The following is a 113867-nucleotide window of genomic DNA, read 5'->3' as shown; positions in this document are numbered from 1 at the left end:
CCGCCGCCTGGCCGAAGAAAACGCACGCATCGCGCGCCAGCTCGAGAATTCCGAGAAGATGTACCGCTACCTGGTCGACTCGTCGCCGGACATCATCTATACGCTCAATCACGAAGGCCGCTTCACGTTCGTGAACGACAGAGCGTACCAATTGCTCGGCTACACGCGCGAAGAACTGATCGGCCAGCACTACTCGATCGTGGTGCACGAGGAAGACACCGAGCGCGCACGCTACGTGTTCAACGAGCGCCGGGTCGACGAACGCGCTTCGCGCAACGTCGAACTGCGCCTGAAGTGCAGGAATGGCCACGGCAACAGCGACCGTACCTTCAACACGACCCTGATGACGATCTCGCTGAACGCGATCGGCATGCACGTGCCGGACCAGGAAGTGAAGAAGCTGGAGTTCTTCGGCACCTACGGCGTGGCGCGCGACATCACCGACCGCAAGCGCGCCGAGGAAGTCATCTCCTACCAGGCCTTCCACGACATCCTGACCGACCTGCCGAACCGGATCCTGTTCAAGGACCGTCTTGGCTTGGCGGTGATCCAGGCCAAGCGCAAGCAGACCGAACTCGCGGTGATGTTCATCGACCTCGATCGCTTCAAGCTGGTCAACGACACGCTCGGCCACGTCAAGGGCGACGAGCTGCTGCAGCAGGCCGCGGGGCGCCTCAAGGAATGCCTGCGCAAGGGCGACACGCTGGCGCGCCAGGGCGGCGACGAATTCACCATCGTGCTGCCCGAGCTGCGCGACCGCGACGACGCGCGCATGGTGGCCGATAAATTCCTGGAAGTGCTGCAGGAACCGTTCGATCTCGATGGCCACGAAGTGCATATCTCGGCCTCGATCGGCATCGCCATCTATCCCAAGGACGGCGAATCGATCGACGAACTGCTGCGCCACGCCGACATCGCCATGTACCAGGTCAAGGCGCTGGGCAAGAACGGCCACAGCTTCTATCACGACTCGATGCTGGAAGTGTCGCACCAGAAGATCGCGCTGGAGCAAGCGCTGCGCCGCGCGCTCGAGCACGACGAACTGGAGATGTATTACCAGCCGCAGATCGACGCGCTCAGTGGCCGCATCGTCGGCGCCGAGGCGCTGATGCGCTGGAACCATCCGACCCGCGGCCTGTTGTCGGCCGGCGAATTCCTGCCGTTCGCCGAAGAGAACGGCCTGATGCTGCCGATCTCGGACTGGATGATCGGCGCCCTGTGCCGCGACATGCTGAAGTGGACCGCGGCCGGCGGCGGCGAAGTGCGGCTGTCGCTCAACCTGTCGCCGCAATACCTCGACCGCGGCGACTTCTTCGAGAAGATGCGCAGCGCGCTGACCCGCTATGGCATCGCGCCGAACCAGGTCGAAGTCGAGATCACCGAGAACATCTGCATCCGCAACCCGCAGTACGCGATCGAGCAGTTGAACAAACTGTGCCAGCTCGGGGTGTCGATCGCGATCGACGACTTCGGCACCGGCTACTCGTCGCTGTCGTACCTGCACCGCTTCCCGATCCACACTGTCAAGATCGACCAGTCGTTCGTGAAGGAGATCCACGAAGAGAACGGCCACTATCCGGTGATCCTGGCGATCATCTCGATCGCGCGCGGGCTGGGCCTGAACCTGATCGCCGAAGGCGTCGAGACCGAGGAACAGGCGCGCTACCTCACCGCCAACGGCTGCCTGACGATGCAGGGCTACCTGTTCTACCGCCCGATCGCGCTGCCCGACTTCATGGTTGCGCTGCGCACCCAGCCGGGCCTGAACTGGCGCGCGGCGCAGGCGTAAGCGCAGGCACAGGCGATGCTCGACCTTCCACCCGACACCGGCGACGCGGCGCTGCACGCGGCCTATCCGGCCCCGCATTCAGCTTCATACGCGGCCGATCTTGCGCACCTGAAAACGCTGGCCGAGCGCGGCATGGCGCAAGCCCAGTACAACCTGGGGGTGACGCTCCAGAAAGGGCAGGGCATGGCGCCAGATCCGGCGCAGGCCGCCCACTGGTACGAGCGCGCTGCGACCCAGGGATTTGCACCGGCCCAGTACAATCTGGGCTGGCTGTACGCCAAGGGCCAGGGCGTGTCCGTCGACCTGGCGCGCGCGCTGCACTGGTTCACCCAGGCCGCGCTGCAGGGCGAGCCGGGCGCGCAGCATAACCTGGGCATGATGCTCGACACCGGCAAGGGCGTGGCGCGCGACCAGGATGCCGCGCTCGGCTGGTACCGGCGCGCCGCCGACCAGGGCTACGCGCGCTCGCAGTTCAACCTGGCGCTGCGCTACGACAGCGGGCAAGGCGTGCAACGTGACCCGGCGCGGGCGCTGGAATGGCTGCGCAAGGCCGCGCAGCAGGGCCACGCGCCGGCCCAGTTCAATCTCGCCCTGCGCTACGACAAGGGGCAGGATGTACCGCATGACGGCGCCCAGGCGGTGCTGTGGTACGGGCGCGCGGCCGAACAGAATCACGCCAGTTCGCAGTTCAACCTGGCGTTGATGTACGACGCGGGCCACGGCGTGGCGCGCGATGAAACGCTCGCCCTGACCTGGTACCGGCGCGCGGCCGGGCAGGGCCATGCCGGCGCCCAGGACAGCCTGGGCATGCGCCACGAGCACGGCCAGGGCGTCGAGCGCGACGCGGCGCAGGCGGCGGTGTGGTACCGGCGCGCCGCCGAACAGGGCCTGCCGGCCGCGCAGTATCACCTGGGCCAGCTGCTCGACGCCGGCAACGGCGTGGGCCAGGACCAGTCGCAGGCCACGGCCTGGTACCGCCAGGCGGCCGAGCAGGGGCATCTGCGCGCCCAGTTCGACCTCGGCCTGCGCTACGACAGCGGCATCGGCGTGGCGCCGGACGGCGGGCAGGCACTGGCCTGGTTCCGGCGCGCGGCGGCGCAGGGGTATGCGCCGGCCCAGTACATGGTGGGCGCGCTGGTCGACCGCCTGGATGCCGGCTCCCCAAGCGAAGCGGCCGACTGGTTCCATAAGGCGGCCGAGCAGGGCCACGCGCTGGCGCAGTTCGAGTTGGGCCTGCGCTACGACTGCGGCAAGGGCGTCGAGCGCGATTACGAGGCGGCGCATTTCTGGTACCTGTGCGCGGCGCGCCAGAATCACGCGCGGGCCCAGTTCAACCTCGGCGTGATGTATGCAGCCGGGCAGGGCGCGCAGCGCGACCTGGTCGAGGCGTATGCGTGGCTGCACCGCGCCGGCGGCTCGGGCGTCGGCCATGCGGCCGGTTATCTGGAGAGAATCACAGCCCGGATGGAGCCGCAGCTACTGGCGCAGGCGAAGCGTTTGTTGTAGGGTGAGGGCGAGACCCGCCACCCCACGACAATGAAAAAACATCTCCTTCCCATCATGCTCGGCCTGGCCTTCGCCGCGGCCATTCCGGCGCACGCCGCACCAAGCGCCAAACCGTTCGCCTTCGACCGCAAGGCCTACGCCATCGACCACAAGAAGTTCGTCCTGCCCAACGGCCTGACGCTGCTGGTGCACACCGACCACAGCGTGCCGGTGGTGGGCGTGAACATGTGGTACCACGTCGGCTCGCGCAACGAGAAGCGCGGCAAGACCGGCTTCGCCCACCTGTTCGAGCACTTCTTCTTCAACGGTTCCGAGAACTACCCGCACGGGTTCCGCGAAGCGATGGACGACCTGGGCGCCAACAACCGCAACGGCACCACCAACACCGACCGCACCAACTTCTTCGAGGACGTGCCGGCATCGGCGCTGGAGCGCACGCTGTTCCTGGAGTCGGACCGCATGGGCTTCCTCGGCAACTACATCTCGAAGGAGATGCTGGAGCGCGAACGCGGCGTGGTGCAGAACGAGAAGCGCCAGGGCGAGAACCAGCCCTACGGGCGCGTGCGCCTGGAAGTGGCGGCCAAGATGTTCCCGTACTCGCACCCGTACTCGTGGTCGACCATCGGCAGCATGGAAGACCTGGCGGCGGCGTCGCTGGACGACATCAAGGAGTGGTACCGCACCTATTACGGCCCGAACAACGCGGTGATCTCGCTGGCCGGCGACATCACGCCGGAACGCGCCTATGAGCTGGTCAACAAGTACTTCGGCGCGATTCCTCCTGGCCCGCCGCTGCCGCGTCTTGAGACCTGGATTCCCGAACTGGAACGCGACATCCGCGACGAGATGGAAGACCACGTGCCGCAGGTGCGCATCTACCGCAGCTGGCACGTGGCCGGCTGGCGCGATGCCGACAGCCAGCGCCTCAATCTGCTGGCCGGCGTGCTGGCCGGTTCCAAGAGCGCACGTCTCGACCGCAGTCTGGTGTACGAGAAGGGGCTGGCCACCGCCGTCTCGGCCTACGTCAACGACCGTGAACTGGGCGGCACCTTCGACATCGTCGTCACCCTGAAGCCGGGCGCCGATCCGCTCGCGGTCGAGCGCGAGATCGAGCGCGTGCTGGCCGAGCTGCTGGCCAAGGGCCCGACGCCGGCCGAGCTGGCGCGCGTGAAAACGCGCGAGCTGGCCGACTTCTCGCGCAGCCTGGAACGTCTGGGCGGCTTCGGCGGCCGCTCGGACGTGCTGGCCGAAAGCATGACCTACGGCGGTAAACCAGACGCCTACCTGGATCGACTGGAGCTGTTCGCCAACTCGACGCCGGCGCAGGTGCAGGACGCCGGCAAGCGCTGGCTGCGTGGCCACCATTACACGATGACGGTGCGCCCGGCGCCGAAACTGGCCGCCAGCGCGTCGACCATCGACCGCAAGCAGCTGCCGGCATTGGGCGAGGCGCCCGACGTGAAGTTCCCGGCGCTGCAGCGCGCGCAGTTGAAGAATGGCGTCAAGGTGGTGCTGCTCGAACGCCACTCGGCGCCGATCGTCAACGTGGCCCTCGCCGTCGATGCCGGCGCCGCTTCCGACAGCGCCGACAAAGCCGGTACCGCCTCGCTCGCGCTCGACCTGCTCGACAAGGGCAGCAAGACGCGCGATGCGTTCGCCTTGTCCGACGCGCTGGAAAACCTGGGCGCGCGCCTGTCCACCAGCACGACGCCCGACCTGTCGCTGGTGCGCCTGCAGGCGACCAGCGCCAACCTGGCGCCGTCGCTTAACGTGATGGCCGACGCCGCGCTGAATCCCGCCTTCGCGCAGGACCAGTTCGCGCTGCAGAAGGGCCGCCGCCTGGCCCAGATCGGGCAGGAGAAGGCGCAGCCGAACAGTCTGGCGCTGCGCCTGATGCCCGGCCTGCTGTACGGCCAGCAGCATGCGTATGGCAAGCCGGCCTCCGGTTACGAGGCGACGGTGCAGGGCGTGGCACGCGAGGACCTGGCGGCGTGGCACGCGGCCTGGTTCCGTCCGGCCAGCAGTACCATCGTGGTCGCCGGCGACACCACCATGGACAAGCTGCTGCCGGCGCTGGAAGCGGCTTTTGGGCGCTGGCAGGGCGGCAGCGCACCGGCCAAGCAGATGGCAACTGTGCCTGCGACCGTCGGCAAGCGCGTGATCCTGATCGACAAGCCGGATGCGCCGCAATCGACGATCGTCGCGGCCCACCTGTCGCAGGTGTACGGACAGCCGGAAGACCTGGCCATGGAGCCGGTGATGCAGAACTTCGGCGGTATCGCCACCTCGCGCCTGAACCGCAACCTGCGCCTGGACAAGCACTGGAGCTACGGAACCAGCGCGCGTCTGCCGGAAGTGCGCGGCCAACGCCCGTTCTACGTGCTGGCGCCGGTACAGACCGACAAGACGGTGGAAGCGATGCGCGAAGTGGCGAAAGAGGTACGCGGGGTGGCGGGCGAACGTCCGCTGGTCGACACCGAGTACCAGAGCATCATGCGCAATATGACGTCGCGCCTGCCGGGCCGCTTCGCGACCCTCGATGCGCTGGAAGGGGCGGGGCTGTCGAGCGTCAACCTGAGGCTGGCGGACGATTACTGGAACCGCTATGCGGCGGGCGTGCGCGGCTTGTCCGAGCAGCAGCTGGGCGCGGCGGCGGCCAAATTCGTGCGGCCGGATGAGGTGGTATGGGTGGTGATCGGCGACCTGCGCCGGATCGAGGCCGGGGTGCGCTCGCTGGGCTGGGGCGAAGTAAGCGTGGTGGATGCGGACGGGAAGCGGTTGCGCTGATCGCCTGTTCGGCCTGTTTCGCATGGGCCGGCTTGTGCCTGCCCATGCGCGCCATATCCTCAGAAAGTCGCGGTTGGTTCAATAAACCAACACCACCTTTGACGTCCCACATTTGAACCGTCGGCACGGCGGTTCGGTGCGTATTCACACTGAATACCTGCGCACGCCAGGCTATACTGTATGTCCATACAGTCACGCCAGCGCAATGGAACTTACCGACAAGCTCGAAATCCTGGCCGACGCGGCCAAGTATGACGCCTCTTGCGCCAGCAGCGGCGCGCCCAAGCGTGGCTCCGAGGGCAAGGATGGCCTGGGCGCGACCACTGGCATGGGCATCTGCCACAGCTACACGCCCGATGGCCGCTGCGTCTCGCTGCTCAAGATCCTGCTGACCAATTTCTGCATCTACGATTGCCAGTACTGCATCAACCGGCGCAGCTCGAACGTGCCGCGCGCCCGTTTCGCGGTCGAGGAAGTGGTCAAGCTGACGCAAGACTTCTACCTGCGCAACTACATCGACGGCCTGTTCCTGAGCTCGGGCATCATCCAGTCGGCCGACTACACCATGGAGCAGCTGGTGGCGGTGGCGCGTACGCTGCGCGAAGTGCACCAGTTCCGCGGCTACATCCACCTCAAGACCATTCCGGACGCCGATCCCAAACTGATCGAGGAAGCCGGGCGCTGGGCCGACCGCCTGTCGGTGAACATCGAGCTGCCGACCCACGACAGCGTGACCCGCCTGGCGCCGGAAAAGAACGTGCACACCATCAAGCTTGCAATGGGCTCGATCCGCCGCAAGCTCGACGAAAAGGCCGAGGAACCGAAGGCGCCGAGCTTCGCGCCGGCCGGCCAGAGCACGCAGATGATCGTCGGCGCCGATGCCAGCGACGACCACACCATCCTGAATACCGCCGAGACGCTGTATGGCAGCTATAAACTCAAGCGCGTGTACTACTCGGCCTTCAGCCCGATTCCGCAGAGCCCGAAGAGCGTGCCGCTGGCGCCGCCGCCGCTGCTGCGCGAGCACCGCCTGTACCAGGCCGACTTTTTGCTGCGCGGCTATGGCTTCACGGCGGGCGAGCTGATGCCCACGACCGGCAACCTGGCGCTGGATGTCGATCCCAAGCTGGCCTGGGCGCTGGCGAATCGCGAGCATTTCCCGATGGACCTGAACCGGGTGGATGCGTCCCTGATTCCAAGAATCCCCGGCATCGGCATCCGCAACGCCAAGCGCCTGGTCGACCTGCGCCGCCTGCGCCGCATCCGCTGGGAAGACCTGTCGCGCCTGCGCTGCAGCCTCAAGAAGCTGGCGCCGTTCGTCGTCACCGCCGACTACAAGCCGGCGCAGGGAGGGGCCAGTTCCGAACTGCTGCGCAAGCACATGGCCGATGCGCCGCAGCAGATGAACCTGTGGCCGGAATTGCAGGCGGCATGAGATCCGATCGCGGCGCCGCAGGCACGGTGGCAGGCAGCGCGCCAGCCAGCATCGCCGCGTACGCTGCCACGGCCGCTGCCGATGCACGCGCCGGCCGGCCATTGCTGGTATCGGATTTCGCCGAATGGCGCGCGGTGGCGCGCGAATTGCTGCGCGCCGGCGTGCCGCCCGAAGAGGTGACCTGGGGCGCGCCCGGGGCCGACCTGTTCTCGGGTGCGCCGGCTTCCGAGTCCGCTGTGCATAATCAGACCGCGCATCCAGACCATGACCTCCTGTCCACGCCGGCACCAGCCGGTAGCCAGGAGCCTGCCAACCCAACGGCGCCGCGGCCGCAGATTCCGCGCTCGCTGATGGAGATGCTGCAGACCGCCGCCTGCTACCGCGACCACGACCGCTGGGCTTTCCTGTACCGCGTCATCTGGCGTTGGCAGCAGGGCGAGCATGACGTCCAATCGCCGGCCGATCCGGATGGCCAGCGGCTGCACGGTATGGTCAAGGCGGTGCGGCGCGAGGTACACGACATGCATGCCTACATCCGATTTCGCGAACGGCCGATCGAGGCCGGTGCACCGCAGTTCGTGGCCTGGTTCGAGCCGGGCCACGACGTGCTGCCGCAGGTGGCCGAACATTTCGTCGCCCGCATGGGCAAGGTCAGCTGGATGATCGCGACACCCGACGCCAGCGTGCTGTGGGATGGACAGACCCTGCACAATACCGGCCCCCTGATGTCGAGCGCGGCCGACCTGGACGATGCCGGCGAAGCGCTGTGGCTGACCTATTACCGCAGCATCTTCAACCCGGCGCGCCTGAATACCCAGGTGATGAACAGCCACATCCCGTCGCGCTTCTGGAAGAACCTGCCCGAAGGCGCGCTGGTGCCGTCGATGGTCAGCCAGGCCGGCTTGGGCGCGCGCAAGATCGGACAGGTCGCCGCGGTCGGACGGCGCAGCGGCACCACCATCCCGATCTCGGCCGAGAAAGCCCAGCCCGAGCGCGAGCAACCATCGAAACTCGACGAATGCCGGCGCTGCGAGCTGTGGCAGCACGCCACCCAGGCGGTCGGCGGCGAAGGGCCAAGGCATTCAAAGATCATGATCGTCGGTGAGCAGCCGGGCGACCAGGAAGACCTGGCCGGCCAGCCCTTCGTCGGCCCGGCCGGCAAGCTGCTCGACCGCGTATTCGAGCAGGCTGGCGTCGAGCGCAAGGGCGTCTACATCACCAACGCGGTCAAGCACTTCAAGTGGGAACCACGCGGCAAGCGGCGCCTGCACAAGACCCCGGCGCAGAAAGAGATCGAGGCCTGCCACTACTGGCTCGAGAAAGAGATCGCTACCCGTAAGCCAAAGGTAATCGTGGCGATGGGCGCGACCGCGCTCAAATCCGTGCTGCAAACCGGCAGCGTCACGCTCAAGGACAAGATCGGCCGCCCGGTGCGCCATGGCGACAGCTGGGTGGTCACGATCTACCACCCCTCGTACGTGCTGCGGGTGCCGGACGAAGCGACCAAGCAGGAAGCGTTTTCCGTCATGGTCAAAGGCTTGCGCATGGCGCAGGAACTGCTCGATCGTTCCGACGTTGCAGAGCCGCCGGCCGAATGACATACGCATAAAATATGCATAATATGCAACACTAATTGATTTGCAACATCCTGTTACTGCCGCGCTCTTGCGTTCATAATCGTCTTAAGCTTTGGCCACTTCAACCACAGGATGTCTTCATGCGCAAACTCGTCGTACCGGCACTTTGCCTGTGCCTGCTCTCCACTTCCGTCGCGGCGCAATCGGGCACTGATCCGAACGCTGACCCGAGCGCCGGCCAGTCGCAGTCAACCGGCGCCGATGCGGCGACCGATGCCCTCGAAACAGTCCCAGAACGGATCCGCGTCGTCGCCCAGCGCCCCGGCCCGGGCATGTGGAAGGTGTCCAAAGGCGAGCACGTGTTGTGGGTGTTCGGCACCTATGGGCCGCTGCCGAAGGACATCCAGTGGCGCTCGACGCAGGTGGAAACCGTGATCCGCAATTCGCAGGAATACTTGCAGCCGCCGCAGGCTTCGGCCAGGCCCGGCTTCTTCAGGTCGATCACGCTGCTGCCATCCATGATCGGCATGCGCAAGAATCCCGACGGCGCCGGGCTGCGCGACGTCATGCCGGCCACGGACTACGCGCGCTGGACCGAGCTCAAGGCCAAGTACCTGCCCGACAACGACGACGTCGAGCGCGAGCGCCCGATCTTCGCCGCGGAAGTGCTGACGCGCGCCGCCCGTCAGCAGGCGGGGCTGGTAGGCAACGACGTGGTGGCCAAGCGAACGCTCGAGCTGGTCAAGCAGAACAAGCTCAAGCAGACCTCGTCCACCTTCGAGCTGCCGATGGACAATGCGCGCGCGGTACTGAAAAACTTCAAGAAATCGACCATCGGCGATGCGGCCTGCCTGGCACAGACGATGGCGACGCTGGAAAGCGACATCGCGGCGGCCAGCGCGCGCGCCAACGCCTGGGCCAAGGGCGACCTCGACGAGATACGCAAACTGGACTTCGCGTCGCGCGAAGAAGCCTGCTTCGGCGCCCTGATGAACAGCGCCGCGTTCGATGCCGAACCGGAATTCAGGAACATGATGGCGCGCGCCCATGCCAAGTGGATCGCGTCGGCAGAAAAGGCGCTGGACGCCAACCCATCGACGTTCGCCATGCTGTCGATGAAGGACATCCTGGATCCGAAGGGCATCATTGCCCAGCTGGCGGCCAAGGGCTACCGGGTCGAACAGCCGGATTGAAGCGCCAGAGCGCATGGCGTGCAGGCAGTGGACGCCTTGCACCGGCTCAGGCTTGGGAATTTGTCAAACCTTTGCAAAGACGCGTAGAATGCTGGCACACGCGGGTGTAGCTCAATGGTAGAGCCGAAGCTTCCCAAGCTTAAGACGAGGGTTCGATTCCCTTCACCCGCTCCAGTCACTCGGCAAGCGCCGGCACGTAATCCCTCATGCACCTGCGGCGAGCGCCGTCTTCGCGCCCAACTCAGCGCGTATGCGCGTCCTTGTTTCCTTCTCTCAGCACGGTCCAGTTGCTGATGACGATATCGGTTTCGAGCTCTTCATGCTGGCTGCAGATCCTGCAGGTACGGGTACCGGCCACGTCGTCGTAGTGCCAGGCGTGGGCAGACGGGAAGATCCTGCGCAGGGGCAGGAAGAGCGAGTGGAGGACCGCGGCGTAGCTCATACAATATCGATTGTCAGTTAAGTCCGGTAGCGTAGAGTATAAATTTCCAGTACGCAATCCGGTTGTGGCTTTCTGGTTTAGAGGATGGCTACGCTTGATATAAATCGTGATTTAGCATAGGTATTGACAGCGCTGAGCGGCGCCATGCCTTGCTGGTGCGCGCTAAGCTGCCATTCCATGACCAGCCAAGCAAGGAACAGCATGTTTCCGGATTCTCTTCGCCGCCGCCGCTTGCTGAAGTCCCTTGCCGGCGTAGCGGGCAGTCTGCTGCTGCCGCCGCTGCATGCCGCGCCGCCACCCTTGATCACGCGTCCCATTCCCTCTTCGGGCGAGGCGATTCCCGTCATTGGCCTGGGCAGCTGGATCACCTTCAATGTCGGGCGCGACCTGCAGGCGCGCGCCGAGTGCGCCGAGGTGATGCGCCAGTTCTTCGCCGGCGGCGGACGCCTGATCGATTCGTCGCCGATGTACGGCTCGGCCCAGGACGTGATCGGGCAGGCGCTGCAAACCATCAAGCCGGCGCGGCTGTTCTCGGCCGACAAGGTCTGGATCGGCGGCGGTGCGAGCGGGCCGGGCCAGATCGAGACCTCGCGCCGCCTGTGGCGCGTGCCGCGCTTCGACCTGCTGCAGGTGCATAACCTGCTGTCGTGGGAAGAACACCTGCCGCAGCTACTGGCGATGAAGCGGGAAGGGCGGCTGCGCTATGTCGGCATCACCACCTCTGAAGGCCGGCGCCATGGCGAGATCGAAAAGATCATGGCGGCGCAGCCGATCGACTTCGTACAGGTGTCGTACAACGCGCTCGACCGCGACGTCGAGCAGCGCATCCTGCCGCTGGCGCGCGAGCGGCGCATCGGCGTGATCGTCAACCGGCCGTTCCGCCAGGGCGATCTGACCCAGGCGCTGGCCGGCAAACCGCTGCCGGGCTGGGCTGCCGAGATCGGCTGCACCAGCTGGGCCCAGGCGCTGCTGAAGTTCATCGTGTCGCATCCGGCAATCACCTGCGCCATTCCCGCCACCTCGAACGTGGCGCACGTGCGCGAGAACCTGCTGGCCGGCAGCGGTCGCCTGCCGGACGAGGCGCTGCGCAAGCGCATTGCCCAGGACGCCGAAAGGCTGGCATGAGCGAGTGGTGGACCTACCGGCTGAGCGACTTGCTGATGTTTTCGGCGCGCAGCTACTGGCGCCTGATCGAGCTGACCAACCGCGAGGTGTGGCCGGCGCAGCTGGTGGCGCTGGCCGCCGGCATCGCCGTGCTCGGCTGCATCGCGCGGCCCGGCCTTCGGCAACAGCGCGCCGCGTACCTGTTACTCGGCGCCGGCTGGGCTTGGGTCGGCTGGGCCTATCACCTGCAGCGCTATGCCGACATCAACACCGGCGCGCCGTATTTCGCGGCCGCGTTCGCGCTGCAGGCGCTGCTGTTGTGGGGCGCGGCCGTGCGTCCGCGTGCGCTGGCGGTGGCGCCGATGCGCAGGAAGTTCGGACTATCGATCGCCGGCGCCGGTCTGCTGGCCTACCCGTTACTGGCGCTGGCCGGCGGACACGGCTGGAGCCGGATGGAAGTCGCCGGCATCGTGCCCGATCCCACCGCGGTGACAACCCTCGGCGTGCTGCTGGCACTGCGCGCGCACCCGATCCTGTGGCTGATCCCGCTGGCGTGGTGTCTTGTGACCGCGGCGACCTTGATGGAGCTGGGTGTCGGGCACGCCTGGCTGCCGCTTGCATTCGCGGCGACGGCGATCGCTGCCAGCCTGTCGGTAAGCCGCAAGGAACGCGCTTAGCTCGACAGCAGATTGCCCGACCTGAACGAGTCCGCACCCGCCACTTTGCACACATGCATTCCGCGCAGCAGATGGCGGTGCGCGGTGCTGGCGAACAGCAGGCCGGGACGGGTGGCCGCCACCGGCGTCACCTGGCCGCTGACCGGATTGACGATATCGGCGATCGGTTCTCCCGCCGCCACCTGTTCGCCCAGCTTTTTATGAAACACCAGCACGCCGGCATGCGGCGCCACCAGCGGTTCGACCGCGTCCAGCGGCAGCGGCTTGCACTGGGCCGCCGGCAGCGGGCGCTGTTCGATGTCGAGCACGCCGGCGCGCGCCAGGTATTGCAGGATGGCGTCGGTGTCCTGCTGCGCATAGTCGTAGCGCACGTCGTTCTCGCCGCGCAGCTCGACCGTGACGGCGATGCAGGACGGCGGAATGTTCGCATCCGTAAAATGGTCCTGCAGATCCCACCACACCCGGCTGCAGGCTTCGTCGAAGGCTTCGCCGCCCGATTCCTTGGCCACCAGCAGCACACGTGCGCCCATCAGGTCGGCCAGCGGCTGCACCGCTTCGGTCAGCGGGGTGCCGGTGTACATGTGCAGCACGGCTTCGTTGTCGCAGTGCAGGTCGAGCACGATGTCGGCGTCGATCGCCAGCGTCAGCAGGGCCTTCTTGAGCGTGGCGGCATTGTCCTGCGGTTCCCATTCCGAGACGGCGCGCCGCGCCTCGGCGCGGATCAGCGCCACGTTGGCGCTGGCGTCCGTGCCGAGGCGGCCGGCCAGCGTCTGTTTGAGTTCGTCGGCCACATGGCGGTAGGCGCGGTTGAAGTTGGTGCCGGTCGACAGGTCGTAGCGGCCGAACGGCGCGCCGTGCAGCACCTGCGACAGGCCGAGCGGATTGGCGGCCGGCACCAGCACGATCTCGCCCTTGATCTTGCCCTCCGATTCGAGCCGCTCGAGTTCGCCGCGCAGCACGTGCGCCACCAGCATCGCCGGCACTTCGTCGGCGTGGATCGCCGCCTGGATGTAGACCTTCTTGCCGCTGTCCGGCTCGCCGTAATGGAAGGAATTCAGGTGCAGGGTAGCGACGTTGTCGTCGATGGCGATCGGGTGTTTCGTCGAATGCATGGCGGGCGGCTCCGGCGGACTGGGAAAACGACGATTATGGCCGATTCCGCCAGGAGACTTCGCACGGCCGCGCCAGGTGCGGCCGCATGGTCTGCCGGGCCTGCGGCTAGGCTATAATGACAGCCGTTTTTTTCTGCATATCCTAACTTCCCCATGTCTTCTGAAAAGCCCACCAACGGCCCGGCGCGGTCGATGCTGTACGATCCCACCGAACACCGCATCCGCAGTTTCGTCACCCGTGCGGGGCGGCTGTCGACCGGGCAGGCGCGCGCTTTCGAAGAGTTCGGCGACAAGTTCCTGGTCGAGTACAAGAAGGAGCCGCTCGACCTGGCCCAGGCCTTCGGCCGCCAGGCGCCGGTGATCCTGGAGATCGGCTTCGGCATGGGCGACACCACCGCCCATATCGCGCGCCTGATGCCCGAGAAGGATTTCCTGGGTGTCGAAGTGCACACTCCGGGCGTGGGCAGTCTGCTCAAGCAGATCGGCGAGCAGGACATCCAGAACCTGCGCCTGATCCAGCACGATGTGTTCGAAGTGCTGAACCACATGATCGGCGACGCCACCCTGGCCGGCGTGCACGTGTTCTTCCCGGACCCGTGGCATAAGGCGCGCCATAACAAGCGCCGCCTGATCCAGCCGGCTTTCGTGAAGCTGCTGTGCCAGAAACTGGCGCCGGGCGGCTACCTGCACCTGGCCACCGACTGGGAAGACTACGCGGTGCAGATGCTGGAAGTCTTGAGCGCCGAGCCGGAGTTGGCCAACACCGCCGACGGCTACGCGCCGCAGCCGGCCTACCGTCCGCTGACCAAGTTCGAGAACCGCGGCATCAAGCTCGGCCACGGGGTGTGGGACCTGGTCTTCACCCGCAAATAAGTCATCCTGGGTGGGCGCGGCGTTCCGTCGTTCGCGCCCCCGCCTTCGTCGTTCGTCGCCCGCCGCTGTTTTCCCCCGCCTGTTGTTCCTACACTGAACTCGTTGCTATACATTAACGGGTAAGGAGGAGGGCGCCATGTGGCAGCGGTTGGCAAACTGGTATCGCGAATGGGATGAAGAATTGCTGGCCGTGCTGCGCGATCCGGCTGCGGCGGCGTATACGCCGCCCGGTTTCCGGCGCAGGATGGCCACCGCCACCGCCGAACTCTCGCCGATCGAACGCCAGGAGCTGTACCGGATCTGCAGCGTCTACCGCGGCCGCAAGCTGGCGCTGGTGATCGGCAAGCTGTTTCTCGCCTTCTCGGTGGTCGGCATCCTGTTCAAGCTCGCCTACCGTCCCGACCTGTCGCTGCTGTCCGGGATCTTCGTCGCCAATACCACCGGGTTCACGGTCGTGTTCGCCATGGTCGGGATCTGGTTCAGCCAGGCCAGGATCGCGCGCGTCAAGCGCGAGGTCGTCTACATGCTGCTCATTCTCGGCGTGGTCGGCGGCGTGTACGGGTCGACCGTCAGCATGGTGGCCAGCGGCAGCTCCTGGTACCAGTTCATGCAGAACCTGCCGAAGACCGTGGTCGGGGTCACCATCGGCGTCCTGGTGCTGGTGGCGTTGCCCGGCGTCGCCCTGACGATGGTGCGCAACCGCCATTACGCGCTACTGGCCGTCCAGCTGGCGCAGGAAGCGGAACAGGCGCGCCTGGCACGCGAGCTGAGCGAAACGCAGTTGCGCCTGCTGCGCGCCCAGATCGAGCCGCACTTCCTGTTCAATACCCTGGGCGCGGTGCAGCAGCTGGCGGAGCAGGGCGCGCCGCGCGCGGCCGAACTCACGGCGCACCTGATCGACTTCCTGCGCGCCAGCACCAGCGACATGCGCTGCGAGCAAGTGCCGCTCGATACCGAGTTGCGCCTGGTCGAGTCCTACCTGCGCGTGATGCAGATTCGTCTGGGCCAACGCCTGCGCTTCAGCATCGATTTGCCGCCGGAATTGGCCGCCACGCAAGTGCCCAGCATGATCGTGCTGACCCTGGCCGAAAACGCGATCAAGCACGGCATCGAGCCGTCGCTGCGCGGCGGCGAGATCGCGGTCACGGTGCATCAGGACGAAGACAGGGTGCGGGTCCGGGTGCGCGACAGCGGCGTCGGCATGAGCGACACGCCCGGCAACGGCACCGGTCTGGAAAACGTACGCCACCGCCTGCGCCTGGCGTATGGCGAGTCGGCCGGCCTGATGCTCAGCGAAGCCGAACCGGGCCTGCTGGCCGAGATCGTGATCCCATCGAAGGAACGGCAATGACAGTAAATATACTGGTGGCCGAAGACGAACCGCTGATGCGCGAGCGCCTGCTCGGTATGCTGCAGTCGGCCTGGCCCGAGGCGCAGGTGGTCGCGGTGGCGGAGAACGGCATCGATGCCTGGGATGCCTTCCTGGAACACGCGCCGCAGGTGGTGTTCCTCGACATCCGCATGCCCGGCATGTCGGGGCTGGAAGTGGCGGCGCGCATCGGGCGCCAGGCCCACGTGGTGTTCGTCACGGCGTATGACCAGTATGCGGTCGACGCCTTCGACGCCGGCGCGGTCGACTATCTGCTCAAACCCCTGCAGCCGGGCCGCCTGGACAAGGCGCTGGCGCGCCTGCGCGACAAGCTGGACAGTACGCCAAGCGATGTCGGCGCGGTGGTGCGCCGGCTGGCCGAAGCGCAACCGAAACGCGAGAAACTGAAATGGCTGAAGGCGACGGTCGGCAAGCAGATCCGCCTGATCGACGTCGACGAGGTGCTGTTCTTCCAGGCCGACAGCAAGTACACGCGGGTGGTGCTGGAAGGTTCCGAGGCGCTGGTGCGCATTCCCTTGAAGGAACTCACCGCCGGGCTCGATGCCGAGCGCTTCTGGCAGATCCACCGCGGCACGCTGGTGAACGTGACCGCGATCCGCGCCGCCGAGCGCATCGACGCCGAACGCATGCAGGTGCTGCTGCGCGGCAGCAGTGAAGTGCTGCCGGTCAGCCGCAGCTTTACTCACCTGTTCCGCGAGTAAAGCTGCCGGCCGGGCGAATTACATCATCTCGCCGATCAGCGCCACGATCTCGTCGCCGTACGACACCAGCTTCTTCTCGCCCACGCCCGACACGCCGCGCAGGGCGTCGATCGAGGTCGGCTTGACCTTGGCGATCTCGCGCAAGGTCGCATCCTGGAACACGACGTAGGCCGGCACGCCATGCTCGCGCGCGGTGCCCATGCGCCACGAGCGCAGGCGGTCGAAGATGGCCTGCTCGGAGCGCGACAGTTCGGTCTCTTCGTAGTTCGAGCGCGAGGTGCTCTGGCGCTTCGGCTTGACCGGTTTCTGGTACTGGCGCAACTGAATCTTCTGCTCGCCCTTGAGCACCGGCCGCGCGCCATCGGTCAGCTTGAGCGAGCTGAAGGCATCATGGTCGACCGTCAACAGGCCCAGGGCAATGGCCTGGCGCACGATGGCACGCCACTCCTGTTCGCTGCGGTCGGCGCCGACGCCGTACACCGTCAGCTTGTCGTGGTGCCACTGACTGATGCGCTCGGTCTGGGCGCCGCGCAGCACGTCGATCACGTGGCCGGCGGCAAAGCGCTGGTCGACCCGGTACACGGTCGAGAGCAGCTTCTGGATCGGCACCGTGCCGTCGAAGCTGACCGGCGGGATCAGGCAGGTATCGCAATTGCCGCAGGGGCCGGAGCGCTCGCCGAAGTAGTCGAGCAGGCGCATGCGCCGGCAAGACAATGTTTCGCACAGCCCCAGCATGGCATCGAGCTTCATCGACAGCACGCGCTTGAAGCCGTCGTCGGCGTCGGATTCGTCGATCATGCGCCGTTGCAGCACCACGTCCTGCAAGCCGTAGGCCATCCAGGCGCTGGCCGGCGCGCCATCGCGGCCGGCGCGCCCCGTCTCCTGGTAATAACCCTCGATGCTCTTGGGCAGGTCAAGGTGGCAGACGAAACGCACGTCCGGCTTGTCGATGCCCATGCCGAAGGCGATGGTGGCGACCATCACGATGTTCTCTTCGCGCAGGAAGCGCGCCTGGTTGGCGGCGCGCACCGTGTGCTCCATGCCGGCGTGATAGGCCAGGGCGCGGATGCCGTTTTCGTTCAGGAAGTCGGCGGTTTCCTCGACCTTCTTGCGCGACAGGCAATACACGATGCCGGAATCCTGGGCGTGCTCGGCGCTGATGAAATCGATCAGCTGCTTGCGGCCGGTGGTCTTCTCGACGATCGAATAGCGGATGTTGGGTCGGTCGAATGACGACACGAACTGGCGCGCGTCTTCCAGCTGCAGGCGGTGCGCGATCTCGGCCCGGGTCTGCTGGTCGGCGGTGGCAGTGAGCGCGATGCGCGGCACGTTCGGAAAGCGCTCGTGCAGGATCGACAGGCGGATGTATTCGGGACGGAAGTCGTGGCCCCATTGCGACACGCAGTGCGCTTCGTCGATCGCGAACAGCGAGATGCGCGAAGCCTCGAACAGTTCCAGGCAGCGCGGCGTCATCAGGCGTTCGGGCGCCACGTACACCAGATCGATTTCTCCGCTGCGCACCAGGCGTTCGATGCGCAGGGTTTCTTCGAAGCTCTGGGTCGAGTTCAGGAAGGCGGCGCGCACGCCGACTTCTTCCAGCGCATCGACCTGGTCCTGCATCAGCGCGATCAGGGGCGACACCACCACGCCGACGCCATCGCGCAGCAGGGCCGGGATCTGGTAGCACAGCGACTTGCCGCCGCCGGTCGGCATCAGGACCAGGGCATCGCCGCCACTGGCCACGTGCTCGACGATCTCGCCCTGCTGCCCGCGGAAGGCGGGATAGCCGAAGACGGTCTCGAGCACATGGAGGGCGCGGGCGCCGAGGTCGGCGCCAAGATCGGGATTCATACTTGCAATTCTAATGGGGGTAGGGCGCCCGGATCATTCTTTCCAGAGGACCAGGCCGAAATGGCCGGTCACGAGCACCAGGATACCGAATACGATACGGTACCAGGCAAAGATCGTGAAGTCGTGCGAACTGATGTAACGCAGCAGCCAGCGCACGCACAGGAAGCCGGCGATGAAGGCGGACACGAAGCCAAGGCCGAACAGCGGCACGTCGTCGAGCGACAGCAGCTCGCGTTCCTTGTAGACGGAGTATACCGTGGCGCCCAGCATCGTGGGCATCGCCAGGAAAAACGAGAATTCGGTGGCCGCCTTGCGCGACAGGCCGAACAGCATGCCGCCGATGATGGTCGAGCCCGAACGGCTGGTGCCCGGGATCAGGGCGAAGCACTGGGCGAAGCCGACCTTCAGGGCGTCGAGCAGGGTCATTTCCTCGGCCGTCTGTACCCGCGCCAGGCTCGGGTTCAGGCGCTGGCGGCGCTCGGCCCACAGGATGATGACGCCGCCGACCACCAGCGCGATCGCCACCGGAATCGGATGGAACAGGACTTCGGTGATCGTGGCGCTGAACAGCACGCCGGCCAGCGCCGCCGGCACGAAGGCCACCGCCACATTGCGCGCAAAACGTTGCTGCACAGGATCGGAGGTGAGGCCGGTGAGCATGCGGATCACGCGTTCGCGGTATTCCCACACCACCGCCAGCACGGCGCCGAGCTGGATCACGATCTTGAATACAGTTGCCTTGGTGCCGGTAAAGTCGAGCAGGCTGCCGGCGAGGATCAGGTGACCGGTCGACGAGATCGGCAGGAATTCGGTGAAGCCCTCGACCAGGCCCATGATGATCGCCTTGATGGCGAGAAGAATGTCCATGAAATCTTGTTATGTGGAAGCGATCTGTGGAGTAACTGCGCGGGCGTGAAGCTTACCATGAGCCGGGTCGGGGCCGGCGGGCCAACTGAACAGTATTCAGGGATGGGGTGCCGAATTCGGTGTGTCGAGTTGTGCGCCACGCGCCAAAACGCGTGCTACACTCAACTCATGAGTCTTATTTTGGTTCTCATCCTTGCCGCGCTTGCATGGCTGGCATTTCATGATTGGCAATTGCCCAATTCCTTGCGTTACCGTCCCTTCCAGGGCCGGGCCTGGCGCAGTACATTCCCATCCGCTTCCCGTAAAGACATCCGCGAATTCCTGTCGCTGTGCGGCGCCGCCTTTGCCTGCCGCGACTGCGACCGGGTGCACCTGCGTCCCGACGACCAGGTGCTGGGCGTGGTGCGCGCCGCGCGGCCGGCGCGCTGGATGCCCGAAGTCTCGGACGTCGAACCGCTGGCGCGTGCGCTGCGCGAACGCTACGGCCTGCTGCTGGACGAGGTCTGGCACGACGGGCTGACGCTGGGCGGACTGTTCCAGCGGGTGCAGCAAAAGCGCGGCAAGCCGGCGCTTTAAGAACCTATCCCGGTAGGTGGGAGGAAGTTCATGCCGATGCATGGCAAGCGTGAGCAAGGCGCGAGGAGGCCGCGTGGCCAGCCACGCAACGACGAGCAACGCAGCGCACGCTTGCCAGGCGCGGCAGGAACGACTCTTACCTACCGGGATAGGTTCTAAGCAGTCAGGCCGGCGCGGTCGCCCGCTCCAGCGCATCCAGCCAGCGGATCGCCTGTTCGCGGGTCTCCCCACACATCTCGCGCGACGGCTGCAAGCCGCCGCAAAACGCCGGCCGCTCCGGCTTGCCGAAGATGCGGCAACGCTCGTCGTCGCCCAGCTGCACGCAGCGCACGCCCGCCGGCTTACCGTTCGGCATGCCGGGAATCGGACTGGTGATCGAAGGCGCGGTGCAGCAGGCGCCGCATTGCGCGCGGCAGTCGAAGGAGTCGGTGGTGGAGGTCATGGCGTGGATGGGCGAGGGCGGCGACAGTATACAAGCTGCGTCCCGGTTCGATCCACCCTGAATAAGGCGGGCGCTTCGCCGCCCCCGATCCTGCTAAGTTGTGGCCATGACGATGCATTCCACGGAGGCCCCATGTCCAGTCCGCTCAAACCCCTGAACCGCCAGGTGCTGGTGATCACCGGCGCCACCAGCGGGATCGGGCTGGCCACCGCCCACGATGCGGCGCGCCAGGGCGCCTGTCTGGTACTGGCCGCACGCGGCGGGGATGTGCTCGATGCGGTGGTGAGCGGTCTGCATGCGAATGGCGCGCAGGTGATCGGCGTGGTGGCCGACGTCTCGCAGCGCGCCGACGTCGAGGCCATCGCCCAGGCTGCAGTGAACCGCTTCGGCCGCATCGACAGCTGGGTCAACAATGCCGGCAGCACCATCTACGGACGGCTGGACGAAGTGTCGGAAGCGGACAGCCGGCGCCTGTTCGACGTCAATTTCTGGGGCATGGTGCACGGCAGCCTGGTGGCGCTGCCGCATCTCAAGCGCCAGGGCGGGGCCTTGATCAATGTCGGCAGCGAAGCGTCGGAACTGGCGATTCCGCTGCAGGGCATGTATTCGGCCAGCAAGCATGCGGTCAAAGGTTTTACCGACGCGCTGCGCATCGAGGTCGAGCAGCTCGACCAGGCGCCGGTGTCGATCACGCTGATCGAGCCGACCGCGGTCGATACGCCGCTGCCGCAGCATGCGCGCAACTACATGGAGCGCGAACCGAAACTGCCGTCGCCGCAGATCGATCCGCACCAGGTCGCGTCCGCCATCCTGCACGCGGCGACGGTACCGATGCGCACCGTGCGCGTCGGCCTGATGGCGGGCATCGATACCGCGGTCGAGAAGCTGCTGCCGGGGCTGGCCGACCGGGTGTCGGTGATGCAGGTGCCGCGCCAGCAGGCCGACGGTCCGCCGCGCAATCCCGAGGGCAGCCTGTACCGCTCGTGTGCCGACGGGCGTATTTATGGTCCCGGTAGCGCATAATGGCATACCGGAGCGATACATACTTTTGTGACATCGTACGCAGTTTCGTTTGCACAACGGTCGCTTGACTGGGCAATGACACCCAGTCTATATTGGTTGTTCCTTAGATAATTTCTGGGCGGGAAGATGGACTGCCAACTCGACAGCAAGCCACGCTGGGAGCGGCGCAAACAGGCGCGTCCCCAGGAATTGCTGGCTGCCGCAATCGACCTGTTTGTCGAGCGCGGCTTTGCCGCCACCCGCCTGGAGGACGTGGCGCGCCGCGCCGGGGTGTCGAAGGGCACCCTGTACCTGTATTACGCCAACAAGGAAGACCTGTTCAAGGCCGTGGTGCGCCAGAGCATCGTCCCGGTGCTGGGTGAGGCCGAGACTTCGGTCGCCGAATACGAAGGCCACAGCGCCGACCTGCTGCGCGAACTGATTCTGGCCTGGTGGCGCCGCCTGGGCGCGACCAAGGCTTCCGGCATCAGCAAGCTGATCCTGGCCGAAGCCGACAACTTCCCCGAACTGGCCCGCTTCTACCAGGAAGAAGTCATGAACCGCGGTACCCGCATGATCTCGAACCTGCTCGAGCGCGGCGTACGGCGCGGCGAATTCCGCGCCCTCGACATCCCGCAGGCGACCCAGGTATTGATTGCGCCGACCCTGATGCTGTCGACCTGGAAGCACACCATCGCGCCCTGCGAACGGTGCGAACTGCAGCCGGAAGCCTTTCTCGAAGCCTTCCTCGACATCACCCTGCACGGCTTACTGCCTGCCCAAAAATAGGGCGCGATACCGTTCTTTCCAGCACCGAATCGCGCCAGACGCCGAATTCCGGCGTTCATCCCCTCCAAATTGCAGACTGTCGCAATTTCCCTCCGGCTCGGATGCGCATCGTTAAGATGTGCTTCTGTTCCTTCAAACTTACGTAAAACTATTCACAATCAGCTTTACCGTTGAATTCCTGCTTCATCGAAGCTGGTTTCACCCTTCAATGTTGTAGGGCCAGAGCCTTCTTCTCCACAGGCTGACACGGTGGAACTCGCCGCCGTATTTATAAGACTACACAAATTTGAATGAGTTCCAGGCTAACTATTTAAACCCGAGGCCGTTCAACGATAAAATATCGGATTATTTATTTTTCCACCGAGAATGCAAATGAATATCGAACAAGCCCGCTTCAACATGATCGAACAGCAAATCCGCCCTTGGAACGTGCTGGACCACGACGTGCTCGACCTGCTGCACGTGGTCAAGCGCGAGCAGTTCGTGCCGCAAGCCTATGAAAACCTGGCGTTCGCGGACGTCGAGATCCCGCTGCCGGGCGGCGAGGCGATGTTCAATCCGAAGGTCGAAGCGCGCATCGTCCAGGAAATCGCGGTGAAGAAAAACGAAGACGTGCTCGAGATCGGCACCGGTTCGGGCTATATGGCCGCGCTGCTGGCTCATGGCGCACGTCACGTGACCTCGGTCGAGATCCTGCCGGAAACCGCCGCCCTGGCGCGCGCCAACCTGTCCAAGGCCGGCGTCACCAACGTGACCGTGGAAGAAGGCAATGGCGCCCAGGGCTGGGGCCAGGGCACGTACGACGTGATCGTGGTCTCGGGCGCGCTGCCGGTGCTGCCGGAAGCGCTGGTCAAGCAATTGAAAGTGGGCGGCCGCATGGTGGCGATCCTGGGCGAAGCCCCGGCCATGACCTGCCAGCTGGTCAAGCGCACTTCGGAAACGGCGCACGACGCGGTCAAGGTGTTCGAGACCATTGCCAAGCCGCTGACGGGTGCCCAGACCCCGTCGCGCTTCACCTTCTGATCAAGGGGAGCCGTCGATGCAACAGATGACCGCTCCCGAGCTGGCCGCCTGGCTGGCCGACCCGGCACGCGAGCAGCCGCTGCTGCTCGACGTGCGCGAAGGCTGGGAGTTCGAGACCTGCCATATCGCAGGCTCGACCCTGATCCCGATGCACCTGATCCCGGTCCGTGTGAGCGAGATCGACGACGAGCGCGAGATCGTGTGCATCTGCCACCACGGGGCGCGCAGCATGCAGGTCGCTGCCTTCCTCGAGCGAAATGGATTCAGCAACGTCACCAATCTAACGGGCGGGGTACACGCCTGGGCAGTACAAGTCGATCCTTCGATGCCGAAGTATTGACCTGATCCTTAACTCTTGATGACTCCTGTGGAGAAAGCAATGCAGAAACCCCTTATCGCCGCGCTGCTCGCCAGCGCGTGCTTCTCGCTCAACGCCAGCGCTGCCGACCTGATCCAGGTGTACCAGCAGGCATTGGCCAACGACGCGACCTATGCGAGCGCGCGCGCTTCGCTGGCCGCCGGCCGCGAGCGGATCGTACAGGGGCGTGCGGGCTTGCTCCCCACCGTGGGCATCAGCGGGGCGATCACCAAGAACGACAACGACTTCGATCCATGGAACCTGGGCGCCACCAGCCCGCTGCCGAACGGCCAGCTGGGCGTGATCGGCGCCAGCGGCTCGAACCTGCGCACCAACGAATACACGCTGGCGCTGCAGCAGCCGCTGTACCGCTGGGACCGCTGGCAGACTTACCAGCAGAGCAAGCTGCAGCAGGCGATCGCCGAAGCCCAGTTTGCGCAAGCCCAGCAAGACCTGATCACGCGCGTGGCGCAAGCCTATTTCGACGTGCTGGCGGCCCAGGATGCGCTGGAATCGATCCGCGCCCAGAAGGACGCCACCACCGAGCAGCTCGCGTCGGCCAAGCGCAACTTCGAGGTCGGCACCCAAACCATCACCGATACCCATGAAGCCCAGGCCCAGTATGACCTGACGCTGGCCCAGGAATTCGCCGCCGTCAATGATCTGGACAACAAGCGCAATGCGCTGCAGGCGATCATCGGTACTGCCCCCACCAACCTGGCCTCGCTGAAAGCCGGCACCACGCTGGCGGTGCCGCAGCCGGCGAACGTCGATCCGTGGGTGTCGTCGGCCGAGGCCCAGAACTATGGCGTCACCGTCGGCGAACTGCAGGTGGAATTCGCGCGGCGCGACATCTCGCGCAACCGCGCCGGCCACCATCCGACGCTCGACTTCGTGGCCAGCTCCAGCCGCCGCGACGTGAACGGCCAGAGCACCGGTTCGGGCGTGACCAAGAACAACGCAGTCGGCCTGCAGTGGAGCGTGCCGATCTTCAGCGGCTACGCCGTTACCAGCCGGGTGCGCGAAGCGATCGCGCTCGAAGACCGCGCCCGCAACGACCTCGAAGCCACCCGCCGCAACTCGGCGCTGCAGGCGCGCCAGGCCTTCCTCGGCGTGAGCAGCGGCCTGGCCCGGGTCAAGGCGCTGGAAGCGGCCGAAGTGTCGAGCCAGTCGGCACTCGAATCGAACAAGCTCGGCTACCAGGTCGGCGTGCGTATCAATATCGACGTGCTGAACGCGCAGCGCCAGCTGTTCCAGACCCGCACCGACCTGGCGCGTGCGCGCTACGACACCATTCTCAACGGCCTGCGCCTGAAGGCGGCGGCCGGCTCGCTGCGCGAAGCCGATTTGATGCCGGTGAATAGCCTGCTGGCGGAGTAAGGATTCGTTCCGGGCGCACATTGCCCGGAATGATAAAAGGCCCGGAGCCAGCGCTGCTGGTTCCGGGCCTTTTACGTTTCCGTGTCGACGCTTACAAGGCGCGGGCGCGGCGCCACTGGATCAGTTCGGCGATGGTCAGGATCGGGAAGCCACGCTCTTCGGCGAACTGCTCGATCTGTTCGCCGCGCATCATGGTGCCGTCCGGATTCATCAGCTCGCACAGCACCGCCGCCGGCTGCAGGCCGGCCAGCTTGGCCAGGTCGACCGAGCCTTCGGTGTGGCCGGCACGCGCCAGCACGCCGCCCGGGGTGGCGCGCAGCGGGAACACGTGGCCCGGACGCACCAGATCGTGCGGCTGGGCGTTGCGCGCGATCGCGGCCTGGATGGTCGAGACGCGGTCCGCGGCCGACACGCCGGTGGTGACGCCGTGACGGGCCTCGATCGACACCGTGAACGGGGTGCCGTAGCGGCTGCCGTTCTCGGGCGCCATCGGCGGCAGTTCCAGTGCGCGCACCTTGTCGTCGGACAGGCACAGGCAGACGATGCCGCTGCATTCGCGGATCATCAGGGCCATGGTTTCGACGCTCAGCTTTTCGGCGGCGACGATCAGGTCGGCTTCGTTCTCGCGGTCGAAATCGTCGAGCAGGATGACCGGCACACCGGCACGCATGGCAGTCAGAGCGGCGGCGATGCGGCCTTCCAGGTCGTTGCTGTGAAGGGTAAAGGTAGGGACTAACATGTGAAACGCTCCTCGCAAAGTAAAGGCGAAAAACGCATCAGGGCAAGCGAACACCATGCACCCATGCGGCAGCTAAGCGATAACTCAGCGGCCGTGACTGGGCACAAGGACAGCGCACATCTTCTTTCATCCGGACTATACCGTCGGCCCTGGCATCTCACCAGGTCTGCTGACCCTGCTCATACCGAGCAGGCGCTCGCGGGCTCGACCGTTGCCAGTCATACCGCCGGTGGGGAATCGCACCCCGCCCCGAAGACGTAATTACATTGTGGTTGCCTGTTGGATAGGCGAGGGGATTGTAGCAGTGCGTTGCGATCCTTGCTGGGGGAAGGCAACTTTCTTGATGAAGAAGCGCTGCTTGCAAACCGGTGGGTAGATGTGCAGGCAGTCCTGGCGTGACGCGGATTAGTTGCTCAGTCCACCGCCACCGGCCTGGTCGGCACGCTCGATCAGCTCGACCTTGTAGCCGTCCGGATCGGTGATGAAGGCGATCACGGTGGTGCCGCCCTTGACCGGGCCCGGTTCGCGCGAGATGTTGCCGCCGGCCGCGCGCACTTGCTCGCAGGTGGCGTAGATGTCTTCGGTCGACAGCGCGATGTGGCCGTAGGCGGTGCCCATGTCGTAGCTGTCGGTGCCCCAGTTGTAGGTCAGCTCGAGCTCGGCGTGGTCCGGGTTGCTGCCGTAGCCGAGGAAGGCCAGGCTGTATTTGTATTCGGTGTTCTCGCTGGTGCGCAGCAGTTTCATGCCCAGCACTTTGGTGTAGAAGTCGATGGAACGTTGCAGGTCGCCGACCCTCAACATGGTATGCAGGATGCGCATCTGGGTTGTCCTATTGGTGTTTCGGAAAGCGCCATTTTATGCCTTCGGCGCAAACCTTGCCGGACGCGGCGGATGCACGCCACCACGGGCAGGATGCCCGTAGCGACGCAGCGTCCATCGCAACGCTCAGCTCTCCAGCTTGGCGTCGAGCGTGATCTTTGCGTTCAGCAGTTTCGACACCGGGCAGTTTTCCTTGGCCGTGGTGGCCGCCTTGTCGAAGGCTTCCTGGCTGGCGCCCGGGATCTTTGCCACCAGATCGAGGTGGATGGCGGTGATCGAGAAGCCGCCCTCGACCTTTTCCATCGACACCGTGGCCGTGGTGCGCAGCTCGTCCGCGGTCAGGCCGGCCTGGCCCAGCTGGCCGGACAGGGCCATCGTGAAGCAGCCGGCGTGTGCCGCGCCGATCAGTTCTTCCGGATTGGTGCCGGGCGCATCTTCGAAGCGGGTGTTGAAGCCGTAGGGCTGGTCCTTCAGCGCGCCGCTGCCGGTCGAGACCTGGCCTTTGCCGTCCTTGATGCCGCCGCTCCAGACGGCGCTGCCGTTACGTTTGATCGTCATGCGTATTCCTTTCGTTATCGGTTTTGACCCGGCTCGGAATCGACCGAGTCGTGATCGCGCATTGCCTGATTGCGGTCGGGCTGCGGCTTGGCCTGGCCGGCCGCTTCCGGATTCGGGTTGACAGCTTGCGAGATGCCCGGCGTGCCGCGCGCTTCGGTGTCCACCAGCCCCTGCTCCAGATCCTTGGCCGCCTGGTTGATGATGCCGCGCGGCGCCTGGTCTTGCGCGTCCGGCGATTCGTCGCGTTCATGCGGTTGTCGTTTGACGCCGTCGTCGCTCATCGGTTCCTTGGTATTCACGAACCGGTCTTTGGTTTCGGTCACCATGTTGCGCTCCTCGTGTGTTTCAGTTGGTTTCATCCTAACCGTGTGCGAATGAAACAGTCGCGCAATTGAATGGTGACTATTTGTGATGCTTTTTTGCAATTACATGGTTACCATGTCAGCTTGACTGTCTTGACGAATTGACCGCCGTGACTTCCGAGACCCTGTCCCACTCGCATTCGTACCAGCACGCCTCGACCGCCTGCCTGAACTGCGGCGCCGCCACCGCCGGCAATTATTGCCAGCACTGCGGCCAGGCCACCCACCTGCACGTGCCGAGCGCGCGCGAATTCCTGCACGAGTTCATCGCCCATTACGTGGCGCTGGAAGGCAAGCTGTGGAAGTCGCTGGGCAAACTGATCTTCAAGCCGGGCTTCCTGTCGCGCGAATACATCGAGGGCCGGCGCGTGCGCTACCTCGAGCCGCTGCGCCTGTACCTGACCTTCAGCATCATCTTCTTTGCGCTGGTCAAGCTCAGTGGCGTACAAGTGATCGATTTCGGTGAACCACATGCCCGCCCGGCAATCGTCGCCGCCAGCGATGCCGACGACACCCGTGCCGGCCAGGAGCTGCTCGACGCTGAGCTCAGCAGCTTCGAGAAAAAGACGGTGGCCTGGACCGCATCGCTCAATCCCGCCCTGGGCGAGAAGACGGCGCGCTTCTTCGCGCTGCCGCGCCAGCAGCAGAAGGACGCGATCACGCGCGCCTTCTTCGCTTACTCTCCGTATGCGATCTTCGCCCTGATGCCGGTGTTTGCGTTGTACCTGAAGGGCCTCTACCTGGGCAGTGGGCGCCGCTACGGCGAGCACTTCCTGTTTGCGCTGCACAGCAATGCCTTCGCGTTCCTGATGATGAGCGTGATGATTCTGACGCCCGCCAGCTGGGATTTCGTGCGCCTCGTATTGCTGCTATGGCTGGTGTTCTACCTGCCCATTGCCATGCGCCGCGTGTATGGCGGCAGCCGCCTGGCGACGGCAGCGCGCTGGATGGTTTTAATGGTGCTGCATTTCGTTAGCCTGGCGTTGGCGCTCGCCATTGCCACCGCGCAGGCACTGCTGGGCTGAACTTGCAGGGAGAGGCCAGCGCCAAGTATACTGTTCATCCATACAGTAATTGCAGAGCGCCGTGATGGCAGCCGCAGGGATTATCGGTTAATCTCCAGCGTGTCGTTCAACCTCAACCGCCGAGACCGTTATGCCCGCTTCGCCTGCCGCGCCCACTTCGACCGCTTCGATTGCCTCGACCGGGATGCAACAGATCATCGCGCTCGTGGTGCGGCAGAATACCGCCGGCGTCGAAGAGCCGGTGAGCCGCATCCAGGCCTTCCTGGAGCAAAGCGGCTACCGCGTGGTGTTCGAGCAGGACACCGCGGCGCACCTGCAGCTGGGCGGCCTGGAATCGATGACCGTGGCCGAGATCGGCCAGCAGGCCAAGATCGCGATCGTGGTCGGCGGCGACGGCACCATGCTCGGCATCGCGCGCCAATTGGCTGAATACGATATTGCCCTGATCGGCATCAACCAGGGCCGGCTCGGCTTCATCACCGACATCCCGCTCGACAATATGTTGCCGGCGCTGGGCGAAATCCTGCAGGGCCGCTCGCGCGCCGAAGAGCGCACCCTGCTCGAAGCGCGCGTGATGCGCGGCGGCGAGCAGATCTTCTGCAGCGTGGCCGTCAACGACGTGGTAGTGGCGCGCGGCACCGGCGCCGGCATGGTCGAACTCAAGCTGACCGTGGACGGCCAGTTCATGTATAACCAGCGTTCGGACGGCCTGATTGTCTCCACGCCCACCGGCTCCACCGCGTACGCGCTGTCGGCCGGCGGCCCGCTGCTGCATCCGAGCCTGGGCGGCACGGTGCTGGTGCCGATCGCGCCGCACGCACTGTCGAACCGGCCGATCGTGGTGCCCGACACCAGCGAGATCGTGGTCGAGCTGGTCAGCGGGCGCGACATCAGCGTCAACTTCGACATGCAGACGTTTACCAGCCTGCAGCTGGGCGACCGCATCGTGATCTCGCGTTCGCCGCACACCATCACCTTCCTGCATCCGCTCGACTGGAGCTACTACCACACGCTGCGCCAGAAGCTGCACTGGAACGAATACCCGACCGGCGACGGCAAGCTCAAGTAATCACCCGCACCGCCCAGCCGCCAACCTCAGTTGCCACGAATCGCACCAAGACCGATAACCCGGAGACCCGATTTTTCATGCTGCGCACACTTACCATCCGCGACTTCGTCATCGTCGACACCATCGAACTGGAGTTCTCGAACGGCTTTTCGGTGTTCACAGGCGAGACCGGCGCCGGCAAGTCGATCCTGATCGATGCGCTGCAACTGGCGCTGGGCGGGCGCGGCGATGCCAGCATGGTGCGCGAGGGCGCGGCCAAGGCCGACATCACGGCCGACTTCGCACTCACCGATGCGGCGGCGCGCTGGCTGGACGAGCATGAATTCAAGCTTGAGGAAGGCGGCGCGCTGCTGCGCCGCGTGATCGACAACGCCGGCCGCTCCAAGGCCTACATCAACGGCGTGGCCGCCACCGCGGCGCAGTTGCGCGAGCTGGGCGACATGCTGGTCGACATCCACGGCCAGCACGCGCACCAGTCGCTGCTCAAACCCGACGCCCAGCGCGCGCTGCTCGACAACCAGATCGCGGTGCGCGACGCGTCCGCGCGCGCCGAGGCCCAGCAGGTGTCGAATGCCTGGCGCAGCTGGCGCGCGCTGGTGCGCCAGCGCGAGGAATACGAGACCAATGCCAAGAACGTGCTGATCGAGCGCGAGCGTCTGGAGTGGCAGGTCAGCGAACTCGACAAGCTGGCGCCGAAGGCCGGCGAATGGGTCGAGATCAGCAACGAGCACAGCCGCCTGTCGCATGCTGCCAGCCTGCTCGAGGGCGCGCAGGAAGCGTTGGCGGCGATCTCGGAATCCGAGCATCCGATCCTGTCCCAGCTGTCCTCGCTGAATGCCAAGCTGGGTAAGCTGGTCGACATCGACATCCAGCTGCAGGGCGTGCTCGACTGCATGGAGCCGGCACGGATCCAGCTGCAGGAAGCGGTGTCCGAGCTGAACAACTACATCGACAAGGTCGAGCTCGATCCGGAGCGCCTGCGGGTGGTCGACGCGCGCATGGAAGCGCTGCACAGCGCCGCGCGCAAGTACCGCGTCACGCCCGAGGAACTGCCCGACGAGCACGCGGCGCTTTCCGCCAAGCTGCGCCAGCTGGCCGACGCCACCGACATCGACGGCCTGCGCAAGCAGGAAGACAAGGCCAAGGCCGCCTACATGGACGTGGCCGCCAAGCTGTCGGTGCGCCGCACCAAGGCGGCGGCCGAACTGGGCACGCAGGTGACGGCGGCGATGCAGGAACTGAGCATGAGCGGCGGCAGTTTCGCCATCGCGCTGGTCGGTGGCGAGCCGGGCGCACACGGGCTCGAGCAAGTGGAGTTTTTGGTGGCCGGCCACGCCGGCGTGGCGCCGCGGCCGCTGGCCAAGGTGGCGTCGGGCGGCGAACTGGCGCGTATCTCGCTTGCCATTTCCGTGATCACCTCGAACGCGACCACGGTGCCGACCCTGATCTTCGACGAGGTCGATACCGGTATCGGCGGCGGCGTGGCCGAGGTGGTGGGGCGCCTGCTCAAGCGCCTGGGCCAGCAGCGCCAGGTGCTGTGCGTGACCCACTTGCCGCAGGTGGCGAGCCAGGCCAACCAGCACTTCCAGGTAGCCAAGGGCACCACCGGCGAAGGGCGCACCGTGTCGCGTATCGACGTGCTCGACAGCCGGGCGCGGGTGGAGGAAGTGGCGCGCATGCTGGGCGGGATCGAGATCACCGAGACGACGCGCAAGCATGCGCGGGAGCTGTTGGCGTCCTGAAGAAGTTCCTGGATCTGGAGGAAGCTGTTGGCATTTCCAAGAACTTCCGGACCTCCGCAGACCGCTGACATAACCTTCAACCTACTACTTTCGAACGTCATCCCCGCGAAGGCGGGGACCCAAGTTTGCTCGCACATCCACTAACGCGTGCGTTCTCACTGTGCATGGGCATTAGGTCCCCGCCTTCGCGGGGATGACGTGCGAAAGTAGCAGATCATCGTGGGCGCAGCGGCAGATCGATATCGCAGCATCGATTGTCACGCAAGCGTCATCCATTGTTCCGGATTCTGTGGCAAAGTCATCATCGATCTGCCGTTCAACACGGCACCGATCCCCGACAATTCCACAGAAAGGACATCCGAATGAGCATCGACAAAGTACTGTACCGCGCCCAGGCCACCTCGCAGGGCGGCCGTGAAGGCACCTCGAAAAGTTCCGACGGCGTACTTGACCTGAAACTGTTGACCCCCAAGGAGCTGGGCGGTGGCGGCGGTGCAGGCACCAATCCGGAACAGCTGTTCGCAGCCGGCTACTCGGCCTGCTTCATCGGCGCCCTGAAGTTCGTCGCCGGCCAGGCCAAGGTGGCGCTGCCGCAAGACCTGAGCGTCACCGGCGACGTCGGCATCGGCCAGGTGCCGACCGGCTTCGCGATCGAGGTCGACCTCACCGTCAAGGCCCCGGGCATGGACCAGGCCCAGCTGCAGGAACTGGTGGACAAGGCCCACATCGTCTGCCCGTACTCGAACGCCACCCGCAACAACATCGACGTGCGCCTGCACGTGAGCACCTGACCGGGGTTTGACCGCGCGCGCCGTGGCTGGGCCGCCACGCCCGGTGCGCCACAGGCGGCATGCAGGCCGGATGGCGCCTGCATGCGGCGCAGGCCCCACATATAATGTGAGGTCCCGTCAGCGTCCATAAGCCTTCATGCCATTTCGTAAAGAACCGCCCCACACCCACGGCGCCGTCTCGCGCAGCGCGATCGTGCTGGTCAACCTCGGCACCCCCGACGAACCGACCCGCGCCAAGGTGCGCACCTATCTGAAGCAGTTCCTGTCCGACCCGCGCGTGGTCGAGATCCCGGCGCGCATCTGGTGGTTCATCCTGAACCTGTTCATCCTGCCGTTCCGCTCCGGCCAGTCGGCCGCCAAGTACCGCACTATCTGGACTCGCGAAGGCTCGCCCCTGAAAGTGTTCACGGCGCAGCAGGCGGTCAAACTGCAGGCGATGCTGGCCGAGCGCGGCCACCAGGACGTGCAGGTGGCGATGGCCATGCGCTACGGCTCGCCGGCGCTGCCCGACGTGCTCGACCGGCTGAAGGAAGAGGGCGTCGACCGCATCGCCATCCTGCCCGCGTATCCGCAGTATTCCGGCACCACCACCGCCTCGATCTGGGACGCCGTGTTCGGCCACTACAAGCACGTGCGCAACATTCCCGAACTGCGCCTGGTGAAGCACTACCACGACCACGAAGCCTACATCGAAGCGCTGCGCGCCAATGTGCAGGCGCACTGGGACGCACACGGCCGCGGCCAGAAGCTGGTGATGAGCTTCCACGGCACGCCCAAGCGCACGCTGGAGCTGGGCGACCCGTATTTCTGCGAATGCCAGAAGACCGGCCGCCTGCTGGCGCAAGCCCTGGGTCTGAGCCCGGACGACTACCTGGTCACCTTCCAGTCGCGCTTCGGCAAGGCCGAATGGCTGCAGCCGTACACCGCGCCGACGGTGCAGGAACTGGCGCGCGCCGGCGTCGAACGCATCGACGTGATCTGCCCGGGTTTCACCAGCGACTGCCTGGAAACGCTGGAAGAGATCTCGATGGAAGTGCGCCACGATTTCGAGACCGCCGGCGGCAAGGAATTCCACTACATCCCTTGCCTGAACGCTTCCCCAAGCTGGATCGTCGGCATGGCCGAGATCGCCGAACAGCACCTGATCGGCTGGCCGACCATCCTGACCCCGGCCCAGGTCGAGGCGCGCCGCCGCGATGCCGAGGTTGGCGCCGCCAACGCCGCGCGCCTGGGCGCCTGAATCCGACATGAAGCTGCGGCCGCGCCGTAGCGCGGTCCTTGCTCGTTGACAACCTGCTAAAATACCCTGCTGTCAATGCAGGGTTGGCAGGCCATCCCCACTGCTTATGGCTTTCTTGCAATTCCCCTTGAAATTGTAGGAGATCGCCCCATCTGGGGCGCTGTGTATCAGTCAGGATACGTTTCCAACTCAGCCAAGTCCTTGATTCCAGGAGTATTTTCGATGCAAGACCAAAAAAACGAAGAGGTGATCAACCAGCAGGAAGGCGTGCAACCGGCCGCTGACACCGCTGCTGACGCTGCTCCGCAAGCCGCCCCGCAGGCTGCTGCCGCCGAACCCGGCCTCGAAGAACAGCTGAGCGCCACCGAAGCCAAGCTGGCCGAAATGCACGACGCCTTCATGCGCGCCAAGGCCGACGCGGAAAACATCCGCCGCCGCGCCCAGGAAGACGTCAGCAAGGCCCACAAGTTCGCCATCGAAAGCTTCGCCGAAGCGATGGTGCCGGTGCGCGACAGCCTGGAAATGGCGCTCAAAGTCGAAGCGCCGACCGTGGAGTCGATCAAGGAAGGCGTCGAGATGACGCTCAAGCAATTGACTGCCGCGTTCGAGAAGAACCGCCTGGTCGAAGTGATGCCGCAAGCCGGCGACAAGCTCGACCCGAACAAGCACCAGGCCGTGGCCGTGGTGCCGGCGGAGCAGGAAGCCAATACCGTGGTGACCGTGCTGCAGAAGGGCTACATGATCGCCGACCGCCTGCTGCGTCCGGCCATCGTGACCGCCGCTGCACCGAAATAAGCGAAATAAGCAGGACGAAAGCCGGACGCCGCGTGCATCGGTGCGTGATTTAACTGAACCGCACTTGAAACCGCGCTCCGGCTTCCCAATATTGAATCCATCAGAAATCTACAAATACTAAAAGGAACACATCATGGGCAAAATCATCGGTATCGACCTGGGCACCACCAACTCCTGCGTCGCCATCATGGAAAACGGTACCCCGAAGGTGATCGAGAACGCCGAAGGCGCGCGTACCACGCCGTCGATCATCGCTTACCAGGAAGATGGCGAGATCCTGGTCGGCGCGCCGGCCAAGCGCCAGGCCGTGACCAACCCGAAGAACACCCTGTTCGCCGTCAAGCGCCTGATCGGCCGTAAGTTCGACGAAAAAGAAGTGCAAAAAGACATTTCGCTGATGCCGTACCAGATCGTCAAGGCCGACAACGGCGACGCCTGGGTCGGCGTGCGCGACAAGAAACTGGCCGCCCAGCAGATCTCGGCTGAAGTGCTGCGCAAGATGAAGAAGACCGCCGAAGACTACCTGGGCGAAGAAGTCACCGAAGCCGTGATCACCGTGCCGGCTTACTTCAACGACTCGCAGCGCCAGGCGACCAAGGACGCCGGCCGCATCGCCGGTCTGGACGTCAAGCGCATCATCAACGAGCCGACCGCGGCTGCGCTGGCATTCGGCCTGGACAAGACCGACAAGGGCGACCGCAAGATCGCCGTGTATGACCTGGGCGGCGGCACGTTCGACGTCTCGATCATCGAAATCGCCGACGTCGATGGCGAAAAGCAGTTCGAAGTGCTGTCGACCAACGGCGACACCTTCCTGGGCGGCGAAGACTTCGACCAGCGCGTGATCGACTACATCATCGACGAATTCAAGAAGATCAACGGCCTCGACCTGTCGAAGGACGCGATCGCCCTGCAGCGCATCAAGGCATCGGCCGAGCGCGCCAAGATCGAACTGTCGTCGTCGCAGCAGACCGAAATCAACGAGCCGTACATCGCCATGGCGAACGGCGCACCGGTCCACTTGAACCTGAAGATGACCCGCGCCAAGCTGGAATCGCTGGTCGAGGAACTGATCCTCAAGACCATCGAGCCATGCCGCATCGCGATCAAGGATGCCGGCGTCAAGGTCAGCGACATCGACGACATCATCCTGGTCGGCGGCATGACCCGCATGCCGAAGGTGCAAGAGAAAGTGAAGGAATTCTTCGGCAAGGATGCACGCAAGGACGTCAACCCTGACGAAGCCGTCGCCGTCGGCGCCGCCATTCAAGGTTCGGTCCTGTCGGGCGAGCGCAAGGACCTGCTGCTGCTGGACGTGACCCCGCTGTCGCTGGGTATCGAAACCCTGGGCGGCGTGATGACCAAGATGATCCACAAGAACACCACGATCCCGACCAAGTTCTCGCAGGTGTTCTCGACCGCCGACGACAACCAGCCGGCCGTCACCATCAAGGTGTACCAGGGCGAGCGTGAAATCGCGGCCGGTAACAAGGGCCTGGGCGAATTCAACCTGGAAGGCATCCCGCCGGCAGCACGCGGCACCCCGCAGATCGAAGTGACCTTCGACATCGACGCCAACGGCATCCTGCACGTCGGCGCGAAAGACAAGGCCACCGGCAAGGAAAACAAGATCACCATCAAGGCCAACTCGGGCCTGTCGGAAGAAGAAATCCAGAAGATGGTGAAGGACGCCGAGCTGAACGCGGAAGAAGACAAGAAGGTCAAGGAACTGGCCGAAGCGCGCAACCAGGGCGACGCTCTGGTGCACTCGACCCGCAAGTCGCTGGGCGAGTACGGCGACAAGCTGGAAGCCGGCGAGAAAGAGAAGATCGAAGCGGCGATCGTCGACCTGGAAGGCGCGATCAAGTCGGGCGACAAGTCGGACATCGACGCCAAGACCGCGGCCCTGTCGGAAGCTGCCCAGAAGCTGGGTGAAAAGATGTACGCCGACATGCAGGCGCAGCAGGCCGGCGGCGCCGGTGCAGCGGGCGCGGCAGGTGGTCCAGGCGCGGGCGAGCAATCGGCCAAGCAGGACGACGACGTGGTCGACGCCGACTTCAAGGAAGTGAAGGACGCCAAGTAAGCGTCTCCGGGCGCGGGGAGATACCTCTCCCGCGCATGGGCCGAGCCGATACCTTCACCGGTCCATCGGCTCGGTTTTTTTGGTGTGAACAGATTCGTTAGCAGACAACAGCAAGGTGCCGCCAATGGCAAAGCGTGATTTTTACGAGATCCTCGGGGTCGCGAAGGGTGCGTCGGAAGACGAGATCAAGAAGGCGTATCGCAAGCTCGCGATGAAGTACCACCCTGACCGCAATCCGGACAACAAGGAAGCGGAAGAGAAGTTCAAGGAGGTCAAGGAAGCCTACGAGATGCTGACCAATCCGGAGAAGCGCGAGGCGTATGACCGCTACGGTCACGCCGGCGTCGATCCGAACAGCGGCATGGGCGGCGGCTTCGGCGGCGGCGCGGGCGGCTTCGGCGACGCGTTCGGCGACATCTTCGGCGACATCTTCGGCGGCGGCCGCGGTGGACGCGGCGGTGGCGGACCCCAGGTCTACCGCGGCGCCGACCTGCGCTACAACCTCGAGATCACGCTGGAGCAGGCGGCGCACGGCTTCGACACCACCATCCGCGTGCCGAGCTGGGACAAGTGCGACACCTGCCACGGCAGCGGCGCCAAGCCGGGCACCCAGCCAGTGACTTGCACCACCTGCGCCGGCCACGGCCAGGTGCGCATGCAGCAGGGCTTCTTCAGCATCCAGCAGACCTGCCCCAAGTGCCACGGCAGCGGCAAGATCATCCCGGAACCGTGCGCGGCCTGCGGCGGCGCCGGACGCATCAAGCGCAACAAGACGCTGGAAGTGAAGATCCCGGCGGGTATCGACAACGGCATGCGCATCCGCTCGTCGGGCAACGGCGAACCGGGCACCAACGGCGGGCCGCCGGGCGACCTGTATGTGGAGATCCACATCAAGCCGCACGCGGTGTTCCAGCGCGAAGGCGACGACCTGCATTGCGAAATGCCGATCTCGTTCAGCAAGGCTGCATTGGGCGGCGAGATCGAAGTGCCGACCCTCACCGGCAAGGTGTCGTTCACGGTGCCCGAAGGCACCCAGACCGGCAAGACCTTCCGTCTGAAAGGCAAGGGCATCAAGGGCGTGCGTTCGGGCTACGTGGGCGACCTGTTCTGCCACGTGGCGGTCGAGACCCCGGTCAAGCTGACCGACAAGCAGAAGGACCTGCTGCGCGAATTCGACCGCCTGACCAACGAAGGCGGCGGCAAGCACAGCCCGCAGAGCAAGGGCTGGATGGACAAGGTCAAGGACTTCTTCGAATAAGCCGCATCACGAAAACCGCCGACCGGCATGCGCCGTCGGCGGTTTTTTTACGCCTGTCGCCCGGGGTGCGTATGCAGGGCGGGTGGTGGTGGTGGCCCGGTGTACCGACAGCGGCGCCGGACTGTACCTCCGAACGCTGGTACACTTGTGGTCTTTCCCGGAGATTTTTCACGCTTTGGCGCCTTCATGCCCGCATCAGAACGGGCAGGGCAACGTCCCCCTGCGGACGGCAACATCACAATACAAGGAATCACAATGGACCAGAACAAGACCAAGGGACTCAGTGCGGAAGACCTGTTCGAGCGTAACCGTAACTGGGCCGCCTCGATGGTCTCGGAAGACCCGAACTTCTTCAAGGCCCTGTCCGAACAACAGGCCCCGGAATACCTGTGGATCGGCTGCTCCGACAGCCGCGTGCCGGCCAACGAGCTGCTCGGCATGGCGCCGGGCGAACTGTTCGTCCACCGCAATATCGCCAACGTGGTCGTGCACTCCGACCTGAACTGCCTGAGCGTGCTGCAGTTCGCGATCGACGTGCTGAAGGTCAAGCACATCATCATCTGCGGCCACTACGGCTGCTCGGGCGTGCACGCGGCGCTGACCGACATCCGCGTCGGCCTGGCCGACAACTGGCTCGGCCACGTGCGCGACGTGCGCGAAAAGCGCGGCCAGTACCTCGGCAACGTCAGCGGCCGCGCCGCCACCAACCGCCTGGTCGAACTGAACGTGGCCGAGCAGGTGATCAACACCGCCCAGACCACCATCGTGCGCGACGCCTGGGAACGCGGCCAGCCGCTGACCATCCACAGCTGGGTGTACGGCGTGCACGACGGCCTGCTGCGCGACCTGGGGATCACGGTCAGCAGCTTCGACGAGATCGCGCCGAAGCTCGATCGCGTGCTCAATGGCTACCTGGAGAACGGCCAGGTGCGCGAGGAACGCCGTGGCCAGTGACCTGGACCGCTTGCGCGGGATCGTCCGCGCATTCGTGGACGAACGCGACTGGGACCAGTTCCATACGCCCAAGAACCTGGCCTCGGCCTTGACGGTCGAGGCGGCGGAGCTGCTGGAGCATTTCCAGTGGCTGCAGTCGGGCCGGCTTGATGAGCTCGGGGCCGACAAGCTGGTCGAGGTGAGGCACGAGATGGCCGATGTGCTGGTGTATCTGGTGCGGCTGGCCGACAAGCTCGATGTCGATCTGTTCGCGGCGGTGGAGGAGAAGATGGTGCTCAACCGCGCCAAGTATCCGGCGGAGCTGGTGCGCGGCGATGCGCGCAAGTACTACGAGTACAAGAAGTAGGCTGTCACGCGGCGTGCATTATGGCCCGCACCCTATGAGCCGTCATCCCCGCGAAGGCGGGGACCCAAGTTCGTTGCGTACCATCTGCTTCAACTGCTATTGGGTTGCGAGCAAACTTGGGTTCCCGCCTTCGCGGGAATGACGGTCTTTAGGGAGGAGGTGAAAGGTTACGTTCGTTTCTCTTCACGCTGGCCAGGTTTGGGCTAACGCTCAAATCCCACCCATGCAGATGTACTTCACGACCAGATAATCGTCCATCCCGTAGCTCGATCCTTCGCGTCCCAACCCCGACTGCTTGACCCCGCCAAACGGCGCCACCTCGGTCGAAATCAGCCCGGTATTCACCCCCACCATTCCGGTCTCGATCGCCTCGGCCACGCGCCACACGCGCCCGATATCGCGCGCATAGAAGTACGACGCCAGCCCGAATTCGGTATCGTTGGCGAGCTTGATCACTTCTTCCTCGGTCTTGAACCGGAACAGCGGCGCCAGCGGCCCGAAGGTCTCTTCGCGCGCCACCACCATATCGGTGGTGACATCAAGCAGCACGGTCGGCTCGAAGAAGCTGTGTCCCAGCGCGTGACGCTTGCCGCCCACCAGCACCTTGGCGCCTTTGCCCAGCGCGTCCTCGATGTGCTGCTCGACTTTCACGACCGCCTTCTCTTCGATCAGCGGCCCCTGGGTCACGCCGTCTTCGATGCCGTTGCCGACCTTCAGCTTGCCCACTGCAGCAGCCAGCTTGCGCGCGAACTCGTCGTACACGCCGTCCTGCACGTACAGGCGATTCGCGCAGACGCAGGTCTGGCCGGCATTGCGGTATTTGGAGGCGATCGCGCCTTCGACCGCGGCATCGATGTCGGCATCGTCGAACACGATGAACGAGGCATTCCCGCCCAGTTCCAGCGACAGCTTCTTGACCGTCGGCGCCGACTGCTCCATCAGCAGGCGGCCCACCGGCGTCGAGCCGGTGAAGCTCAGTTTGCGCACCGTCGGGTTGGAGGTCATCTCGCCGCCGATCGCCTTGGCGTCGCCGATCACCACGCTGAACACGCCCTTCGGCACGCCGGCGCGTTCGGCCAGCACGGCCAGGGCCAGTGCCGACAGCGGCGTCAGTTCGGCGGGTTTGAGCACGATCGGGCAGCCGGCGGCCAGCGCCGGGGCGACTTTACGCGTGATCATCGCGGCCGGGAAGTTCCACGGCGTGATCGCGGCGCATACGCCGATCGGCTCCTTGGTCACCACGATGCGGCTGTTGGCCCAAGGGGACGCCAGCGTCTCGCCGGCGATGCGCTTGGCTTCCTCGGCGAACCATTCGAAGAACGAGGCGGCATAAGTGATCTCGCCTTTCGATTCCTTGAGCGGCTTGCCCTGCTCGAGCGTCATCAGCAGCGCCAGGTCGTCGGCGTTCTCCAGCATCAGGTCGGACCAACGACGCAGAATGGCGGCGCGTTCCTTGGCGGTCTTCTTGCGCCAGGCCGGCCAGGCGGCGTTCGCGGCTTCGATCGCGCGGCGGGTCTCGCCTGCACCCATGTGCGGCACCGTGGCCAGCTGCTCGCCGGTGGCGGGGTTAAGGACGGCGATGGTCTCGCCATTGTCGGCGTCGATCCAGGCGCCGTCGATATAGGCCTGCTGGCGCAGCAGGGACGGGTCTTTCAGCTCAGGCATGGGACTCCTTGTCTGTGAGGTAGGTGAGAAGGGGTTGGACGTCCATGGTAGACCTTTTCGCGTCGGCGCGTGCGCGGTGGGCCAGGAACCCACCACGCGGCCTGTACCGAGAAAACGCCGGTCTGTCGCAGATTGCCCGGCCGTATCCGCGCGTCTGCCTAGAATGAAATCATTCCAATAAAGAGAGGAGATTTCACATGGCACACCGCTTCATCTCCCGGGCCGTACTGGCCGCCGCGCTGGCCGCAATCAGCACCGGCGCATCCGCGCAGGACGCCGGCAAGGAGCGCGAATTCGACGCCCGCCTGTTCGATTCGCCCGCCCTGGCCACGCCCTACCGCGACAACCTGAGCGAAGACGAGAAGATCGCCGGCCTCTCCAAATTCTGGTCCGAGGTGAAGTACAACTTCGTCTACGTCGACAAGCTCAAGTCGCTCGACTGGGACCGCCTGTACCTGGAATACCTGCCTAAAGTGCGCGCCACCGCCAGCACCGCCGACTACTACCGCGTGCTGGCCGAACTGTGCGCCAAGCTGCAGGACGGCCACACCAACGTCTATCCGCCGCAGCAGCTGGACGACGCCATGTCGGCGCGGCCGCTGTTCACCACCTGGCTGGTGGAAGACCGGGTGCTGCTGCGCCAGGTGTTCGATCCGGCGCTGGTGGCCAAGGGCTTCGCGCCGGGTGTGGAAATCGTGGCGGTCGATGGCGAGCCGGCGCGCGCTTATGCCGGACGCGTGCTGGCGCCGACCGTTAGCGCATCGACCCCGCAAGACCTCGACAACCGCATCTACGGCCTCGAATTCCTGATGGGTTCGCTCAAGGAGGCGCCACCGCGCCTGACCCTGCGCGACGCCGCCGGCAACACCTTCGACGCCGCGGCACCACGCGTGAGCTGGGAACGTTTCGTGGCGGCGCGCGGCCAGCCAGAACCATTCGAGTTGCGCATGCTGCCCGGGAACGTCGCCTACGTGGCCCTGAACAGCTTCCGCGACGACAGCGCGGCGGAGGCCTTCCTGGCCGCGTTCGATCGTATCCAGAATGCCTCGGCGCTGGTGATCGACCTGCGCGCCAACAGCGGCGGCAACTCGGGCGTCGGCTACCGCGTGCTGCAGACCCTAGCCGACAAGCCGTTCCAGCCCGGCAAATGGGCCACTCGCCAGTACCTGCCGACCTACCGCGCATGGCAGCGCCCGATGCCCGATTTCGAGAAGGCCGGCGAAGAGCGCCTGCCCGATCCGGCGCACCGCTTCGGCAAGCCGGTGGCGGTGCTGATCTCAGGCGCCACCTATTCGGCGGCCGAAGACTTCGCGATGGCGTTCGACGCCATGCGGCGCGGCATCCTGGTCGGCGGCGCTACCGGCGGCAGCACCGGCCAGCCGCTCAAGGTGGCGCTGCCCGGCGGCGGCATCGCGCGCATCTGCACCAAGGCCGATACCTATGCCGACGGCAGGCGCTGGGTCGGCAAGGGCATCGCGCCGAACGTGGCGGCGGCGCCGAGCGTGCTGGACGTGCGGAATGGGCGCGACACCGTGCTGGAAGCAGCGCTGGCCGGGTTAAGTAAATAATTTATGCTGTGAAATTTTATTTCACTGAAATGTACTTGAAGAGAGGAAATTTCACGGTGGCGGCCAGTCGTGTGGGCACTTCTTGCGGGTTCCGTTAAAATTTTGACATGGAATCGCATTTGTAAAAGCAGACCGGCAGGAGCGGCGCGCGCCACCGACAGTGTCCGTGCGCCGGGTTCGGTCTGGATTAACGGCCATCGCGCCGGGACCTGGCACTGTTCGCATGAGGGGTCCTGGCGCCTCATCGGAAGGACACTGCCCATGCGCCCAATCGTCATCGTTCCCGCCTGCACCCGTGATTTCGGCGAACACCCGTATCACGCCGCCCAGCACAAGTACGTCGACGCCGTCACCCTCGGCGCCGACTGCACCTCCTTGATCCTGCCGTCGTTCGGCGAGTCGCTCGACCTGGAGACGATCTTCGGGACCATCGACGGCATCATGCTGACCGGCTCGGCCTCGAACGTGCACCCAAGTTACTACTCCGAAGAGGTACTGGACCCATCGCTGCCGCAAGACCCGTGGCGCGACCAGACCACCTTGCCGCTGATCCGCGAAGCGGTGCGGCGCGGCGTGCCGATCATTGCGATCTGCCGCGGCTTCCAGGAGATGAACGTGGCGCTCGGCGGCAGCCTGCACCAGGCGGTGCAGACGGTGCAGGGCAAGTTCGACCATCGCGAGAATCCCGAGCTGGGCATGGACGAGCAATACGGCGACGCCCACAACGTCACCCTGTGCCCGGGCGGCATGCTGGAATCGATCCTGGGGGTGAAGGAAATCCCGGTCAATTCGCTGCACGGTCAAGGCGTCAACGAACTGGCGCCCGGCCTGACGGTCGAAGCACAGGCCGAAGACGGCCTGGTCGAAGCATTCACCGTATCGACCTCGCCCGGCTTCACGCTGGCGGTGCAGTGGCATCCCGAATGGCGCATCCAGCACAACCCGTATTCGATGAAGATGTTCCGCGCGTTCGGCGACGCTTGCCGCGCCTACCGCGAACAGCGCCGGAGCGGCGCATGACCTTCTTGAGAACAGGCTCTCCTGCCACACGCATCCGGCGCGCCGTCCTGTGCATCGCTCTGCGCGCCTTCGATCAACGACAGTGAGACAACTATGGCAATCCGCAACAACTTCAGTTACACCGACATGGAAGAGTGGCTCGACGCAAAGCGGGTCACCGAAATCGAATGCCTGATCCCCGACTTGACCGGGGTCGCGCGCGGCAAGATCCTGCCGCGCGTGAAGTTCACCGAAGACCGCGGCATGCGCCTGCCCGAGGTGGTGCTGGGCATGACCGTCACCGGCAACACGCCCGAGCGCGACGACGCCTACGAGCGCGCGATCTCGAGCATCGACCGCGACATGATCCTCAAGGCCGACCCGACCACCATCACCATGGTGCCGTGGGCGGTCGACCCCACCGCGCAAGTCATCCACGACTGCTACTACGCCGACGGCCGCCTGGTCGATTTCGCGCCGCGCAGCGTGCTGCGCCGGGTGCTCAAGCTGTACGCCCAGCGCGGCTGGAAGCCGCTGGTGGCGCCCGAGCTCGAGTTTTATCTGACTGCCAAGAACATCGACCCCGACCTGCCGCTGGCCGCGCCGATCGGCCGCAGCGGCCGCGCCGAGACCAGCCGCCAGGTGTACAGCATCGACGCGGTCAACGAATTCGATCCGCTGTTCGAGGACATCTACGATTACTGCGAGCTGATGAACCTGGACGTCGACACCCTGATCCACGAGATCGGCGCCGGCCAGATGGAAATCAACTTCCAGCACGGCGAGCCGCTGGGCCTGGCCGACAAGGTGTTCTACTTCAAGCGCACCCTGCGCGAAGCGGCGCTCAAGCACGACATGTACGCCACCTTCATGGCCAAGCCGATGGCCGACGAACCGGGATCGGCGATGCACGTGCACCAGAGCGTGGTCGATGCCGAGAGCGGCAAGAACATCTTCAGCAACGACGACGGTTCACCGTCGCCGCTGTTCCACCACTACATCGGCGGCCTGCAGCGCTACATGCCGTCGGCGATGGCGATCGTGGCGCCGTACGTGAATTCGTACCGCCGCATCGTGCGCCACACCGCGGCGCCGATCAACCTGCAGTGGGGCATCGACAACCGCACCGTGGGCTTTCGCGTGCCGGTGTCGGGTTCGCAGGACCGGCGCGTGGAGAACCGCGTGATCGGGGCCGATGCCAATCCGTATCTGGCGCTGGCGATCACGCTGGCCTGCGGTTATCTGGGCATGACCGAGCAGATCGATCCGTCGCCGATGGTGGAGGGCAGCGCCTACGACATGCCGGTCGAGCTGCCGCAGGGCCTATCCGAAGCGATCACGCAGCTGCGCCGCGAAGACCGCCTGCGCGATATCCTTGGCGAGCGTTTCATCGATGTGTACACGGCGGTGAAGGACCTGGAGCACCAGGAATTCATGCGGGTAATCAGCCCGTGGGAGCGTGAGCATTTGCTGCTGCACGTTTGAGGTGTGGTGAGCGATTACATTATCGGCTGCTCACCCAAACTTGGGTTCCCGCCTTCGCGGGAATGACGACTCAAAGGTAGCTGACTGCGGAGGAATTCGAAGTCCGCTGCCTTTGCATGTCATCCCCGCGCAGGCGGGGACCCAAGTCCAACCAGCCCCTGAACAGCCAGGAATCAGGCCTGGACCACCTGATGCCCCGCACCGCTATTGGCCACCACCTGCGGCGCCAGCGATCCAAGCACCATCCCGACAAACGCCGCAATCAAGCCTGCCAGCTGCCCCGGGAAGTGGTCGCCCCAGCCAGTCACGCCTTCCATGAACAGGATCCAGGTAGTCAAGCCGGCCGCAATCGACAGCACCGCCCCCTGCGTGGTCGCACGCTTCCAGTACAGCCCCATCACCAGCGGAATGAACGCCCCCACCAGCGGCACCTGATACGCCCCCGACACCAGCTCATAGATCGAGGTACCTTCCATCGCGATCGCATACGTCAGCACCAGCGCCGCGAACACCACGATGGTGATCCGCATCGCCAGCAGCTGCTGCCGGTCGCTCATGCCCGGCTTGAAGTTCTTGAGGATGTTCTCGACAAAACTGGTCGACGGCGCCAGCAGCGTCGCCGACGAGGTGCTCTTGATGGCGGACAGCAGCGCGCCGAAGAACAGGATCTGCATCACCAGCGGCATCTTGGTCATGACGAACGTCGGCAGCAGGCGCTGGTAGTCGTTCTGGGCCAGCTCCATCGCCTGGCTGCCCATCACCACCACCGCCGCCGCGACGATGAACATCGGGACAAACGCGAACAGGATGTAGCTGGCGCCGCCGATGATGGCGCCGGTGCGCGCGGTCGGCGCGTCCTTGGCCGACATCACGCGCTGGAACACATCCTGCTGCGGGATCGAGCCGAACATCATGGTCACGGCCGCGCCGATGAAGAACATGATGTCGGTGAAGCTCGGCTCTGGCCACAGGCGCCACAAATCGGCCTGCTGCGCCATCGCCAGCACGTTGTCGGCGCCGCCGGCCAGGTCGGCCGCGAAGTAGGCGATCACGCTCATGCCCACCACCAGCACGATCATCTGGATGAAGTCGGTCACCGCGACGGCCAGGAAGCCGCCCACCACCACGTAGATCAGCACCGTCAGGGTGCCGACGATCATGCCGGTGGCCGGCGCCATGGCGCCGCCGGTCAGCACCGAGAACACCAGTCCCAGCGCGGTGATCTGGGCCGCGACCCAGCCCAGGTAGCTGAAGATGATCGCCACCGAGCAGAAGATCTCGATGCCTTTGCCGTAGCGCTGGCGGTAGTAGTCGCCAATGGTCAGCAAATTCAGTTTATACAGTTTCGCCGCGAAGAACATGCCGACCAGGATCAGGCACATGCCGGCCCCGAACGGATCCTCGATCACCGCATTCAGGCCGCCCTGCACGAACTTGGCCGGGATGCCCATCACGGTCTCGGCGCCGAACCAGGTGGCGAAGGTGGTGGTGATCACCATGACCAGCGGCAGGCTGCGACCGGCGACGGCGAAGTCGCTGGTGTTCTTGATCCGCGTGCCGGCCCACATCCCGAGAGCGAGCGTACCGAGCAGGTAGAGCGCGACGAAAGTAATCAAGGTGGTGTTCATGGGGTGTGCTCCGGGGCCAGGTAATTAATGGACGGAAAGTCGCGGGCGGAAAATCCGCGATTATAAAGGCAGAACCCGGCGGTAGGATCAACTTTGCATGGATTAATCCCAAGCTGTTGTTCCCATATAAATTATCGGTATGCTTGTCTGCTTTGCATCGCTTGGGTAGAGTAGCAAACCAGTTCTGTCCGCCTAATCAAGCGCCCGTTCCCGCATCCAAGGACCTTCGCATGCAGCATGCCGCCACCGCCACTACCCGCACCGTCGACGCCGGCCGCTGGGCCATCTCCACCGTCTTCCTGCTCAACGGCGTCGGCATCGGCCTGTGGGCGGCGCACGTGCCGACGGTGCAGGCGCGCATGGGCATCACCACCGGGATGCTGAGCATGGTGCTCTTGACCATCGCCGCCGGCGCGCTGCTGGCGATGCCGCTGATGGGCGGGCTGACCGGGCGCTGGGGCACGCGGCGCATGGTGTTGATCTCGGGCTTCGCGTTCGCGCTGATGCTGGGCGTGATCATGGCCGTGCCCAGCCTGCCGCTGCTGTTCGGCGCGGCCTTCCTGTTCGGCGTGAGCAACGGGGCGCTGGACGTGGCCATGAACGCCAATGCCAGCGAGGTCGAAACCGCGCGCGGACTGCCGACCATGTCGTCGTTCCACGGCTTCTTCAGCCTGGGCGGCCTGTTCGGCGCCGGCATCGGCGGGGTGCTGATCGGGCAAGGCCTGGGGCACGGACAGGGCGCGCTGGCGATGGCCATCGCCAGTGCCGTGATGCTGATCCTGGTGGCGCCGCGCGTGATGGCGTTCGCACCCCATGCCGACGGCGCCAGCCACTTCGCGCTGCCGCGCGGGGCGGCGATCAGCCTAGGCCTGCTGGCGCTGCTGTGCTTCGCGATCGAAGGGGCGCTGGTCGACTGGAGCGCGCTGTTGATGCGCGAACGCACCGGCGCCTCGGAAGCGTCGGCGGCGCTGGGTTTTTCAGCGTTCTCTATCGCGATGGCGGCCTGCCGCTTCGCCGGCGACCGCATGATCGTGCGCTTCGGCGCGGTGCGCGTGATGGCGATCGGCGGCCTGGCCATGTTCGCCGGCCTGGCGCTGGCGGTGACCAGCACCCACTTCGCCTTGTCGGCGTGCGGTTTCGCGCTGATCGGACTGGGCGCGGCGAACGTGGTACCGCTCCTGATCGGCGCCGGCGGGCGCATTCCGGGCATGAGCCCCGGCGCCGGGGTGGCGGCGGTGGCCACGCTGGGCTATGGCGGCCTGCTGCTGGCGCCGCCGGTACTGGGCTGGGTGGCGATGCATTCCAGCGTGACGATGGCGCTCGGGATGCTGTCGCTGGCGGGCCTGGTGATTGCGCTCAATGCGCGGATTTTGACGCGCAAGTGAAGGTAGCGAAACCACGTAACATAGTGCGCATGACTGTCCGACAACCTGAAGGAGAACACCATGATTGACATGATCATCGAACAGCGCCGCCGCAAACTCGGCGGCGGCTTCGAAGTCGGCCGCGTGCTGCCGTTTGCCAAACGGCGCATGGTCGGCCCCTTCATCTTCTTCGACCACATCGGGCCGGTCGACCTGCCGGCCGGGATCGAGCGCAGCGTCGACGTGCGTCCGCATCCGCATATCGGCCTGTCGACCGTGACCTATCTGTTCTCGGGCGAGATCATGCACCGCGACAGCCTGGGTTATGAACAGCCGATCCGACCGCAGGAAGTCAACTGGATGACGGCCGGCCGCGGCATCACGCACAGCGAGCGCTTCGAGCACGCGCGCGCGCACGGTGACCGCCTGCACGGCATCCAGGCCTGGGTCGCGCTACCCGATGGAAAAGAAGAAATCGATCCCGCCTTCTCGCACCACGCCGGCGCCGACCTGCCGCAATGGACTGACGCGGGCGTGGCCGGACAGCTGATCGCCGGCAGCGCCTACGGCCTCACGGCCGGCGCCGCGACCCATTCGCCGCTGTTCTACGCCCACCTCGACATGGCGCCCGGATCGACTGCCGAGATTCCGAACGATTATGCCGAGCGCGCGCTGTACATCGCCACCGGCGCAGTCGAGATCGATGGCATGCGCCACGAGAGCGGCCGCATGCTGGTGCTGGGCGCGGCCGCATCGCGCGTGCGGGCGCTGGAACGGGCGACGGTGATGGTGCTGGGCGGCGAGCCGGTCGGCGAGCGTTACCTGTACTGGAATTTCGTCTCGTCGTCCAAGGACCGGCTGGGGCAGGCGGCAGCCGACTGGAAGGCCGGGCGCATGAAGCTGCCCGATGCCGACGATGCCGAATTCATTCCGCTGCCGGATGAACCGGCGCCGCCGGCGCCGGCGATGTCGTGAGTCCTGGTTCATCCGGAAAGTCGTCGAAAACTGATGAACAGATAGCAAAGCGAGAGCGGATGGCAATGATCGAGGTGGATGTTGTCGACGCCTGCGGCCTGGCTGAAATTCGGGCGTTCTATGAGACCGTAGGATATGGTGGCGGTGTATCCCCAGCTGACGTAGCGCTTGCCGCCCGGTTCAATGGTCGACTACTGGGAGTTGTGCGCCTCTGCAAGGAAAGAGGTGTGCTCGTACTTCGATGTATGCAGGTGGACCCTGACGCCCAAAGGAAAGGCGTGGGCCGCGCCTTGCTCGGCCATTGTCTGCCTTATCTCGACACAGGCATGGCGTACTGCCTGCCATACGATCATCTTGTAAAGTTCTACGGTCAGATCGGGTTCGAAGTAACGTCACCGGAATCGATCCCTGCATTTCTTGCGGATCGTTTGGCTGGATATGTGTCGTCGAATCTTCCGACGATCGCAATGCGACGTATGCCCTGGTGACGCCGGTTGTCGGAACTGGAGATCGCGGTAGGTGTGCGGGTTTAAAGCGGTAGGGTTGGCGGCTGCGCCGCCGACGCGTTCAACCGGCGGTAATCGGCCCGTGCGCGAACAGCATCTGGTAACGATCACCGCGTCGGCGGCGCAGCCGCCAACGCTACCGGTATTCGTGCAGGACAGTATAGCTGCCGCCGTCGCCGGTCCTGGATTCGACCAGTGCGTAGCCGGCGACGTCCCATGCGATTGCGGGGGCAGTTTCTGGAAAGGTGGCGCCGGCGGCGCGGCGCGCCATCGTCACGTGCGGACGGTAGGTGCGCGCTTCCGGCTGCAGGCCGAGTGCGAGTAGCGCATCGCGCAAGCGCGCATGCAGGGCCAGCAATTCAGGCGGTTCGGATAGTGGCTCGAGCACCGCGATCCCTTGCGGCCACAGGACTGGCTTGCCGAGATGGAGCCGGAATGGCTCGAACGGCACGCTGAAGCCATCGAGCAGCTCGGGCAGGCGTGCCGTCGGCACGCTGCCCAGGAAATGCAGGGTCACATGCAGCTTGTCGGCATGCACCGGCCCGGCGCCGCGCGGCCACTGCCACAGGTCGCGCGCTTCGCGCAGCTGGTGACGCACGCCTGGTTCCGGCCACAGGGCCAGGAAGAGACGTGACAGCGGCGACGTCTCCGGCTGCGCGCTCATGGCTTAGAAGCAGTGCTCCGGCGCCGGGAAGCTGCCGTCCTTTACCGCCGCCACGTAGGAGGAAACAGCGGCGTCGATGCTGGTCTGGCCGTCCATGAAGTTCTTCACGAAGCGCGCCTTGCGGCCCGGGAACACGCCCAGCAGGTCGTGCATCACCAGCACCTGGCCCGAGCAATCGGGGCCGGCGCCGATGCCGATGGTCGGCACGTCGAGGATGTCGGTGACTTCCTTGCCCAGCGCCGCCGGCACCGCTTCCAGCAGCACCACCGCGGCGCCGGCAGCCTGCAGCGCCAGCGCGTCGTTCTTCAGGCGGTCGGCGCCTTCGCCGGTCTTGCCCTGCACCTTGAAGCCGCCCAGCTGGTGCACGAACTGCGGGGTCAGGCCGATGTGGGCGCACACGGGGATGCCGCGTTCGACCAGCAGGCGCACGGTGTCGGCCAGCCAGGCGCCGCCCTCGATCTTGACCATCTGGGCGCCGGCGCGCATCAGCTGCACCGCGCTGTCGTAGGCCTGCTGCGGGTTGCCGTAACTGCCGAACGGCATGTCGGCCAGCACCAGCGCGTTTTTATTACCGCGCGCGACGGCGGCGGTGTGGTAGACCATGTCGGCCACGGTCACCGGCAGGGTCGAGTCGAAACCCGAGCAGACCATGCCCAGCGAATCGCCGATCAGGAGGATCTCGACGCCGCAGCGGTCCATCAGCGAGGCGAAGCTGGCGTCGTAGCAGGTCAGCATCGCGATCTTGTTGCCGGCCGCGCGCATGGCGAGCAGCGAAGGCACGGTCACGGCCTTGGGGACCGGCTTGGCCGCCGGTGCGGGGGAGGGTGCGGCGGCGGGAGCGCCGGCCATGTCGTTACCCTGCAAATATCCGCTCATACAATGAATCCTTTGGAAAAACAGAACGTTCAGACCGCGTAGTGTAATGCGGCGCCCGCGAACCTGCAGGCGCCCGGCCAAACACGGTCTAGGAACGGAAGATGAAGTACACCGCGCCGACCAGGCACAGCGCGGCCCACACGTAATCGAGCTTGAACGGCTCGTTCATGTAGAACATCGCGAACGGCACGAACACGCTGAGCGTGATCGCCTCCTGCATGATCTTGAGTTGCGCCAGCGAGAACTGGGTGTGGCCGATGCGGTTGGCCGGCACCTGCAGCAGGTACTCGAACAGCGCGATGCCCCAGCTGATCAGGGCCGCGACATACCAGGCGCGGTTCTGCAAGCCCTTCAGGTGGCCGTACCAGGCGAAGGTCATGAAGATGTTGGACATGACCAGCAAGCCCGCGGTCTGGGCCCAGACAGGTAGATTCATGCTCAATCGATCCTGTAGATGGATTGATCCGCGACCTGCGGCCCGAAGTCGCGCGCCAGGCCGAGGCCGGGGATGACGGCATCGGGCGCGATCTCGTACAGCGGCACCAGCACGAAGGCGCGTTCGTGCATGCGCGGGTGCGGCACGCTCAAGGTCGGGGTATCGATCACTTCGTCGCCATACAGCAGCAGGTCGAGGTCGAGCGTGCGCGGCGCGTTGCGGTAGGGCCGCTCGCGGCCGTGGGCCTGTTCGATCTCCTGCAGCGCCCCCAGGAGCGCGTGCGCGTCAAGGCTGGTCTCGAGGCAGGCCACGGCGTTGATGTAATGGTCACCGCTGGAGTCGATCGGCGCCGTGCGATACAGGCCGGACGTGTGCAGCAGCGCGCCGCCGGGCAAGGCCGCCAGCCGTGCCAGCGCATCGAGCACGTTGGCGCGGGCGTCGCCCAGATTGGCGCCGACGCCGACGTAGGCGATCATTCGTCGCCGGCGGCGGCTGGGGCGGGCGCGCCGCCTTCACCACCTTCGCCAGTGTTCTTGCGCGGACCACGGCGCGGCCGGCGCTTCTTGGGCGCGCCGCCACTGGCGCCGCCTTCGCGCTCGCGCGTGTTCGCCACCGCCACCAGGCGTTCGCGTTCGCCGCCTTCGGCCGCGTAGAACTCGGTCCACCATTCGCCGATTTCGGCCGGCAGTTCGCCGGAGGCGCAGCGCAGCAGCAGGAAGTCGTAGCCGGCGCGGAAGCGCGGATGCTCCAGCAGCTTGTACGGCGCGCGGCCGGCACGGCGCTCGAAGCGCGGCTGCATGGCCCAGATGTCGCGCATGTCGGTGGCGATACGGCGCTGCAGCGCCAGGTTTTCGGTCTGGGTTTCCAGCACGGCGTCGGCCGCCAGGTGCAGGGCCGGGATCGGCGACTCGCCCGCCGCGCGATAGGCGGTCCACTTTTCCAGCACCTGGTGCCACAGGAGCGAGGCGAACAGGAAGCCCGGCGAGACGCCCTTGCCGGCTTTCACCCGGTTGTCGGTCGACTCCAGCGCCAGGGTCACGAACTTCATGCCGATCGGCTGCTCCAGCACCACGTCCAGCAGTGGCAGCAGGCCGTGGTGCAGGCCGGCCGAACGCAGCTCCTTCAGGCAGGCCAGCGCGTGGCCCGACAGCAGGAGTTTCAGCATCTCGTCGAACACGCGCGCCGCCGGCACGTTGTCGATCAAGGGGGCCATGACCGGAATCGGTGCGCGCGTGGTCGGTTCGATGGTGAAGCCCAGCTTCGCGGCGAAGCGCACCACGCGCAGCATGCGCACCGGGTCTTCGCGGTAGCGCGCTTCCGGCATGCCGATGATGCGCAGCAGCTTGGCGCGGATGTCTTCCATGCCGCCGTGGTAATCGAGCACCGATTGCGTGGCCGGATCGTAGTACATGGCGTTGATGGTGAAGTCGCGCCGCGCGGCGTCTTCGTGCTGCGGACCGAAGTTGTTGTCGCGCAGGACGCGGCCATGCTCGTCCTTCGGCGCGTTGTCGCTGCCGTTGCCGCGGAAGGTGGTCACCTCCAGCAGGTCCTGGCCGAACATCACGTGCACGATCTGGAAACGGCGGCCGATGATGAAGGCGCGCCGGAACAGTTTTTTCACCTGCTCGGGCGTGGCATCGGTGGCGATGTCGAAGTCTTTCGGCTTCACGCCCAGCAGCAGGTCGCGCACGGCGCCGCCGACCACGAAGGCCTTGAAGCCGGCTTCCTGCAGCGTCTGCGTGACGCGGATCGCGTTCGACGACACGTTTTTCGGATCGATGCCGTGTTCCTCGGGGCCGAGGATGGTCGGCTCGCTTGGGTCGGTCGCGTCTTGCTGGTCTTTCACACCCAGGATCTTGCGGATGAATTTTTTAATCATTGAATAAACGGATGGTTGGCCAGCCCTGCAGCGCCGCATGGCTTGCGAGCGCTTTGCTCGGATTGGTGGCGACCGGGTGGGACACGATCGAAAGCAGCGGAATGTCGTTGTGCGAATCGCTGTAGAAGTGGCTGCGCGCGAAGCTCTCGAACGGCTGTCCGAGACGTTCGAGCCAGGCGTGCATGTGCACGATCTTGCCCGGACCGGAGGTCGGCGTACCAGCCAGGCGCCCGGTCAGGTTGCCGTCGGCGTCGAACTCCGGCATCGCCGCGATGTGGTGCTCGACGCCGAAGGCGGCCGCGATCGGGGCGGTGATGTAGTGGTTGGTGGCGGTGATGATCGCCACCAGGTCGCCGGCTTCCTGGTGCTCGCGCACCAGCTTCAGGGCTTGCGGCTGGATCGCGGGCTCGATCACTTCGCGCATGTATTGCGCGTGGAGCGCTTCGAGCCGCGCGCGCGGAAAACCCGCCAGGGTGCCGAGCGCGAACTCGAGGTACTCGACCGGGTCGAGCACGCCGGCGTTGTACTGGGCGAAGAAGGCGTCGTTGCGGGAGCGGTAGGCGTCCCCGTCGACCGCCCCGACGCGCGCCAGGAATTCGCCCCATTCATGGTCCGAATCGATCGGCAGCAGCGTGTGGTCGAGGTCAAACAGGGCAAGGTTTTTCATTCTTTGGGTTCGAGCGGCAGGTTCTCTTGCAGCAGCAGGTCGCGCAGCAAAGGCAGCGTGACCGGGCGCTGGGTTTCGAGCGAATACTGGTCCAGCGCGTCCAGCATGGTCGACAGGGAACGCATGTCGCGTTTGAAATGAGACAACAAATAGGGTAACACGCTCGCCGACAGCGTCAAACCGCGCGCCTCGGCGGCGTGCGTCAGGGCAGCGATCTTTTCGTCGTCCGACAGGCCCTTGATCTGGTACACCAGGCCCCAGCCCATGCGCGTGCGCAGGTCTTCGCGCACCTGCAGCAGCGCCGGTGGCACCGGGCCGGTGCAGACCATGTAGGCGCCGTGCTCGCGGATCTGGTTGAACAGGGCGAAGGCGTCGATCTGGCGCTGTTTGCTCAGCAGGTGGCAGTCGTCGAGCAGGTACAGGGTGATTGCGGGCGTGTGCACGAAGTCGGCCTTGGGCGCGTCGAAGGCGATGTAGCGCGAGGCCGGGCTGGCGGCCAGCGCCTGCAGCAGGTGGGTCTTGCCGGCGCCGGTGTCGCCCCACAAGTAGGCGAAATGCTCGCGCGACGCGCGTTCGGCGAACAGGTGCATCAGGTGCGCCAGTTCGGCATTCTCGCCCACCTGGAAGGTGTCGAGGCTCTGCGCCGGCTCGGCGCCTAAATCGAGCACCAGCTGTTTCATGGCGTCACTCGGATCATGCCGAACGTGCGGAAAATTGGCATGCAGTTAGTTGTTATATTCGTTAAACGGGTTAAGTGGGGAACCGTTTTGCTAAAATAGTGGATTGACCAGTTTCGCCGGTCGCCTCCTATTTTACCGCCTCCGCTGCCAAATACCATGAACCAACCATCTAATGTTTCTCTCTCCTACCGCGATGCAGGTGTCGATATCGATGCCGGCGACGCTCTGGTCGAAGCAATCAAGCCAATGGCCAAGCGCACCATGCGCGAAGGCGTGCTGGGCGGCATCGGCGGCTTCGGCGGTCTGTTCGAGATCAGCAAGAAGTTCAAGGAACCGGTCCTGGTATCGGGCACCGATGGCGTCGGCACCAAGCTGAAACTGGCGTTCGAGCTGAACCGCCATGACACGGTCGGCATCGACCTGGTGGCGATGAGCGTCAACGACATCCTGGTGCAGGGCGCCGAGCCGCTGTTCTTCCTCGATTACTTTGCTTGCGGCAAGCTGGACGTGGCCACCGCCACCGCCGTGGTCTCGGGCATCGCCAAGGGTTGCGAAGAATCGGGCTGCGCGCTGCTGGGCGGCGAAACCGCCGAAATGCCGGGCATGTACCCGGACGGCGAATACGACCTGGCCGGCTTCGCGGTCGGCGCGGTCGAGAAGTCGCAGATCATCGACGGCAGCAAGATCGTTCCTGGCGACGTGGTGCTGGGCCTGGCGTCGTCGGGCATCCACTCGAACGGCTACTCGCTGGTGCGCAAGATCATTAGCGTCGCCAATCCCGACCTGGAAGCCGACTTCCACGGCCGCAAGCTGGCCGACGTGCTGATGGCGCCGACCCGCCTGTACGTCAAGCCGCTGCTGGCGCTGATGCAGTCGATGGAAGTGAAGGGCCTGGTGCACATCACCGGCGGCGGCCTGGTCGAAAACATCCCGCGCGTGCTGGCCGACAATCTGACCGCGGTGCTGGACGGTTCCTCGTGGACCATGCCGCCGCTGTTCCAGTGGCTGCAGCAGCACGGCGGCGTGGCCGATGCCGAGATGCACCGCGTGTTCAACTGCGGTATCGGCATGACCGTGATCGTGTCGAAAGAGAATGCGGATGCGGCGTTCGCCCAGCTGCAGGCGGCGGGCGAGACCGTGTATCGCATCGGCGAGATCCGTGCCCGTGCCGAAGGCCAGGCGCAGACCGTGGTCGAATAAACCGGCGATGGCTGGATGAACAACGGGCGCCGAGGGCGCCCGTTGTTGTTTGCCTCAGCGTGCGGTTTGCCTCAGCGTGCGGCATCCCTGCCGATGTGCCGGTCCAGAAACTTCTCCACCCGACCCCAGAAATCGATCCGGTTCTGCGGCAGCGACCAGCCATGTCCTTCGCGCGGATACTCGACCCACTCCACCTGCCTGTTGGTGCGCATGACCGCGTCGCGCAGGCGCGTGCCGTGCACGATCGGCACCCGCAGGTCGGCTCCGCCATAGGCCAGCAGCAGCGGCTGGGTGATGCGCGCCGCCTGATCGATCGGTGAGGTGGCCTTCAGCTGCGCCGCGTCCTTGAGCGGGTCGCCCACCAGGGTCGGCATGCCATATTTCTTCCACGCCGCACCGAGATCGGATTCGAAGCTCCAGTGCCCGCTGTAGAGCAGGTTGATGTCGGACACGCCCACCCAGTTGACGCCGCAGCGGTACAGGTCGGGATCGCGCACCAGCCCCATCAGCGTGGCATAGCCGCCGTAGCTGGCGCCCATGATGCAGATGCGCTTGGGGTCGGAATGGCCCTGGGCGATGGCCCAGCGCGCGCCGTCGGCGATGTCGTCCTGCATTGCCAGGCCCCACTGCTTCCAGCCGGCCTCGAAGTGGGCGCGGCCGAAGCCGGTGCTGCCCCTGAAGGCCGGCTCCAGCACCGCATAGCCGCGCGACGCGAGGAACTGCGATTCGGCATCCCAGCCCCAGCTGCTGCCGCGCACGTAGGGGCCGCCATGCACCAGCACCACCAGCGGCAAGCCCTTGCCGCCGCCCGCGGGCAGCGTCAGCAACCCCGGGATTTCGCGGCCGTCACGCGCCTTGTACTTTACCGGCTGCTGGCGACCCATGCGCGCCGGATCGATGGCGGGATGGGCACCGCCGGCCCGGCTCAGGGCGCCGCTGGCGACGTGGTACACCAGCCAGGTCGAGGGCTGGCGGTCGGAGTAGGCGCGCACCAGCACCCACGGCGCGTCGCTGCGGCCGGCCACCGACAACAGGTTGTTGGTACCCGGCAGCAGGGCGTCGATTTTCTTTTGCAGAGCCGCCATGTCCTTGTCAAACCAGACGCTGCTGTAAGCGTCGGTCAGCAGTGTGAAGCCGAGCAGCTTGCTGCGATGGCCGACCGGCACGCCGTCGAAGTCGTAGCCGTCGGTGACGATCAGCGGCTGCGGATTGACCTTGCCGCTGGCGAAGTCGAAGGTGTGCAGGGCGGTGGTGTCGCGGCCGTCGTTCTTGCCGACATACAGCACGCCGTCGCTGCCGAAGCCGAGCGGCTCGAACGCCTGCGGCCCGCCGGTGTAGGAATCGAAGCTGGCGACGACGCGCCATTGGCCATTGGCGGGATCGCGGTAATGCACCCTGGTGACGCCGTCCTGCGCCGCCAGCGCCAGGCGCGGTTCGCCGGCATCGTCGAGCAGCCAGCGGTAGACCGGGCCGGGCCGCGCTACCTTGCGCGTCTGGCCGGTGCGCGTGTTCAGGTGCAGCAGGTCGACCGCCTGCAGCGTGCCGGCGCTGCCGATGTCCGGCAGTTCCACGTAAGCCCAATCCGAATCCTGGGCGCCGCGCTGGCCCAGCAGGCCGGCATACCAGGGCAGCAGGCGCTGGCTCTGCAGGCGGCTGCCGATGACCGGGGCGCCGCTGTTGCCGTTCTGCGCCGCCAGCTGGCGCAGGTCGGCGCCGTCGCGGTCCACCGCATACAGGCCGCCGGCCAGGTAGGCGCCGTCCGGGCCGACCTGCTTGTCGCTGACCGAAAACAGCAGGCGCCCGGCGCTGACCCATTCGAAGGCCAGCACGTCGACGTTGGAATAGCCGGCCACGATCTTCAGCGCCTTGCTCTGCAGGTCCAGCACCGCCAGCACGTCGCGCCGCCCGGGCGCGCCCGAAATCGCGGCCAGGAAGCGGCCGTCGGGCGATAGCGCGGCACGCGCGAATTGCGGATTGGCGAAGAATTGTTCGATCGGCGCGCGGGCAGAAGCGGTGTCGGCGGCGCTTGCGATAGCGGGTACCGCGCCGGCCGACAGCACGGCGGCGATGGTGCACAGCGCATGGCGCAAGCGGTTCATGGCGCTGTCTTTGCGGCGTCCTTGCCGATATGCCGGTCCAGGAATTTCTCGACCCGCCTCCAGAAATCGACCCGGTTCTTCGGCAGCGACCAGCCGTGCGCTTCTTCCTCGTACTCGATCCACTCGACCTGGCGGTTGGTGCGCCCCACCGCGTCGCGCAGTTTGGTGCCGTGGTACAGCGGCACCCGGCGGTCGGCACCGCCGTAGGCCATCAGGAGCGGACGCTTGATGCGGGCCGCCTGTTCGATTGGCGACGTCGCCTTGAGCTGGGCCGCGTCCTTGACCTGGTCGCCGATCAGGAGCGGCATGCCGTATTTCTTCCACTCCTTGCCCAGGTCGGACGCCAGGCGCCAGGAGCCGGTGTACATCAGGTTGATGTCGCTGACGCCGAGCCAGTTGACGCCGCACTGGTACAGGTCGTGGTCGCGCACCAGGCCCATCAGGGTGGCGTAGCCGCCGTAGCTGGCGCCGGCGATGCAGATGCGTTTCGGGTCGGCGATGCCCTGGGCGATGGCCCAGCGCGCGCCGTCGGCGATGTCGTCCTGCATCGCCAGTCCCCACTGCTTCCAGCCGGCGCGGAAGTGGGTCTCGCCGAAGCCGGTGGTGCCGCGGTAGGAGGGCTCCAGCACCGCATAGCCGCGCGAGGCCAGGAACTGCGAATCGGAATCCCAGCCCCAGGTGCTGCCGCGCACGTACGGTCCGCCGTGCACCAGTACCACCAGCGGCAGGTTCTTGCCGCCGCCGGGAGGCACGGTCAGCAGCGCCGGGATGGCGCGCCCGTCGCGCGCCGCATACTTGACGTCATCCTGGCGCCCCATGCGCGCCGGATCGATGTCGGGATAGGTGTCGCCGATCCGGGTCAGCTTGCCGCTGTCGGTGTCGAACAGGATGTAGCTGAGCGGCTCGCGGTCGGAATAGGCGTGCACCAGCACCCATGGCGTATCGGCTTTGGAGGCCACCGACAGCAGGTTGACGGTGCCGGGCAGCAGCGCGTCGATCCTGGCTTGCAGCGCTTTCATGCCGGGATCGAACCAGACGCTGTCGTAGGCATCGGTCAGCACCCGCACGCCGAGCAGCTTGCCGTTGCGGCTGACCAGGGCGCCTTCGAAGTCGTAGCCGTCGGCGGTGACCACCGGCTGCGGCCGGACTTTGCCGGTGGCGAAGTCGAAGATGTACAGCGAGGCCGTGTCCTTGCCGTTGTACTTGCTGACGTACAGGGCGCCGTCGTCGCCGAAGCCGAGCGGCGAAAATGCCTTGTCGTCGCCGGCATACGAATCGAAGGTGGCGATCACGCGCCACTGCGAACTGGCCGGGTCGCGGTAGTGGACCGTCGTCTTGCCGTCTTCCGACGCCAGCGCCAGGCGCGGCTGGCCGGCATTGTCGAGCATCCAGCTCTCGACGATGCCGTTCGGGCGCGGCACCAGGCGGTTGGCGCCGGTGCGCGTGTTCAGGTGCAGCAGGTCGACGTGGCGCACTTCGCCGCGGCTGTCAAAATCGAGGCTGCGCACGTAGATCCAGTCCGAATCCTGAGCCCCGCGCTGGCCGAGCATGAAGGTATGCCAGGGCAGCCGGCGCGAGGCCGTGGAATTGTTGAGCGAGGTCTCGATGATCTCTTCGCGCCGCGCTACCAGCTGGCGCAGGTTGGCGCCGTCGCGGTCGACGCCGTACAGGCCGCCGGCCACGTTGGTGTGGCCCGGGCCGAGCCGCTTGTCGATGACGTCGAACACCAGGCGCTCGTCGTTGACCCACTGGAAGTCGTCCACGTCGACCCGCTCGTAGCCGATCAGCTTGGTCGCCTTGGTCTGCAGGTCGATCACGGCCAGCATGTCGCGCCGCTCGGGCGCGCCCGAGATCGCCGCCAGGAAGCGGCCGTTGGGCGACAGCACGGCGCCGCTCAGCTGCGGATCGGCGAAGAAGGCCTCGATCGGCGGCAGCGCCGCAGTCGCGGCGCCGGCCGCCGCCGATGGTGGCGCAGCGGCCACCAGGGCCAGCAGCAGGAACGACAAGGCGGCGCAGCACCGGAACAGCAAGGACATCATGGTATTTCCCATCGTATCGAGGGGAAAGAGCATAGCAGCCGTATTGACGCCGGATACTCTCCAATATTCACCTGGGCTGTTCAAGCTTTCATTCGGGCGCGCGGATGTAATCGACCATGGCGTCGCCCGTGCGCGGCGGCGGCGCGCTCAAGAGGCTGACCACGACCACCGTCAGCAGCCCGGCCGGCACCCCGAACACCCCGGCCGCCATCGGCAGGATGCCGAACCAGGTGTCCGCCGCGCTGCCGCCCAGGCCGGGACTGGCGCGCAGCATGTAGAACAGGCACACGGCAAAGCCCACCACCATGCCGGCGAGCGCGCCCTGGTGGTTGGCGCGCTTCCAGAACACGCCCAGCACCAGCACCGGGAACAAGGTCGAACCGGCCAGCGAGAACGCCGCTGCCACCAGAGACAGGATGTCGGCCGGCTTCTGCGACGCCGCATAGGCCGCGATGAAGGCCACTGCCAGCAACAGCAGCTTTGAGATCGTCACCCGCTTCTGCGTGGACGCATTGGGCTGCACGATCTTGTAGTACACGTCGTGCGACAGCGCGTTGGAGATCGCCAGCAGCAGGCCGTCGGCAGTGGACAGCGCCGCCGCCAGGCCGCCGGCCGCCACCAGCCCCGAGATCACGTAGGGCAGGCCGCCGATCTCGGGCGCGGCCAGCACCAGCACGTCGGCATCGATCGCGAACTCGGCCAGCTGCACGATGCCGTCGCCGTTGATGTCGGCCACGCTCACCAGAGGATTGGCCTTGTCGACGTTAGCCCAGTACGAGATCCAGGTCGGCAGCGAGGTGAAGTCGCTGCCGATCAGCGAGGTGTACAGGTCGTACTTGACCAGCACCGCCAGCGCCGGAATCGTCAGGTACACCAGCAGGATGAAGAACAGGGTCCAGAACACCGACACCCGCGTCTCGTGCACCGAGGGCGTGGTGTAGGCGCGCATCAGGATGTGGGGCAGGGCGGCGGTGCCGAACATCAGGCAGAACACCACCGCCAGAAAGTTGTTGCGGCGCGCGTCCGAGGCTTCCTGCGTGGGACCGGGGAAGGGCGTCGCGTGCGGCTCGGGCGGCCGGGCACGCGCCAGGTTGGCATCGCGCCGCTCGAGCCACAGCGTGCGTGCGTCATCCACCGAATTCGGATAGGTGGCCAGTGCGCGCTCGGCCTGGCGTACCTCGGTGAGCGAGGCGTTGCGCGCGCGCGCCGCCGCCAGTTGGCGCTGGGCCTCGATCTTGCCGGCTTCCCACGATTCGGGCAGGGCATCCACGCGCGCCGCGTATTCTGCGGCGCGGCGGCGGAACTCGGCGCGCACCTGTTCTTCGCGCGGATCCCTGGCCAGCTGCGCTTCGCGCTCGGTCAGCTTCGGCAGCAGCGAACCGTAGGCCACCTGCGGGATCGGATTGTCGGCGTGCTTGGCCGACAGCCACATGGTCGGGATCAGGAACGCCACCAGCAGAATGATGTACTGCGCCACCTGGGTCCAGGTGATGGCGCGCATCCCGCCCAGGAACGAGCACACCAGGATGCTGGCCAGGCCGAGGAAGATCCCGACCGAGAAGTCGACGCCGGTGAAGCGCGAGGCGATCAGGCCGACCGCGTAGATCTGCGCCACCACGTAGGTGAACGAGACCAGGATGGTGGCGCCGACCGCCATGCCGCGCACCAGCGCGCCGCGTCCTCCCGCGCCGCCACCGTAGCGCGCCGCCAGGAAGTCGGGGATGGTGTACTGCGCAAATTTGCGCAGATAGGGTGCGATCAGCAGCGCCACCAGCACGAAGCCGCCGGTCCAGCCCATGATGAAGGCCAGGCTGTCGAAGCCCTGCAGGTACAGGCCGCCCGCCAGGCTGATGAAGCTGGCGGCCGAGATCCAGTCGGCCGCGGTGGCCATGCCGTTGAACAGGGCCGGTACCCGGCGTCCGGCGACATAGTATTCGGTGACGTTCGAGGTGCGGCAGATGACGCCGATGGTGGCGTACAGCGCGATGGTGGCGAACATGAACAGGTGGCCGATCCACAGGCGCGGCATGCCCTCCTGCTCCAGGATCGCCAGCGCCAGCAGGAACAGGGCGAAGCAGCCGGTGTACCAGAGGTAGTAGCGCGACAGTTTGCCGAAGTAGCTCGTTTTCGTGCTCATGGATGCTGCCGCTCCTGCCCGTATGCGCTCTCATACTCGCGTTCCAGCCGGCGCATGCGCCAGGCGTAGACGCCGATGATGGCCAGCGACACCAGCGACGCGCCCTGCGCCGCCATGTAGAACGACAGCGGCCAGCCGAACAGCTCGAAGCGCGACAGCTCGCGCGCGAAGAACACGGTACCGAAGCCGGTGACCAGCCACAGCGCCAGCAGGGTCAGCGTCATGCGCCGGGTGCGCTGCCAGTGCGCGGCGCGCGCGGCCAGCAGCCGTTGGCGCTCGTCGAGCGAGGGCGGTGCGGAAGAACGGTCAGTCGGCGTCATCGGAATCACGGACAGGAGGCGGGAAGGTCAGCCGGAACAAGGTGCCCGGAAAGCGCCGCGAAGGGCTGCGCGGATTGTTGAAGATGTCGATCTCGGCGCCATGCTGGTGCGCGATCTCGCGCACGATCGCCAGCCCCAGGCCGCTGCCCTGGGTATTGCTGCCCAGGATGCGGTAGAAGCGCTCGAACACGCGCTCGCGTTCGGGCGCGGCGATGCCGGGGCCGGTGTCTTCGATTTCCAGCAGGGCGTGCTCGCCGTCGCGCCGCACGCGCACCGTGACGCTGCCTTCGCTCGGGGTGTAGCGCAGCGCATTGTCGATCAGGTTCGACAGCATCTCGCGCAGCATCAGCGGCTGGCCGGCGATCAGGATCGGCGCCTCGATCGGTTCCGGCGGCTCGAAGCCGAGGTCGATGCGGCTGGCGAACGAGGCCTGCACCCAGTCCTGCACCGTCTCGCGCGCCAGCCGCGGCAAGTCGATCGCGTCGAACGCCAGCCCGGCCTGCGGCTGGTTCTCGGCGCGCGCCAGCGCCAGCAGCTGGTTCACCAGGCGCGTGGCCGACTCCGAACTCTTGGCCAACTGCTCGAGCGAGCGGTGGATTTCGAGCGGATCGACCTGGCGCAGCGCCAGTTCGGACTGCATGCGCATGCCGGCCAGCGGGGTCTTCATCTGGTGCGCGGCGTCGGCGATGAAGCGCTTCTGCATCTCCACCGTTTCGCCCAGGCGTTCGAGCATGTCGTTGAAGGAGCCGACCAGCGGCGAGATCTCTTCCGGCACCTGGCGCGGGTCGATCGGCGACAGGTCGTCCTGCGGCCGGGCGCGGATGCGCTGCTGCAGCTCGGCCAGCGGCGACAGCCCGCGCGACAAGGCAAACCAGACCAGGCCCAGGATCACCGGCAGGATGATGAACTGGGGCAGGATCACGCCCTTGATGATTTCGTTGGCGAGGTGGGCGCGCTTGTCGAGCGTTTCCGCCACCTGCACCAGCGCCAGCGGCGGCGCTTCGGGCGGGTTGAGGTTGCGCTCGTGCAGCGGGTCGAGGTTGACGTAGGTGTAGGCGACCCGGATCGGCACGCCGTGGATGCTGTCGTTGCGGAACTCGACCGCGCCGCTGCGGGCGCGCTCGTCGCCGCCATCCATCATCTTCGGGCGCGGCAGGTCGCGGTCGCCGTCCAGGATGGCGCCGTCGGGGCCGGCCAGCAGAAAGTAGACGCTGTCGACGTCGTCGGCGCGCAGGATGTCGCGCGCGGCCGGCGCCAGCTGGCCGGCGGCGCGGCCGTCCACCGAGCGGATCTGCTGGCCCAGCACCGTGACCCGGTCTTCCAGCGCATCGTCGAAGGGCTGGTTGGCGATCGACTTGGCCACCAGGTAAGTGATGGCGATGCTCATCGGCCACAGCAGCAACAGCGGGGCCAGCATCCAGTCGAGGATTTCACCGAACAGCGAGTGGCGGATGTTTTCGTCCGGCTCGGGGTTGGGCGGGACGTACAGAGGCGTTGACGCGCCGCCATCCATGGCGCCAGCGGCTGGCACGAGGCCGGCGTCGCGTTCGTTCACTTGCCGGCGGCGGCCGCGTTGGCAGAAGCGGCTGGTGCGGCGGGACGGCTGGTCGCGTCAGGGAATTTCTCGAGGCAGTAGCCGAGGCCGCGCACGGTGGCGATGCGCACGCCGCCGACCTCGATCTTCTTGCGCAGGCGGTGCACGTAGACCTCGATCGCATTGTTCGACACTTCCTCGCCCCATTCGCACAGGTGGTCGACCAGCTGCTCTTTCGAGACCAGGCGTCCGCTACGCGCCAGCAGCACTTCGAGCAGGCCGAGTTCGCGCGCCGACAGATCCAGCATCTGTTCGTTGATGTAGGCGCTGCGGCCGACCTGGTCGTACACCAGCGGGCCGTGGCGCACCACGGCCGGGCCGCCGCCGGCGCCGCGCCGGGTCAGGGCGCGCACCCGCGCCTCGAGTTCGGACAGGGCAAAGGGTTTCGCCATATAGTCGTCGGCGCCCAGGTCGAGGCCTTCGACGCGCTGCTCGACTGAGTCGGCGGCGGTGAGGATCAGCACCGGCAGCAGCGAGGCGCGCGCGCGCAGGCGGCGCAGCACTTCGAGGCCGGACATTTTCGGCAATCCGAGGTCCAATATCAGGAGATCGAACTCCTGGGTCGAGAGCGCGGTGTCGGCGTCCTGGCCGTTCTTGACGCAGTCGATCGCATAGCCGGACTGGCGCAGGGAACGCGTCAGGCCGTCGGCAAGTACGCTATCATCTTCGGCAAGCAGAATACGCATGGGAACACCTTATTTGGGACGTTAGACATGGTCGAGTCCTTATTGTGTTTGATTTGTCGCAACAATGCGAGTTTTGACGTGATGTTGTGATTTCGATCACGTATTTGTGCTTGCCAAAACCACTGGATTTTTATACAGTAGTGCCCTTGAAGTGCGCACCCGCGCCCATACCTTCACTGCTCCACGATTGAAAGTACACCATGGACGATAAAAAATCCGCATTGAACGCCTCCGAAAAAGGCAAAGCGCTGGCAGCCGCCCTGGCGCAAATCGAAAAGCAGTTTGGCAAGGGTTCGGTCATGCGCATGGACACCAGTGCGCCGGTCGAAGAAGTCCAGACTGTCTCCACCGGCTCGCTGGGCCTGGACATCGCGCTTGGCGTCGGTGGCCTGCCGCGCGGCCGTATCGTTGAAATCTACGGTCCGGAATCGTCGGGTAAAACCACCTTGACGCTGCAGACCATCGCCCAGATGCAAAAGCTGGGCGGCACCTGCGCCTTCATCGACGCCGAGCACGCGCTCGACGTGACCTATGCGCAAAAGCTGGGCATCAACCTGGGCGACCTGCTGATTTCGCAGCCGGATACCGGCGAACAGGCGCTCGAAATCACCGACGCCCTGGTGCGTTCGGGTTCGGTCGACCTGGTGGTCATCGACTCGGTGGCGGCACTGACCCCGCGCGCCGAGATCGAAGGCGACATGGGCGACTCGCTGCCGGGCCTGCAAGCCCGCCTGATGTCCCAGGCGCTGCGCAAGCTCACCGGTTCGATCAACCGCACCAACACGCTGGTCATCTTCATCAACCAGATCCGCATGAAGATCGGCGTCATGTTCGGCAGCCCGGAGACCACCACCGGCGGTAACGCGCTGAAGTTCTACGCCTCGGTGCGTATGGACATCCGCCGTACCGGTTCGATCAAGTCGGGCGACGAGGTGATCGGTAACGAAACCAAGGTCAAGGTCGTCAAGAACAAGATCGCGCCACCGTTCAAGGAGGCCCACTTCGACATCCTGTACGGAGAAGGCACCTCGCGCGAAGGCGAAATCCTGGATCTGGGCGCCGACAACAAGATCGTCGAGAAGTCGGGTTCCTGGTACAGCTACAACGGCGAACGTATCGGCCAGGGCAAGGACAACGCCCGCCAGTTCCTGAAGGATCGCCCGGCCCTGGCGCGTGAAATCGAGAACAAGGTGCGCGCTGCCCTGGGCGTGCGCGAACTGCCGCTGGTCGCCGCCGGTGGCGACGACAAGCCGAAGCTGCAAGCGGTCGGCGAGTAAGTCCGCTGGTGCAGGGTGGATGGCGGAAGCATGCCGTCCACCCTGCGCCACGTTGATTCATACCATTTCTTATGCGCCAACCCGTACTCAGCCTGAAAGGGCGTGCCTTGCGCTACCTGTCGCAGCGCGAGCATAGCCGGTTCGAGTTGCGGCGCAAGCTGTCCAAGTATGCGGAAGAGGGCGACGACGTCGACGCTCTTCTGGATTTCCTCGAAAAGAACAACTGGCTGTCGCAAGAACGGTTCGCCGAATCCCTGGTCAACAGGAAGGCGGCGCGTTACGGCAACAGCCGCGTCGTGGCCGAGCTGCAAAGCCATGGCGTCACCGGCGATGCGCTGAGCGACATCAAGGCCGATTTGTCCGACAGCGAAACCGCGCGTGCGGTCGAAGTCTGGCGCCGCAAGTTCGGCACTGTCGCCGAAGACGCGGCAGCGCGCGCCAAGCAGATGCGCTTCCTGCTGCAGCGCGGCTTCTCGCAGCGCGCCGCGCGGGTTGCGATGCAGGGCAATCCGGACGACGACGAGTTTGAATAAGCGCTCGTGGCAGCGGTATGACGCCGCAGGGGAGTAACTACAGCTCTACCGTTATCACTGCCGTGAGCGCTGATCACAGCGTTGCCATTAGCGCTGGCAGCGCTGTATGTAGCAATAACAGTGGTACAGGTAACGATGATTGTTATCTGTAAAACCGTCACCCCCGCGCAGGCGGGGGCCCAAGTTTGTCGCACTCAGATTCAACACGCAGTACCTTATAACTGCACAGACGCTAGCGTGGAGCGTCATCCCCGATATGCGCTCGCATATTCCTCAACGGGCGATGGCGCTGCACGCTGGCGTTTGCTTTTGTAGTTGCAGATGCAGCGTCAGCAAGCCATGTCATACGGCATTGCCATATGCATCATGAATGACAGATATTCTTTTGAGAAATAGAATAGATAGTGCATTCGAGGCTGCCTGCCACGCTCTGCCATAAACCCTTCCACCCTTGCAGTCTTCCCTCTAAATGGCCCTTCCGACGGTACAACAGCCTGTACGCTGTGCTAAACTTTCATGGTTTAAGCAGCGCCGCATGAGCGGTTGTTGCCGTAGAAGCTGCGGCAACGTGCATTTAGCACACCGGCTGCACCACTAACCGCCGTTCCGACGGCACTGGTTTTTATGCCTTTGTCTCCTCCCGTATCGCGCTCGCTGCGGCATACGCGCGCCATCACCGTCGACGCCTATGCGCGCGACGATGGCTTGTGGGATCTCGATGCCAATATCCGCGACGTCAAGACGCGTGACATCACGCTCCCTTCGGGCGAGCGTCCTGGCGGCGTTCCGGTGCATGACCTGAAGCTGCGCGTCACGATTGACCGCGACCTGAACATCGTCGATGCCGAAGCCGCATCCGATGCCGTCCCGTATCCGGGCTTCTGCGATACGATCGCTCCCGCCTACAAGAAACTGATCGGGCTCTCGCTCGTGAACCATTTCCGGTTGCACCTGAAAGACCGCCTCACCGGCGTCCTCGGCTGCACCCACCTGACCGAATTGGCCCAGGTGCTGCCTACCGCAGCGCTGCAAGCCTTCGCCGACGATAACGTTGATGCCCCTGGCGGCGCCAGCTTGACATCGTCGGACCGGCCCTTCGAGCTCGACCGTTGCCACGCCCTGCGCAGCGACGGCCCCGCCGTGGCCAAATACTATCCTCGCTGGTCGATCAAAGCCGTGTCGGGTTAGCATTCGTTGTTTTTTTTGTAGTTCAACCGTATTTCTAATTCATTAGTAATAGAAGAAGGGAAGCCAGCATGAAAATCCATGAGTATCAGGGCAAAGAAATCCTCCGAAAGTTTGGAGTGACGGTTCCGCGCGGCATTCCGTGCATGTCGGTGGAAGAGGCCGTCAAGGCCGCTGAACAACTGGGCGGTCCGGTTTGGGTGGTCAAGGCCCAGATCCACGCTGGTGGCCGCGGCAAGGGCGGTGGCGTGAAAGTTGCCAAGTCGCTCGAGCAGGTCAAGGAATACGCTGACCAGATCATGGGCATGCAGCTGGTGACCCACCAGACCAGCCCTGAAGGCCAGAAAGTGCGCCGCCTGATGATCGAAGAAGGCGCGGACATCAAGAAAGAACTGTACGTTTCGCTGGTTACCGACCGCATCACCCAGAAAGTCGTGCTGATGGCGTCGTCGGAAGGCGGCATGGACATCGAAGAAGTCGCGCACAGCAACCCGGAAAAAATCCACAACGTCGTGATCGACCCGAAGGTCGGCCTGCTTGACTCGCAGGCTGACGACGTCGCCGCCAAGATCGGCGTGCCGGCAGAATCGATCGCCGACGCCCGCGCCAACCTGCAAGGCCTGTACAAAGCCTACTGGGAAACCGACGCATCGCTGGCCGAAATCAACCCGCTGATCCTGACCGGTTCGGGCAAGGTCATCGCCCTGGACGCGAAGTTCAACTTCGACGCCAACGCGCTGTTCCGTCACCCTGAAATCGTCGCCTACCGCGACCTGGACGAAGAAGATCCAGCCGAAGTCGAAGCATCGAAGTTCGACCTGGCCTACATTTCGCTCGACGGCAACATCGGCTGCCTGGTGAACGGCGCCGGCCTGGCCATGGCTACCATGGACACCATCAAGCTGTTCGGCGGTGAGCCGGCCAACTTCCTCGACGTCGGCGGTGGCGCCACGGCCGAGAAAGTGACCGAAGCCTTCAAGATCATGCTGAAGAACCCGGAACTGAAGGCCATCCTGGTCAACATCTTCGGCGGCATCATGCGTTGCGACGTGATCGCCGAAGGCGTGATCACCGCATCGAAGGCCGTGTCGCTGCAAGTGCCGCTGGTCGTGCGCATGAAGGGCACCAACGAAGACCTGGGCAAGAAGATGCTGGCTGACTCGGGTCTGCCGATCATCGCCGCAGACACGATGGAAGACGCAGCGAAGCAGGTCGTTGCCGCTGCCGCTGGTAAAGCTGCCTAATTCGCTAAGGAAATAAAAATGTCGATTCTGATCAACAAAGATACCAAAGTTGTCACCCAGGGCATCACCGGCAAGACCGGTCAGTTCCACACCCGCATGTGCCGCGACTACGCGAACGGCAAGGAAGCCTTCGTTGCAGGCGTGAACCCGAAGAAAGCCGGCGAAGATTTCGAAGGCATCCCGATTTTCGCCAACGTCTCGGAAGCGAAAAAAGAAACCGGCGCCAACGTGTCGGTGATCTATGTCCCGCCAGCAGGCGCTGCCGCTGCGATCTGGGAAGCCGTCGAAGCCGAACTGGACCTGGCAATTTGCATCACCGAGGGCATCCCTGTCCGCGACATGATGGAAATCAAGGACCGCATGGCCAAAGCCGGCTCGAAGACCCTGCTGCTGGGCCCGAACTGCCCAGGCCTGATCACCCCTGACGAAATCAAGATCGGCATCATGCCGGGCCACATCCACAAGAAGGGCCGTATCGGCGTCGTGTCGCGTTCGGGCACCCTGACCTATGAAGCAGTCGGTCAGCTGACCGCACTGGGCCTGGGCCAATCGTCGGCAGTCGGCATCGGCGGCGACCCGATCAACGGTCTGAAGCACATCGACGTGATGAAGATGTTCAACGACGATCCTGATACCGACGCGGTCATCATGATCGGCGAAATCGGTGGCCCGGACGAAGCCAACGCGGCTTACTGGATCAAGGACAACATGAAGAAGCCGGTGGTCGGCTTCATCGCCGGCGTCACCGCGCCTCCAGGCAAGCGCATGGGCCACGCCGGCGCGCTGATCTCGGGCGGCGCCGACACCGCGCAAGCCAAGCTGGAAATCATGGAAGCCTGCGGCATCACCGTCACCAAGAACCCGTCGGAAATGGCGCGTCTGCTGAAGGCCATGCTGTAATTTGATGGTCTCTTGACCGTCACATAAAACGGGGAGCTTCGGCTCCCCGTTTTTTTCGTCCGTCGTTCCCGCTTCCGTGCGCACTTGTGGTGGCACAGGATTCATCCGGTCGCTCTCCCTAAAATCAGCCTCGTCCGACATTGGTACGCCGTGCGCGCCGGCCTCGTCGCTGCCCACGGCTCACGATTTTCATTTGCCCACTGGAGAGATAAAAATGACCCTGATGACACCGCACTACCGCCGCATCCAGCATGGCTTCACCCTGATCGAACTGATGATCGTGGTCGCCATCGTCGCCATCCTGGCATCGGTCGCGATCCCCGCTTACACCGAATACACCTCCAAGGCGCGCGCCGCCAACGCGATGGTCGCGCTCAGTCCGTACAAGACGGCGGTGGCGCTGTGCGGGCAGGAAAATGGCGACCTGGTCAACTGTAATCAGGAAGCCAGCGAAGACGCGTTCCCGACCGCATTCACGGCCACTGCCGAGGTCAAGAATGTCGCGGTGGCCGATGCCGGCGCGATCACGCTGACGCTGGCGAATATCGGCAAGGGAACCGAGGACAAGACGGTCGTGTTCACGCCGACCATGAACCAGACCAGCCTGACGTGGGAGATCGATGCGTCGAGTATCACCGACAATGATGCGGTGAAGAGGGTGTTCGAGAAGAACAGTGTGGCGCCGGCTGCGCAGTGACGGCGTCGAGGTCCAGGCTATATTGGCTGGCGCAGGCGATATCGGACGATCCCTGCGCCAGCCGCGGCGTTATCAACGCTTCAGATACCCATCCATCCAGTCGATCACGGTGTGATGCCACTGCAGCGAATTCGCCGGCTTCAGCACCCAGTGATTTTCATCCGGGAACACCAGCAGCTTGCTGTCGATGCCCTTGCGCTGCAGCGCGGTGAACGTGCCCAGCGCCTGCGCGGTCGGGATGCGGAAGTCGAGGTCGCCCTGGATTACCAGCATCGGGGTCTTCCACTTGTTCACGTGCAGCACCGGATTGAAGCGCTCGTGGTTCTCCGGCACCTTGAAGTACGGGCCGCCGCTTTCCCAGTCGGTGAACCATTGTTCTTCGGTCGAGTACGCCATGCCGCGGGTATCGAACACGCCGTCATGGTTGACGATGCACTTGAACTCGTCCGGCCAGTTACCCTGGATCCAGTTCATCATGTAGCCGCCATACGACGCGCCCAGTGCGCAGTCGCGCGAGCGGTCCAGCCATGGGAATTTCTTCACCGCTGCGTCGTAACCCTTCTGCAAATCCTCGAGCGGCTTGCCGCCCCAGTCGTTGCTGATCGCATCGGTGAACTTCTGGCCGTAGCCGGTCGAGCCGTGGAAGTCGATGAACACCGCCGCATAGCCGGCGCCGGCGTAGGTCTGCGGATTCCAGCGGTAGCTCCAGCTGTTGCCGAAGCTGCCCTGCGGGCCGCCGTGGACAATGAAGGCGACCGGATACTTCTGGCCCGGCTGCGCATTCCACGGCTTCATCACGTAGCCGTACACGGTCTCGCCATTGGCGCCGGCGAACGAGAACTGTTCCGGCTCACCGAAACGCACGTCCTTCAGCAGCTCGGCATTCACATTGGTCAGCTGCTGCGGCCTGGCGCCGAGCTTCATCGAGAACAGCTGCGCGCCAGAGGTCAGGCTGGCCTGGGTATAGGCCAGTGTGTCGCCGCGCAGGTCGTAGCCGCCGACCGCGCCGGGGCCGGTCAGGGCCGCCACCTTGCCGCTGGCGACGTCGATCGAGAACAGGCGGTGCTGGCCGATGTCTTCGGCATCGACGATCAGCGCCTTGCCGTCCGCGCGCCATTGCAGGTTGCCGGCCGAACGATCCCAGTCGGCCGCCAGCTTGCGCTTCTCGCCGCTGGCGACATCCATCAGCATGATCTGGTAACGGTCGGCTTCGAAGCCCGGACGCGCCATCGCCAGGTAGGCCAGGGTGCGCCCGTCCGGCGAGAACACGCCCTTGGTATCCCAGGCCGGGTTATCCGCGGTCAGGTTGCGCGGCGCGGCGCCGCCCTGGGCCGGCACGCTGTACAGGTCGAAGTTGGTCGACCAGGCTTCGGTCTTGCCGGCCACGCGCAGCGAGAACACGACGGTCTTGCCGTCCGGGCTGAAGCGGTACTCTTCGCGGTCGCCGAACGGCTTCGACGGTGCATCGCCGTCGAGCGAGCCGGACAGGCTGACCGGTGCGGCGCTGATCTTGCCGCTGGCATCGAGCGGCGCCGAGAACAGCACGTTGTTGCGGTGATCGTTCCAGGTGTCCCAGTGACGCACGAACAGGCGGTCGTACACTTTACCGGTGGCCTTTTCCTTGGCCTTCGCATCGGCGCGGGTCTTGGTGCAGGCCAGGTCGGCGCAATCGCGGAACACCGAGGTGCTGAAGGCAATGCGGTCGCCCGTCGGCGCCACGCGGTAGCTGTCCACGTCCAGCGGCAGGTCGGTCACCTTGCCCGGCTCGCCACCGGTGGCAGGGATGCGCCACACCTGCGACGAACCCGAGCGGGTCGACAGGAAGTACACGGCGTCCCCTAGAGCCGACCATTCAGGGTCGGTGCTGCTCGACGCATGGCTCGTCAGGCGCTTCGGCGCCGGCTTGGCGGCGCGCAGGTCGACCATCCACAGTTCGGTATGGCCGCGGTTCGTGTCCATGTCGGTGCTGCGCACGGTGTACACCACGCGCGTGCCGTCCGGCGACACTGCCGGGCTGCCGACCCGCTCCATATTGACCAGGTCTTCCACTGTAAAGCCACGCGGGGCAGCAGTGGCGGTCGTAGCAACAGCGGCCAGGGCCGCCGCCATCGTCAGCAAACGAAATTTCATTCCACCCTCTTGATGATGTCGGTGCGCGCAGGATGCGGCGCACGAAGACCATCAATTTACCATGTGACATGGAATGTGACTGAAGACCATCTTTTCTGCTGCCTCCAGCCACGCTGCATAGCGCTTGCACATTTACCAATAGAAATGCAGCAATGTCAGATGTATGACACTATATCGTCTGATATTCAAGGTTCACACTCGGGACACGTAATGATGGAAGCATCTAACAAGGGACAAGAGCGGATCATGTACCGCACCGGCGCGGCTGCGCGCCTGGCTGGCCTGCCGGTCGAAACGCTGCGCGTCTGGGAACGCCGCTACAGCCTGTCGGACGCGCAGCGTTCGGAACGCGGCCAGCGCCTGTACTCGGCCGAGCAGGTCGCGCGCCTCGGCCTGCTCAAGCAGCTGGTCGATCAGGGCCACTCGATCGGCGTGCTGGCCGGCCTCAGCCGCGAGCAATTGCAATCGATGCTGGGTCTGGATGGCCAGGCGCGCGCCGTGGCCGAAGCGCCGGTACGGGTGCTGCTGGTCGGCGCCGTGCTGTCGCGCCGCATCGCCGCCATGGGGCAGGGTGCTTTCGGCCTGGACGTGCGCGGCCATTGCGACGCGCTCGAGCAGGCGGTTCGGCTGCCGTCCGACGCCGGCGCCGACGTGCTGGTGGTCGAAATGTCCGAGCTCGACGAGACGGCAGTGGCGCCGATCGTCGCCGCGCGCCAGGTCACCGGCGTCGCCGCCACCGTGGTGCTGTACCGCTTCTCGCCGAGCGCCACCATCCGCGCGCTGCGCGCGCAGGGCTGCCTGGTGGCGCGCATCCCGGCCGACCTGGCCGAGCTGGCGCTGCTGTGCCAGTCGGCGCTGGACGGCCATCGTCCGCCGCTGCAGGCGATCGCCGTGCCGACCGTGATGGCGCCGCGCTTCGGCGAAGAAGACCTGGCGCGGATCACGGCGGCCGGTACCCAGGTCACCTGCGAATGCCCGCGCCACCTGTCCGAGCTGCTGCTGATGGTGGGAAGTTTCGAGCGCTACAGCCAGCAATGCGCATCGCGCAATCCGGAAGACGCCGCCCTGCACGCGCAGCTGGCGCTGGCCTCGGGCCGCGCGCGCATGATGCTGGAAGACGCGATGGAACAGCTGGCGCTGGCTGACAACCTGCCGCTGCCGGCCGACTGGCGCTGAAGGGGAGCGTGCCAAGTTTCGCCACTGGATGATGTGCTGCTAGACGATCTTGCCGCGGTCGGCCAGCAGCGCCTCGTAGGTCATGTTCTGCAGCAGCGTGTAGTGCACCGGATCCAGGTTCGTGAACTGCACGCCGTAGCTGTACATCTCGGTCTGGCCGGCCGCCGGCCGCGCCACCGCCAGGTTCCTGATCGTGGCCCGGGTGCGCACCCGCGTTTCCTGGAGCGACGGCGGCGCGGCCAGCGCGAACTGCAGCTCGACCACGTCTTCGTCCTGCGGCAGCGGCTGCGGCGAATCGATGCGCGCACCTGTCACCGACACGTTCGCCAGCAGGCAATCCATCGGCACGGCGCCATCCTTCAGTCCGGTCACCCGCACCGGCAAATCTGCCCGGACCCGCATCGCGCCGCGCAGGCTGGTGCCCTGGATCGAGGTCGGGAACGACAGGTGAACATAGAACAGGGGCCGCCCGAACACGCGCTGCACCGTGCACGCGAACGAGCACACATTCACCCCCGAAAACACCCGCACCGTGACCCGCTCGCCTTCGGTGAGGCCGATCGGCGCGCCGTCCTCGAACGGCAGCTTGAGGATCAGGTAGTCATCCCTGACGTAGCCGATCAGGGTCGAGAAATGCTGGACCGGCTTGAGGCGGCGATGGGTGATGAGTTGCAAGCGGACGCCGACCTGCATGTTCAGCGTCTCGAACTCGTACTCCTGAGGCTTGAGCTCGTGGGCCTGTACGCTGTTCATATCGGGTGAGGCAAACGCGGCAATGTTGCCGCAGATAAAAACCCGGCATGATAGCAGTTGGTGGCGAATCAGATGTATCTTAATGTCACTATCGATAATGTTTACTGGGCTGCCTGGGTATTGTTTATGCAAGCGTTCGTCGGGTATTCGCGTTCGTGACGGCATCGTTAGCCATACGCGTGCTACGCCGGAACCCGGCGCAGCGCGAGCAAGGCCTTACTGGATCGGCTTCATGCCGGACAACATCGTGTCTGTCGCCGCCTGGCCCATGATTTCAAAAGCTTTCTGGTTGGCGGTGATGATGCGGCCGAACGATTGCTGCTGCACCGAAGCCGCGTTTTTCGCCAGCGCCTCCATACAGGATTGGGTCGCCGCCATGAAGGCCTTGACCGTTTCCTGCACGATGATTTGCGACGAGCTGATCCAGAGCTGCTCGACGTTGGCGCGCATCGAGTCGGCGTAGACGTTGGCGATTTTCGATACCGCGTCCTGGTAGGGACGGGTGTTCATCTGGAATGGAGCGGGCGTGAACTGCGGATAAGCGGTCGTGGTCATGGCACATCCTCTTCAAGGCAAGTTCTAGTGGGGAAGCGAGGCACGGTTGTGCATCGCACCACAAGTATAGGCCCGCTTATAAGATTGTCTATAGCCGTGTGCAGGGCAGCGCTGCCGGGTCAAGCATCGATGTCGGCAGTCCAGTCGCCACTCTTGCCACCATGCTTTTCCATCACCCGTACATTCGTCATCACCATCCCGCGATCGACCGCCTTGCACATGTCGTACACGGTCAACAATCCCACCTGCACCGCGGTCAGCGCTTCCATCTCGACCCCGGTCTTGCCGATCGTCTCCACCTGCGCGCGGCAATGCACGCTGCTGGCCGCCTCGTCGATCTCGAAGTCCACCGCCACGCGCGTGATCGGCAGCGGATGGCACAGCGGCACCAGGTCGCTGGTCCGTTTCGAGGCCATGATCGCGGCGATGCGCGCGATGCCGATCACGTCGCCCTTCTTGGCGCTACCCGAGGTAATCAGGGCCAGGGTTTCCGGTTTCATGCGGATGGTGCCGGCCGCCACCGCGATGCGGTGGGTGTCCTGCTTGGCGCCGACGTCGACCATGTGGGCCTGGCCGGTGGCGTCGAAGTGGGTCAGATGATCAGCGGTCGGGGTTGGATTGGTCATTGCAAAGTCGATATGATGAGGTAACAAAATAAGGCGGCAGCAGCAATCTGCGCGCGGATGCGGTTATCATAGCACCGTGAAATCCGTCGTCCGCCCCGCATCCGCGCGCCGCTGGCGCCCTGCATTGTCCGTCGTCGCCCTGTGCACGGCGGCCGCCTTCGCCGTTGTTTCTCCCGATTCCACCTCTGCCCAGACCCTCAAGCGGCCCGACCATACGAGCCTGCCGACGCTCGGCGACACCGCACGCGCCGACCTGTCGCCGGTGGTCGAGCGTAAACTCGGCGAAGAGATCATGCGCGACATCCGGCGCGACCGCGACTACCTCGACGACGAGCCGATCGCCGAATACCTGAACAATTTCGGCAACGGCCTGGTCAGCGCCGCGCCCGGCGCGCGCGGCGAAACGAATGCCGACTTCACCTTCTTCGCGGTGCGCGATCCGCAACTGAACGCGTTCGCGCTGCCCGGCGGCTTCATCGGGTCGCACTCGGGGCTGATCATTGCGGCCCAGTCCGAATCCGAACTGGCCAGCGTGATCGCGCACGAGATCGGCCACGTATCGCAGCGCCACATCGCGCGCATGCTCGGCCAGCAGCGCCAGGACGTGCTGCTGCCGCTGGCCTCGCTGATCCTGGCGGCGCTGGCCGCCAAGGGCGGGTCGGACGCGGCCATGGGCGTGCTGATGGGCGGACAGGGGCTGGCGATCCACCGCCAGCTGAGCTTCAGCCGCGATGCCGAACGCGAGGCCGACCGGGTCGGCTTCCAGATCATGGAGGCGGGCGGCTACGACACCACCGGCATCGTGGCCTTCTTCCGCCGCCTGCAGACGGCCAGCAAACTGTACGGCGAACTGCCGGCCGGCTTGAGCAACCTGAGCAGCCACCCACTGACCCAGGAACGGATCACCGACATGCAGGCGCGTATCCGCGAGATGCCGAAGAAGCAGCGCGTCGACAGCCTCGACTTCCACCTGGTGCGGGCGCGCATCCGCGTGCTGCAGGACCAGGGCGAGCAGGGCCGGCGCGATACGCGCACGGCGTTCGAGACCCAGCTCAAGGAAACCCACCGCCAGCAGCAGGCCGGGGCGCAGTATGGCCTGGCCTACCTGGCGCTGAAGGGCGGCGACCTGGCCGGCGCCCAGAGCTGGCTCGACAAGGCGCGCGAAACGGTCAAGCCGAAGGAAGGCGTGTTCTCGACGGCGTCGACCGTCGGCGATGGCGCGGCCATGTTCGCCGGGCTGTCGATCGAGATCAAGATGGCGACGGCGCAGCCGGCGGCGGTGCAGGCGCAGGCCTTGCAGGAGGCCGAGGCGGCGCGCCAGCGCTATCCGCTGTCGCGCGCGATCGCGCACCAGTATGCCGAGGCGCTGATCCTCAACAACAAGTTCGACGATGCCGCGCGCTTCCTGCGCGAGCAGAGCCAGCAGTATCGCGAAGAAGCCAAGCTGCACGATCTGCTGGCCAAGACCTATGCCAAGCAGGGCAAGATCGCGCTGCAGCACATGTCGCTGGCCGAGTCGTACGTGCTGGCCGGGGCGTTGCCGGCGGCCGTGGCGCAGCTCGATCTGGCGAGGAAGGCCGGCGATGTGTCGTTCTATGACCAGGCGGTGATCGATGCGCGCGAGCGCGAACTGCAGGCGCGGCAGAAGCAGGAGAAGGAAGACGAGAAGGATCGGTGATCGGTGCAGGATGCCAACCCTATGGGGTCGGTAGCTGGTTGAAGTTGAAGCGCTGCGGCAGGTCTGCTGCCTCAATGCGTTCGACGTCGAAGCGTTTACCGTTCCACGGCAGCGTCAGTTTGCCGACACCACTTTCCAGCCAGGCCATCACGGCCTCGTCCGACGCGGCCTGGCCATCCAGTTCCAGCTTGCCCAGCACCTGCGCCACGTCGCGATCGTCCAGCTGCGCCACCGAATCGCCGGCCTGGAACAGCACCGCGCCGGCATCGCTCAGGAATACCCGCTCGATATCTGTCAGCGCCTGCCCGGTCTGCAGCACCAGTCCCTGCTGCGGATCGGTACGCGCGATGAACGGCGTCGCTTCCAGGTTCACGTACACGCGCTGCGGCCCGTTCTGGAAATACCAGTTGCCGCGCTCGTCGTGCCCGTAGTTGCGGTTGATGAAGCCGACCAGCGCCGGATTGTTCAAACGGTCGCCCGCCGCACCCGCGCGCTGGGCCGCTTCGTCGCGCATGCGCCAGCCGCCGCGCGCGTCCAGTGCCAGCCAGCCGTAGCAATGCGGCACGTTCGGCCACTTGGCCATTGCCTGTTTTACGATATCGTCCATGGTGTCAGTCAGCTTCGCACAGTTCGGTCACGTCCGGCGCGCGGCTATGCGGCGCGGCGCCGGCGACCTCGTCGAAGAACGTCAGGATACGCCGCGGCAGCCAGTGGATCCGGCCCGGCAGCGGCCCGACCGGGAAACCGACGTGGCCCCCTTCATCCGGATATTCGAGCGTCACCGCCTTCGACGCACCGGTCGGCAAGTGCGCGCCCGGCAAGAACGGATCGTTGCGCGCATTGAGCACCAGCGTCGGCACCGTGATCGCGTCCAGCACATGGCGCGCGCTGGCGCGGTGCCAGTAGTCGTCGGTGTTGCGGTAGCCGTGCAGCGGTGCGGTGACCACGTTGTCGAAGGCGTACAGGTCGCGTGCCTGCAGCAGGGCGGCGCGGTCGAACAGGCCGGGAAACTGCTCCAGCTTGGCCAGGCACTTCGGTTTCAGGGTTTGCAGGAACATGCGCGTGTACAGCATGTTGAAGCCGGAAGAGAGCGCTTCGCCGCCGCGCGCCAGGTCGAGCGGGGCCGAGATGGCGCAGGCGGCGTCGACAATCTCCGCGCCGTGGCCGGATTCGCCCAGCCAGCGCAGCAGGGCGTTGCCGCCGAGCGAGACGCCGGCTGCATACAGCGTGCCCTGATGGCGCGCGCGCAGCGCACGCACGATCCAGTCGACTTCGGCGGCGTCGCCCGAGTGATAAAAACGCGGGGCCAGATTGGCTTCGCCCGAGCAGCCGCGGAAATGCGGCACCGCGCCACTCCAGCCGCGTGCCTGCAGGGCCGCCATCAGCGAGCGTGCGTAATGGCTGTCGGAAGATCCCTCCAGACCGTGGAACAGCACCACCAGCGGTTTGCCGGGCTGGCCGTCCACGAAATCGACATCGATGAAGTCGCCGTCGACGCTATGCCAGCGCTCGCGCCGGAAAGCGACCGGCGGTTTGGCAATGCAGGTGGCCGGGTAGATGGTCTGCAGGTGGCCGCCTGGCAGCCACGTCGGCGCGCGGTAGAGCATGCGATAAAACGGCGCCCAAAGGCGCCGCCAGATATCAGTGGTGCTTGAGCACGGTGCCCGGTGCCAGGCGGTACTGGGTGCCGCAGTACGGGCACTTGGCGTCGCCGTGGTGATCGAAATCGAGGAAGACGCGCGGGTGCGAGGACCACAGCGGCATTGCCGGGTTCGGGCAGTACGCCGGCAGGTCTTTGGCCTCGAGTTCCACCACAGGCATCGTCTTTTGGTTCATCTGATTGTCTCCGTCAGGCTAGTTGGGCAAAGACTGGATTTTAACGGATTCGCTCTATTGTCGAAATGACCGTAAAATAATGCGCTGAACATATACTCCTTGGCGCAGCCCGCGTCCAAGCCAGCGCCCCCGGCCCGGCGCCCACTTAACCATGCGTTTCATGCCCGTCAGTTCCCACTCCGCCATCATGGTCGTACCTGCTGTCAGCGCTGCTGGACGTTGCAGGAATGCCACATGAACGCAGGTGACATGAACGCAGACGAGCGGGTGAACAGGCAGGCACTGGGCGCAGTCGACGCGCCCAACCGCGAAGCCTGGCGTGCCGGTTTCAAGACCGGCCTGCCGACCCTGTTCGGCATCGCCGCCTGGGGCATGGTGGTCGGCATCGCCATGGTCAAGAGTGGCCTGTCGGTGCCGCAGGCGCTCGGCATGACCTTATTGGTATTCGCCGGCTCGGCCCAGCTGGCCTCGCTGCCGCTGATCGCGGCCCAGGCGCCGATCTGGGTCATCTTCGCTACCGCGCTGGTGGTCAACCTGCGTTTCGTGATCTTTTCCGCATTGCTGGGGCCGCACTTCGCGCACCTGCCCTGGCGCCAGCGCTTTTATCTAGGCTATATCTCGGGAGACCTGACCGTAGCGCTATTTCTGCAGCGCTATCCGACGCTGGAGCCGATCGCCGGCAAGCTGTCGTACCTGAAGGGATTGATGTTCCCGAACTGGTTCGCCTGGCAGACCGGTTCCCTGATCGGCATCTTCCTCGGTAGCGCGATTCCCGCCGAATGGGGCCTGGGCTTTGCCGGCACGCTGGCGATCCTGTGCATCACGGTGCCATTGATCATCAATAATGCCGCCCTGTGCGGAGTGCTGGTGGCAGGCGCGATCTCGGTGCTGGCCTACGACCTGCCGTACAAGCTGGGCCTGCTGGTGGCGGTGGTGGTCGGCATGGTCACGGCGATGGTGATCGAGGAAACCATCCTCAAACCGCGCGAAAAACGCAAGGTGGACCATGACTGACTGGGAGATCTGGGTCGTGATCGGCGTGCTGTGCGTGGCCACCGCCGCCACCCGCAGCTCGTTCTGGCTGATCGGCCACCGCGTGTCGATTCCGCCACGGGTGCAAGAGATGCTGCGCTATGCGCCGGCATGCGCGCTGGCGGCCATCATCGGGCCCGATCTCTTGATCGATGCGCAAGGCGAAACCCAGTTCACGCTGGCCAATCCAAAGCTGCTGGCGGGCATCGCCGCCTTCGCGTTTTATGTGTGGCGCAGGCACATGCTTTTGACCATCATATTCGGTATGGTTGTCTTTACGCTGTTGCGCGTACTGCACGTTTTTGGCGCGCCGGGCTAATGTACAATGACGTTTTTTCACTATTGCCACGCTGACCAATGGACGCTCTCCGTTTCACCCGTTTGCAAGACCTGATCGACCAGAACGCCCTGCAGGGCAAGCGCGTCTTTATCCGCGCTGACCTGAACGTCCCGCAAGATGACGCCGGCAACATCACCGAAGACACGCGCATCCGCGCTTCGGTGCCGGCGATCCAGGCCGCCGTCAAGGCAGGCGCGGCGGTGATGGTGACCTCCCACCTCGGTCGTCCGACCGAAGGCGAATTCAAGCCCGAAGACAGCCTGGCGCCGGTCGCCAAGCGCCTGTCGGAACTGCTCGGCCAACAGGTCGAACTGAAGCAGAACTGGGTCGATGGCGTGGACGTCGCGCCAGGCTCGGTCGTGCTGCTGGAAAACTGCCGCGTCAACAAGGGCGAAAAGAAGAACAGCGACGAGCTGGCCCAGAAAATGGCCAAGCTGTGCGACGTGTATGTGAATGACGCGTTCGGCACCGCGCACCGCGCCGAAGCGACCACCCACGGCATCGCCAAGTTCGCGCCGATCGTGGCCGCCGGTCCGCTGCTCGCGGCCGAGCTGGATGCCCTCGGTAAAGCCCTCGGCCAGCCGCAGCGTCCGCTGCTGGCGATCGTCGCCGGCTCCAAGGTCTCGTCCAAGCTGACCATCCTGCAGAGCCTGGCCGACAAGGTGGACAACCTGATCGTCGGCGGCGGCATCGCCAATACCTTCATGAAGGCCGTCGGCCTGAACATCGGCAAGTCGCTGGTCGAGAACGACCTGGTCGACGAAGCCAAGGCCATCCTCGAGAAGATGAACGCGCGCGGCGCGCAAGTCCCGATCCCGGTCGACGTGGTGTGCGCCAAGGAGTTCAGCCCGAGCGCTGCGGCCACCGTCAAGGACGTTTCCGACGTTTCCGACGATGACATGATCCTCGACATCGGCCCGAAGACTGCCGCCATGCTGGCCGAGCAGGTCGCCAAGGCCGGCACCATCGTCTGGAACGGGCCGGTAGGCGTATTCGAATTCGACCAGTTCGCCAAGGGCACGGAAACCCTGGCACTGGCCATCGCGCAATCCCAGGGCTTCTCGATCGCCGGCGGCGGCGACACCCTGGCCGCGATCGCAAAATATAAGATTGCCGACCAGATCGGCTACATTTCGACCGGTGGCGGTGCCTTCCTGGAATTCCTGGAAGGTAAGACCCTGCCGGCGGTCGACATCCTGCTGCAACGCAGCGTGCAGTAATCAACGAGACCCTAGCGCAGCCCTGCTGCGCTTTGTTTTTAATACAAGGACCTTCCATGTACCGTGGCACCAAGATCGTCGCAACCATCGGCCCAGCATCGACCGACTTCGATACCCTCGTCAAAATGATCCGCGCCGGCGTCGACGTCGTCCGCCTGAATTTCTCGCACGGCAAGGCGCAGGACCATATCGACCGCGCGGACCTGGTGCGCCGTGCTGCTGCGGAATGCGGCCGGGAAGTGGCGATCATGGCCGACATGCAGGGTCCGAAGATCCGCGTCGGCAAGTTTGAAGAAGGCAAGATCTTCCTGAACAAGGGCGACCGCTTCATCCTGGATGCCAAGTGGGGCGACAACGGCGAACTGGGTAACCAGGAACGCGTCGGCCTCGACTACAAGGCGCTGCCGCGCGACGTCAAGCCGGGCGACAAGCTGCTGCTCAACGACGGCCTGATCGTGCTGGTGGTCGAGCGCGTGGTCGGTCACGAGATCTGCACCACGGTCAAGGTCGGCGGCGAACTGTCGAACAACAAGGGCATCAACCGCCAGGGCGGCGGCCTGACCGCGCCGGCGCTGACCTCGAAGGACATGGAAGACATCAAGACCGCGATGAGCTTCCAGGCCGACTACCTGGCGATCTCGTTCCCGAAAAACGCCACCGACATGGAAATGGCGCGCCAGTTGGCGAATATCGCCGGCGAGCCGTACGGCCACAAGCCGATGATGATCGCCAAGATCGAGCGCGCCGAAGCGATTCCGCTGCTGCAGGAAATCCTGGACGCCTCGGACGGCATCATGGTCGCGCGTGGCGACCTGGCGGTCGAAGTCGGCAACGCCGCGGTGCCGGCGCTGCAGAAGCGCATGATCCGCATGGCACGCGCCTCGAACAAGCTGACCATCACCGCGACCCAGATGATGGAGTCGATGATCGTCAACGCCGTGCCGACCCGCGCCGAAGTGTCGGACGTGGCCAATGCCGTGCTGGACGGCACCGACGCCGTGATGACCTCGGCCGAGACCGCATCGGGCAAGTACCCGATCGAGACCGTCGAGATGATGGCCGCGATCTGCGTCGAAGCCGAGCAGTCCGAGTACAACAAGCTGGACGCCGACTTCCTCAACGTGCAGTTCACCCGCATCGACCAGTCGATTGCCTACGGCACCTTGTTCACCGCGCACCACCTGCGCGTGAAGGCGATCGTGGCGCTGACCGAATCGGGCTCGACCGCACTGTGGATGAGCCGTCACAGCATCGACACCCCGATCTTCGCCCTGACCCCGCTGCAACCGACGCAGCGCAAGGCGTCGCTGTACCGGAACGTGCGAGCATTCCACCTGTCGCAGGAAGGCGGCAGCCACGCCGTGCTGCGCAAAGCAGAGGAACTCCTGATGAACGAAGGTGTCGTCCGTAAAGGTGACCTGATCGTCGTGACCTGGGGTTCCCCGATGGGCCAGGCCGGCGGCACCAATGCGCTCAAGATCGTGCGCGTTGGCGAATTCGATTAAGGGAAGATCGCGACTGGATCGAGGCGCTTTATCTGCGTGGCGGTGAGGCCTGGCCCGCCACGCAGCGCCCGGTTGTCGCGGCTCCCGGACAAGTTTCTTTATTGTTTGGAGTAAACCATGGCACTCGTATCACTGCGTCAATTGCTGGACCACGCCGCCGAAAACGGCTACGGCTTGCCCGCATTTAACGTCAACAACCTGGAGCAGGTGCAGGCCATCATGGCCGCCGCCGACGCTGCCAACAGCCCGGTGATCATGCAAGCCTCGGCCGGCGCGCGCAAGTACGCCGGCGAAGCATTCCTGCGTCACCTGATCGACGCCGCCGTCGAAGCCTATCCGCACATCCCGGTCGTCATGCACCAGGACCACGGCCAGTCGCCGGCGGTCTGCATGGCTGCGATCCGCTCGGGCTTTTCCTCGGTGATGATGGACGGTTCGCTCGAAGCCGACGGCAAGAGCGTGGCCAGCTACGAATACAACGTCGAAGTCTCGAAAGAAGTGGTCAAGTTCGCGCACGCGATCGGCGTCACCGTCGAAGCCGAGCTGGGCGTGCTGGGTTCGCTCGAGACCATGCAGGGCGACAAGGAAGACGGCCACGGCGCCGAAGGCGCGATGACCCGCGAGCAGCTGCTGACCGACGTCGACCAGGCGGCCGACTTCGTCAAGCGCACCGGGTGCGACGCGCTGGCCATCGCCATCGGCACCTCGCACGGCGCGTATAAATTCACGCGTAAACCAACCGGCGACATCCTGGCGATCGACCGCATCAAGGAAATCCACGCGCGCATCCCGAACACCCACCTGGTGATGCACGGTTCGTCGTCGGTGCCGCAGGAACTGCTGGCAATCATCCGCGAATTCGGCGGGGACATGAAAGAGACGTATGGCGTGCCGGTCGAAGAGATCCAGGAAGGCATCAAGCACGGCGTCCGCAAGATCAACATCGACACCGACATCCGCCTGGCGATGACGGCCGCGATCCGCCAGTACCTGTTCCAGAACCCGTCGAAGTTCGACCCGCGCGACTACCTGAAGCCGGCGCGCGAAGCGGCAATGGCAGTGTGCAAGGCGCGTTTCGAAGCCTTCGGCTGCGCCGGCCAGGCCAGCAAGATCAAGCCGATTCCGCTGGAAAAGATGGCCGAGCGTTACAAGGCCGGCGAACTGGCGCAGATCGTCCAGTAACGTCGCGCCGCGTCCATTCCCGCCATTCCACCATCGTGGAAATGGCGGGAGCGGGACGGAATTGACGTAAAATATCGCATTGACCAGGCTTGCTAAGCCTGACTTTCCCAACCGGCGCACTTTTGCGCCGGTTCCGCTTTCCTGATAGCCCATCTATGAACAGCCTCTACCAATCCTCCATTCAGTCCCTGCCACTGCTCGGTCATGGCAAAGTGCGCGATAACTATGCTGTCGGCGACGACAAGATCCTGATCGTCACCACCGACCGCCTGTCGGCCTTCGACGTGGTCATGAACGAGCCGATCCCGGGCAAGGGCATGGTACTGAACCAGATGAGCGATTTCTGGTTCGAGAAGCTCGGCCACATCGTGCCGAACCACCTGACCGGCGTGGCGCCGGAAAGCGTGGTCGCCCAGAACGAGGTAGAGCAGGTGCGCGGCCGCGCGGTCGTGGCCAAGCGCCTGAAGCCGATCCTGGTCGAAGCCGTGGTGCGCGGCTACATCATCGGTTCCGGCTGGAAGGACTATCAGCAAAGCGGCGCCATCTGCGGCATTCAGCTGCCAAGCGGCCTGCGCCAGGCCGACAAGCTCCCTGAGCCGCTGTTCACCCCGGCCGCCAAGGCCGACATCGGCGAGCACGACGAAAACATCTCGTTCGCCCAGATGGAAGAAAAGATCGGCGCCGAGCTGGCCGCCAAGATGCGCGACATCAGCATCCAGCTGTACACCACCGCCGCCGAATATGCGGCAACCAAAGGCATCATCATCGCCGACACCAAGTTCGAATTCGGCCTCGACGAAAACGGCGTGCTGCACCTGATGGACGAAGTGCTGACCGCCGACTCGTCGCGCTTCTGGCCGGCCGACTCGTACGCGCCGGGCATGTCGCCGCCGTCGTACGACAAGCAGTTCGTGCGCGACTACCTGGAAACCCTGACCGACTGGAACAAGACCGCGCCGGCCCCGGCCCTGCCGCAGGACGTCATCGAAAAAACCCAGGCCAAGTACTTCGAAGCCATTGAACGCCTGACCGGCGAAAAGCTGAAGGCGTAACCGATGACCGAACAAGCAAAGCCATTGGTTGGCGTCATCATGGGCTCGTCGTCGGACTGGGACGTGATGCAGAATGCCGTTGCGATCCTGAAACAGTTCGGCGTGCCGTTCGAAGCGCAAGTGATTTCGGCGCACCGCATGCCGGACGAGATGTTCACCTATGCAGAGCAGGCCCGTTCGCGCGGCCTGCGCGCCATCATTGCCGGCGCCGGCGGCGCGGCCCACCTGCCGGGCATGGTGGCCGCCAAGACCATCGTGCCGGTGCTGGGCGTGCCGGTACCGTCGAAATACCTGCGCGGCGAGGATTCGCTGCTGTCGATCGTGCAGATGCCGAAGGGCGTGCCGGTGTCGACCTTCGCCATCGGCGAAGCCGGCGCCGCCAACGCGGCCCTGACCGCGGTGGCGATCATCGCCGCAAACGACGATGCGCTGGCCGACAAGCTGGAGCAGTTCCGCCGCGACCAGACCGCCGCCGCCCAGGCAATGACTCTCCCGGTTTAAACAGATGAATCAACCGTTTCTCCCATCTGCCGATCCGTCGACCTGGCTCGGCGTGATGGGCGGCGGCCAGCTCGGCCGCATGTTCGCCCACGCCGCCCAGGCCATGGGCTACAAGGTCGCCGTGCTCGAGCCGAGCGCCGATTGCCCGGCAGGGCAGGTTGCCGACCGTACCGTCGAAGGTGCGTACGACAATGGCGCCGCCTTGACCGACCTGGCGGCGCTGTGCGCGGCCGTTACCACCGAATTCGAGAACGTCCCGGCCGACAGCCTGGCGCAGCTCGCAGCAAGCAGCTTCGTCGCGCCGTCGAGCCTGTGCGTGCAGATCGCGCAAGACCGCATCCTCGAAAAGAAGTTCTTCGTCGACTGCGCGCCAACTTCGAACGTGCTGCCGGCCCCGCACAAGACCATCGCTTCGCATGCCGACATCGACGCCATCGGCGACGACCTGCTGCCGGGCATCCTGAAAACCGTGCGCATGGGCTACGACGGCAAGGGCCAGGTGCGCGTGCGTTCGCGTGACGACGTGCGCGCCGCCTTCGACAGCATGGAAGGCGTGACCTGCCTGCTGGAAAAAATGCTGCCGCTGGCCTATGAAGTCTCGGTGCTGACCGCGCGTGGCGCCGACGGTGCCTCGGTGGTGTATCCGATCGCCGAGAACGTGCATCGCGACGGCATCCTGTTCACCACCACCGTGCCGGGCCCGAACGTGTCCAATGCCTGCGCCAGACAGGCGCAGGATGCGGCGCGCGCCATCGTCGCCCAGTTGGGCTACGTCGGCGTGCTGTGCATCGAATTCTTCGTGCTCGAAGACGGCACCCTGGTGGTCAACGAGATGGCGCCGCGTCCGCACAACAGCGGCCACTACACCATCGACGCCTGCATCACCAGCCAGTTCGCGCAGCAGGTGCGCGCGATGGCGCGCCTGCCGCTGGGCGACGTGCGCCAGCATTCGCCCGCCGTCATGCTGAACATCCTGGGCGACGTCTGGTTCGACGGCGACACCGTGCGCGAACCGGCCTGGGATGGGGTATTGGCGCTGCCCGGCGCCAACCTGCACCTGTACGGCAAGAACGATCCGCGCCGCGGTCGCAAGATGGGCCACGTGACCTTCGTCGCGCCGACGCTGCAGCAAGCACAGGACAGCCTGAACACCGCCTGCGCCATCCTCGGGATCGAGCCGTAAATGAGCCAGCAGATTGACGAGGCGGCGCGCGCGCTGGAAGCCGGCCAGCTGGTCGCCTTCCCGACCGAGACCGTGTATGGCCTGGGCGCCGACGCCGAAAACCCGGCAGCGGTGGCCGCCATCTACGCCGCCAAGGGCCGCCCGCAAGACCATCCGGTGATCGTGCACCTGGCGCCGGAAGCGCCGCTCGATTACTGGGCCTGCGATATTCCGCAGGAAGCGCATGCGCTGGCCGACGCCTTCTGGCCGGGCCCGCTGACCATGATCCTGAAGCGCGCCGCGAATATTCCCGATGCGGTGAGCGGCGGTCAGGACACGGTCGGCCTGCGCAGCCCGTCGCACCCGGTGGCGCTGGCGCTGCTGCGCGCCTTCAAAGGTGGCAAGGGTGGCGTCGCGGCACCGTCGGCCAACAAATTCGGCCACGTCAGCCCGACCCTTGCCCAGCACGTGCAGGATGAATTCGGCGCGGACGGCAGCGTGGCCATGGTGCTGGACGGCGGTGCGGCCCAGGTCGGCATCGAATCGACCATCGTCGACCTGTCGCGCCTGGATACGCATGGCCCGGTTCTTTTACGTCCTGGCCATATCTCGGCCGAAGCGATCGCCGCCGTGATCGACCGCCTGCCGGCAGCGCCCGACGCCGCCGCGCCGCGCGCCTCGGGTACGCTGGAGTCGCACTACGCACCGCATACGCCGGTGGCGATGCAGGAGCGTGCGGCGCTGCTGGACACCCTGGCCGCCCTGGCCGGCGCTGGCCGCAAGGTGGCGCTGATCCATTACACCGATCTGCCGCCGACCCACGCGGCCCAGCGCCTGCCGGCCACACCGGACGGTTTCGCCCACGCGCTGTACGCCGCGCTGCGCGCGATGGACGGGCAGGGCGCCGACGTGATCCTGGTCGAAGCCCCGCCGCAGGATGGCGCGTGGCTGGGCGTCAACGACCGGCTGCGCCGGGCTGCCCATGGATCGACAGGAATCGTCCACGGTCTGCTCAACAAGCAGACTGTTATTTGCTAATCATCAAATAATGAACTGACGGGGCGCAAGACGCCCCGTAGTTACATTTGTGCGTTACAAAATCATTCTTTCGAGCATCAAATGCAGCGCTATAATCGCTTCCCACTGATGGCCCATCGATTCTGATAGGTGTGGCGAGCAACGAGGATTTCCGCAACGGATTTCGTTAGACAAGCGGATTGAAGACTGGCATATTAATCAGGATGCGAATAGCACGGGCGTTCGTTTCAAAATAATTCACTCAGGAGACACAATGCGTCATACCAAACTCGCGCTGGCGGTGTTGACCGCGGCTGTGCTGACCGCCTGCGGCGGCGGCACCAGCCCGAAAGGCGGCAACCAGACCAACAAGATCACGTTCAGCAACCAGGTGTCGTTCGGCGACAGCCTGTCCGACGTCGGCACCTACGCGGTCGGCGCGGTCAAGGCGGCCGGCGGCGGCAAGTTCACCATCAATGGCGACAGCACCGCCAAGAACGTCGATCTGACCGGCAAGAACTGGCTCGAATTCATGGCTGCCCAGCTGAACCTGCCGGCCCCGTGCGCCGCCCAGACCGGTCTGCAGGGCGATGCGTCGCTCGGCTTCTCGGTGCCGATCGTTACCTACGCCAATTGCTACAACTACGCCCAAGGCGGCGCGCGCGTGATCAATCCCATCGGCCCAGGCAATGCCCAGGCCGGTTCGCCGATCGGCGAAACGACCGTCCCGCTGGTCACCCAGATCGCCAACCATCTGGCCAAGGCCAATGGCAAGTTCACCGGCACCGAGCTGGTGACCGTGGTGGCCGGTGGCGGCGACATCCTGTTCCAGCTCGGTTCGCTGACCCAGGTCGGCAACACCGCCGGCGCCCAGGCCTTCGGCACCGCGCTGGCGACCCGCCTGGCAGCCGGCGCGACCGATCCGCGCGCCGCCGCGCAGGCCATCGGCGTGGCGATCGCCACCGAAAACGCGCGTCCGGGCAAGACCGACCAGAGCGTGGTGCAGGCCGCCGTCGGCGCCGCCGCACGCCAGCCTGGCAACCAGGCGGTCGCCCAGCCGGCCGTGTACGGTCCGATCGTGGCCGCCGCGCAAGCCGAAGGCACTGCCGCCGGCACCGCCGCCGCAACTGCTTATGCCACCAACAACGCGACCCGCATGGTCACCGAGATGGGTACCGCCGGCGCCCAGCTGGCTGGCCTGATCAAGAGCGAACTGCTGGCCAAGGGCGCGAAGTACGTGATCGTCGGTAACCTGCCTGACGTCGCCAGCACTCCGGCCGCCAAGTCGCGCCCGGTAGCGATCCAGCAGCTGGCCGCCGCCATGATCTCCGCCTTCAATACCCAGCTCAAGACCAGCCTGGGTGCGGACGATGCGCGCGTCCTGTACACCGACCTGTACACCGTCAGCAACGACCAGGTGAAAAACCCTGGCCCGTATGGCCTGACCAACACCAGCACCCCGGCCTGCGGACCGAATGCGCTGGGTACGACCTCCCTGATCTGCACCGCCAACAACACGGTTGCAGGTGACGTGAGCCGCTACATGTTTGCCGACGAGACCCACCCGACGCCGTTCGAGTACGACCTCATCGCGCGTTATGTCCTGAAGGACATGGCAATCAAGGGCTGGCTGTAAGCAGCGGCGGGCCTGCTCCGGTGAGCGGGCCCTTACACACGAATCAGGAGAAAACATGAAAGTACGTTTCAACAGCATGATCAAGCTGCTGGGTGTGGCTGCCGCGCTGGCCTTCGCGAACGGCGCCGCGGCGCAGTCGGCCGGCCAGCTGACCGCCAAGATCGGCGTCAACCAGCTGACCCCGAAAGTGGAAAGCGGCGACATCAGCGCGCCGGCACTGCCGGGCACCAAGGCCGCGGTCGGCAACGACATGCAGCCGGTGCTGATCTTCGCCTACGGCATCACCGACAATATCTCGACCGAAGTGGCGCTGGGCACCCCGTACAAGCACAAGATCTTCGGCGCCGGCGCGATCGAAGGCACCGGCGTGCTGGGCACCGTCGAGGCGCTGCCGCCGACCGTGTTCCTGCAATACCGCTTCTTCCAGCCGACCGCGGCCTTCCGTCCATTCATCGGCATCGGCGCCACTTACGCCTACTTCATGAAGGAACGCGGTTCGGCCAGGATGACCGCGATCACCAACCCGGGCAGCGGCGTGCCGACCACCTTCAGCATCGACAACAAGTTCACCTACACCGCGCAAGTGGGTATCGCGATGAACTTCACCGAGAAGTGGTTCGCCGACGTCACCGTCAACAAGACGCGCCTGCGCACCGACGTCAACTTCTCGACTGGCCAGACCCAGTTCATGAAGCTCGATCCGGTGGCGGTGGTGCTGGCTGTCGGCTACAAGTTCTGAGCCACAGTTCGCCGCACATGGAGCCCGCTTCGGCGGGCTTTTTATTGCGCGCCGGCGTTCGTGGCGTCAATGCAGGCCGCGTGCGTACTGCGTGAAATGCTCGGAGCTGAGCGCGCGCTGGTACAGGTAGCCCTGGTAGATATAGCACCCGGCATCGGATAAAAACTGGCGCTGCCCCGGCGTCTCGACCCCTTCCGCGATCACCTGCAGCCCCAGGCTGTCCCCCAGCGCGATGATCGAGCGCACGATCGAGGCGTCGTTCTGGTCGGTCAGCACGTCGCGCATGAAGGAGTGGTCGATCTTGAGCTGGTCCAGCGGCAGCTTGCGCAGGTAGGCCAGCGATGAATAGCCGGTGCCGAAGTCGTCCAGCGAAAAACTCAGGCCGCGCCGCTTCAGGGTGGCCATGGTGTGCGCCGTTTGCGAAAAGTCCGATACCACCAGGCTTTCGGTCAGTTCCAGTTTCAATCCCGACGGCTCGACCCCGCTGTGCTCGAAGATCTGGTGCAGCATGGCGACGAAATCCGGTTCGGTAAACTGGCGCGCGCTGACGTTCACCGACAGCGTCAGGCCAGCCGTCTCCTTCACGCGCTGCCAGCGCGCCAGCTCGGCGCAGGCGGTGCGCAGCACCCAGCGGCCGATGTCGATGATCATGCCGCTTTCCTCGGCCGCACGGATGAACTCGGCCGGATACAGCAGCTTGCCGTTGGGCAGGCGCCAGCGCAGCAGCGCCTCGGCCCCGAGCACGTGGCCGGACCGGTCCAGCTGCGGCTGGTAATGCAGCTCGAATTCGTCGTGCTGCAGCGCGCGCCGCAGGCCGCCCTCGAGCTGGGCGCGGGCCGACCACGCGGCCTGTACCGCCGGGTCGTGGAAGCGGAAGGTGTTGCGCCCCGACGCCTTGGCCTGGTACATCGCGGCGTCGGCCTGGCGCAGCGTCGATTCGACGGTGTCGACCGTGCCGCACAGCGTCACCACGCCCACGCTGACCGACAGCGTGTAGCCGAGGTCGGCCAGCTGGAACGGCGCCGCCATGGCGGCCAGTACTTTGCGCGCCACCGTTTCGGCCTGCAGCGCCGCCAGTTCGCGCGTGTCTTCCACCGGCTGCAGCAGGATCACGAATTCGTCGCCGCCCAGGCGCGCCACCATGTCCGATTCGCGCACGCAGTGTTCGAGCCGGCGCGCCACCGCCTGCAGCAGCAGGTCGCCGGCGGCGTGGCCCTGGCTGTCGTTGAGGTACTTGAAGTTGTCGAGGTCGCAGAACATCAGCGCCCCGCACTTGCGCGTGCGCGCGCTGCCGAGCAGGGCGCGGCGCAGGTGGTCGAGCAGGTTGGCGCGGTTCGGCAGTTCGGTCAGCGAATCGAAGAACGCCAGGCGGAAAATCCTGGCTTCGTTGATCTTGCGCTCGCTGATGTCAGTGCCGATCACCAGGATCTTCTGGGAAGCTTCGAGCCCTTCGTCCGGCGGCAGCAGGGTCCAGCGGGTATCGACGTCGAGCGTGCTGCCATCGCGCCGCACGTGATCCAGTTCGCCCACCCACTCGCCGTCGGCGACCGTGTGCGCGAAGGCCAGGTGGTACAACTCGGGCTTGTCGCACAACAGGTCGCAGAAGCGCTTGCCGTGCGCTTCCGACGCGCTCCAGCCATACAGGCGCTCGGCGCCGCGGTTCCAGTAATGGATGCGCGAATCCATGTCGAGCGCGATGATGGCGTCGCGCGCGCGCTGCAGATACGATGCCTGCTCCATCACCAGCTGGTCGGCCTGCTTGGGCAGCGTGAAGTCGGACATGAAGCCTTCCAGCATGCCCTGCCCATCGTTGGCCGGGTTGAGGGCGCCCTGTTCACATATCCAGCGCACGTCGCCGCCGGCGGTGCGGATGCGGTAGGTGACGTGGAAAGCCTGCTCCTGCGCCAGCGCCTCGGCGACCGCCTGTTCCACCTGAGCGCGGTCGTCGGGCAGGATCAGGCTGGCGAACGACAGGCCGGGTCGCGCGGTGAACGCGGCGGGCGAATAGCCGGTCAGCTGCTCGATGCCGTCGCTCAGGAACAGCATGCTCCATTCGCCATCGTTGAGGCAGCGGTAGGCGGCGCCGGGCAGGTTGCGCAGCAGCAGGTCAAGCGACATGGCGCTGCCCTGTTCAGGTGCGGATGGATCCAGTACGGGCAACGTTGGGCTCATCATGCCTCGCTGGCGAATGGGCGTCTATTACGACTGGGTCTGCCAATCAGACGTGGTGTTTACGATGGTAGCGCAAAAGTAGTGCATGTCTGGTATGCGATAGATCAAATGACATGCAATATGTTCAGATGAGATCGCCATACCACGGAAGGTGTCCTTCATTCTGCAAGGCGTGACAATTGCAGTATCTATTCATGCAGCATGGAATGTGCTGGCAATGTTCTTTTAGTAACCTTGCATGCTAGACTTCCCGCTTCCGGCCGCCGCGCCATGATCTCTCACGCCACGTGGCAACAATTCCCATCCTGCTCCACAGCATTCTCCTGATCGGCCTGCTATGCGCCGCGGCGCAAGCATTCGCGTCACAGACCGATCCGGCTGGCCGCAGCGGCTTACGCGCGCTGCGCATTGACCCCAATGCGGCGCCGCGCATCGACGGCATGCTGGACGATGCCGTCTGGCAGCGGGCGCCGGCGTTCACCGCCTTTCACAAGCATGCCCCGCGCGACGGTGCCCACCTGCCCGTCGGACTTGCGACCGAGGTGCGCCTGGTGGTCGACGATGACGCGCTGGTGTTCGGCATCCGCGCGCGCGATCCGCAGCCTGGCCTGCTGCGCGGCACACTGGCGCGGCGCGACAAGGTCGGCCTCGACCAGGATTTCATCGGCATCTGGATCGACCCGGTCGGCCATGGACGCAGCGCCCAGTTCGTGCGCATCAACACCTCCGGCGTGGTGACCGACGGCATGCACCGCGCCGAGGACGACGAAACCGACCTCGGGCCCGACTTCCCGATCGAGACCGCGGTGCGCCTGCTGCCCGACGGCTACAGCATGGAAGTGCGCTGGCCGCTGTCGAACCTGCGTTTTCCTTACATGGGCGGACGCAACTGGCAGATGATGGTCGAGCGCAGCATCCCGCATGCCGACGGCGCCTTGCTGGTATCGGCGCCGTTTCGCATCGATGCGCTGAGTCATTTGAGCTTCCTGCAGGAAGTCGAGGACATGGAAGCCACGGTGGCGGCGGTGCGCGACCGCGCCTTCCTGGAGTTGCGCCCGGAGCTGACGGTGCGGCGCGAACGCGCCAGCCTCCCGGGCGAGCGCACGCGCGGCCGGCAGGCCGCTCTGGGCCTGGAGATCAACGCCCGCCCGCGCGCCGACTGGGTCTTCAACGCCACCTTGAATCCCGATTACTCGCAGGTCGAGATCGACGAGCCGGTGTCGCAGGGGGCCGGCAACATCGCCTTCAGTCTGCCCGAGAAGCGCGGCTTTTTCCTGGAGAGCGCCGACGTGCTGGGCCTGCCGCTGGCGGCGTTTTATTCGCGCACGATCAACGATCCCGAATACGGTCTGCGCGCCACATGGCGCGCCGCCCATGCCGACTCGACCGCCATGAGCCTGCGCGACGAGCCGGGCGGCCTGGTGCTGCGCGGCCAGCCATACGCGACGCTGGAATACCTGCAGCCGCGGCGTACCGTGGCCAGCCTGTGGCGCGGGCGCTGGCACGGTGACGGTTGGCTGCTCGGCGGCTTCGCTTCGCAGCGCGACTACCATGCCTTCGGCAGCAACGACGTGCTCGGGGCCGATGCCCAGTGGCGCGGCGAAGGCGCGGACGGCGGGCAGCGCCAGGCCACGCTGGTGGCGATGCATTCGCGCACCGACGCCGGCTTCGACGCGGACGGGCGCCAGATGCGCCAGGCGCGGCGCTCGGGCAGCTACCTGTCGGGCAAGTTCATCCACAGTTCGGAACGCTGGTGGAACGAGTTCGTCGTCGAGGCAGTGGGGCCCGGTTTCGTCAACGACAACGGCTTCGTGCCGCAGGCCGGCATCGTCAAGGCCAGCGCCGAACTGAACCGTATCCTGGGCGGGCGCACGCTCGGGCCCTTGCAGCTGTATGAACTCGAGGCGCACCTGGGACTGCACCAGACCCGCACCCTGGCCGACAGCGTCAGCGGCCAGCCGGGCGGAGAAATCATCGACAGCAAGCTGCGCCCCGGCTTCTGGATGGCGGCGCCACTGCAGACCGGGTTGTGGGCCCAGCTCGGCTTCGACCGCCAGCGCGGCCGGCCCGGCGGCGCGCTGCACGCCGTGCCGGCATTGCACGTTGGGCTGGAAACGACGCCGGCGCCGTGGATTTCGCGGGTCGCGGCCGAGGTATCGCTCGGGCGCCAGCTGGACGTCGATGCCGACCGCGTCGGGCCGGGCGGGAATGCGACGCTGGACGTCGGCCTGCGCTTTCCGCTGCGGCGGGGCTGGGCGCTGGAACTGGACCATCACGTGTATCGGGCCTGGGTGCGCGGCACGCTGGGGCAACCGGCGTTTTCCGACACCGCCTGGCGCTGGCTGGCGCTGCTGCATTTCAGTCCGCGCGATTCGGTCCGCCTGCTGGCGCAGAATACCTGGGCCGCGCGGCGCGACGATGGCGTGACCCAGCTGCCGGCCTGGAACGATCGCCAGATCCACCGCTCGCTGCTGTACCGCTACCAGTGGCGCCACGGACGCATCGTGTCGTTCGGCGTGGTCGACGACAAGCTGCCGCTGGTGGACGAGCGCAGTCGGTCGCTGACCTTCAAGCTGCAGTGGGAAGTGTGAGGACGTCTTGATGACACCGCGCCGCCGGGAGAGGCGGCGCGGCAGGACGGGTCAGAACGCGGCGATGCCGGTCTGGGCGCGGCCCAGGATCAGGGCGTGGATGTCGTGCGTGCCTTCATAGGTGTTGACCACCTCGAGATTGACCATGTGGCGGATGATGCCGAATTCGTCCGAGATGCCGTTACCGCCCAGCATATCGCGCGCGGTGCGGGCGATGTCGAGTGCCTTGCCGCACGAATTGCGCTTCATGATCGAGGTGATCTCGACCGCCGCCGTGCCTTCGTCCTTCATGCGGCCCAGTCGCAGGCAGCCCTGCAGGCCGAGGGTGATCTCGGACTGCATGTCGGCCAGCTTCTTCTGCACCAGCTGGTTCGCGGCCAAGGGTTTACCGAACTGCTGGCGGTCGATCGTGTACTGGCGCGCGGTATGCCAGCAGTCTTCGGCCGCACCGAGCGCACCCCAGGCGATGCCGTAGCGCGCCGAGTTCAGGCAGGTGAACGGGCCTTTCAGGCCGCGCACTTCGGGGAAGGCGTTTTCTTCCGGGCAGAACACATTGTCCATCACGATCTCGCCGGTGACCGACGAGCGCAGGCCGAACTTGCCGTGGATTGCCGGTGCGCTCAGGCCCTTCCAGCCTTTTTCCAGCACGAAGCCGCGGATCGCGCCTTCGTCATCCTTGGCCCAGACCACGAACACGTCGGCCACCGGAGAATTGGTGATCCACATTTTCGAGCCGGTGAGCGCGTAGCCGCCGTCGACCTTGCGTGCGCGCGTGACCATCGAGGCCGGGTCGGAGCCGTGGTTCGGTTCGGTCAGGCCGAAGCAGCCGATCCATTCGCCGGTGGCCAGCTTCGGCAGATATTTCTGGCGCGTCTCTTCATTGCCGAATTCGTAGATCGGTACCATCACCAGCGACGATTGCACGCTCATCATCGAGCGGTAACCGGAATCGACACGTTCGACTTCGCGCGCGATCAGGCCGTAGGCGACATAGTTCAGGGCCGGGCCGCCGTACTGTTCCGGGATGGTCGGGCCGAGCAGTCCCAGTTCGCCCATCTCGCGGAAGATCGAGGTGTCCATCGCTTCGTGGCGGAACGCTTCCAGGATGCGCGGCCGCAGCTTGTCCTGGCAGTAGGCGGCGGCGGCATCGCGTACCATGCGCTCGTCGTCGGTCAGCTGGCTGTTCAGCAGCAGCGGATCATCCCAGTGGAACTGGGCGCGGGAAGGCTTGCGAGGCGAATCTGGAAGGCTCATCGGGAATCCTGTCTCTATGTTTTGGCGTACGCCGGCATGGCGGCTGCACCATTATAGAAACGCGCACTTCCTGCATCTTTTGAAACTGCGACAGGCATTTTCATTTTTGACCTGTCGCGCCCGGCGACAGTCAGCGCTGCGGCGTGCTGGCGAACTTGCCGCCGTGGAAGATCAGGGCCGGCTGGGGATGGACCTGGCATTGCTCGACTTCACCGACGAAGATGACGTGGTCGCCTTCCGGGTAGCGGCTGCGGTTGTGGCACTCGAACCAGGCCGACACGCCTTTCAGGATCGGCAGGCCGGTGCGCGACAGTTCGAACTCGACGTCGGCGAACGGGTTCTCGCTACGGCGCGAAAAGCGCATGGCGAGCTCTTCCTGGCCGGCCGACAGCACGTTGATCACGTAGTGCGAGTTGCCGCTGAACACCGGCAGGCTGTTGGCACCGGCGCCCAGGCTCCACAGCACCAGCGGCGGGTCGAGCGAGACCGAGTTGAACGAGCTGGCGGTGAGGCCGCGGAAACTGCCGTCGGCCAGGCGCGTGGTAATGACCGTCACGCCGGTCGCGAACTGCGACAGCGCATGGCGGAAATGGGTCGTATCGAAGCCGCGCGTGGTGGCGCGGGGAGAGCGTGTATTCATCGGTGTCCTGAATGTTGGCGCTCATTATGCCATTGACAAGCGAATCCGTGCCGCCACGGGCGGCGGGGGCCTGTTCACGCGCGCTGTTTGGAACCGCCGGTTGGCTGCCGCACTGCATGAACAGTCGCTTTGCGCTACATTAAGGCTTATCCAAACAGACTAATACCAAGGTGAATCTCATGAGTGAGCAAACAAGGGAAGTCGCCATCCTGGGTGGCGGATGTTTCTGGTGCGTGGAAGCGGTGTACCTGGAAGCGCGCGGCGTGACCAAGGTGGAATCCGGCTACATGGGCGGCCAGGTGGACAATCCGACCTACGAGCAGGTGTGCAGCGGCACCACCGGCCACGTGGAAGTGGTGCGGCTGGAATTCGATCCGTCGGTCATCGGGTACCGCGAGATCCTGGAGATCTTCTTCACCATCCACGATCCGACCACGCAAGACCGCCAGGGCAACGACGTCGGCCCGCAATACCGCTCGGCCATCTTCACCACCTCGCCCGAGCAGGAAACGACCGCGCGCAAGGTGATGGAAGAAATGCGCCTGGTGTGGGACGCGCCGATCGTTACCCAGATCCTGCCTGAAGATACCTGGTACAAGGCCGAGGAGTATCACCAGAATTACTTCGCGCAGCATCCGCTGCAGGGGTATTGCGCGTTCGTGGTGGCGCCGAAGGTGACCAAGTTCCGCAAGACGTTCGCGGATCGCCTGAAAGCGTAACGCCGCTCACGCATACATGTACAAACGCGACCACGGCATCTGCGCCGGGTCGCTCCCAGCCTTGCCGCACACGATCTGGTACAGGCTGATGCGGTCGTGGGCAAACGCATAGGCGCAGCCGGCCAGATAGACCTGCCAGATGCGAAAGCGGCGCTTGTCGGTCAGCGTGCGCAGCAGGTCGGCGTTGCGCTCGAAATTCTCGGTCCAGATGGCGCAGGTGCGCGCGTAGTGGCGGCGCAGGTTTTCCACGTCGCGCACTTCGAGGCCGCCTTCCTGCATCGCCTTGATCACCGTCCCCAGGTGCGCCAGCTCGCCGTGCGGAAACACGTATTCGTCGATGAACCGGCCGCCGCCGTAGGGCGTGGCGCCGTTGCGCGGATCGGTGTTGGTGATGCCGTGGTTCATAACGATGCCGCCCGGCGCCAGCAGCCGTTCCAGGCGCCCGAAATAATCCTTCAGGTGGCGCACGCCGACGTGCTCGAACATGCCGACGCTGGTGATGCGCTCGAACCGGCCTTCGATGTCGCGGTAGTCCTGCAGGCGGATCTCGATCCGGTCCTGCAGGCCGGCGCGTTCCACCCGCTCGCGCGCCAGCGTGGCCTGGTTCTCGGACAGGGTGACGCCGACGCAGCGCGCGCCGAAGCGGCCGGCCGCGCGCAGCACCAGCGCGCCCCAGCCGCAGCCGACGTCGAGCAGGGTCTGGCCGGGGCGCAGGTCGATCTTTTTGAGGATATGGTCGATCTTGCGCGTCTGCGCGGTGGCCAGGTCTTCGTCGCCGCGTTCGAAATAGGCGCAGGAGTACACCATGCCGGGATCGAGCCAGGCGGCGTAGAAGGCGTTGGAGACGTCGTAGTGGTAGCGCACCGCGTCGCGGTCGCGCTCGCGGGTATGCGGGGTTGTCGGGCGTGCGGGCTTTTCTGGCGCGGGGCTCAGATGCAGCAGCCGGGCCAGACTTTTCAAGGGGCCGCCCGGCCGCGCCGCGTTGGCCGCGCCCCAGGCCGCGAGCGCGTTGCCGACGTCGATGATGTCGGCCGCGCGCCCGATGACGTCGATCGCGCCTTCGACGTAGGCGCGTCCCAGGCTGTACAGGGAAGGGGAGCGCAGGTAGCGCAGCGCGCCCGGGCCCGGGATGCGGATGGTCACGCGCGGCGGGTCGGGCGAGAGGTCGGCGTGCTCGCCGTTCCATAGCTCGATGCGCAGCGGCAGCGTCAGCTGCTCGAGCGCGCCGCCGGTCGATACCGGCAGCTTGATCTGGTCCAACACGTCCACCCTCCCACGGTCGCGGAAGGCCGGCGTGTCAGGGACAGCGCCGCCGGCCTACGGTTGCAAGCGCTGGCGGGTCCAGCTGCCGTCTTCCTGCCGCTCGTACACGATGCGGTCGTGGAAGCGCGAACGCCGTCCCTGCCAGAATTCGATGCGCTCGGGGACCAGGCGGAAGCCGCCCCAGTTGTCCGGGCGCGCCGGGTCCTCGCCGGCCCTTTGCGCCACCGTTTCATAATTGGCTTCGAGCTGGGCACGGCTGGCGATGGGAGCGCTCTGCTGCGAGGCGATCGCGGACAGCCGGCTCTTGAGCGGACGGCTACGGAAATAACGGTCGCTTTCCTCGGGCGCAGTGCGCTCCACACGTCCTTCGATGCGCACCTGACGCTCAAGTTCGCTCCAGAAGAAGAGCAATGCGGCGTAGCTGTTGTCGCTCAAATCCCGGGACTTCTTGCTGTCGTAATTCGTGTACCAGGTGAAACCACGCGCGTCGAACTGCTTGACCAGCACGATGCGCGAACTCGGACGGCCACCCGCCGCCACGGTGGCCAGCGTCATCGCGTTCGGTTCGTTGACCTCGGCCTTCAGCGCCTGCTCGAACCAGGCGGTGAACTGCGCGATCGGGTCGTCCAGCACGTCGGCTTCGTCCAGCGTGGCCTGGCCGTAGTCCTTGCGCAGGTCGGCGACCGCCTGGCCGAGTTTGGGCGACAGCGGCGCGTTCGCATCGACCAGGCCGCGCCGCAGCTGCATCGACTGGCCCAGGCGCGCCATCTGCTCGGGCGAGAACAGACGCATCGCCATCGGCGCCATCGTGCCTTCCTCGCGCTCCATGTGCGCCGTGTAGCTGGCCACGAAGCGCGCCACGGTGGCGGCATTGAGCGCAGTGCCGGTGCCTTCGGCGATCGCGGTCAGCTGCTCGTGCAGGTCTTGCCACATGGCGTCCATGTCCTTGTGGTCCTGCAGGATGGTCGGCGCCAGCGCCTGCAGGGTGGCGGCGTCCTCGCCTTGCGCCACGGCGTGCAGCATCGGGATCAGGTCCTGCTCCTCGTCGTCGTGGTGCAGATGGGCGGCCTTGTCGAAGTAGCGCAGCACCGCGCTTGCGGCCTGGCGCGCCTGTTCGTCGGCGCCGTGCCCGGGCAGGTGGGCCAGCAGCTTTTCAAGAGTGGCCAGCTGCTTGCGGATGCGGCCGTGGCAGTGCTTGAGGACGGCGATCGGCTGGCTGAAATCGGGAGCGGTGTCGGGCAAAAGAGAGGTCATTGGCGTATTAGTGACACACAAGAATAGGAGACAGAGATTTTTGATTGACTAAGAGCTATTTTAGTGCAGTTGCGCAAGAGCGGTCCGCTACAATGCTGGGATGAACACGATCAACACCTCTATTTTTTCGGCAGCACTGGAAGAAGAAGTCGACTTCGCGCGTCGCTTCGGCGGCATCGCGCGCCTGTATGGCGAGCGTGCGCTGGAACGTTTCCGCGGGGCGCACGTTTGCGTGATCGGCGTCGGCGGCGTCGGCTCGTGGGTGGTCGAGGCGCTGGCGCGCAGCGCGGTCGGCCGCCTGACCCTGATCGACCTCGACAACGTGGCCGAATCGAACATCAACCGCCAGATCCAGGCCTTGAGCTCGACCGTCGGCATGCCCAAGATCGAAGCCCTCAAGCAGCGCATCGCCGGCATCAATCCGTTCTGCCGGGTAGACCTGGTCGAGGATTTCATCGATCCCGACAACATCACGACTCTGGTCGCGAATAAAGGTTTCGACTACGTGGTTGACGCCATCGACAGCGTCAAGCCGAAGGCGGCGCTGATCGCCTGGTGCCACGCCAATGCGATGCCGCTGGTGGTGGTGGGCGGCGCCGGTGGCCAGACGGATCCGACCAAGGTCGAGTTGCGCGACCTGGCGCGCACCGAGCAGGAACCGCTGCTCAAGAAGGTGCGCAAGATCCTGCGCGCGCAATATGGCTTCGCGCGTGGCGAGAAGCAGAAATACCACATCGATGCCGTGTTCTCGATGGAGCCGCTGCGCTATCCGGACAGCGGCGACGCCTGCGCGGTCGACCCGAACAGCATTACCGGCCTGAATTGCGCCGGCTTCGGTTCGAGCATGGTGGTCACCACCACCTTCGGCATGGTGGCCGCCGGCCAGGTGCTGCGCAAGCTGGCCGCAGCGGCGATGGCCGAGGCGGACGAAGCGGCCGCTGAACCGGTCCCGGCCGCCGCCGTGCAAGCTGGGCAAGGCGAAGCGGCCTTGCTATCATAGGTTCAGCCGTGATCGTGTCGGTCGCGGCCTTTTGATGGAAGAGACCACATGATTCGTCGATCCGCATTCATCGTCCTGCTGCTGGCGGCAGCGGGCGTTCAGGCGCAGCAGGAAGGCGCGCAGGACCCGAGCAAGCCGCCGATCCAGCCGCCGCCGGAAGCGCAGCAGCAGGCCACGCCGCCCGCCGCGCCAACCGCGGTGCCGCCGGCGGAACCGCAGCCGGCCACGCCGGTCCCGCAGGCAGCGCCGGAAGCGCCTGCGCCGCAGGTCGAGATCATCGACCGGGTAGTGGGCAAGGGTGCGGAAGCATCGGCCGGCAGCAAGGTCAAGGTCAACTACACCGGCTGGTTCCACAAGCCGCTGGCGCCCAAGCAGCGCGGCCGCAAATTCGATTCTTCGCTCGACGCCGGCCGCACGCCGATCGAATTCCAGCTCGGCGCCGGACGCGTGATCAAGGGCTGGGAGCAGGGCGTGGCCGGCATGAAGGCCGGCGGCAAGCGCACCCTGATCATCCCCAGCGCCCTGGCCTACGGCAAGCGCGGCGCGGGCGGCGGCGCGATCCCGCCGGATTCCGATCTCATCTTCGACGTGGAACTGCTGGACGTGAAATAACGTCGAAATCATTCATCGCGTCAGGCGACTTGACGCGGGTAACAAGTCTGCGGGAGGCCGATGTGCGTATCGCGAACGATGTCACTGAATTGATTGGCAATACCCCGCTGGTGCGGATCCGCAGGCTGGCTAGCGGCAGCGGCGCCGACCTGGTCGGCAAGCTCGAATTCCACAACCCGGCGCACAGCGTCAAGGACCGCATCGGCCTGGCCATGATCGAGGCCGCCGAGGCGGCCGGTCTTGTCACGCCGGATACCATCATCGTCGAACCCACCAGCGGCAACACCGGCATCGCACTGGCGATGGTGTGCGCCGCACGTGGCTACCGCTGCCGGCTGGTGATGCCCGACACCATGAGCAACGAGCGGCGCATGCTGCTGCGCGCCTACGGCGCAGAACTGGTGCTCACGCCGGGCGCCGAAGGCATGCTGGGCGCGATCCGGCGCGCCGAAGAGATCGTGGCCGGCGACCCGCGCTGCTTCATGCCGCAGCAGTTCAACAATCCCGCCAACCCCGAGGTGCACCGCCGCACCACGGCCGAGGAAATCTGGCGCGACACCGACGGCAAGATCGACATCCTGGTGGCCGGCGTCGGCACCGGCGGCACCATCACCGGTGTCAGCGACGTTATCAGGCCGCGCCGGCCCGGCTTCCGGGCGATCGCCGTGGAGCCGGAAGCGTCGCCGATGCTGTCCAAAGGCGTGAAGGGTCCGCATCCGATCCAGGGCATCGGCGCCGGCTTCGTGCCGCAGGTGCTCGATACCGCGGCCTACGACGAAGTGATCGCGGTGAAGAACGAGGACGCGTTCGAGACCGCGCGCGCGGCGGCGCGCGAGGAGGGACTGCTGGTCGGGATTTCGTCGGGAGCGGCGCTATGGGCCGCGATCCAGGTGGCACGCCGGCCCGAGAATGCGGGCAAGCTGATCGTGACGATCATTCCGTCGTTCGGCGAGCGCTATCTGAGCACGGCCTTGTATGCGGGGCTGGCGGGATAAGCCTGCTGCACGGACGCATCCGTGCAGCGGACTTCAATGCGCATGTGCGTGCTCGTGCCCCTGCAGCGCACAGTGGTGATGCGTGGTCCCCTGTTCCACCTGCAGCGTGCAGTGATGGATCGAGAAATCCTCGCGTAAGCGCGCCGTCATCGCATCGAGCGCCGCGTCGCCCGGATACCCGTCCGGCATCACCACGTGCGCCGTGAGCGCGTTCTCGGTCGTGCTCATGGCCCAGATGTGCAGGTCGTGCACCTCGCTCACGCCCGGCTGCGCGCACAGGTAAGCGCGCACCGCGTCCGCATCCACGCCGGGCGGCACCGCCGCCATCGACAGCTGCACCGACTCGCGCAGCAGCGACCAGGTACCGAGCACGATCACCACCACGATCACCAGGCTCACCGCCGGGTCGATCCAGCTCCAGCCGGTGGCCATGATCGCCAGTCCCGAGATCACCACGCCCAGCGACAGCGCGGCGTCGGCCGCCATGTGCAGGTAGGCGCCGCGGATGTTCAGGTCGCCCTTGCTGCCGGCCAGGAACAGCCAGGCCGAGAAGCCGTTGATCAGCACGCCGATGCCGGCCACGATCGCCACCGTGGCGCCCATCACCGGCGCCGGTTGATTAAAGCGCTGCACCGCTTCCCAGGCGATCGCGCCGCAGGCCACCATCAACAGCAGGCCGTTGCCCAGCGCCGCCAGGATCGACGAGCCGCGCAGGCCGTAGGTGTAGCGGCCCTTGGGCGCGCTCTTGGCCAGCATGGCGGCGCCCCAGGCCAGCACCAGGCCCAGCACGTCGGACAGGTTGTGGCCGGCGTCGGCCATCAGCGCGGTGGAGTGGGCGATGAAACCGTAGGCGAATTCGATGATGACGAACGCCAGGTTGAGGCCGATCGCCAGCGCGAAGGCGCGGCCGTTGCCGTCGGGCGAGGGCACGTGGTGATGGTGGTGATGGCCGAAGCCATGGCTATGGCCGTGATCGTGGCCATGGTCGTGCTTGTGATCGTGCGCGTGATTGTGCTTGTCTGGGTGATTCATGCGTCCATCCCGTTGGCGGGTTCGGCGATGTGCTCGAACATGGTGGAAAGCAGGCTGCTGATGTGGGCGTCGGCAGCGGAATAGAACACCTGCTTGCCCTGGCGCTCGGCCTTGACGATGCGGGCGGCGCGCAACAGGCGCAGGTGGTGGCTGACCAGCGAACTGGACAGCGACAGGGTGGCGGCGATGTCGCCCACCGCGGTCGGCTGCGCCAGGCAGGCCAGCACGATGCGCAGGCGGGTGGCGTCGCCCAGCAGGTGGAACAGGTCGGCCAGCTGGCCGATCGCTTCCTCGGGCGGGGTGGCGATCGGCTGCGCCGGATGCAGGTGGTCGTGGGTGTGGGTCATAACTAACATGTGAATAGCTGTTCACATGTTAGATGAAACGTCGGTGGGCCGCAACACGTATGCATTCGTTTTTTATGGGCAACAACCACAGCGGTTGTTATGATCGTTCGCGATAACCTCGCCGCACAGGCGGCGGGAGACCAACTGTCAAAAGGAACTCACATGATGCAGATTCCCTTCACCAAGACCGTACGTTCCGCGATCTTGCTCGGCGCTCTGGCGGCATCGGCAGTGCAGGCCGCGCCGGCCAGCCAGGAGGTCGAGACGCTGGTGCAGCGCTTCACGGCAGCCCAGAGCGGCTTCGACCCGGCCACCTTGAAGTCGCTCACGGCCGACAACTACGTCGAGATTTCGCCGCTGGGAGAAGTCGATCCACGCGAAAAGATGCTGTCGTTTTACGTGAAGAAGGACGACAAGCCGCGTCCGGCGATTGGCGTCGACGAGCTGTCGACGCGCGTGCTGGGAGACAGCGCGGTGACGATCGCCAGGGTGTCGTATTCGATGATGGCCGGTGGCCAGAGCCGCACCTTCTCGCTGCGCTCGGTGTTCGTCGCGGCGAAGCAGGGCAAGGAGTGGAAGCTGGTGTCGGTGCAGTACACGCCGATCCGGCAGGCGGCAGCAGCGAATCCGTAGGGTCGGCGGCATAGCCGCCAACCCTACTTGGCCTGCCCGTCGTCGTCGCGAATTTCCGCCTTGCCCAGGCCGAGCGACTGCAGCTGCGGCAGGATGCGGCGCCGGTCGCCGACCGCCACCACGATCATCTTGTCGGGATCGAGCCATTGGCGTGCGGCCTTCTGCACGGCGCCGGCATCGACCTCGGCCAGGCGCTGCGCCAGCATGTCGTAGTAATCCGGCGCCAGGTCGTACACGAACAGCTCGGTGAGGCTGGCGCCGACGTCGGCGTTGGTCTCGAACTGGCCCGGCAGCGACAGCAGCTGGGCGTCGCGCGCGGCGGCCAGTTCGTCGGGCGGCAGCGGGTGCTCGCGCAAGGCCGCGATCTCCTTGAAGATCTCGCGTACCGAGGCGCCGGTGACGTCCTGCTGCACGCTGGCCTCGATCGAGAACGGCGCCGGGGTGCGGTCGTAGTCGAAGCGCGAATAGATGCCGTAGGTGTAACCTTTGGTCTCGCGCAGGTTGTTGTTCAGGCGGCTAGAGAACATCCCGCCCAGCACGCCGTTCATGACCTGCAGCGCCGGGAAGTCGGGCGTGTTGCGCGGCGGGCCCATGCTGGCAATCTGCAGTGCGGTCTGGCCGCTGTCGGCTTGATCGACCAGCACCAGGCGCGCGCCCGTCGGACGCGCCGCGCCCGTGGTGCCGCCTGGCGCCTCGGCCGCCGGCCAGGCGCCGAAATACTTCCGCGTCAGCGTCTCGAGTTCGGCGCGCGTGATGTCGCCGGTGACCACCAGCGCCGCGTTCGACGGCACGTAGTGGCGCTTCCAGAACGCGGCGATGTCGTCGCGCGTGGTGTTGCGGATTGCCGGCTCCAGGCCGAGCTGGCCGTAGCCCTTCGGGTGGCCGGCGCCGAACAGCGCACCCGCCGCCGCCAGCGCCGCCACCGTCTCCGGGTCGTCGCGCTGCTGCATCAATGAGCCGAGGCGGTCGGCGCGCTGGCGCTCGATCTCGGCGATCGGGAATGCCGGGTGCTGCACGATGTCGGCCATCACGTCGAGCGCGCGCTCGAAGGTCGCGCGCAGCGCCAAGAGCGACACGGTGGAGACGTCGTCGCTGCTGCCGGCGTCCAGGAAGGCGCCCAGCTGCGCGATCTCGTCGGCGATCTGCGGCGCGCTGCGCGTGGCGGTGCCTTCTTCCAGCATCTGCGCCGTGAAGCCGGCCAGGCCGGGCAGGCGCTCCGGGTTGGCGGCGCCGCCGCTACGCACCACCAGCTGGCTCGATACCAGCGGCAGGGCCGGATTGTGATGGTGGATCACGCGCAGGCCGTTGGCCAGCGTGAAGCTGTCGCCGCGCGGCGCCTTGAAGCGCGGCGCAGGGCCGGCTTTCGGTGGCGTGGCGCGCCAGGCTTCGGCCTTGTTCAATGGGACGTCGGCGCCGGTTGCAAGCGCCGAGGCCTTGTCTGCCCTGGCGCCGCTCTTCTTCGGCAGTGCCGGATCGTCGAACTTCGGCTTGCCCGGCACGCCGGTCACCACCACGCGCGCATCCTTGCGCAGCCAGCTGCGCACCGCGCGCTGGACCGCGGCGGCGTCGACCCGGCGCAGGCGCGCCAGGTCTTTCGGCAGGTAGCCCGGGTCGCCGGTGTACAGGTTGTAGTGATTGAGCTGCTCGGCCAGGCCGTCGCCGCCCAGCTTTTCGAGCGAGGCCAGCAGCGCGGTCTCGAGGCTGTTGCGGGCACGCTCGACTTCGCGCGGCGTCGGGCCGTGCTCGGCCAGCTGGGCCAGTTCGGCGTCGATCGCGGCTTCCAGCTCTTGCGGGGTGTGGCCAGCGCGCGCGGTGGCGTCGATCACGAAGGTCGAACTCAAGCCGAGCGAGGTCTGGCCGGCATCGACGTCCTGCGCGATCTGGCGCTCGTAGACCAGCGATTTGTACAGGCGGCCGGCCTTGCCGCCGCCCAGGATGTAGGCCGCCACCAGCAGCTCGGCGTCGCCGGGCTGGTAGGCGGAAGGGGTGAGCCAGCCCATGAACACGCGCGGCAGCTCGACCCGGTCGCGCACCGTGATGCGGCGTTCGGCCGTGATCGGCGGCGTGGTGACATTCGGGCGCGTCACATCGGCCCCGCGTTTCAAACTGCCGAAATAGCGCGTCACCAGCTCGCGCGCCTTCTTCTTGTCGATGTCGCCGGCCAGCACCAGGCTGGCGTTGTTGGGGCCGTAGTAGCGGGCGAAGAAGTCGCGCACGTCGCTCAGCTTGGCACCCTGGATGTCGGCATGCGAGCCGATGATCGAGGCGTGGTAGGGATGGCCCTTGGGGAACAGCGCCTGCGCCAGCGCTTCCTCGACGATGCCGTAGGGTTCGCCCTCGACGGTCTGGCGTCGCTCGTTGCGCACCACGTCCTGCTGCACCGTCAAGGCCTGCTGGTCGAGCACGTCGAGCAGGTAGCCCATGCGGTCGGCGTGCACCCACAGCGCCAGTTCGAGCTGGTTCGAGGGCACGGTGTCGTAGTAGCTGGTGCTGTCGTAGCCGGTGCCGCCGTTGCTGTCGGTGGCGCCCGCGCCTTCCAGCAGGCGGTCGGCCATGCCGCGCGGGATATGGCGGGTCTGCGCGAACATCATGTGCTCGAACAGGTGGGCGAAGCCGGTCAGGCCCGGCGCCTCGTTGGCCGGGCCGACGTGGTACCACAGGTTGACCGCCACGATCGGCAGCCGCTTGTCCTCGACCAGGATCACCTGCAGGCCGTTGGGCAGCACGAACTTGTCGAAAGCGATGGCGGGTACTGGCGCCGTGGCCGGAGCCGGTGGAACGTCCTGGGCCGGCGCATCGGCTGGCGCACCGGCCAGCATCAGCGGGACCATCAGGGTAGGGATCTTCAATGTTTCTCCAAAAATTCAGGGGTGCGGGCTGGACACCGTAGATGGCAGCGCGCGCTGCGATATCAATGCTAGTCTGTCAATGACAGCTGCCGCTTCCTCGATCGAGCCTGGCGCCGGCGGGAATCCGCTCCGGCTCGGCGGCCAGGAATTCCCATTCGTAGCCGCCGTCCAGCAGCCGCAGGCGCAGCACGCCGTCGAAGCTCGCTTCGCGCACCTCGCTATTATCGCGGATACGCAGGAAAGGCGTGGCGTAGGCGCCGCCGGTGCCGACCGCGAACTGGCGCAGGCCGCGCTCGCGGTCGAGCCTGCCATGCGCGTCCTGCGGCGCGAAGCGCTCGTAGTCGTGGTCGTGGCCGGACAGCACCAGCTCGGCGCCGGCCCGATGCAGCAGCTCCCAGGCGTCCGCCATCCGCCCCGGGCCCAGGTGGCCGCCCGAGGTGTACAGCGGATGGTGCCAGAAGGCCAGCGTGCAGCGCACCGGATCCTTGCCAAGTTCCTGTCGCAGCCACGCCAGCTGGGCAGTGTGCTCCGCGCCTTTCAGATTGCTGTTGAGCGAAATCAGGTGCCAGCCGCCCAGGCGCAGGCTGTAGTAGCCGCGGCCGGCGCGTGCGCCGAAGTAATCGAAGTAGGGGCGGGCGCCCGGGGTGTTGTATTCGTGGTTGCCCGGCGTCGGCCAGGTGCGCTCGCGAAAGCGGCCCCAGGTGGGACCGTAGCAGTCGGCGAATTCGCGCGCGGTACCGTTGGGATAGGTGTGGTCGCCCAGCGTCAATACGGTGGCGTGGCGGTCGGCGCGCAGGGCCCACTCGACCAGGCCGGCGGTGGCCGCCGCGCCCGACCAGCGCGGGTCGGGATGCTTGCAGCGCGCGATGTCGCCGGCCGCGTAGATGGTGTGCACCGCGCCGCCCGCGGCAGGCGCGGCCTGTGCAGCGACGGCGGCCAGACCCAGGACCAGGCCCAGGCTCAGGCCAGCGGCTGGCAGCGGCGCCAGCCTTGCGTCAACCTTTATTCGCAAAAGCGCAGCACGCCCTTCAGCGCATGGGCCACGGCCTGCTCGCGCACCGCGTGGCGGTCGCCCTGGAACACCAGGCGTTCGGTATGGACCTGGTCGCCGCGCGCCCAGCCGAAGCACACGGTGCCGATCGGCTTGCCCGGCACCGCACCGGTGGGGCCGGCGATGCCGGTGGTCGAGACGGCGATGTCGGCGCTGCTGTTGGCCACCGCACCCGAAGCCATGGCGGCCGCCACTTCTTCGCTCACCGCACCGAACTGGGCGATCACGGCGCTCGGCACGTCCAGCATGTCGGCCTTGGCGGTATTGGTATAGGTGACGAAGCCGCAGTCGAACCAGTCGCCCGAGCCCGGGACTTCGGTGATCGAGTAGGCGATGGCGCCGCCGGTGCAGGACTCGGCGGTGGAGAGCATCCAGCGCTTGGCTTCCATGGCTTCGCCTACTTTGGTAACGAGTTCGATGATGTCGTTGGTCACGTGAAGTCTCCTGTTGATTACTTGGTACTTAGCTAGTACTTGGCTGTTGCGTCTGATCGCCGCGCTGGCGGGCGGGCTTGTCCGCGCATGATTCATTCTAGCGCGTGATCAGCGCGCCGGGCAGCAGCGCACGCACCGATTGGCGCAATCATTCGCACCATGGCCACGGCTTGTAACAGTTTCAAAATTGGCTATTCAAACGCCAGGAGAACGTTTACAGTGCCAGCCGCCCGGCCTTGGAAAAAAATGTTCCGTGCGACATGCCGCACGAGCGTGCTGCTATGCTGGGACGTCCACCGGGCGCGCCCGGGCAGGCCTTAATCTACTCATCAATGAACCGAGATGCCGCACGAACGAATCGCGCGTGAACGGATACGGCGAGCATGGCCGTGAGTCCAGCAGCCCATCACCCGGCAGGTCCCGGCCTGCGCCGCGCGCGCGTGCGCCCGTGTCAGTGCGCATGCCTTGCCGCACGGCGCCCGGAGGCCGCATGACACCCCAGCGCTCCATCCGCACCAAGCTGGTCAAGGTGGTGATGACCACCACTTTCGTGTCGCTGCTGGTCTCGATCGCGATCATCGTCGTGTATGACCTGCGCAGCTATCACCGGTCAATGGTGAATGACCTGGCGACCCAGGCTGAACTGGTCGGCCACATGACCTCGGCCGCGCTGAGCTTCGACGACCCGCGCCTGGCCAACGAGAACCTGGCGCTGCTGCGCACCAGCCCCTCGGTGCACGCGGCCGCCATCTACGACGCACGCGGGCGCCGCTTCGCCTCGTACGTTGCCGACACCACCCCCGACTCCGGTGACGAAGATCCTGGCGCAACCCATCCGCTGGCACTGAACCTGGACGCCGCCGTGGCCGAGAAAGCCGCCGGCGAACTGGTGCTGCGCCAGGCCATCGTCGAAAATGGCGACACGGTCGGCACCGTGGTGCTGCGCGCCCACAGCGGCCTGCTGCAGCGCACCTTCGACTACCTGGTCATCGCCGCCGGCGTCACCGCCCTGGCGATGGCCGTGGCTTATCTATTGACGCGGCGCTTCGGCAGCGTATTGACGACGCCGATCGTGGCGATCACGGAAATCGCACGCGAAGTGGTCGACACGCGCGACTATTCGCGCCGCGCACCGCGCATCGGCGACGACGAAGCGGCCGAGCTGGCCGATTCGTTCAACGCCATGCTGACCGAGATCGAAGGCCGCACGCGCGAACTGGAAGAGTCGCACAGCACCACCGTGCGCGAAGCCCACGAACGGACCCGCGCCCAGCAGGAAGTGATGCGCCTGAACGAGCAGCTCGAACACCGCGTCGACGAGCGCACCCTGCAGCTGGCGCTGGCCAACGCCGAACTGGCCAACGCCAACGAAGAAGCGCGCAGCGCCAACCAGGCCAAGTCGGCCTTCCTGTCGTCGATGAGCCACGAGCTGCGCACGCCGCTCAACGCGATCCTCGGCTTCGCCCAGATCCTGACATCCGACGTGCTGCCCTCGACGCTGGAGCAGAAGAAGGAATTCGCCAACCACATCCTGAAGTCGGGGCGCCACCTGCTTACCCTGATCAACGAGATCCTCGACCTGGCCAAGGTGGAGTCGGGCACCATCACGCTGTCGATGGAACCGGTGGCGCTGAGCGACGCACTGATGGAATGCCGCACCATGATCGAACCGATCGCCGCCACCCGCAAGGTGCGGGTGCTGTTCCCGGATGTCGATGGCGCGGTGGTGATGGCCGACCGCACGCGCCTGAAGCAGGTGATGCTCAATCTGCTGTCGAACGCGGTCAAGTACAACCGCGACGAGGGCGCCGTGGTGGTCACCTGCGAGCATCCGACGCCGTCGCGCCTGCGCCTGTCGGTGCAGGACACCGGCCAGGGCCTGAACCCGGAGCAGCTGGCCGGCCTGTTCCAGCCCTTCAACCGCCTGGGCCAGGAAGGCGGCGCCCAGGAAGGTACCGGCATCGGCCTGGTGGTGACCAAGCGCCTGGTGGAACTGATGGGCGGCGAGATCGGCGTCACCAGCAGCCCGGGCGTGGGCAGCGTGTTCTGGATCGAATTGGCCAGCACCGCGCCGCTCAAGTCGGCGCTGAACACGGGCATGGCGGTGCTGGAGGCGGCCACGGCCTCGCTGGCGCAGGCGCCCGCCGCCGCTGCCGGCGCGGATGACCAGGACGCGCCGCAATTGCCGCACCTGCTGCTGTACGTCGAGGACAACCCGGCCAACCTGCGCCTGGTGGAAGAGATCGTGGCGTTCCGGCGCGACCTGCGCCTGATCTCGGCGCCCGACGGCCACCTCGGCCTGCAGCTGGCGCGCGCGCACCGGCCCGAAGTGATCCTGATGGACCTGAACCTGCCCGGCATGAGCGGCTTCGAGGTGCTCAAGCAGCTGCGCAGCGATCCCGAGACCGCCGCCATTCCAGTGGTGGCGCTCACCGCCAACGCCATGCCGCGCGACGTCGAACGCGGCCTGGCGGCGGGCTTCTACCGTTACCTGACCAAACCGATCGACATCGACAAGTTTACCGAAGCGATCAACAGTATCCTGGCGCAGCGCCGCACTCCCGAGGCATCGGCTGCCCTGGGCGCGCCGGGCGAGAGGAAGGCTTGATGATCACCCTGCAAGAAATCCGGCGCGCGAAGATCCTGGTCGTCGACGACGAGCCGGTCAACGTGCAGCTGCTCGAATACCTGCTCAAGACCACCGGCTACGAAAACGTCCTTGCTACCCATGACCCGCGCCAGGTGGTGGCGCTGCACCTGAAGCACCGCTTCGACCTGATCATCCTCGACCTGCACATGCCGGGCATGGACGGCTTCGACGTGATGGAAGCGCTGAAACCCCTCGAAAGCGACTCGTGGCTGCCGGTGCTGGTGGTAACGGCGGAGCCGGACAAGAAGCTGGCCGCGCTGGAAGCCGGCGCGCGCGACTTCATCGGCAAGCCGTTCGACACGGTAGAGGTGATGACGCGCATCCGCAACCTGCTCGAAGTGCGCCTGCTGCACCGCGAATCGCGCGACCGCGGCAACCAGCTCGAACACGAAGTGCGCGAGCGCACCGCCGAACTGGAACGCTTCCGCGCGGCGATGGATGCCACGCCGGACGCGCTGTTCCTGATCGACATCGCCAGCATGGCGATGGTCGACGTCTCGGAAGGCGCCTGCCGCATGCTGGGCTTTTCGCGCGACGCGCTGCTGCGCATCGACCCGGTGGCGCTGGGCCTGGCCACGCGCTCGCAGCTGGAACGCCACCTGGGCGCGGCGGCCGCGAAGGAAAAGGCCGGCGCCGAACCGGAAGCCGACATCGTCGAAACCGAATTGATGCGCGCCGGCGGCGAAGGCTCGGTGCCGGTCGAGATCAGCTGGAAGCTGCAGGAGCAGGATGCAGAGGGCAATGCGCATCGCATGCTGATCGCGGTGGCGCGCGACACCACCGAACGGCTGCAGGCCCAGGAACGGCTGCGCCACGCGGCCAGCTACGACGCCCTGACCGGCCTGCCCAACCGCACGCTGTTCTTCGAACACCTGCGCGACACCATCGAGCTGGCCCAGGACAAGAACTGGCGCGTGGCGGTGCTGTGCATCACGCTCGACCGCTTCAAGGTGATCAACGACACGCTCGGCACCGCGCTCGGCGACGAGCTGCTGGGCCAGTTCAGCACGCGCCTGGCGCGCTGCGCCGGCACCCGCGACTCGGTCGGGCGCCTGGGCGGCGACGAGTTCGCGCTGATCCTGACCATGCCGCGCGACCAGCAGGAAGCGGTGAACATGGCCAACGACGTGCGCGACACGCTGCGCCTGCCGTTCGACCTGCACGGCCAGCAGGCCGCGCTGACGGCCAGCATCGGCATCGCCATGTACCCGGACGATACGACCGAGCCGGGCGCGCTGGTCAAGTACGCCGACACCGCGATGGTGCGCGCCAAGGAAGCGGGACGCGACGGCTACCGCTTCTTCACCGCCGGCATGAACGTGCAGGTGCTGGCGCGCCTCGACCTCGAGCTGGCGCTGAGGAGCGCCCTGGAAGACAATCAGTTCGTGCTGCACTACCAGCCCAAGCTGGAACTGAACACCGGCCGCATCGCCGGCGCCGAGGCGCTGCTGCGCTGGCACCGGCCCGGCTATGGCCTGGTGTACCCGGCCGAATTCGTGCCGGTGATGGAAGAGACCGGACTGGTGGTGCGGGTCGGCGAATGGATCATCGATGAAGCCTGCCGCCAGATCGCGGCCTGGAGCGCGGCCGGGGTGCGCGACATGCGGGTGGCGGTGAACGTCTCGAGCCGCCAGTTCGTCGAGGGCGACCTGGAGGGGGTAGTGCGTTCAGCCCTGGCCCGGCACGAGATCGAGTCCGGCCTGCTGGAACTGGAGCTGACCGAAAGCGCGCTGATGTCCAACGCCGAGCACACCACCGAGGTGCTGACGCGCCTGAAGGCGCTCGGCCTGCGGGTCGGCATCGACGATTTCGGCACCGGCTATTCGAGCCTGGCCTACCTCAAGCGCTTCCCGATCGACAAGCTGAAGATCGACATCGCCTTCGTGCGCGACATCGTCACCAATCCCGACGACGCCGCGATCGCGCTGGCCATCATCAGCATGGCGCACAGCCTGCACATGCAGGTGGTGGCCGAGGGCGTGGAGTCGCGCGCCCAGATGGCCTACCTGCGGCGCCACCGCTGCGACGAGATCCAGGGCTTCCACTTCTCGCGCGCGCTGCCGGCCGACCAGCTGGCCGAGATGGTGCTGGCCAACCGCGCCCAGCCCGACCGCGCGCCGGAAGTCGACGACCGGGTGCAGACGCTGCTGATCGTGGACGACGACCCCTCCACGCTGGCGTCGCTGCACCGCCTGTTCCGGCGCGACGGCTACCGCGTGCTGACGGCGCAGACCACCGACGCCGCCTTCGACTACCTGGCGCTGTACCGGGTG

The 113867-nt window shown here is 65.6% G+C and carries 102 protein-coding genes, 1 tRNA gene and 1 riboswitch (2 of these 104 cut by a window edge); of the genes, 62 read left to right on the top strand and 41 right to left on the bottom strand.

From position 1 onward, the window contains the following. The 7 genes from RTQ83_RS08105 to RTQ83_RS08075 all read left to right on the top strand — a co-directional run. Positions 1-1789, top strand: the 3' portion of a protein-coding gene (locus tag RTQ83_RS08105; RefSeq protein WP_312513046.1) for an EAL domain-containing protein. Its footprint begins 446 nt before the window's first position; the window shows 1789 of its 2235 coding nt (coding positions 447-2235); its start codon lies beyond the left edge, outside the window; the stop codon is at positions 1787-1789. 15 nt (positions 1790-1804) lie between these two features. Then, the gene (locus RTQ83_RS08100; protein WP_312513044.1) at positions 1805-3295 is read left to right on the top strand and encodes a hypothetical protein; all 1491 of its coding nucleotides are present in this window, start codon (positions 1805-1807) and stop codon (positions 3293-3295) included. A 30-nt stretch (positions 3296-3325) separates the two neighbouring features. Then, positions 3326-6082 (top strand): pitrilysin family protein, encoded by a 2757-nt coding sequence (locus RTQ83_RS08095; RefSeq protein ID WP_312513042.1) that lies wholly within the window; start codon positions 3326-3328, stop codon positions 6080-6082. Between the two features lie 205 nt (positions 6083-6287). Continuing rightward, positions 6288-7517: a putative DNA modification/repair radical SAM protein gene (locus tag RTQ83_RS08090; RefSeq protein ID WP_312513040.1), complete on the top strand. Its 1230-nt coding sequence runs from the start codon at positions 6288-6290 to the stop codon at positions 7515-7517. Further along, a complete protein-coding gene (locus RTQ83_RS08085) occupies positions 7514-9115 on the top strand; it encodes a UdgX family uracil-DNA binding protein (RefSeq protein ID WP_312513038.1) in 1602 nt (533 codons plus the stop codon). The genes RTQ83_RS08090 and RTQ83_RS08085 overlap by 4 nt, the downstream gene beginning before the upstream one ends. A gap of 119 nt (positions 9116-9234) precedes the next feature. After that, on the top strand, positions 9235-10287 hold the full coding sequence (locus tag RTQ83_RS08080) for a TraB/GumN family protein (RefSeq protein WP_312513036.1): 1053 nt from the start codon (positions 9235-9237) through the stop codon (positions 10285-10287). Between the two features lie 100 nt (positions 10288-10387). Next, positions 10388-10461 (top strand) — tRNA-Gly (locus tag RTQ83_RS08075). Between the two features lie 67 nt (positions 10462-10528). Here the strand turns inward: RTQ83_RS08075 and RTQ83_RS08070 are convergent. Continuing rightward, positions 10529-10729, bottom strand: a complete 201-nt coding sequence (locus tag RTQ83_RS08070) for a hypothetical protein (protein ID WP_312513034.1) — start codon at positions 10727-10729, stop codon at positions 10529-10531. A gap of 231 nt (positions 10730-10960) precedes the next feature. Here RTQ83_RS08070 and RTQ83_RS08065 point away from each other — a divergent pair, with 231 nt between their 5' ends. After that, positions 10961-11854, top strand: coding sequence for an aldo/keto reductase (locus RTQ83_RS08065; RefSeq protein ID WP_312513031.1), 894 nt, complete (start codon positions 10961-10963; stop codon positions 11852-11854). Then, on the top strand, positions 11851-12510 hold the full coding sequence (locus tag RTQ83_RS08060; protein ID WP_312513028.1) for a DUF6064 family protein: 660 nt from the start codon (positions 11851-11853) through the stop codon (positions 12508-12510). The genes RTQ83_RS08065 and RTQ83_RS08060 overlap by 4 nt, the downstream gene beginning before the upstream one ends. On the opposite strand, the gene RTQ83_RS08055 is transcribed toward RTQ83_RS08060, so the two are convergent. Beyond that, the gene (locus RTQ83_RS08055) at positions 12507-13622 is read right to left on the bottom strand and encodes a M14 family metallopeptidase (RefSeq protein WP_312513026.1); all 1116 of its coding nucleotides are present in this window, start codon (positions 13620-13622) and stop codon (positions 12507-12509) included. The two genes, RTQ83_RS08060 and RTQ83_RS08055, sit on opposite strands and share 4 nt — an antisense overlap. Positions 13623-13814: 192 nt before the next feature. Here RTQ83_RS08055 and trmB point away from each other — a divergent pair, with 192 nt between their 5' ends. The 3 genes from trmB to RTQ83_RS08040 all read left to right on the top strand — a co-directional run bounded on the left by trmB (position 13815) and on the right by RTQ83_RS08040 (position 16586). Continuing rightward, the gene (trmB, locus tag RTQ83_RS08050) at positions 13815-14495 is read left to right on the top strand and encodes a tRNA (guanosine(46)-N7)-methyltransferase TrmB (RefSeq protein WP_312513063.1); all 681 of its coding nucleotides are present in this window, start codon (positions 13815-13817) and stop codon (positions 14493-14495) included. Between the two features lie 136 nt (positions 14496-14631). Then, the gene (locus RTQ83_RS08045; protein WP_312513024.1) at positions 14632-15846 is read left to right on the top strand and encodes a histidine kinase; all 1215 of its coding nucleotides are present in this window, start codon (positions 14632-14634) and stop codon (positions 15844-15846) included. Further along, positions 15843-16586 (top strand): LytTR family DNA-binding domain-containing protein, encoded by a 744-nt coding sequence (locus tag RTQ83_RS08040; RefSeq protein ID WP_312513022.1) that lies wholly within the window; start codon positions 15843-15845, stop codon positions 16584-16586. Before RTQ83_RS08045 ends, RTQ83_RS08040 begins: the two co-directional genes overlap by 4 nt. 18 nt (positions 16587-16604) lie before the next feature. Here RTQ83_RS08040 and recQ read toward each other — a convergent pair whose 3' ends face one another. Together recQ and RTQ83_RS08030 are read right to left on the bottom strand one after the other, a co-directional pair. Beyond that, a complete protein-coding gene (gene recQ / locus RTQ83_RS08035; protein WP_312513021.1) occupies positions 16605-18437 on the bottom strand; it encodes a DNA helicase RecQ in 1833 nt (610 codons plus the stop codon). 33 nt (positions 18438-18470) lie between these two features. Continuing rightward, entirely contained in the window at positions 18471-19304 is an 834-nt protein-coding gene (locus RTQ83_RS08030) for an undecaprenyl-diphosphate phosphatase (protein WP_312513019.1), read from the bottom strand. A gap of 231 nt (positions 19305-19535) precedes the next feature. Between RTQ83_RS08030 and RTQ83_RS08025 the strand changes: the two genes are divergently transcribed. Then, entirely contained in the window at positions 19536-19880 is a 345-nt protein-coding gene (locus tag RTQ83_RS08025; RefSeq protein WP_312513017.1) for a hypothetical protein, read from the top strand. A gap of 163 nt (positions 19881-20043) precedes the next feature. Here RTQ83_RS08025 and RTQ83_RS08020 read toward each other — a convergent pair whose 3' ends face one another. Then, complete coding sequence (locus RTQ83_RS08020) at positions 20044-20322, bottom strand: YkgJ family cysteine cluster protein (protein ID WP_312513014.1); 279 nt, start codon at positions 20320-20322, stop codon at positions 20044-20046. 132 nt (positions 20323-20454) lie between these two features. Here RTQ83_RS08020 and RTQ83_RS08015 point away from each other — a divergent pair, with 132 nt between their 5' ends. The 5 genes from RTQ83_RS08015 (at position 20455) to RTQ83_RS07995 (ending at position 24874) form a co-directional block, all read left to right on the top strand. Next, a complete protein-coding gene (locus tag RTQ83_RS08015) occupies positions 20455-21345 on the top strand; it encodes an SDR family oxidoreductase (protein ID WP_312513011.1) in 891 nt (296 codons plus the stop codon). Between the two features lie 126 nt (positions 21346-21471). Beyond that, on the top strand, positions 21472-22113 hold the full coding sequence (locus RTQ83_RS08010) for a TetR/AcrR family transcriptional regulator (RefSeq protein WP_312513009.1): 642 nt from the start codon (positions 21472-21474) through the stop codon (positions 22111-22113). A gap of 372 nt (positions 22114-22485) precedes the next feature. Next, the gene (locus tag RTQ83_RS08005; protein ID WP_312513007.1) at positions 22486-23136 is read left to right on the top strand and encodes a protein-L-isoaspartate O-methyltransferase; all 651 of its coding nucleotides are present in this window, start codon (positions 22486-22488) and stop codon (positions 23134-23136) included. A gap of 16 nt (positions 23137-23152) precedes the next feature. Then, on the top strand, positions 23153-23476 hold the full coding sequence (locus RTQ83_RS08000) for a rhodanese-like domain-containing protein (protein WP_312513005.1): 324 nt from the start codon (positions 23153-23155) through the stop codon (positions 23474-23476). 39 nt (positions 23477-23515) lie between these two features. Continuing rightward, on the top strand, positions 23516-24874 hold the full coding sequence (locus tag RTQ83_RS07995) for a TolC family outer membrane protein (protein WP_312513003.1): 1359 nt from the start codon (positions 23516-23518) through the stop codon (positions 24872-24874). A 91-nt stretch (positions 24875-24965) separates the two neighbouring features. Here the strand turns inward: RTQ83_RS07995 and ribB are convergent, their stop codons facing one another. The 4 genes from ribB to RTQ83_RS07975 form a co-directional block, all read right to left on the bottom strand. Continuing rightward, positions 24966-25613, bottom strand: a complete 648-nt coding sequence (ribB, locus tag RTQ83_RS07990) for a 3,4-dihydroxy-2-butanone-4-phosphate synthase (protein WP_312513001.1) — start codon at positions 25611-25613, stop codon at positions 24966-24968. 114 nt (positions 25614-25727) lie between these two features. Then, a riboswitch (FMN riboswitch) is annotated at positions 25728-25874 on the bottom strand. A gap of 144 nt (positions 25875-26018) precedes the next feature. Next, a complete protein-coding gene (gloA, locus tag RTQ83_RS07985) occupies positions 26019-26432 on the bottom strand; it encodes a lactoylglutathione lyase (protein WP_312512999.1) in 414 nt (137 codons plus the stop codon). Positions 26433-26558: 126 nt separating this feature from the next. Then, positions 26559-26990: an OsmC family protein gene (locus RTQ83_RS07980; RefSeq protein WP_312512997.1), complete on the bottom strand. Its 432-nt coding sequence runs from the start codon at positions 26988-26990 to the stop codon at positions 26559-26561. A 14-nt stretch (positions 26991-27004) separates the two neighbouring features. Continuing rightward, positions 27005-27316 (bottom strand): hypothetical protein, encoded by a 312-nt coding sequence (locus RTQ83_RS07975; protein WP_312512995.1) that lies wholly within the window; start codon positions 27314-27316, stop codon positions 27005-27007. Between the two features lie 146 nt (positions 27317-27462). On the opposite strand from RTQ83_RS07975, the gene RTQ83_RS07970 reads away from it, so the two are divergent. The 10 genes from RTQ83_RS07970 (at position 27463) to RTQ83_RS07925 (ending at position 38655) form a co-directional block, all read left to right on the top strand. Continuing rightward, complete coding sequence (locus RTQ83_RS07970; protein WP_312512992.1) at positions 27463-28377, top strand: DUF3667 domain-containing protein; 915 nt, start codon at positions 27463-27465, stop codon at positions 28375-28377. A 184-nt stretch (positions 28378-28561) separates the two neighbouring features. Beyond that, positions 28562-29446 (top strand): NAD kinase, encoded by an 885-nt coding sequence (locus RTQ83_RS07965; RefSeq protein ID WP_312513060.1) that lies wholly within the window; start codon positions 28562-28564, stop codon positions 29444-29446. 77 nt (positions 29447-29523) lie between these two features. Further along, positions 29524-31188 (top strand): DNA repair protein RecN, encoded by a 1665-nt coding sequence (recN, locus tag RTQ83_RS07960; protein ID WP_312512991.1) that lies wholly within the window; start codon positions 29524-29526, stop codon positions 31186-31188. Between the two features lie 362 nt (positions 31189-31550). Next, complete coding sequence (locus RTQ83_RS07955; protein WP_312512988.1) at positions 31551-31979, top strand: organic hydroperoxide resistance protein; 429 nt, start codon at positions 31551-31553, stop codon at positions 31977-31979. Between the two features lie 136 nt (positions 31980-32115). Then, positions 32116-33219: a ferrochelatase gene (hemH, locus tag RTQ83_RS07950; RefSeq protein ID WP_312512985.1), complete on the top strand. Its 1104-nt coding sequence runs from the start codon at positions 32116-32118 to the stop codon at positions 33217-33219. 222 nt (positions 33220-33441) lie between these two features. Continuing rightward, positions 33442-34014 carry a nucleotide exchange factor GrpE gene (gene grpE, locus RTQ83_RS07945; protein ID WP_312512982.1) on the top strand — a complete coding sequence of 191 codons (573 nt, stop codon included), beginning with the start codon at positions 33442-33444 and terminating at the stop codon, positions 34012-34014. 133 nt (positions 34015-34147) lie between these two features. Beyond that, positions 34148-36097 carry a molecular chaperone DnaK gene (dnaK, locus tag RTQ83_RS07940; RefSeq protein WP_312512980.1) on the top strand — a complete coding sequence of 650 codons (1950 nt, stop codon included), beginning with the start codon at positions 34148-34150 and terminating at the stop codon, positions 36095-36097. 124 nt (positions 36098-36221) lie between these two features. Continuing rightward, on the top strand, positions 36222-37355 hold the full coding sequence (gene dnaJ, locus RTQ83_RS07935; RefSeq protein ID WP_312512978.1) for a molecular chaperone DnaJ: 1134 nt from the start codon (positions 36222-36224) through the stop codon (positions 37353-37355). A 255-nt stretch (positions 37356-37610) separates the two neighbouring features. Continuing rightward, complete coding sequence (gene can / locus RTQ83_RS07930) at positions 37611-38309, top strand: carbonate dehydratase (protein ID WP_312512976.1); 699 nt, start codon at positions 37611-37613, stop codon at positions 38307-38309. Beyond that, positions 38260-38655, top strand: a complete 396-nt coding sequence (locus RTQ83_RS07925) for a nucleotide pyrophosphohydrolase (protein ID WP_409456090.1) — start codon at positions 38260-38262, stop codon at positions 38653-38655. Before can ends, RTQ83_RS07925 begins: the two co-directional genes overlap by 50 nt. Before the next feature lie 210 nt (positions 38656-38865). On the opposite strand, the gene gabD is transcribed toward RTQ83_RS07925, so the two are convergent. Further along, positions 38866-40320 (bottom strand): NADP-dependent succinate-semialdehyde dehydrogenase, encoded by a 1455-nt coding sequence (gene gabD / locus RTQ83_RS07920; RefSeq protein WP_312512972.1) that lies wholly within the window; start codon positions 40318-40320, stop codon positions 38866-38868. A gap of 197 nt (positions 40321-40517) precedes the next feature. On the opposite strand from gabD, the gene RTQ83_RS07915 reads away from it, so the two are divergent. From RTQ83_RS07915 to RTQ83_RS07905, 3 genes are all read left to right on the top strand, one after another. Next, a complete protein-coding gene (locus RTQ83_RS07915; RefSeq protein WP_312512970.1) occupies positions 40518-41888 on the top strand; it encodes a S41 family peptidase in 1371 nt (456 codons plus the stop codon). 261 nt (positions 41889-42149) lie between these two features. After that, positions 42150-42908, top strand: a complete 759-nt coding sequence (locus tag RTQ83_RS07910; protein ID WP_312512968.1) for a gamma-glutamyl-gamma-aminobutyrate hydrolase family protein — start codon at positions 42150-42152, stop codon at positions 42906-42908. A 93-nt stretch (positions 42909-43001) separates the two neighbouring features. Further along, positions 43002-44372 carry a glutamine synthetase family protein gene (locus tag RTQ83_RS07905; protein WP_312512966.1) on the top strand — a complete coding sequence of 457 codons (1371 nt, stop codon included), beginning with the start codon at positions 43002-43004 and terminating at the stop codon, positions 44370-44372. A gap of 173 nt (positions 44373-44545) precedes the next feature. Here RTQ83_RS07905 and RTQ83_RS07900 read toward each other — a convergent pair whose 3' ends face one another. Beyond that, positions 44546-46000 carry a sodium:solute symporter family protein gene (locus RTQ83_RS07900; protein ID WP_312512964.1) on the bottom strand — a complete coding sequence of 485 codons (1455 nt, stop codon included), beginning with the start codon at positions 45998-46000 and terminating at the stop codon, positions 44546-44548. Between the two features lie 230 nt (positions 46001-46230). On the opposite strand from RTQ83_RS07900, the gene RTQ83_RS07895 reads away from it, so the two are divergent. The 3 genes from RTQ83_RS07895 to RTQ83_RS07885 are packed head-to-tail and all read left to right on the top strand — an operon-like array spanning position 46231 to position 48827. Then, positions 46231-47385: an MFS transporter gene (locus RTQ83_RS07895; RefSeq protein WP_312512962.1), complete on the top strand. Its 1155-nt coding sequence runs from the start codon at positions 46231-46233 to the stop codon at positions 47383-47385. 60 nt (positions 47386-47445) lie between these two features. After that, on the top strand, positions 47446-48339 hold the full coding sequence (locus RTQ83_RS07890) for a pirin family protein (RefSeq protein ID WP_312512960.1): 894 nt from the start codon (positions 47446-47448) through the stop codon (positions 48337-48339). A gap of 59 nt (positions 48340-48398) precedes the next feature. After that, positions 48399-48827 (top strand): GNAT family N-acetyltransferase, encoded by a 429-nt coding sequence (locus RTQ83_RS07885; protein ID WP_312512958.1) that lies wholly within the window; start codon positions 48399-48401, stop codon positions 48825-48827. Between the two features lie 154 nt (positions 48828-48981). Here RTQ83_RS07885 and thpR read toward each other — a convergent pair whose 3' ends face one another. The 7 genes from thpR to hda all read right to left on the bottom strand — a co-directional run bounded on the left by thpR (position 48982) and on the right by hda (position 54047). Further along, positions 48982-49509: an RNA 2',3'-cyclic phosphodiesterase gene (gene thpR / locus RTQ83_RS07880; protein WP_312512956.1), complete on the bottom strand. Its 528-nt coding sequence runs from the start codon at positions 49507-49509 to the stop codon at positions 48982-48984. Between the two features lie 3 nt (positions 49510-49512). Continuing rightward, the gene (gene panB, locus RTQ83_RS07875; protein ID WP_312512954.1) at positions 49513-50385 is read right to left on the bottom strand and encodes a 3-methyl-2-oxobutanoate hydroxymethyltransferase; all 873 of its coding nucleotides are present in this window, start codon (positions 50383-50385) and stop codon (positions 49513-49515) included. Positions 50386-50473: 88 nt separating this feature from the next. Beyond that, positions 50474-50821, bottom strand: a complete 348-nt coding sequence (locus tag RTQ83_RS07870) for a DMT family protein (RefSeq protein ID WP_312512952.1) — start codon at positions 50819-50821, stop codon at positions 50474-50476. A 2-nt stretch (positions 50822-50823) separates the two neighbouring features. Beyond that, positions 50824-51297, bottom strand: coding sequence for a 2-amino-4-hydroxy-6-hydroxymethyldihydropteridine diphosphokinase (folK, locus tag RTQ83_RS07865; protein ID WP_312512949.1), 474 nt, complete (start codon positions 51295-51297; stop codon positions 50824-50826). Beyond that, the gene (pcnB, locus tag RTQ83_RS07860; protein WP_312512947.1) at positions 51294-52700 is read right to left on the bottom strand and encodes a polynucleotide adenylyltransferase PcnB; all 1407 of its coding nucleotides are present in this window, start codon (positions 52698-52700) and stop codon (positions 51294-51296) included. Before pcnB ends, folK begins: the two co-directional genes overlap by 4 nt. Then, positions 52693-53367 (bottom strand): HAD family hydrolase, encoded by a 675-nt coding sequence (locus RTQ83_RS07855; protein ID WP_312512945.1) that lies wholly within the window; start codon positions 53365-53367, stop codon positions 52693-52695. The genes pcnB and RTQ83_RS07855 overlap by 8 nt, the downstream gene beginning before the upstream one ends. Continuing rightward, positions 53364-54047 (bottom strand): DnaA regulatory inactivator Hda, encoded by a 684-nt coding sequence (gene hda / locus RTQ83_RS07850; protein ID WP_312512943.1) that lies wholly within the window; start codon positions 54045-54047, stop codon positions 53364-53366. The genes RTQ83_RS07855 and hda overlap by 4 nt, the downstream gene beginning before the upstream one ends. A 156-nt stretch (positions 54048-54203) precedes the next feature. Between hda and purM the strand changes: the two genes are divergently transcribed. Then, positions 54204-55247, top strand: coding sequence for a phosphoribosylformylglycinamidine cyclo-ligase (purM, locus tag RTQ83_RS07845; RefSeq protein WP_312512941.1), 1044 nt, complete (start codon positions 54204-54206; stop codon positions 55245-55247). A gap of 71 nt (positions 55248-55318) precedes the next feature. Here the strand turns inward: purM and RTQ83_RS07840 are convergent, their stop codons facing one another. The 6 genes from RTQ83_RS07840 to RTQ83_RS07815 form a co-directional block, all read right to left on the bottom strand. Then, positions 55319-57346, bottom strand: a complete 2028-nt coding sequence (locus tag RTQ83_RS07840; protein ID WP_312512939.1) for a prolyl oligopeptidase family serine peptidase — start codon at positions 57344-57346, stop codon at positions 55319-55321. Then, positions 57343-59385: an alpha/beta fold hydrolase gene (locus tag RTQ83_RS07835; protein WP_312512937.1), complete on the bottom strand. Its 2043-nt coding sequence runs from the start codon at positions 59383-59385 to the stop codon at positions 57343-57345. Before RTQ83_RS07835 ends, RTQ83_RS07840 begins: the two co-directional genes overlap by 4 nt. Before the next feature lie 88 nt (positions 59386-59473). Continuing rightward, positions 59474-61522: a sodium:solute symporter family protein gene (locus RTQ83_RS07830; protein ID WP_312512935.1), complete on the bottom strand. Its 2049-nt coding sequence runs from the start codon at positions 61520-61522 to the stop codon at positions 59474-59476. Further along, entirely contained in the window at positions 61519-61842 is a 324-nt protein-coding gene (locus RTQ83_RS07825) for a DUF4212 domain-containing protein (protein WP_312512933.1), read from the bottom strand. Before RTQ83_RS07825 ends, RTQ83_RS07830 begins: the two co-directional genes overlap by 4 nt. Then, complete coding sequence (locus RTQ83_RS07820) at positions 61829-63355, bottom strand: sensor histidine kinase N-terminal domain-containing protein (RefSeq protein ID WP_312513058.1); 1527 nt, start codon at positions 63353-63355, stop codon at positions 61829-61831. Before RTQ83_RS07820 ends, RTQ83_RS07825 begins: the two co-directional genes overlap by 14 nt. A 38-nt stretch (positions 63356-63393) precedes the next feature. Beyond that, positions 63394-64122 carry a response regulator transcription factor gene (locus RTQ83_RS07815; RefSeq protein WP_312512931.1) on the bottom strand — a complete coding sequence of 243 codons (729 nt, stop codon included), beginning with the start codon at positions 64120-64122 and terminating at the stop codon, positions 63394-63396. 200 nt (positions 64123-64322) lie between these two features. Here RTQ83_RS07815 and recA point away from each other — a divergent pair, with 200 nt between their 5' ends. The 6 genes from recA to RTQ83_RS07785 all read left to right on the top strand — a co-directional run bounded on the left by recA (position 64323) and on the right by RTQ83_RS07785 (position 69958). Further along, on the top strand, positions 64323-65399 hold the full coding sequence (gene recA / locus RTQ83_RS07810) for a recombinase RecA (protein WP_312512929.1): 1077 nt from the start codon (positions 64323-64325) through the stop codon (positions 65397-65399). A gap of 71 nt (positions 65400-65470) precedes the next feature. Then, a complete protein-coding gene (gene recX / locus RTQ83_RS07805) occupies positions 65471-65932 on the top strand; it encodes a recombination regulator RecX (RefSeq protein ID WP_312512927.1) in 462 nt (153 codons plus the stop codon). A 624-nt stretch (positions 65933-66556) separates the two neighbouring features. Then, positions 66557-67120 carry a DUF2889 domain-containing protein gene (locus RTQ83_RS07800; RefSeq protein ID WP_312512925.1) on the top strand — a complete coding sequence of 188 codons (564 nt, stop codon included), beginning with the start codon at positions 66557-66559 and terminating at the stop codon, positions 67118-67120. Between the two features lie 68 nt (positions 67121-67188). Beyond that, positions 67189-68361 (top strand): ADP-forming succinate--CoA ligase subunit beta, encoded by a 1173-nt coding sequence (gene sucC / locus RTQ83_RS07795; protein ID WP_312512923.1) that lies wholly within the window; start codon positions 67189-67191, stop codon positions 68359-68361. Between the two features lie 18 nt (positions 68362-68379). Beyond that, the gene (gene sucD / locus RTQ83_RS07790) at positions 68380-69261 is read left to right on the top strand and encodes a succinate--CoA ligase subunit alpha (RefSeq protein WP_312512921.1); all 882 of its coding nucleotides are present in this window, start codon (positions 68380-68382) and stop codon (positions 69259-69261) included. A 214-nt stretch (positions 69262-69475) separates the two neighbouring features. Continuing rightward, the gene (locus tag RTQ83_RS07785; RefSeq protein ID WP_312512919.1) at positions 69476-69958 is read left to right on the top strand and encodes a prepilin-type N-terminal cleavage/methylation domain-containing protein; all 483 of its coding nucleotides are present in this window, start codon (positions 69476-69478) and stop codon (positions 69956-69958) included. A gap of 72 nt (positions 69959-70030) precedes the next feature. On the opposite strand, the gene RTQ83_RS07780 is transcribed toward RTQ83_RS07785, so the two are convergent. Further along, positions 70031-72088: a S9 family peptidase gene (locus RTQ83_RS07780; protein ID WP_312512917.1), complete on the bottom strand. Its 2058-nt coding sequence runs from the start codon at positions 72086-72088 to the stop codon at positions 70031-70033. Between the two features lie 210 nt (positions 72089-72298). Here RTQ83_RS07780 and RTQ83_RS07775 point away from each other — a divergent pair, with 210 nt between their 5' ends. Next, complete coding sequence (locus RTQ83_RS07775; protein WP_312512915.1) at positions 72299-73264, top strand: MerR family transcriptional regulator; 966 nt, start codon at positions 72299-72301, stop codon at positions 73262-73264. Positions 73265-73303: 39 nt separating this feature from the next. On the opposite strand, the gene RTQ83_RS07770 is transcribed toward RTQ83_RS07775, so the two are convergent. The 3 genes from RTQ83_RS07770 to moaC all read right to left on the bottom strand — a co-directional run bounded on the left by RTQ83_RS07770 (position 73304) and on the right by moaC (position 75198). Continuing rightward, the gene (locus RTQ83_RS07770; protein ID WP_312512913.1) at positions 73304-74017 is read right to left on the bottom strand and encodes a flagellar brake protein; all 714 of its coding nucleotides are present in this window, start codon (positions 74015-74017) and stop codon (positions 73304-73306) included. A gap of 216 nt (positions 74018-74233) precedes the next feature. After that, positions 74234-74572, bottom strand: a complete 339-nt coding sequence (locus RTQ83_RS07765) for a hypothetical protein (RefSeq protein ID WP_312512910.1) — start codon at positions 74570-74572, stop codon at positions 74234-74236. Positions 74573-74691: 119 nt separating this feature from the next. Next, a complete protein-coding gene (gene moaC, locus RTQ83_RS07760) occupies positions 74692-75198 on the bottom strand; it encodes a cyclic pyranopterin monophosphate synthase MoaC (protein WP_312512907.1) in 507 nt (168 codons plus the stop codon). A 76-nt stretch (positions 75199-75274) separates the two neighbouring features. On the opposite strand from moaC, the gene RTQ83_RS07755 reads away from it, so the two are divergent. Continuing rightward, positions 75275-76876: a M48 family metalloprotease gene (locus RTQ83_RS07755; RefSeq protein ID WP_312512904.1), complete on the top strand. Its 1602-nt coding sequence runs from the start codon at positions 75275-75277 to the stop codon at positions 76874-76876. Positions 76877-76895: 19 nt separating this feature from the next. Here the strand turns inward: RTQ83_RS07755 and RTQ83_RS07750 are convergent, their stop codons facing one another. The 3 genes from RTQ83_RS07750 to RTQ83_RS07740 are packed head-to-tail and all read right to left on the bottom strand — an operon-like array spanning position 76896 to position 78712. Beyond that, a complete protein-coding gene (locus tag RTQ83_RS07750) occupies positions 76896-77483 on the bottom strand; it encodes a DUF2946 family protein (RefSeq protein ID WP_312512902.1) in 588 nt (195 codons plus the stop codon). Between the two features lie 4 nt (positions 77484-77487). Next, positions 77488-78483, bottom strand: a complete 996-nt coding sequence (locus RTQ83_RS07745; protein WP_312512899.1) for a YheT family hydrolase — start codon at positions 78481-78483, stop codon at positions 77488-77490. A 34-nt stretch (positions 78484-78517) separates the two neighbouring features. Next, entirely contained in the window at positions 78518-78712 is a 195-nt protein-coding gene (locus tag RTQ83_RS07740) for a zinc-finger domain-containing protein (protein WP_078033632.1), read from the bottom strand. A 234-nt stretch (positions 78713-78946) separates the two neighbouring features. Between RTQ83_RS07740 and RTQ83_RS07735 the strand changes: the two genes are divergently transcribed. The 11 genes from RTQ83_RS07735 to RTQ83_RS07685 all read left to right on the top strand — a co-directional run bounded on the left by RTQ83_RS07735 (position 78947) and on the right by RTQ83_RS07685 (position 90098). Then, positions 78947-79726 carry an AzlC family ABC transporter permease gene (locus tag RTQ83_RS07735; protein ID WP_312512890.1) on the top strand — a complete coding sequence of 260 codons (780 nt, stop codon included), beginning with the start codon at positions 78947-78949 and terminating at the stop codon, positions 79724-79726. Then, on the top strand, positions 79719-80063 hold the full coding sequence (locus tag RTQ83_RS07730; RefSeq protein ID WP_312512888.1) for an AzlD domain-containing protein: 345 nt from the start codon (positions 79719-79721) through the stop codon (positions 80061-80063). The genes RTQ83_RS07735 and RTQ83_RS07730 overlap by 8 nt, the downstream gene beginning before the upstream one ends. 38 nt (positions 80064-80101) lie before the next feature. Beyond that, positions 80102-81304 (top strand): phosphoglycerate kinase, encoded by a 1203-nt coding sequence (locus RTQ83_RS07725; protein ID WP_312512886.1) that lies wholly within the window; start codon positions 80102-80104, stop codon positions 81302-81304. Between the two features lie 56 nt (positions 81305-81360). Next, the gene (gene pyk, locus RTQ83_RS07720; protein WP_312512884.1) at positions 81361-82809 is read left to right on the top strand and encodes a pyruvate kinase; all 1449 of its coding nucleotides are present in this window, start codon (positions 81361-81363) and stop codon (positions 82807-82809) included. A 117-nt stretch (positions 82810-82926) separates the two neighbouring features. Next, the gene (gene fba, locus RTQ83_RS07715) at positions 82927-83991 is read left to right on the top strand and encodes a class II fructose-bisphosphate aldolase (protein WP_290417932.1); all 1065 of its coding nucleotides are present in this window, start codon (positions 82927-82929) and stop codon (positions 83989-83991) included. Between the two features lie 155 nt (positions 83992-84146). Continuing rightward, positions 84147-85043, top strand: a complete 897-nt coding sequence (locus tag RTQ83_RS07710) for a phosphoribosylaminoimidazolesuccinocarboxamide synthase (RefSeq protein ID WP_312512879.1) — start codon at positions 84147-84149, stop codon at positions 85041-85043. 3 nt (positions 85044-85046) lie between these two features. Beyond that, a complete protein-coding gene (gene purE, locus RTQ83_RS07705) occupies positions 85047-85544 on the top strand; it encodes a 5-(carboxyamino)imidazole ribonucleotide mutase (protein WP_312512877.1) in 498 nt (165 codons plus the stop codon). Between the two features lie 4 nt (positions 85545-85548). Then, on the top strand, positions 85549-86727 hold the full coding sequence (locus tag RTQ83_RS07700; protein ID WP_312512875.1) for a 5-(carboxyamino)imidazole ribonucleotide synthase: 1179 nt from the start codon (positions 85549-85551) through the stop codon (positions 86725-86727). Then, on the top strand, positions 86728-87744 hold the full coding sequence (locus RTQ83_RS07695; RefSeq protein ID WP_312512873.1) for an L-threonylcarbamoyladenylate synthase: 1017 nt from the start codon (positions 86728-86730) through the stop codon (positions 87742-87744). Between the two features lie 253 nt (positions 87745-87997). Continuing rightward, positions 87998-89359, top strand: coding sequence for an SGNH/GDSL hydrolase family protein (locus tag RTQ83_RS07690; RefSeq protein ID WP_312512871.1), 1362 nt, complete (start codon positions 87998-88000; stop codon positions 89357-89359). Between the two features lie 55 nt (positions 89360-89414). Then, entirely contained in the window at positions 89415-90098 is a 684-nt protein-coding gene (locus tag RTQ83_RS07685; protein WP_312512869.1) for an OmpW family outer membrane protein, read from the top strand. Positions 90099-90164: 66 nt separating this feature from the next. On the opposite strand, the gene RTQ83_RS07680 is transcribed toward RTQ83_RS07685, so the two are convergent. Continuing rightward, complete coding sequence (locus RTQ83_RS07680; RefSeq protein WP_312512866.1) at positions 90165-92216, bottom strand: EAL domain-containing protein; 2052 nt, start codon at positions 92214-92216, stop codon at positions 90165-90167. Positions 92217-92557: 341 nt separating this feature from the next. On the opposite strand from RTQ83_RS07680, the gene RTQ83_RS07675 reads away from it, so the two are divergent. Then, positions 92558-94861: a hypothetical protein gene (locus tag RTQ83_RS07675; RefSeq protein ID WP_312512864.1), complete on the top strand. Its 2304-nt coding sequence runs from the start codon at positions 92558-92560 to the stop codon at positions 94859-94861. A gap of 51 nt (positions 94862-94912) precedes the next feature. On the opposite strand, the gene RTQ83_RS07670 is transcribed toward RTQ83_RS07675, so the two are convergent. Further along, positions 94913-96115, bottom strand: coding sequence for an acyl-CoA dehydrogenase (locus tag RTQ83_RS07670; protein ID WP_312512861.1), 1203 nt, complete (start codon positions 96113-96115; stop codon positions 94913-94915). Between the two features lie 130 nt (positions 96116-96245). Then, on the bottom strand, positions 96246-96755 hold the full coding sequence (locus RTQ83_RS07665) for a flavin reductase family protein (RefSeq protein WP_312512858.1): 510 nt from the start codon (positions 96753-96755) through the stop codon (positions 96246-96248). A gap of 179 nt (positions 96756-96934) precedes the next feature. Between RTQ83_RS07665 and msrA the strand changes: the two genes are divergently transcribed. Continuing rightward, entirely contained in the window at positions 96935-97474 is a 540-nt protein-coding gene (gene msrA / locus RTQ83_RS07660) for a peptide-methionine (S)-S-oxide reductase MsrA (RefSeq protein ID WP_312512856.1), read from the top strand. 6 nt (positions 97475-97480) lie between these two features. On the opposite strand, the gene RTQ83_RS07655 is transcribed toward msrA, so the two are convergent. Together RTQ83_RS07655 and pdxH are read right to left on the bottom strand one after the other, a co-directional pair. Further along, a complete protein-coding gene (locus RTQ83_RS07655) occupies positions 97481-98737 on the bottom strand; it encodes a cyclopropane-fatty-acyl-phospholipid synthase family protein (protein WP_312512854.1) in 1257 nt (418 codons plus the stop codon). 54 nt (positions 98738-98791) lie between these two features. Continuing rightward, positions 98792-99991, bottom strand: coding sequence for a pyridoxamine 5'-phosphate oxidase (gene pdxH / locus RTQ83_RS07650; protein WP_312512852.1), 1200 nt, complete (start codon positions 99989-99991; stop codon positions 98792-98794). A 100-nt stretch (positions 99992-100091) separates the two neighbouring features. Between pdxH and tcdA the strand changes: the two genes are divergently transcribed. From tcdA to cysK, 3 genes are all read left to right on the top strand, one after another. After that, positions 100092-100991 (top strand): tRNA cyclic N6-threonylcarbamoyladenosine(37) synthase TcdA, encoded by a 900-nt coding sequence (gene tcdA / locus RTQ83_RS07645; protein WP_312512850.1) that lies wholly within the window; start codon positions 100092-100094, stop codon positions 100989-100991. A 48-nt stretch (positions 100992-101039) separates the two neighbouring features. Then, positions 101040-101603 carry an FKBP-type peptidyl-prolyl cis-trans isomerase gene (locus RTQ83_RS07640; RefSeq protein ID WP_312512848.1) on the top strand — a complete coding sequence of 188 codons (564 nt, stop codon included), beginning with the start codon at positions 101040-101042 and terminating at the stop codon, positions 101601-101603. Positions 101604-101665: 62 nt separating this feature from the next. After that, positions 101666-102598 carry a cysteine synthase A gene (cysK, locus tag RTQ83_RS07635; RefSeq protein ID WP_312512846.1) on the top strand — a complete coding sequence of 311 codons (933 nt, stop codon included), beginning with the start codon at positions 101666-101668 and terminating at the stop codon, positions 102596-102598. Positions 102599-102631: 33 nt separating this feature from the next. On the opposite strand, the gene RTQ83_RS07630 is transcribed toward cysK, so the two are convergent. Together RTQ83_RS07630 and RTQ83_RS07625 are read right to left on the bottom strand one after the other, a co-directional pair. Further along, on the bottom strand, positions 102632-103630 hold the full coding sequence (locus tag RTQ83_RS07630; RefSeq protein ID WP_312512843.1) for a cation diffusion facilitator family transporter: 999 nt from the start codon (positions 103628-103630) through the stop codon (positions 102632-102634). Then, positions 103627-103977 (bottom strand): metalloregulator ArsR/SmtB family transcription factor, encoded by a 351-nt coding sequence (locus RTQ83_RS07625; RefSeq protein WP_312512841.1) that lies wholly within the window; start codon positions 103975-103977, stop codon positions 103627-103629. Before RTQ83_RS07625 ends, RTQ83_RS07630 begins: the two co-directional genes overlap by 4 nt. 162 nt (positions 103978-104139) lie before the next feature. Between RTQ83_RS07625 and RTQ83_RS07620 the strand changes: the two genes are divergently transcribed. Beyond that, on the top strand, positions 104140-104610 hold the full coding sequence (locus RTQ83_RS07620) for a nuclear transport factor 2 family protein (protein WP_312512839.1): 471 nt from the start codon (positions 104140-104142) through the stop codon (positions 104608-104610). Between the two features lie 23 nt (positions 104611-104633). Here RTQ83_RS07620 and RTQ83_RS07615 read toward each other — a convergent pair whose 3' ends face one another. From RTQ83_RS07615 to RTQ83_RS07605, 3 genes are all read right to left on the bottom strand, one after another. Continuing rightward, positions 104634-107459, bottom strand: coding sequence for a pitrilysin family protein (locus tag RTQ83_RS07615; protein WP_312512837.1), 2826 nt, complete (start codon positions 107457-107459; stop codon positions 104634-104636). Positions 107460-107535: 76 nt separating this feature from the next. Beyond that, positions 107536-108471, bottom strand: coding sequence for a metallophosphoesterase (locus tag RTQ83_RS07610; RefSeq protein ID WP_312512834.1), 936 nt, complete (start codon positions 108469-108471; stop codon positions 107536-107538). Beyond that, on the bottom strand, positions 108462-108944 hold the full coding sequence (locus tag RTQ83_RS07605) for a CinA family protein (protein WP_312512831.1): 483 nt from the start codon (positions 108942-108944) through the stop codon (positions 108462-108464). Before RTQ83_RS07605 ends, RTQ83_RS07610 begins: the two co-directional genes overlap by 10 nt. Before the next feature lie 490 nt (positions 108945-109434). On the opposite strand from RTQ83_RS07605, the gene RTQ83_RS07600 reads away from it, so the two are divergent. Together RTQ83_RS07600 and RTQ83_RS07595 are read left to right on the top strand one after the other, a co-directional pair. Beyond that, positions 109435-111552, top strand: a complete 2118-nt coding sequence (locus RTQ83_RS07600) for an ATP-binding protein (protein WP_312512828.1) — start codon at positions 109435-109437, stop codon at positions 111550-111552. Next, positions 111552-113867: the 5' portion of an EAL domain-containing protein gene (locus tag RTQ83_RS07595; protein WP_312512826.1), read on the top strand. 294 nt of this gene lie beyond the right edge of the window; only the first 2316 of its 2610 coding nucleotides appear in the window; it begins with the start codon at positions 111552-111554; the stop codon falls past the right edge of the window. Before RTQ83_RS07600 ends, RTQ83_RS07595 begins: the two co-directional genes overlap by 1 nt.

It is taken from the genome of Massilia sp. (assembly GCF_031995545.1).
GTDB lineage: Bacteria > Pseudomonadota > Gammaproteobacteria > Burkholderiales > Burkholderiaceae_D > Telluria.
Note: the sequence above shows the minus strand (reverse complement) of the source record. Positions and strands in the feature narration are given on the sequence as shown.

Bases quoted from the DNA above. Each gene is read 5' to 3' on its own strand.
- RTQ83_RS08100 (WP_312513044.1), top strand. From the start codon at position 1,805: ATGCTCGACCTTCCACCCGACACCGGCGACGCGGCGCTGCACGCGGCC.
- RTQ83_RS08095 (WP_312513042.1), top strand. From the start codon at position 3,326: ATGAAAAAACATCTCCTTCCCATCATGCTCGGCCTGGCCTTCGCCGCG.
- RTQ83_RS08090 (WP_312513040.1), top strand. From the start codon at position 6,288: ATGGAACTTACCGACAAGCTCGAAATCCTGGCCGACGCGGCCAAGTAT.
- RTQ83_RS08085 (WP_312513038.1), top strand. From the start codon at position 7,514: ATGAGATCCGATCGCGGCGCCGCAGGCACGGTGGCAGGCAGCGCGCCA.
- RTQ83_RS08080 (WP_312513036.1), top strand. From the start codon at position 9,235: ATGCGCAAACTCGTCGTACCGGCACTTTGCCTGTGCCTGCTCTCCACT.
- RTQ83_RS08070 (WP_312513034.1), bottom strand. From the start codon at position 10,729: ATGAGCTACGCCGCGGTCCTCCACTCGCTCTTCCTGCCCCTGCGCAGG.
- RTQ83_RS08060 (WP_312513028.1), top strand. From the start codon at position 11,851: ATGAGCGAGTGGTGGACCTACCGGCTGAGCGACTTGCTGATGTTTTCG.
- RTQ83_RS08055 (WP_312513026.1), bottom strand. From the start codon at position 13,622: ATGCATTCGACGAAACACCCGATCGCCATCGACGACAACGTCGCTACC.
- trmB (WP_312513063.1), top strand. From the start codon at position 13,815: ATGCTGTACGATCCCACCGAACACCGCATCCGCAGTTTCGTCACCCGT.
- RTQ83_RS08045 (WP_312513024.1), top strand. From the start codon at position 14,632: ATGTGGCAGCGGTTGGCAAACTGGTATCGCGAATGGGATGAAGAATTG.
- RTQ83_RS08040 (WP_312513022.1), top strand. From the start codon at position 15,843: ATGACAGTAAATATACTGGTGGCCGAAGACGAACCGCTGATGCGCGAG.
- recQ (WP_312513021.1), bottom strand. From the start codon at position 18,437: ATGAATCCCGATCTTGGCGCCGACCTCGGCGCCCGCGCCCTCCATGTG.
- RTQ83_RS08030 (WP_312513019.1), bottom strand. From the start codon at position 19,304: ATGGACATTCTTCTCGCCATCAAGGCGATCATCATGGGCCTGGTCGAG.
- RTQ83_RS08020 (WP_312513014.1), bottom strand. From the start codon at position 20,322: ATGACCTCCACCACCGACTCCTTCGACTGCCGCGCGCAATGCGGCGCC.
- RTQ83_RS08015 (WP_312513011.1), top strand. From the start codon at position 20,455: ATGTCCAGTCCGCTCAAACCCCTGAACCGCCAGGTGCTGGTGATCACC.
- RTQ83_RS08010 (WP_312513009.1), top strand. From the start codon at position 21,472: ATGGACTGCCAACTCGACAGCAAGCCACGCTGGGAGCGGCGCAAACAG.
- RTQ83_RS08005 (WP_312513007.1), top strand. From the start codon at position 22,486: ATGAATATCGAACAAGCCCGCTTCAACATGATCGAACAGCAAATCCGC.
- RTQ83_RS08000 (WP_312513005.1), top strand. From the start codon at position 23,153: ATGCAACAGATGACCGCTCCCGAGCTGGCCGCCTGGCTGGCCGACCCG.
- RTQ83_RS07995 (WP_312513003.1), top strand. From the start codon at position 23,516: ATGCAGAAACCCCTTATCGCCGCGCTGCTCGCCAGCGCGTGCTTCTCG.
- ribB (WP_312513001.1), bottom strand. From the start codon at position 25,613: ATGTTAGTCCCTACCTTTACCCTTCACAGCAACGACCTGGAAGGCCGC.
- gloA (WP_312512999.1), bottom strand. From the start codon at position 26,432: ATGCGCATCCTGCATACCATGTTGAGGGTCGGCGACCTGCAACGTTCC.
- RTQ83_RS07980 (WP_312512997.1), bottom strand. From the start codon at position 26,990: ATGACGATCAAACGTAACGGCAGCGCCGTCTGGAGCGGCGGCATCAAG.
- RTQ83_RS07975 (WP_312512995.1), bottom strand. From the start codon at position 27,316: ATGGTGACCGAAACCAAAGACCGGTTCGTGAATACCAAGGAACCGATG.
- RTQ83_RS07965 (WP_312513060.1), top strand. From the start codon at position 28,562: ATGCAACAGATCATCGCGCTCGTGGTGCGGCAGAATACCGCCGGCGTC.
- recN (WP_312512991.1), top strand. From the start codon at position 29,524: ATGCTGCGCACACTTACCATCCGCGACTTCGTCATCGTCGACACCATC.
- RTQ83_RS07955 (WP_312512988.1), top strand. From the start codon at position 31,551: ATGAGCATCGACAAAGTACTGTACCGCGCCCAGGCCACCTCGCAGGGC.
- hemH (WP_312512985.1), top strand. From the start codon at position 32,116: ATGCCATTTCGTAAAGAACCGCCCCACACCCACGGCGCCGTCTCGCGC.
- grpE (WP_312512982.1), top strand. From the start codon at position 33,442: ATGCAAGACCAAAAAAACGAAGAGGTGATCAACCAGCAGGAAGGCGTG.
- dnaK (WP_312512980.1), top strand. From the start codon at position 34,148: ATGGGCAAAATCATCGGTATCGACCTGGGCACCACCAACTCCTGCGTC.
- dnaJ (WP_312512978.1), top strand. From the start codon at position 36,222: ATGGCAAAGCGTGATTTTTACGAGATCCTCGGGGTCGCGAAGGGTGCG.
- can (WP_312512976.1), top strand. From the start codon at position 37,611: ATGGACCAGAACAAGACCAAGGGACTCAGTGCGGAAGACCTGTTCGAG.
- RTQ83_RS07925 (WP_409456090.1), top strand. From the start codon at position 38,260: ATGGCTACCTGGAGAACGGCCAGGTGCGCGAGGAACGCCGTGGCCAGT.
- gabD (WP_312512972.1), bottom strand. From the start codon at position 40,320: ATGCCTGAGCTGAAAGACCCGTCCCTGCTGCGCCAGCAGGCCTATATC.
- RTQ83_RS07915 (WP_312512970.1), top strand. From the start codon at position 40,518: ATGGCACACCGCTTCATCTCCCGGGCCGTACTGGCCGCCGCGCTGGCC.
- RTQ83_RS07910 (WP_312512968.1), top strand. From the start codon at position 42,150: ATGCGCCCAATCGTCATCGTTCCCGCCTGCACCCGTGATTTCGGCGAA.
- RTQ83_RS07905 (WP_312512966.1), top strand. From the start codon at position 43,002: ATGGCAATCCGCAACAACTTCAGTTACACCGACATGGAAGAGTGGCTC.
- RTQ83_RS07900 (WP_312512964.1), bottom strand. From the start codon at position 46,000: ATGAACACCACCTTGATTACTTTCGTCGCGCTCTACCTGCTCGGTACG.
- RTQ83_RS07895 (WP_312512962.1), top strand. From the start codon at position 46,231: ATGCAGCATGCCGCCACCGCCACTACCCGCACCGTCGACGCCGGCCGC.
- RTQ83_RS07890 (WP_312512960.1), top strand. From the start codon at position 47,446: ATGATTGACATGATCATCGAACAGCGCCGCCGCAAACTCGGCGGCGGC.
- RTQ83_RS07885 (WP_312512958.1), top strand. From the start codon at position 48,399: ATGGCAATGATCGAGGTGGATGTTGTCGACGCCTGCGGCCTGGCTGAA.
- thpR (WP_312512956.1), bottom strand. From the start codon at position 49,509: ATGAGCGCGCAGCCGGAGACGTCGCCGCTGTCACGTCTCTTCCTGGCC.
- panB (WP_312512954.1), bottom strand. From the start codon at position 50,385: ATGAGCGGATATTTGCAGGGTAACGACATGGCCGGCGCTCCCGCCGCC.
- RTQ83_RS07870 (WP_312512952.1), bottom strand. From the start codon at position 50,821: ATGAATCTACCTGTCTGGGCCCAGACCGCGGGCTTGCTGGTCATGTCC.
- folK (WP_312512949.1), bottom strand. From the start codon at position 51,297: ATGATCGCCTACGTCGGCGTCGGCGCCAATCTGGGCGACGCCCGCGCC.
- pcnB (WP_312512947.1), bottom strand. From the start codon at position 52,700: ATGATTAAAAAATTCATCCGCAAGATCCTGGGTGTGAAAGACCAGCAA.
- RTQ83_RS07855 (WP_312512945.1), bottom strand. From the start codon at position 53,367: ATGAAAAACCTTGCCCTGTTTGACCTCGACCACACGCTGCTGCCGATC.
- hda (WP_312512943.1), bottom strand. From the start codon at position 54,047: ATGAAACAGCTGGTGCTCGATTTAGGCGCCGAGCCGGCGCAGAGCCTC.
- purM (WP_312512941.1), top strand. From the start codon at position 54,204: ATGAACCAACCATCTAATGTTTCTCTCTCCTACCGCGATGCAGGTGTC.
- RTQ83_RS07840 (WP_312512939.1), bottom strand. From the start codon at position 57,346: ATGAACCGCTTGCGCCATGCGCTGTGCACCATCGCCGCCGTGCTGTCG.
- RTQ83_RS07835 (WP_312512937.1), bottom strand. From the start codon at position 59,385: ATGATGTCCTTGCTGTTCCGGTGCTGCGCCGCCTTGTCGTTCCTGCTG.
- RTQ83_RS07830 (WP_312512935.1), bottom strand. From the start codon at position 61,522: ATGAGCACGAAAACGAGCTACTTCGGCAAACTGTCGCGCTACTACCTC.
- RTQ83_RS07825 (WP_312512933.1), bottom strand. From the start codon at position 61,842: ATGACGCCGACTGACCGTTCTTCCGCACCGCCCTCGCTCGACGAGCGC.
- RTQ83_RS07820 (WP_312513058.1), bottom strand. From the start codon at position 63,355: ATGGATGGCGGCGCGTCAACGCCTCTGTACGTCCCGCCCAACCCCGAG.
- RTQ83_RS07815 (WP_312512931.1), bottom strand. From the start codon at position 64,122: ATGCGTATTCTGCTTGCCGAAGATGATAGCGTACTTGCCGACGGCCTG.
- recA (WP_312512929.1), top strand. From the start codon at position 64,323: ATGGACGATAAAAAATCCGCATTGAACGCCTCCGAAAAAGGCAAAGCG.
- recX (WP_312512927.1), top strand. From the start codon at position 65,471: ATGCGCCAACCCGTACTCAGCCTGAAAGGGCGTGCCTTGCGCTACCTG.
- RTQ83_RS07800 (WP_312512925.1), top strand. From the start codon at position 66,557: ATGCCTTTGTCTCCTCCCGTATCGCGCTCGCTGCGGCATACGCGCGCC.
- sucC (WP_312512923.1), top strand. From the start codon at position 67,189: ATGAAAATCCATGAGTATCAGGGCAAAGAAATCCTCCGAAAGTTTGGA.
- sucD (WP_312512921.1), top strand. From the start codon at position 68,380: ATGTCGATTCTGATCAACAAAGATACCAAAGTTGTCACCCAGGGCATC.
- RTQ83_RS07785 (WP_312512919.1), top strand. From the start codon at position 69,476: ATGACCCTGATGACACCGCACTACCGCCGCATCCAGCATGGCTTCACC.
- RTQ83_RS07780 (WP_312512917.1), bottom strand. From the start codon at position 72,088: ATGAAATTTCGTTTGCTGACGATGGCGGCGGCCCTGGCCGCTGTTGCT.
- RTQ83_RS07775 (WP_312512915.1), top strand. From the start codon at position 72,299: ATGATGGAAGCATCTAACAAGGGACAAGAGCGGATCATGTACCGCACC.
- RTQ83_RS07770 (WP_312512913.1), bottom strand. From the start codon at position 74,017: ATGAACAGCGTACAGGCCCACGAGCTCAAGCCTCAGGAGTACGAGTTC.
- RTQ83_RS07765 (WP_312512910.1), bottom strand. From the start codon at position 74,572: ATGACCACGACCGCTTATCCGCAGTTCACGCCCGCTCCATTCCAGATG.
- moaC (WP_312512907.1), bottom strand. From the start codon at position 75,198: ATGACCAATCCAACCCCGACCGCTGATCATCTGACCCACTTCGACGCC.
- RTQ83_RS07750 (WP_312512902.1), bottom strand. From the start codon at position 77,483: ATGGACGATATCGTAAAACAGGCAATGGCCAAGTGGCCGAACGTGCCG.
- RTQ83_RS07745 (WP_312512899.1), bottom strand. From the start codon at position 78,483: ATGCTCTACCGCGCGCCGACGTGGCTGCCAGGCGGCCACCTGCAGACC.
- RTQ83_RS07740 (WP_078033632.1), bottom strand. From the start codon at position 78,712: ATGAACCAAAAGACGATGCCTGTGGTGGAACTCGAGGCCAAAGACCTG.
- RTQ83_RS07735 (WP_312512890.1), top strand. From the start codon at position 78,947: ATGAACGCAGGTGACATGAACGCAGACGAGCGGGTGAACAGGCAGGCA.
- RTQ83_RS07730 (WP_312512888.1), top strand. From the start codon at position 79,719: ATGACTGACTGGGAGATCTGGGTCGTGATCGGCGTGCTGTGCGTGGCC.
- RTQ83_RS07725 (WP_312512886.1), top strand. From the start codon at position 80,102: ATGGACGCTCTCCGTTTCACCCGTTTGCAAGACCTGATCGACCAGAAC.
- pyk (WP_312512884.1), top strand. From the start codon at position 81,361: ATGTACCGTGGCACCAAGATCGTCGCAACCATCGGCCCAGCATCGACC.
- fba (WP_290417932.1), top strand. From the start codon at position 82,927: ATGGCACTCGTATCACTGCGTCAATTGCTGGACCACGCCGCCGAAAAC.
- RTQ83_RS07710 (WP_312512879.1), top strand. From the start codon at position 84,147: ATGAACAGCCTCTACCAATCCTCCATTCAGTCCCTGCCACTGCTCGGT.
- purE (WP_312512877.1), top strand. From the start codon at position 85,047: ATGACCGAACAAGCAAAGCCATTGGTTGGCGTCATCATGGGCTCGTCG.
- RTQ83_RS07700 (WP_312512875.1), top strand. From the start codon at position 85,549: ATGAATCAACCGTTTCTCCCATCTGCCGATCCGTCGACCTGGCTCGGC.
- RTQ83_RS07695 (WP_312512873.1), top strand. From the start codon at position 86,728: ATGAGCCAGCAGATTGACGAGGCGGCGCGCGCGCTGGAAGCCGGCCAG.
- RTQ83_RS07690 (WP_312512871.1), top strand. From the start codon at position 87,998: ATGCGTCATACCAAACTCGCGCTGGCGGTGTTGACCGCGGCTGTGCTG.
- RTQ83_RS07685 (WP_312512869.1), top strand. From the start codon at position 89,415: ATGAAAGTACGTTTCAACAGCATGATCAAGCTGCTGGGTGTGGCTGCC.
- RTQ83_RS07680 (WP_312512866.1), bottom strand. From the start codon at position 92,216: ATGTCGCTTGACCTGCTGCTGCGCAACCTGCCCGGCGCCGCCTACCGC.
- RTQ83_RS07670 (WP_312512861.1), bottom strand. From the start codon at position 96,115: ATGAGCCTTCCAGATTCGCCTCGCAAGCCTTCCCGCGCCCAGTTCCAC.
- RTQ83_RS07665 (WP_312512858.1), bottom strand. From the start codon at position 96,755: ATGAATACACGCTCTCCCCGCGCCACCACGCGCGGCTTCGATACGACC.
- msrA (WP_312512856.1), top strand. From the start codon at position 96,935: ATGAGTGAGCAAACAAGGGAAGTCGCCATCCTGGGTGGCGGATGTTTC.
- pdxH (WP_312512852.1), bottom strand. From the start codon at position 99,991: ATGACCTCTCTTTTGCCCGACACCGCTCCCGATTTCAGCCAGCCGATC.
- tcdA (WP_312512850.1), top strand. From the start codon at position 100,092: ATGAACACGATCAACACCTCTATTTTTTCGGCAGCACTGGAAGAAGAA.
- RTQ83_RS07640 (WP_312512848.1), top strand. From the start codon at position 101,040: ATGATTCGTCGATCCGCATTCATCGTCCTGCTGCTGGCGGCAGCGGGC.
- RTQ83_RS07630 (WP_312512843.1), bottom strand. From the start codon at position 103,630: ATGAATCACCCAGACAAGCACAATCACGCGCACGATCACAAGCACGAC.
- RTQ83_RS07625 (WP_312512841.1), bottom strand. From the start codon at position 103,977: ATGACCCACACCCACGACCACCTGCATCCGGCGCAGCCGATCGCCACC.
- RTQ83_RS07620 (WP_312512839.1), top strand. From the start codon at position 104,140: ATGATGCAGATTCCCTTCACCAAGACCGTACGTTCCGCGATCTTGCTC.
- RTQ83_RS07600 (WP_312512828.1), top strand. From the start codon at position 109,435: ATGACACCCCAGCGCTCCATCCGCACCAAGCTGGTCAAGGTGGTGATG.